This window comes from Amycolatopsis sp. NBRC 101858, from assembly GCF_030269325.1.
GTDB classification, from domain to species: domain Bacteria; phylum Actinomycetota; class Actinomycetes; order Mycobacteriales; family Pseudonocardiaceae; genus Amycolatopsis; species Amycolatopsis ponsaeliensis.
The window spans coordinates 112,907-224,305 of record NZ_BSTD01000001.1 but is presented as its reverse complement, the minus strand read 5'-3'; the positions used below and the strand labels follow the sequence as shown (position 1 = coordinate 224,305).

General features: G+C 71.6%; 110 protein-coding genes, 2 tRNA genes and 1 riboswitch (2 of these 113 only partly in view). Of the genes, 46 read left to right on the top strand and 66 right to left on the bottom strand.

The features are described 5' to 3' along the window. Positions 1-30, top strand: the final stretch of a protein-coding gene (locus QSK39_RS01040) for a hypothetical protein (RefSeq protein WP_285475771.1). The gene continues 1,002 nt to the left of window position 1, outside the view; only the last 30 of its 1,032 coding nucleotides appear in the window; the start codon falls outside the window, past its left edge; its stop codon occupies positions 28-30. Positions 31-280: 250 nt separating this feature from the next. On the opposite strand, the gene QSK39_RS01035 is transcribed toward QSK39_RS01040, so the two are convergent. Continuing rightward, positions 281-353: transfer RNA gene (locus QSK39_RS01035), tRNA-Lys, on the bottom strand. A gap of 166 nt (positions 354-519) precedes the next feature. Between QSK39_RS01035 and QSK39_RS01030 the strand changes: the two genes are divergently transcribed. Beyond that, the gene (locus QSK39_RS01030; protein ID WP_285475770.1) at positions 520-1,704 is read left to right on the top strand and encodes a L,D-transpeptidase; all 1,185 of its coding nucleotides are present in this window, start codon (positions 520-522) and stop codon (positions 1,702-1,704) included. Here the strand turns inward: QSK39_RS01030 and QSK39_RS01025 are convergent. Beyond that, positions 1,701-2,039, bottom strand: coding sequence for a winged helix-turn-helix transcriptional regulator (locus QSK39_RS01025; protein WP_285475769.1), 339 nt, complete (start codon positions 2,037-2,039; stop codon positions 1,701-1,703). The genes QSK39_RS01030 and QSK39_RS01025 overlap by 4 nt on opposite strands. Before the next feature lie 119 nt (positions 2,040-2,158). Between QSK39_RS01025 and QSK39_RS01020 the strand changes: the two genes are divergently transcribed. Beyond that, a complete protein-coding gene (locus QSK39_RS01020; RefSeq protein WP_285475768.1) occupies positions 2,159-2,830 on the top strand; it encodes an alpha/beta fold hydrolase in 672 nt (223 codons plus the stop codon). On the opposite strand, the gene proP is transcribed toward QSK39_RS01020, so the two are convergent. The 3 genes from proP to orn form a co-directional block, all read right to left on the bottom strand. Next, a complete protein-coding gene (gene proP / locus QSK39_RS01015; RefSeq protein ID WP_285475767.1) occupies positions 2,827-4,233 on the bottom strand; it encodes a glycine betaine/L-proline transporter ProP in 1,407 nt (468 codons plus the stop codon). The genes QSK39_RS01020 and proP overlap by 4 nt on opposite strands. Before the next feature lie 118 nt (positions 4,234-4,351). Continuing rightward, positions 4,352-4,427: transfer RNA gene (locus tag QSK39_RS01010), tRNA-His, on the bottom strand. A gap of 76 nt (positions 4,428-4,503) precedes the next feature. Beyond that, positions 4,504-5,112 (bottom strand): oligoribonuclease, encoded by a 609-nt coding sequence (orn, locus tag QSK39_RS01005; protein ID WP_284743930.1) that lies wholly within the window; start codon positions 5,110-5,112, stop codon positions 4,504-4,506. A 102-nt stretch (positions 5,113-5,214) separates the two neighbouring features. Between orn and QSK39_RS01000 the strand changes: the two genes are divergently transcribed. Both QSK39_RS01000 and QSK39_RS00995 read left to right on the top strand, forming a co-directional pair. Further along, positions 5,215-6,753, top strand: a complete 1,539-nt coding sequence (locus QSK39_RS01000; RefSeq protein ID WP_285475766.1) for a helicase HerA-like domain-containing protein — start codon at positions 5,215-5,217, stop codon at positions 6,751-6,753. 71 nt (positions 6,754-6,824) lie between these two features. Beyond that, entirely contained in the window at positions 6,825-7,202 is a 378-nt protein-coding gene (locus QSK39_RS00995) for a DUF3224 domain-containing protein (RefSeq protein ID WP_285475765.1), read from the top strand. Positions 7,203-7,317: 115 nt separating this feature from the next. On the opposite strand, the gene QSK39_RS00990 is transcribed toward QSK39_RS00995, so the two are convergent. The 3 genes from QSK39_RS00990 to QSK39_RS00980 form a co-directional block, all read right to left on the bottom strand. Beyond that, a complete protein-coding gene (locus QSK39_RS00990; RefSeq protein ID WP_285475764.1) occupies positions 7,318-8,352 on the bottom strand; it encodes a S1C family serine protease in 1,035 nt (344 codons plus the stop codon). 98 nt (positions 8,353-8,450) lie between these two features. After that, positions 8,451-9,773, bottom strand: coding sequence for a M20 family metallopeptidase (locus QSK39_RS00985; protein WP_285475763.1), 1,323 nt, complete (start codon positions 9,771-9,773; stop codon positions 8,451-8,453). A 39-nt stretch (positions 9,774-9,812) separates the two neighbouring features. Further along, positions 9,813-10,565, bottom strand: coding sequence for a class I SAM-dependent methyltransferase (locus tag QSK39_RS00980; protein ID WP_285475762.1), 753 nt, complete (start codon positions 10,563-10,565; stop codon positions 9,813-9,815). Positions 10,566-10,707: 142 nt separating this feature from the next. On the opposite strand from QSK39_RS00980, the gene QSK39_RS00975 reads away from it, so the two are divergent. The 3 genes from QSK39_RS00975 to QSK39_RS00965 all read left to right on the top strand — a co-directional run bounded on the left by QSK39_RS00975 (position 10,708) and on the right by QSK39_RS00965 (position 14,004). Beyond that, positions 10,708-11,610, top strand: coding sequence for a DNA-3-methyladenine glycosylase family protein (locus QSK39_RS00975; RefSeq protein ID WP_285475761.1), 903 nt, complete (start codon positions 10,708-10,710; stop codon positions 11,608-11,610). Positions 11,611-11,957: 347 nt separating this feature from the next. Beyond that, positions 11,958-12,716, top strand: a complete 759-nt coding sequence (locus QSK39_RS00970) for a M50 family metallopeptidase (protein ID WP_502873229.1) — start codon at positions 11,958-11,960, stop codon at positions 12,714-12,716. A gap of 55 nt (positions 12,717-12,771) precedes the next feature. Further along, positions 12,772-14,004: an aldehyde dehydrogenase family protein gene (locus tag QSK39_RS00965; protein WP_285475760.1), complete on the top strand. Its 1,233-nt coding sequence runs from the start codon at positions 12,772-12,774 to the stop codon at positions 14,002-14,004. A 125-nt stretch (positions 14,005-14,129) separates the two neighbouring features. Here QSK39_RS00965 and QSK39_RS00960 read toward each other — a convergent pair whose 3' ends face one another. After that, a complete protein-coding gene (locus QSK39_RS00960; RefSeq protein ID WP_285475759.1) occupies positions 14,130-14,381 on the bottom strand; it encodes a hypothetical protein in 252 nt (83 codons plus the stop codon). Positions 14,382-14,434: 53 nt separating this feature from the next. Between QSK39_RS00960 and QSK39_RS00955 the strand changes: the two genes are divergently transcribed. Further along, complete coding sequence (locus QSK39_RS00955) at positions 14,435-15,529, top strand: dihydrofolate reductase family protein (RefSeq protein ID WP_285475758.1); 1,095 nt, start codon at positions 14,435-14,437, stop codon at positions 15,527-15,529. 35 nt (positions 15,530-15,564) lie between these two features. On the opposite strand, the gene QSK39_RS00950 is transcribed toward QSK39_RS00955, so the two are convergent. The 4 genes from QSK39_RS00950 to QSK39_RS00935 all read right to left on the bottom strand — a co-directional run bounded on the left by QSK39_RS00950 (position 15,565) and on the right by QSK39_RS00935 (position 20,669). After that, entirely contained in the window at positions 15,565-16,770 is a 1,206-nt protein-coding gene (locus tag QSK39_RS00950; protein WP_285475757.1) for a chitinase, read from the bottom strand. A 292-nt stretch (positions 16,771-17,062) separates the two neighbouring features. After that, on the bottom strand, positions 17,063-18,145 hold the full coding sequence (locus QSK39_RS00945) for a sensor histidine kinase (protein ID WP_285475756.1): 1,083 nt from the start codon (positions 18,143-18,145) through the stop codon (positions 17,063-17,065). Further along, entirely contained in the window at positions 18,142-18,798 is a 657-nt protein-coding gene (locus QSK39_RS00940) for a response regulator transcription factor (RefSeq protein WP_285475755.1), read from the bottom strand. Before QSK39_RS00940 ends, QSK39_RS00945 begins: the two co-directional genes overlap by 4 nt. 35 nt (positions 18,799-18,833) lie before the next feature. Beyond that, the gene (locus QSK39_RS00935; RefSeq protein ID WP_285475754.1) at positions 18,834-20,669 is read right to left on the bottom strand and encodes an ArnT family glycosyltransferase; all 1,836 of its coding nucleotides are present in this window, start codon (positions 20,667-20,669) and stop codon (positions 18,834-18,836) included. On the opposite strand from QSK39_RS00935, the gene QSK39_RS00930 reads away from it, so the two are divergent. Genes QSK39_RS00930 through QSK39_RS00920 form a run of 3 tightly spaced genes read left to right on the top strand, consistent with a single transcriptional unit; the run spans position 20,662 to position 21,192 of the window. Continuing rightward, on the top strand, positions 20,662-20,805 hold the full coding sequence (locus QSK39_RS00930) for a hypothetical protein (RefSeq protein ID WP_285475753.1): 144 nt from the start codon (positions 20,662-20,664) through the stop codon (positions 20,803-20,805). The two genes, QSK39_RS00935 and QSK39_RS00930, sit on opposite strands and share 8 nt — an antisense overlap. Positions 20,806-20,843: 38 nt before the next feature. Continuing rightward, positions 20,844-21,047 (top strand): hypothetical protein, encoded by a 204-nt coding sequence (locus QSK39_RS00925; RefSeq protein ID WP_285475752.1) that lies wholly within the window; start codon positions 20,844-20,846, stop codon positions 21,045-21,047. After that, positions 21,040-21,192, top strand: coding sequence for a hypothetical protein (locus tag QSK39_RS00920; RefSeq protein ID WP_285475751.1), 153 nt, complete (start codon positions 21,040-21,042; stop codon positions 21,190-21,192). The genes QSK39_RS00925 and QSK39_RS00920 overlap by 8 nt, the downstream gene beginning before the upstream one ends. Here QSK39_RS00920 and cobN read toward each other — a convergent pair whose 3' ends face one another. Next, positions 21,193-24,756, bottom strand: a complete 3,564-nt coding sequence (cobN, locus tag QSK39_RS00915) for a cobaltochelatase subunit CobN (RefSeq protein ID WP_285475750.1) — start codon at positions 24,754-24,756, stop codon at positions 21,193-21,195. Positions 24,757-24,787: 31 nt separating this feature from the next. Then, a riboswitch (cobalamin riboswitch) is annotated at positions 24,788-24,897 on the bottom strand. Between the two features lie 69 nt (positions 24,898-24,966). Between cobN and QSK39_RS00910 the strand changes: the two genes are divergently transcribed. Continuing rightward, positions 24,967-25,695 (top strand): hypothetical protein, encoded by a 729-nt coding sequence (locus QSK39_RS00910; protein ID WP_285475749.1) that lies wholly within the window; start codon positions 24,967-24,969, stop codon positions 25,693-25,695. Here QSK39_RS00910 and QSK39_RS00905 read toward each other — a convergent pair. Genes QSK39_RS00905 through QSK39_RS00895 form a run of 3 tightly spaced genes read right to left on the bottom strand, consistent with a single transcriptional unit; the run spans position 25,692 to position 27,703 of the window. Beyond that, the gene (locus QSK39_RS00905) at positions 25,692-25,925 is read right to left on the bottom strand and encodes a helix-turn-helix transcriptional regulator (protein WP_155541712.1); all 234 of its coding nucleotides are present in this window, start codon (positions 25,923-25,925) and stop codon (positions 25,692-25,694) included. The two genes, QSK39_RS00910 and QSK39_RS00905, sit on opposite strands and share 4 nt — an antisense overlap. Positions 25,926-25,928: 3 nt before the next feature. Continuing rightward, positions 25,929-26,780, bottom strand: coding sequence for an ABC transporter permease (locus QSK39_RS00900; RefSeq protein WP_285475748.1), 852 nt, complete (start codon positions 26,778-26,780; stop codon positions 25,929-25,931). Continuing rightward, on the bottom strand, positions 26,777-27,703 hold the full coding sequence (locus QSK39_RS00895; RefSeq protein ID WP_285475747.1) for an ABC transporter ATP-binding protein: 927 nt from the start codon (positions 27,701-27,703) through the stop codon (positions 26,777-26,779). The genes QSK39_RS00900 and QSK39_RS00895 overlap by 4 nt, the downstream gene beginning before the upstream one ends. A gap of 108 nt (positions 27,704-27,811) precedes the next feature. Between QSK39_RS00895 and QSK39_RS00890 the strand changes: the two genes are divergently transcribed. The 6 genes from QSK39_RS00890 to QSK39_RS00865 all read left to right on the top strand — a co-directional run bounded on the left by QSK39_RS00890 (position 27,812) and on the right by QSK39_RS00865 (position 33,087). Beyond that, positions 27,812-28,126: a DUF6191 domain-containing protein gene (locus QSK39_RS00890; protein ID WP_285475746.1), complete on the top strand. Its 315-nt coding sequence runs from the start codon at positions 27,812-27,814 to the stop codon at positions 28,124-28,126. Between the two features lie 4 nt (positions 28,127-28,130). Beyond that, complete coding sequence (locus QSK39_RS00885; RefSeq protein ID WP_285475745.1) at positions 28,131-29,204, top strand: ferredoxin-like domain-containing protein; 1,074 nt, start codon at positions 28,131-28,133, stop codon at positions 29,202-29,204. Continuing rightward, positions 29,201-29,824 carry a precorrin-8X methylmutase gene (locus QSK39_RS00880; protein ID WP_285475744.1) on the top strand — a complete coding sequence of 208 codons (624 nt, stop codon included), beginning with the start codon at positions 29,201-29,203 and terminating at the stop codon, positions 29,822-29,824. Before QSK39_RS00885 ends, QSK39_RS00880 begins: the two co-directional genes overlap by 4 nt. Further along, complete coding sequence (locus tag QSK39_RS00875; RefSeq protein WP_285475743.1) at positions 29,821-31,311, top strand: precorrin-2 C(20)-methyltransferase; 1,491 nt, start codon at positions 29,821-29,823, stop codon at positions 31,309-31,311. The genes QSK39_RS00880 and QSK39_RS00875 overlap by 4 nt, the downstream gene beginning before the upstream one ends. After that, positions 31,290-32,030 (top strand): GNAT family N-acetyltransferase, encoded by a 741-nt coding sequence (locus QSK39_RS00870; RefSeq protein WP_285475742.1) that lies wholly within the window; start codon positions 31,290-31,292, stop codon positions 32,028-32,030. The genes QSK39_RS00875 and QSK39_RS00870 overlap by 22 nt, the downstream gene beginning before the upstream one ends. 67 nt (positions 32,031-32,097) lie before the next feature. After that, the gene (locus tag QSK39_RS00865) at positions 32,098-33,087 is read left to right on the top strand and encodes a substrate-binding domain-containing protein (protein ID WP_285475741.1); all 990 of its coding nucleotides are present in this window, start codon (positions 32,098-32,100) and stop codon (positions 33,085-33,087) included. A gap of 1 nt (position 33,088) precedes the next feature. Here the strand turns inward: QSK39_RS00865 and QSK39_RS00860 are convergent, their stop codons facing one another. From QSK39_RS00860 to cbiE, 6 genes are all read right to left on the bottom strand, one after another. Further along, positions 33,089-36,181 carry an arabinosyltransferase domain-containing protein gene (locus QSK39_RS00860; protein ID WP_285475740.1) on the bottom strand — a complete coding sequence of 1,031 codons (3,093 nt, stop codon included), beginning with the start codon at positions 36,179-36,181 and terminating at the stop codon, positions 33,089-33,091. 18 nt (positions 36,182-36,199) lie between these two features. Beyond that, positions 36,200-36,859 (bottom strand): 5,6-dimethylbenzimidazole synthase, encoded by a 660-nt coding sequence (gene bluB / locus QSK39_RS00855; RefSeq protein WP_285475739.1) that lies wholly within the window; start codon positions 36,857-36,859, stop codon positions 36,200-36,202. Continuing rightward, positions 36,856-37,575 (bottom strand): cobalt-precorrin-6A reductase, encoded by a 720-nt coding sequence (locus QSK39_RS00850; protein ID WP_285475738.1) that lies wholly within the window; start codon positions 37,573-37,575, stop codon positions 36,856-36,858. The genes bluB and QSK39_RS00850 overlap by 4 nt, the downstream gene beginning before the upstream one ends. Further along, positions 37,572-38,582, bottom strand: coding sequence for a Gfo/Idh/MocA family protein (locus QSK39_RS00845; protein ID WP_285475737.1), 1,011 nt, complete (start codon positions 38,580-38,582; stop codon positions 37,572-37,574). The genes QSK39_RS00850 and QSK39_RS00845 overlap by 4 nt, the downstream gene beginning before the upstream one ends. Then, positions 38,579-39,340 carry a precorrin-4 C(11)-methyltransferase gene (cobM, locus tag QSK39_RS00840; RefSeq protein ID WP_285475736.1) on the bottom strand — a complete coding sequence of 254 codons (762 nt, stop codon included), beginning with the start codon at positions 39,338-39,340 and terminating at the stop codon, positions 38,579-38,581. The genes QSK39_RS00845 and cobM overlap by 4 nt, the downstream gene beginning before the upstream one ends. A gap of 126 nt (positions 39,341-39,466) precedes the next feature. Next, positions 39,467-40,618: a precorrin-6y C5,15-methyltransferase (decarboxylating) subunit CbiE gene (gene cbiE, locus QSK39_RS00835; protein WP_285475735.1), complete on the bottom strand. Its 1,152-nt coding sequence runs from the start codon at positions 40,616-40,618 to the stop codon at positions 39,467-39,469. A 68-nt stretch (positions 40,619-40,686) separates the two neighbouring features. Between cbiE and QSK39_RS00830 the strand changes: the two genes are divergently transcribed. Genes QSK39_RS00830 through cobC form a run of 4 tightly spaced genes read left to right on the top strand, consistent with a single transcriptional unit; the run spans position 40,687 to position 45,587 of the window. Next, positions 40,687-42,639, top strand: a complete 1,953-nt coding sequence (locus QSK39_RS00830) for a putative cobaltochelatase (protein WP_285475734.1) — start codon at positions 40,687-40,689, stop codon at positions 42,637-42,639. Next, entirely contained in the window at positions 42,639-43,253 is a 615-nt protein-coding gene (cobO, locus tag QSK39_RS00825) for a cob(I)yrinic acid a,c-diamide adenosyltransferase (protein ID WP_285475733.1), read from the top strand. Before QSK39_RS00830 ends, cobO begins: the two co-directional genes overlap by 1 nt. Beyond that, complete coding sequence (locus QSK39_RS00820; protein WP_285475732.1) at positions 43,247-44,578, top strand: cobyrinic acid a,c-diamide synthase CobB; 1,332 nt, start codon at positions 43,247-43,249, stop codon at positions 44,576-44,578. The genes cobO and QSK39_RS00820 overlap by 7 nt, the downstream gene beginning before the upstream one ends. Next, positions 44,571-45,587 (top strand): Rv2231c family histidinol phosphate aminotransferase CobC, encoded by a 1,017-nt coding sequence (cobC, locus tag QSK39_RS00815; RefSeq protein ID WP_285475731.1) that lies wholly within the window; start codon positions 44,571-44,573, stop codon positions 45,585-45,587. The genes QSK39_RS00820 and cobC overlap by 8 nt, the downstream gene beginning before the upstream one ends. On the opposite strand, the gene QSK39_RS00810 is transcribed toward cobC, so the two are convergent. Both QSK39_RS00810 and QSK39_RS00805 read right to left on the bottom strand, forming a co-directional pair. Continuing rightward, the gene (locus QSK39_RS00810) at positions 45,562-46,044 is read right to left on the bottom strand and encodes a hypothetical protein (protein ID WP_285475730.1); all 483 of its coding nucleotides are present in this window, start codon (positions 46,042-46,044) and stop codon (positions 45,562-45,564) included. The two genes, cobC and QSK39_RS00810, sit on opposite strands and share 26 nt — an antisense overlap. Continuing rightward, the gene (locus QSK39_RS00805) at positions 46,041-46,502 is read right to left on the bottom strand and encodes a SigE family RNA polymerase sigma factor (protein ID WP_285477891.1); all 462 of its coding nucleotides are present in this window, start codon (positions 46,500-46,502) and stop codon (positions 46,041-46,043) included. Before QSK39_RS00805 ends, QSK39_RS00810 begins: the two co-directional genes overlap by 4 nt. Positions 46,503-46,679: 177 nt before the next feature. Between QSK39_RS00805 and QSK39_RS00800 the strand changes: the two genes are divergently transcribed. Beyond that, positions 46,680-47,045: a VOC family protein gene (locus tag QSK39_RS00800; protein ID WP_285475729.1), complete on the top strand. Its 366-nt coding sequence runs from the start codon at positions 46,680-46,682 to the stop codon at positions 47,043-47,045. Here the strand turns inward: QSK39_RS00800 and QSK39_RS00795 are convergent. Genes QSK39_RS00795 through QSK39_RS00780 form a run of 4 tightly spaced genes read right to left on the bottom strand, consistent with a single transcriptional unit; the run spans position 47,029 to position 50,128 of the window. Further along, positions 47,029-47,730, bottom strand: coding sequence for a helix-turn-helix transcriptional regulator (locus tag QSK39_RS00795; protein ID WP_285475728.1), 702 nt, complete (start codon positions 47,728-47,730; stop codon positions 47,029-47,031). The genes QSK39_RS00800 and QSK39_RS00795 overlap by 17 nt on opposite strands. A 31-nt stretch (positions 47,731-47,761) precedes the next feature. Continuing rightward, a complete protein-coding gene (locus QSK39_RS00790) occupies positions 47,762-48,502 on the bottom strand; it encodes an adenosylcobinamide-GDP ribazoletransferase (protein WP_285475727.1) in 741 nt (246 codons plus the stop codon). Beyond that, a complete protein-coding gene (gene cobT, locus QSK39_RS00785; RefSeq protein ID WP_285475726.1) occupies positions 48,499-49,512 on the bottom strand; it encodes a nicotinate-nucleotide--dimethylbenzimidazole phosphoribosyltransferase in 1,014 nt (337 codons plus the stop codon). The genes QSK39_RS00790 and cobT overlap by 4 nt, the downstream gene beginning before the upstream one ends. Before the next feature lie 13 nt (positions 49,513-49,525). After that, positions 49,526-50,128, bottom strand: a complete 603-nt coding sequence (locus tag QSK39_RS00780) for a bifunctional adenosylcobinamide kinase/adenosylcobinamide-phosphate guanylyltransferase (protein WP_285475725.1) — start codon at positions 50,126-50,128, stop codon at positions 49,526-49,528. 36 nt (positions 50,129-50,164) lie between these two features. Between QSK39_RS00780 and QSK39_RS00775 the strand changes: the two genes are divergently transcribed. Continuing rightward, entirely contained in the window at positions 50,165-51,097 is a 933-nt protein-coding gene (locus tag QSK39_RS00775) for a cobalamin biosynthesis protein (protein WP_285475724.1), read from the top strand. Between the two features lie 40 nt (positions 51,098-51,137). Next, on the top strand, positions 51,138-52,619 hold the full coding sequence (locus tag QSK39_RS00770; protein ID WP_285475723.1) for a cobyric acid synthase: 1,482 nt from the start codon (positions 51,138-51,140) through the stop codon (positions 52,617-52,619). Here QSK39_RS00770 and QSK39_RS00765 read toward each other — a convergent pair. The 3 genes from QSK39_RS00765 to QSK39_RS00755 form a co-directional block, all read right to left on the bottom strand. Next, on the bottom strand, positions 52,616-52,981 hold the full coding sequence (locus tag QSK39_RS00765) for a hypothetical protein (protein WP_285475722.1): 366 nt from the start codon (positions 52,979-52,981) through the stop codon (positions 52,616-52,618). The two genes, QSK39_RS00770 and QSK39_RS00765, sit on opposite strands and share 4 nt — an antisense overlap. 80 nt (positions 52,982-53,061) lie before the next feature. Then, positions 53,062-53,820 (bottom strand): CbtA family protein, encoded by a 759-nt coding sequence (locus QSK39_RS00760; protein WP_285475721.1) that lies wholly within the window; start codon positions 53,818-53,820, stop codon positions 53,062-53,064. An 18-nt stretch (positions 53,821-53,838) separates the two neighbouring features. Further along, a complete protein-coding gene (locus tag QSK39_RS00755; RefSeq protein ID WP_285475720.1) occupies positions 53,839-54,048 on the bottom strand; it encodes a CbtB domain-containing protein in 210 nt (69 codons plus the stop codon). A 196-nt stretch (positions 54,049-54,244) separates the two neighbouring features. On the opposite strand from QSK39_RS00755, the gene QSK39_RS00750 reads away from it, so the two are divergent. Further along, positions 54,245-55,144, top strand: a complete 900-nt coding sequence (locus tag QSK39_RS00750) for an ROK family protein (RefSeq protein ID WP_285477890.1) — start codon at positions 54,245-54,247, stop codon at positions 55,142-55,144. A gap of 247 nt (positions 55,145-55,391) precedes the next feature. On the opposite strand, the gene QSK39_RS00745 is transcribed toward QSK39_RS00750, so the two are convergent. Continuing rightward, positions 55,392-56,789 carry a Dyp-type peroxidase gene (locus QSK39_RS00745; RefSeq protein WP_285475719.1) on the bottom strand — a complete coding sequence of 466 codons (1,398 nt, stop codon included), beginning with the start codon at positions 56,787-56,789 and terminating at the stop codon, positions 55,392-55,394. Between the two features lie 224 nt (positions 56,790-57,013). Then, complete coding sequence (locus QSK39_RS00740; protein WP_285475718.1) at positions 57,014-57,652, bottom strand: RICIN domain-containing protein; 639 nt, start codon at positions 57,650-57,652, stop codon at positions 57,014-57,016. Between the two features lie 269 nt (positions 57,653-57,921). Here QSK39_RS00740 and QSK39_RS00735 point away from each other — a divergent pair, with 269 nt between their 5' ends. The 3 genes from QSK39_RS00735 (at position 57,922) to QSK39_RS00725 (ending at position 60,238) form a co-directional block, all read left to right on the top strand. Beyond that, a complete protein-coding gene (locus QSK39_RS00735; RefSeq protein WP_285475717.1) occupies positions 57,922-58,908 on the top strand; it encodes an ArsR/SmtB family transcription factor in 987 nt (328 codons plus the stop codon). A gap of 132 nt (positions 58,909-59,040) precedes the next feature. Further along, the gene (locus tag QSK39_RS00730) at positions 59,041-59,916 is read left to right on the top strand and encodes a hypothetical protein (protein WP_285475716.1); all 876 of its coding nucleotides are present in this window, start codon (positions 59,041-59,043) and stop codon (positions 59,914-59,916) included. A 22-nt stretch (positions 59,917-59,938) separates the two neighbouring features. Then, positions 59,939-60,238, top strand: a complete 300-nt coding sequence (locus QSK39_RS00725; RefSeq protein ID WP_285475715.1) for a hypothetical protein — start codon at positions 59,939-59,941, stop codon at positions 60,236-60,238. Between the two features lie 9 nt (positions 60,239-60,247). Here QSK39_RS00725 and QSK39_RS00720 read toward each other — a convergent pair whose 3' ends face one another. Further along, positions 60,248-60,820: a TetR/AcrR family transcriptional regulator gene (locus tag QSK39_RS00720; RefSeq protein WP_285475714.1), complete on the bottom strand. Its 573-nt coding sequence runs from the start codon at positions 60,818-60,820 to the stop codon at positions 60,248-60,250. An 81-nt stretch (positions 60,821-60,901) separates the two neighbouring features. Here QSK39_RS00720 and QSK39_RS00715 point away from each other — a divergent pair, with 81 nt between their 5' ends. Next, positions 60,902-61,774 (top strand): SDR family oxidoreductase, encoded by an 873-nt coding sequence (locus tag QSK39_RS00715; protein ID WP_285475713.1) that lies wholly within the window; start codon positions 60,902-60,904, stop codon positions 61,772-61,774. Between the two features lie 57 nt (positions 61,775-61,831). Here QSK39_RS00715 and QSK39_RS00710 read toward each other — a convergent pair whose 3' ends face one another. Together QSK39_RS00710 and gltB are read right to left on the bottom strand one after the other, a co-directional pair. Continuing rightward, positions 61,832-63,283 (bottom strand): glutamate synthase subunit beta, encoded by a 1,452-nt coding sequence (locus QSK39_RS00710; protein WP_285475712.1) that lies wholly within the window; start codon positions 63,281-63,283, stop codon positions 61,832-61,834. Further along, on the bottom strand, positions 63,276-67,847 hold the full coding sequence (gene gltB / locus QSK39_RS00705; protein WP_285475711.1) for a glutamate synthase large subunit: 4,572 nt from the start codon (positions 67,845-67,847) through the stop codon (positions 63,276-63,278). Before gltB ends, QSK39_RS00710 begins: the two co-directional genes overlap by 8 nt. Before the next feature lie 542 nt (positions 67,848-68,389). Between gltB and QSK39_RS00700 the strand changes: the two genes are divergently transcribed. Both QSK39_RS00700 and QSK39_RS00695 read left to right on the top strand, forming a co-directional pair. Next, positions 68,390-69,019 carry a YigZ family protein gene (locus QSK39_RS00700; RefSeq protein WP_285475710.1) on the top strand — a complete coding sequence of 210 codons (630 nt, stop codon included), beginning with the start codon at positions 68,390-68,392 and terminating at the stop codon, positions 69,017-69,019. Between the two features lie 382 nt (positions 69,020-69,401). Then, complete coding sequence (locus QSK39_RS00695; protein WP_285475709.1) at positions 69,402-72,113, top strand: GH92 family glycosyl hydrolase; 2,712 nt, start codon at positions 69,402-69,404, stop codon at positions 72,111-72,113. 28 nt (positions 72,114-72,141) lie between these two features. Here the strand turns inward: QSK39_RS00695 and QSK39_RS00690 are convergent, their stop codons facing one another. From QSK39_RS00690 to QSK39_RS00680, 3 genes are all read right to left on the bottom strand, one after another. Beyond that, entirely contained in the window at positions 72,142-72,714 is a 573-nt protein-coding gene (locus tag QSK39_RS00690) for a GNAT family N-acetyltransferase (protein WP_285475708.1), read from the bottom strand. A gap of 40 nt (positions 72,715-72,754) precedes the next feature. Further along, positions 72,755-73,012 carry a hypothetical protein gene (locus QSK39_RS00685; protein WP_285475707.1) on the bottom strand — a complete coding sequence of 86 codons (258 nt, stop codon included), beginning with the start codon at positions 73,010-73,012 and terminating at the stop codon, positions 72,755-72,757. Between the two features lie 94 nt (positions 73,013-73,106). Beyond that, complete coding sequence (locus tag QSK39_RS00680; protein WP_284749224.1) at positions 73,107-73,607, bottom strand: Lrp/AsnC family transcriptional regulator; 501 nt, start codon at positions 73,605-73,607, stop codon at positions 73,107-73,109. A gap of 80 nt (positions 73,608-73,687) precedes the next feature. On the opposite strand from QSK39_RS00680, the gene QSK39_RS00675 reads away from it, so the two are divergent. Further along, a complete protein-coding gene (locus QSK39_RS00675; protein WP_285475706.1) occupies positions 73,688-74,722 on the top strand; it encodes a Glu/Leu/Phe/Val dehydrogenase dimerization domain-containing protein in 1,035 nt (344 codons plus the stop codon). Here the strand turns inward: QSK39_RS00675 and QSK39_RS00670 are convergent. The 8 genes from QSK39_RS00670 to QSK39_RS00635 all read right to left on the bottom strand — a co-directional run bounded on the left by QSK39_RS00670 (position 74,691) and on the right by QSK39_RS00635 (position 82,267). Beyond that, complete coding sequence (locus tag QSK39_RS00670; protein ID WP_285475705.1) at positions 74,691-75,941, bottom strand: ABC transporter substrate-binding protein; 1,251 nt, start codon at positions 75,939-75,941, stop codon at positions 74,691-74,693. The genes QSK39_RS00675 and QSK39_RS00670 overlap by 32 nt on opposite strands. Further along, positions 75,938-77,104 (bottom strand): branched-chain amino acid ABC transporter permease, encoded by a 1,167-nt coding sequence (locus QSK39_RS00665; protein ID WP_502873228.1) that lies wholly within the window; start codon positions 77,102-77,104, stop codon positions 75,938-75,940. Before QSK39_RS00665 ends, QSK39_RS00670 begins: the two co-directional genes overlap by 4 nt. Further along, the gene (locus tag QSK39_RS00660) at positions 77,097-77,975 is read right to left on the bottom strand and encodes a branched-chain amino acid ABC transporter permease (RefSeq protein WP_285475704.1); all 879 of its coding nucleotides are present in this window, start codon (positions 77,973-77,975) and stop codon (positions 77,097-77,099) included. Before QSK39_RS00660 ends, QSK39_RS00665 begins: the two co-directional genes overlap by 8 nt. Further along, complete coding sequence (locus QSK39_RS00655) at positions 77,972-78,745, bottom strand: ABC transporter ATP-binding protein (RefSeq protein WP_285475703.1); 774 nt, start codon at positions 78,743-78,745, stop codon at positions 77,972-77,974. Before QSK39_RS00655 ends, QSK39_RS00660 begins: the two co-directional genes overlap by 4 nt. Next, complete coding sequence (locus QSK39_RS00650) at positions 78,742-79,551, bottom strand: ABC transporter ATP-binding protein (RefSeq protein WP_285475702.1); 810 nt, start codon at positions 79,549-79,551, stop codon at positions 78,742-78,744. The genes QSK39_RS00655 and QSK39_RS00650 overlap by 4 nt, the downstream gene beginning before the upstream one ends. A 118-nt stretch (positions 79,552-79,669) precedes the next feature. Continuing rightward, positions 79,670-80,485: a PHP domain-containing protein gene (locus QSK39_RS00645; RefSeq protein ID WP_285475701.1), complete on the bottom strand. Its 816-nt coding sequence runs from the start codon at positions 80,483-80,485 to the stop codon at positions 79,670-79,672. A 13-nt stretch (positions 80,486-80,498) separates the two neighbouring features. Then, complete coding sequence (locus tag QSK39_RS00640) at positions 80,499-81,131, bottom strand: response regulator (RefSeq protein ID WP_285475700.1); 633 nt, start codon at positions 81,129-81,131, stop codon at positions 80,499-80,501. Beyond that, a complete protein-coding gene (locus QSK39_RS00635; protein WP_285475699.1) occupies positions 81,128-82,267 on the bottom strand; it encodes a GAF domain-containing sensor histidine kinase in 1,140 nt (379 codons plus the stop codon). The genes QSK39_RS00640 and QSK39_RS00635 overlap by 4 nt, the downstream gene beginning before the upstream one ends. A gap of 84 nt (positions 82,268-82,351) precedes the next feature. Here QSK39_RS00635 and QSK39_RS00630 point away from each other — a divergent pair, with 84 nt between their 5' ends. After that, a complete protein-coding gene (locus tag QSK39_RS00630; protein WP_285475698.1) occupies positions 82,352-85,087 on the top strand; it encodes an FAD-binding and (Fe-S)-binding domain-containing protein in 2,736 nt (911 codons plus the stop codon). Here QSK39_RS00630 and QSK39_RS00625 read toward each other — a convergent pair whose 3' ends face one another. The 4 genes from QSK39_RS00625 to QSK39_RS00610 are packed head-to-tail and all read right to left on the bottom strand — an operon-like array spanning position 85,088 to position 87,620. After that, positions 85,088-85,657 carry a TetR/AcrR family transcriptional regulator gene (locus tag QSK39_RS00625; protein ID WP_285475697.1) on the bottom strand — a complete coding sequence of 190 codons (570 nt, stop codon included), beginning with the start codon at positions 85,655-85,657 and terminating at the stop codon, positions 85,088-85,090. Positions 85,658-85,694: 37 nt separating this feature from the next. Continuing rightward, positions 85,695-85,889 carry a ferredoxin gene (locus QSK39_RS00620; protein ID WP_285475696.1) on the bottom strand — a complete coding sequence of 65 codons (195 nt, stop codon included), beginning with the start codon at positions 85,887-85,889 and terminating at the stop codon, positions 85,695-85,697. Positions 85,890-85,899: 10 nt separating this feature from the next. Then, the gene (locus QSK39_RS00615; protein WP_285475695.1) at positions 85,900-87,114 is read right to left on the bottom strand and encodes a cytochrome P450; all 1,215 of its coding nucleotides are present in this window, start codon (positions 87,112-87,114) and stop codon (positions 85,900-85,902) included. Continuing rightward, on the bottom strand, positions 87,111-87,620 hold the full coding sequence (locus QSK39_RS00610) for a PadR family transcriptional regulator (protein ID WP_285475694.1): 510 nt from the start codon (positions 87,618-87,620) through the stop codon (positions 87,111-87,113). The genes QSK39_RS00615 and QSK39_RS00610 overlap by 4 nt, the downstream gene beginning before the upstream one ends. 114 nt (positions 87,621-87,734) lie before the next feature. Between QSK39_RS00610 and QSK39_RS00605 the strand changes: the two genes are divergently transcribed. Together QSK39_RS00605 and QSK39_RS00600 are read left to right on the top strand one after the other, a co-directional pair. Continuing rightward, positions 87,735-88,925 (top strand): cytochrome P450, encoded by a 1,191-nt coding sequence (locus QSK39_RS00605; protein ID WP_284749199.1) that lies wholly within the window; start codon positions 87,735-87,737, stop codon positions 88,923-88,925. Between the two features lie 14 nt (positions 88,926-88,939). Next, positions 88,940-89,155 carry a ferredoxin gene (locus QSK39_RS00600; RefSeq protein ID WP_285475693.1) on the top strand — a complete coding sequence of 72 codons (216 nt, stop codon included), beginning with the start codon at positions 88,940-88,942 and terminating at the stop codon, positions 89,153-89,155. Here the strand turns inward: QSK39_RS00600 and mtnA are convergent. Further along, positions 89,152-90,117, bottom strand: coding sequence for an S-methyl-5-thioribose-1-phosphate isomerase (gene mtnA, locus QSK39_RS00595; protein ID WP_285475692.1), 966 nt, complete (start codon positions 90,115-90,117; stop codon positions 89,152-89,154). The genes QSK39_RS00600 and mtnA overlap by 4 nt on opposite strands. A gap of 45 nt (positions 90,118-90,162) precedes the next feature. On the opposite strand from mtnA, the gene QSK39_RS00590 reads away from it, so the two are divergent. Continuing rightward, the gene (locus QSK39_RS00590) at positions 90,163-90,558 is read left to right on the top strand and encodes a RidA family protein (protein WP_285475691.1); all 396 of its coding nucleotides are present in this window, start codon (positions 90,163-90,165) and stop codon (positions 90,556-90,558) included. Positions 90,559-90,728: 170 nt separating this feature from the next. On the opposite strand, the gene QSK39_RS00585 is transcribed toward QSK39_RS00590, so the two are convergent. After that, positions 90,729-91,523 carry a PIG-L family deacetylase gene (locus QSK39_RS00585; RefSeq protein ID WP_285475690.1) on the bottom strand — a complete coding sequence of 265 codons (795 nt, stop codon included), beginning with the start codon at positions 91,521-91,523 and terminating at the stop codon, positions 90,729-90,731. Positions 91,524-91,597: 74 nt separating this feature from the next. On the opposite strand from QSK39_RS00585, the gene QSK39_RS00580 reads away from it, so the two are divergent. After that, complete coding sequence (locus QSK39_RS00580; protein WP_285475689.1) at positions 91,598-92,080, top strand: DinB family protein; 483 nt, start codon at positions 91,598-91,600, stop codon at positions 92,078-92,080. Here QSK39_RS00580 and QSK39_RS00575 read toward each other — a convergent pair. From QSK39_RS00575 to QSK39_RS00565, 3 genes are all read right to left on the bottom strand, one after another. Beyond that, complete coding sequence (locus QSK39_RS00575) at positions 92,077-92,874, bottom strand: Fpg/Nei family DNA glycosylase (protein WP_285475688.1); 798 nt, start codon at positions 92,872-92,874, stop codon at positions 92,077-92,079. The genes QSK39_RS00580 and QSK39_RS00575 overlap by 4 nt on opposite strands. A 36-nt stretch (positions 92,875-92,910) precedes the next feature. Continuing rightward, the gene (locus QSK39_RS00570; RefSeq protein ID WP_285475687.1) at positions 92,911-93,903 is read right to left on the bottom strand and encodes an XRE family transcriptional regulator; all 993 of its coding nucleotides are present in this window, start codon (positions 93,901-93,903) and stop codon (positions 92,911-92,913) included. Positions 93,904-94,770: 867 nt separating this feature from the next. Then, a complete protein-coding gene (locus QSK39_RS00565) occupies positions 94,771-95,397 on the bottom strand; it encodes a VOC family protein (protein ID WP_285475686.1) in 627 nt (208 codons plus the stop codon). Between the two features lie 108 nt (positions 95,398-95,505). Here QSK39_RS00565 and QSK39_RS00560 point away from each other — a divergent pair, with 108 nt between their 5' ends. Continuing rightward, positions 95,506-95,763 (top strand): hypothetical protein, encoded by a 258-nt coding sequence (locus tag QSK39_RS00560; protein ID WP_285475685.1) that lies wholly within the window; start codon positions 95,506-95,508, stop codon positions 95,761-95,763. Positions 95,764-95,824: 61 nt separating this feature from the next. Here the strand turns inward: QSK39_RS00560 and QSK39_RS00555 are convergent, their stop codons facing one another. The 4 genes from QSK39_RS00555 to QSK39_RS52960 are packed head-to-tail and all read right to left on the bottom strand — an operon-like array spanning position 95,825 to position 98,061. After that, on the bottom strand, positions 95,825-96,286 hold the full coding sequence (locus tag QSK39_RS00555) for a DUF8821 family protein (protein WP_285475684.1): 462 nt from the start codon (positions 96,284-96,286) through the stop codon (positions 95,825-95,827). Positions 96,287-96,342: 56 nt separating this feature from the next. Continuing rightward, complete coding sequence (locus tag QSK39_RS00550; protein WP_285475683.1) at positions 96,343-96,942, bottom strand: aldo/keto reductase; 600 nt, start codon at positions 96,940-96,942, stop codon at positions 96,343-96,345. Positions 96,943-96,994: 52 nt separating this feature from the next. Then, positions 96,995-97,699, bottom strand: coding sequence for a hypothetical protein (locus QSK39_RS00545; protein ID WP_285475682.1), 705 nt, complete (start codon positions 97,697-97,699; stop codon positions 96,995-96,997). Between the two features lie 17 nt (positions 97,700-97,716). After that, the gene (locus QSK39_RS52960; RefSeq protein WP_353051028.1) at positions 97,717-98,061 is read right to left on the bottom strand and encodes a GlpM family protein; all 345 of its coding nucleotides are present in this window, start codon (positions 98,059-98,061) and stop codon (positions 97,717-97,719) included. A 513-nt stretch (positions 98,062-98,574) separates the two neighbouring features. Here QSK39_RS52960 and QSK39_RS00540 point away from each other — a divergent pair. Further along, on the top strand, positions 98,575-99,138 hold the full coding sequence (locus QSK39_RS00540; protein ID WP_285475681.1) for a hypothetical protein: 564 nt from the start codon (positions 98,575-98,577) through the stop codon (positions 99,136-99,138). A 149-nt stretch (positions 99,139-99,287) separates the two neighbouring features. On the opposite strand, the gene QSK39_RS00535 is transcribed toward QSK39_RS00540, so the two are convergent. Continuing rightward, a complete protein-coding gene (locus tag QSK39_RS00535; RefSeq protein WP_285475680.1) occupies positions 99,288-100,706 on the bottom strand; it encodes a hypothetical protein in 1,419 nt (472 codons plus the stop codon). Between the two features lie 140 nt (positions 100,707-100,846). Between QSK39_RS00535 and QSK39_RS00530 the strand changes: the two genes are divergently transcribed. Both QSK39_RS00530 and QSK39_RS00525 read left to right on the top strand, forming a co-directional pair. Next, positions 100,847-101,566 (top strand): Crp/Fnr family transcriptional regulator, encoded by a 720-nt coding sequence (locus tag QSK39_RS00530; RefSeq protein ID WP_285475679.1) that lies wholly within the window; start codon positions 100,847-100,849, stop codon positions 101,564-101,566. An 81-nt stretch (positions 101,567-101,647) separates the two neighbouring features. Continuing rightward, entirely contained in the window at positions 101,648-102,145 is a 498-nt protein-coding gene (locus QSK39_RS00525) for a TIR domain-containing protein (RefSeq protein ID WP_285475678.1), read from the top strand. Positions 102,146-102,160: 15 nt separating this feature from the next. Here the strand turns inward: QSK39_RS00525 and QSK39_RS00520 are convergent, their stop codons facing one another. After that, positions 102,161-103,087 carry a hypothetical protein gene (locus tag QSK39_RS00520; protein ID WP_285475677.1) on the bottom strand — a complete coding sequence of 309 codons (927 nt, stop codon included), beginning with the start codon at positions 103,085-103,087 and terminating at the stop codon, positions 102,161-102,163. A 373-nt stretch (positions 103,088-103,460) separates the two neighbouring features. On the opposite strand from QSK39_RS00520, the gene QSK39_RS00515 reads away from it, so the two are divergent. Then, positions 103,461-106,784, top strand: a complete 3,324-nt coding sequence (locus QSK39_RS00515; RefSeq protein WP_285475676.1) for a CHAT domain-containing protein — start codon at positions 103,461-103,463, stop codon at positions 106,782-106,784. On the opposite strand, the gene QSK39_RS00510 is transcribed toward QSK39_RS00515, so the two are convergent. Both QSK39_RS00510 and QSK39_RS00505 read right to left on the bottom strand, forming a co-directional pair. Next, positions 106,765-107,460, bottom strand: a complete 696-nt coding sequence (locus QSK39_RS00510; protein WP_285475675.1) for a dienelactone hydrolase family protein — start codon at positions 107,458-107,460, stop codon at positions 106,765-106,767. The two genes, QSK39_RS00515 and QSK39_RS00510, sit on opposite strands and share 20 nt — an antisense overlap. Next, the gene (locus QSK39_RS00505; RefSeq protein ID WP_285475674.1) at positions 107,457-108,311 is read right to left on the bottom strand and encodes an arginase family protein; all 855 of its coding nucleotides are present in this window, start codon (positions 108,309-108,311) and stop codon (positions 107,457-107,459) included. Before QSK39_RS00505 ends, QSK39_RS00510 begins: the two co-directional genes overlap by 4 nt. A gap of 65 nt (positions 108,312-108,376) precedes the next feature. Here QSK39_RS00505 and QSK39_RS00500 point away from each other — a divergent pair, with 65 nt between their 5' ends. Next, entirely contained in the window at positions 108,377-109,729 is a 1,353-nt protein-coding gene (locus QSK39_RS00500; RefSeq protein ID WP_285475673.1) for a TrpB-like pyridoxal phosphate-dependent enzyme, read from the top strand. A gap of 21 nt (positions 109,730-109,750) precedes the next feature. On the opposite strand, the gene QSK39_RS00495 is transcribed toward QSK39_RS00500, so the two are convergent. Further along, positions 109,751-111,025 carry a diguanylate cyclase gene (locus tag QSK39_RS00495; RefSeq protein WP_285475672.1) on the bottom strand — a complete coding sequence of 425 codons (1,275 nt, stop codon included), beginning with the start codon at positions 111,023-111,025 and terminating at the stop codon, positions 109,751-109,753. Between the two features lie 209 nt (positions 111,026-111,234). Here QSK39_RS00495 and QSK39_RS00490 point away from each other — a divergent pair, with 209 nt between their 5' ends. Further along, a protein-coding gene (locus QSK39_RS00490; RefSeq protein ID WP_284740912.1) for a hypothetical protein crosses the window boundary here: on the top strand, positions 111,235-111,399 show its 5' portion. 120 nt of this gene lie beyond the right edge of the window; only the first 165 of its 285 coding nucleotides appear in the window; its start codon is at positions 111,235-111,237; the stop codon falls past the right edge of the window.

Sequence of the window (111,399 nt, the reverse complement as noted above, 5' to 3'; positions counted from 1 at the left end):
ATCGCCGACCACCTGGTCCTGCCCCACTAGGGGTCCCGTGGGTCCTCTTCGGACACGACCGAGGAGGACCCACGGTCGTCGGTGGACCGATGGTTCCCGGTGCAGGCTGTTCGACGGGGCCGGCGCTGAGCTGCCCACCTTTTTGTTGCGCACCAACGGGAACGGCCGACAAGGAGGCTGGCCCCGGTCATCCTCCAAGGGCTCCGTACGTCGCCGATGGAGTGCGTCCAGAAACCACAAAACCCCAGGTTGAAGAGATCTTCAACCTGGGGAGTGGGTGTGCGCCATCAGGGACTCGAACCCCGAACCCGCTGGTTAAGAGCCAGCTGCTCTGCCAATTGAGCTAATGGCGCCGGTGTCTGCCGGAGGTTTCCCTCGGCGACGTGGAAAACATTAGCACCCGGTTCCGGGCCCCGTTTCAGGGGGGTCCCGTTAGCCGGTTGGGGCGTTGCCACCCCGGTGTCGGGGCTGGTCGGGCACACTGTAGTCGGACATCGACGGCGAACCAGGCAGGTGCGTATGACGAGTGCGGGGGTGCGGCTGCTCTTGGCCGCTGGGGTGATCGGCCTCACGGTGGCCGGCTGTAGCAGTAGCCCTTCGAGTGAACCTGCGAAGGAGACGGCGTCTTCGAGTGCCCCTAAGCCCGCGCCGAAGCCTGCCGCGCTCGCGCTGAGCCCTGCGAAGGATGCCAAGGACGTCGCGCCCGGTGAGCCCGTCACCGTCGCCGTCACCGACGGCAAGGTCGGGGACGTCAAGCTGACCGGGCCCGACGGCAAGGTCGTCGCCGGGAAGGTGCGTGCCGACGGCTCCGGGTGGGACTCCGCCGAGCCGCTCGGTTACAACAAGACCTACCAGCTGATCGCCACCGCGACCGGCTCCGACGGCAAGCCGGTGACGCAGGAGTCGTCCTTCAGCACGGTCAAGCCCGCGAGGCAGCTCGGCGTCTCGGTGAACCTCGAAGACGGCGAGACCGTCGGCGTCGGGATGCCGCTGATCTTCACCTTCAGCGGGAACGTCGCCGACAAGGCCGCCGCCGAGAAGGCGCTCAAGGTCACCGCGGAACCCGCCACCGAGGGCGCCTTCCGCTGGTCCGGCGACAAGCAGGTGACCTGGCGGCCGAAGGACTACTGGAAGAGCGGCACCAAGATCAAGGTCGACGCCGCCGTCTACGGCAAGGCGCTCGGCAAGGGCAGCTACGGCCGCGAGGACAAGAAGATCACCGGCACGATCGGCGACAAGCTCGTCGCGGTCGCCGACGGCCAGACGCACCAGATGACCGTCTCGATCAACGACAAGGAGGTCAAGACCATGCCGACCTCCATGGGCAAGCCCGGCCACAACACCCCGGCCGGCACCTACACCGTCATGAGCGAGCACACCGGCTACACCATGAACTCCGCCACCTACGGCGTCCCCGAGGACGCTCCCGGCGGCTACAGCACCTACGTCCAGTACGCCATCCGCCTGTCCTACAGCGGCATCTTCTACCACTCCGCGCCGTGGTCGGTGCGGCAGCAGGGCCACAGCAACGTCAGCCACGGGTGTCTCAACCTGTCCACCGACAACACGAAGTGGCTGATGGACACCTCCAGGAAGGGCGACATCGTCACCGTCCGGAACAGCGGGGGCCCGAAGCTCGAGCCCACCGACGGCTGGAGCGTCTGGCAGCTGTCCTGGGACGAGTGGCGGACCGCCGCGAACTAGCGGTTGTCGTACGCCTCGCGGGCGGCGTCGATGTGCGGCAGGTGCTCGATGCTCCACGCCAGCAGCGGCGCGGTGGCTTCGCGCAGGGTCCGGCCCATCGGCGTCAGCTCGTAGCTGACGTGCGGGGGCATGACGGCGACGACCGTGCGCGTCACGATCCCGTCGCGCTCGAGGTCGCGCAGGGTGACGGTGAGCATGCGCTGGCTGATGCCGTCGACGGACCGCTTGAGCTCGGTGAAGCGCCGCGGTCCGTCCTTGAGCATGCGCACGACCAGCATCGCCCACTTGTCCCCGACGATCCCGAGGACCTGGCGGGCCTTGCAGGGGTCGTCCACGGTTACCTCCTGAGAACCCGGGCACCAATTAGTGCCGTATTGCCCGGTGCGCGCCGTGTGGATCACGATGGTTCCGGTTACCGAATGGTACCGAGGAACCAAAGAGAACCGAGGCAAGCATGGCAACATTTCTGCTGATCCACGGCGCTTGGCACAGCGGGCGCTGCTGGGATCGGGTGGTCCCGCGGCTGGAAGCCGCCGGACACCGGGTGCTCGCGCCGTCCCTGACCGGCTACGGGGACCAGGCCCACTTGCTGAGCCCGGAAGTCGGGCTCGGCACCCACATCGACGACGTCGTCCGCCTGCTCGAGGACGAGCACGACGTCGTGCTCGTCGGGCACAGCTACGCCGGGATGGTCATCTCGGGAGCCGCCGACCGGGCGCCGGAGCGGATCGCGCGCCTGGTGTTCCTCGACGCGATGGTCCCCGAAGACGGCGAGACCGCGGCCGACGTCATCCCCGTCACGAAACAGCTGGTCGACAGCGCCGTCGACGGCTGGCGGGTGCCGCCGATGGGCCTGTTCGGCGTCACGGATCCCGACGACGTCGCCTGGCTGCGCGCGATGCTGTCCGACCAGCCGGTCCGGTGCCTCACGGAGCCCGTCCGGCTGGACAACCCGGCGGCGAAGGCGATCCCGCGCACGCACATCCACTGCGTCGGCGGGGAACCGTCGGGGATCGCCAGGCGGCCGGTCCCGGCGGGCGAGCCGGTGCGCGAGCTGCCGACCGGGCACGACTGCATGATCACCATGCCCGCCGAGCTGACCGGGCTCCTGCTCGAGGCGGTTTAGGACTTCGACTCGCGGACGAGCTCCCGCGCTTCCTCTTCGGTCGCCACTGCGGGACCCGAGCCCCAGAGCGGCTTGTTCGCCGTCTCACGGCTGAAGTAGACCGCGACGGCGCCGACCGCACCGGCGGCCATCATGTACCAGGCCGGCCAGAAGTCGTGGCCGGTCGCGGAGATCAGCGACTGCATCACCAGCGGCGTCGTGCCGCCGAAGAGCGACACGGAGATGTTGAACGCGATCGACAGCGCGCCGTAGCGGATCGCGGTCGGGAACAACGCCGGCAGTGCGGCGGGCATCGAGACCTCGAAGCAGAGCAGCAGCAGGCCGAGGCCCATCAGCCCGAGGAACGTCAGGACCAGGCCGCCGTCGTGCACCAGCAGCATCAGCGGCCAGGACAGCACGACGAAGCCGAGGCAGCCGGCCATCATCACGGGCTTGCGGCCGACGTGGTCGGTGATCCGGCCGCCGACCAGGATGATCAGCATCATCACGACCATGACGACGATGATCAACAGCAGGCCGTGGGTGGCGTCGAGGTGCAGCTGCTCGGACAGGTACGTCGGCATGTACGACAGCAGCATGTAGTCGGTGACGTTGAACACGAGCACCAGGCCGACGCAGATCAGCAGTGCCGGCCAGTAGTCGGTGAACATCTTCCAGAACGGCTCGCCGGAGCGTCCGCGCTTCTCGGACTCTTCGGCGTGCTTCTGGAACGCGGGCGTCTCCTCGAGCTTGAGCCGCAGGTAGAGGCCGATGATGCCGAGCGGCCCGGCGACCAGGAACGGGATCCGCCACCCCCAGTCGAGCAGCGTCTCGTGCGGGACCCAGGCCTTCATCCCGGTGACGACGGACGCGCCGAGCACGTACCCGGACAGCGTGCCGAACTCGAGCCAGGAGCCCATGAAGCCACGGCGTTTGTCGGGGGAGTACTCGGCGATGAACGTCGTCGCGCCGCCGTACTCGCCGCCGGTGGAGAACCCCTGCACCATCCGCGCGACGACGAGCAGGATGGGCGACCAGACGCCGATGGAGGAGTAGGACGGGATCAGCCCGATGCACAGGGTCCCGATCGCCATCATGATCATGGTGACGGCGAGGACCTTCTGCCGCCCGATCCGGTCGCCGAGGGGGCCGAAGACGAGCCCGCCGAGCGGCCGCATCAGGAAGGCGGCGGTGAAGGCGCCGAAGGTCCCGATCAGCCGGACGCCGGGCGAGACCGTGGGCGGGAAGAAGACCTCGGCGATGGTGTCGGCGATGTAGGCGTAGACGCCGAAGTCGAACCACTCCATGGCATTGCCGAGTGCGGCGGCCCCCACCGCCCGCTTGAGCAGCGATCGGTCGACGACGGTGATGTCCTCGTACCGCAGCTTCTTCTTCCGCCTGATCTTCGGTGCTGAACGTGCCACCTGAACACCGTGCACCGGCGATCGGCCGTTCGCACGCTGAGCCATCCGGTCGTGAGGGTTGCCACCAATGGCCGAGGACAGCAAAAACCCCAGCTCGAAAAGTTCCGAACTGGGGTGTTGGGGTGAGCGACGGGTTTCGAACCCGCGACCTCCTGGACCACAACCAGGTGCTCTACCAGCTGAGCTACGCCCACCATCAGCGAGGGAACCGCGTGCGATCACCTCGATGGCAGTAATCGTAGCGGGTGCCCTCGCCGGGGTTGCAGGGGGTTACCTCTGCAACTGTTCCTGCACTTCAGCGGCCGCCGCCTTGGCTTCGTCGCTGGTCGGGCCCGGCTGGGGGACGAAGGCGACGCGCCGGTAGTAGTCGAGTTCGCCGATGGATTCCTTGATGTCGGCGAGCGCCCGGTGCGCGAGGCCCTTCTCCGGCTTGGCGTAGTAGATCCGCGGGTACCAGCGGCGGACGAGCTCCTTGACGGACGAGACGTCGACCAGGCGGTAGTGGAGGTGGGCGTCGAGCGCCGGCATGTCGCGCGCGATGAAGCCGCGGTCGGTGGCGATCGAGTTGCCCGCGAGCGGCGCGGTGCCCGCTTCGGGGACGTGCTCGCGGATGTACTCGAGGACGCGGCGTTCGGCCTCTTCGAGGGTGACGCTGGAGGCGCGGACCTCTTCGGTGAGGCCGGAGTGGGCGTGCATCTCGCGGACGACGTCGGGCATCCCGGCGAGTTTTTCCTCGTCGGCGTGGATGACGATGTCGACTCCTTCGCCGAGCACGTTCAGCTCCGCGTCGGTGACGAGGGCGGCGATTTCGATCAACGCTTCCTTGCCGAGGTCGAGCCCCGTCATTTCGCAGTCGATCCAGACTAGGCGGTCGGTCACCTCGTGACCCTAACCCGACACGGGGATAAGAGCGGCGTTACCTGCGCGTACGGCGCGTTACGCTCGCGGTGTGGTGCAGGACACACGATCGGGGAGCTGAGAGTGACCGAGCAGGGGTCGCCGGCGAGCGAGATCGCCGCTGGTTATGCGAGTGAAGGTGCCGCGCTGGAGCTGGGCGCGGTGGTGATCGACGGCAAGACGGACGCCGCGGCCGCGGTGCGCCTCCCGCTGGCGACGCTGAACCGGCACGGCCTGGTCGCGGGCGCGACCGGGACGGGCAAGACGAAGACGTTGCAGCTGGTCGCGGAGCAGCTGTCGGCGGCCGGGGTGCCGGTGGTGCTGGCGGACGTGAAGGGTGACCTGTCCGGGCTGGCCGCGGCGGGCGAGGCGAACGACAAGGTGTCCAAGCGCGCGCAGGAGCTGGGCGACGACTGGGCCGGCACGGCTTACCCGGTGCAGTTCCTGTCGCTGGGCACCGGCGGCAAGGGCTCGCCGATCCGGGCGACGATCACGAGCTTCGGGCCCGTGTTGCTGTCGAAGGTGCTCGGGCTCAACGAGACGCAGGAGTCGACGCTCGGGCTGATCTTCCACTGGGCCGACCAGCGCGGGCTCGCGTTGCTGGACACGAAGGACCTCCGGTCGGTGATCACGCACCTGACCAGCGACGAGGGCAAGGCGGACCTCAAGGGCATCGGCGGGGTCTCGGCGGCGACGGCCGGAGTGATCCTGCGCGCGCTGTCCAACCTGGAGGCCCAGGGCGGCGAGGACTTCTTCGGCGAGCCGGAGCTGGACGTCCACGACCTGATGCGGCAGGCCGACGGCAAGGGCGTCGTCACGCTGCTGGAGCTGGACAACCTCCAGTCGAAGCCGGCGCTGTTCTCGACGTTCCTGATGTGGCTGCTGGCCGAGCTGTTCGAGGAGCTGCCCGAGGAGGGCGATCTCGACCAGCCGAAGCTCGTCTTCTTCTTCGACGAGGCCCACTTGCTCTTCAACGACGCGTCGAAGGCGTTCCTCGAGCGCATCGAGCAGACCGTGAAGCTGATCCGTTCGAAGGGCGTCGGCGTGTTCTTCTGCACGCAGCTGCCCACGGACATCCCGAACAACGTGCTCTCCCAGCTGGGCGCCCGGATCCAGCACGCGCTGCGGGCGTTCACCCCGGACGACCAGGCGGCACTGGCCAAGACGGTCAAGACCTACCCGAAGACGAAGTTCTACGAGCTCGACACGGCGTTGACGTCGCTGGGCATCGGCGAGGCGATCGTCACGGTGCTGTCGGAGCGGGGCGCGCCGACGCCGGTGGCGTGGACGCGGCTGCGGGCGCCGCGGTCGAAGATGGGCTCGATCGGGCCCGAAGCCGTCGCCGCCGCGGTCGCTTCGTCGGACCTGCACGCGAAGTACGCCGAGACGATCGACCGGGAGTCCGCGTACGAGAAGCTGGCCGCGAAGGTCGCCGCGCCGGCTCCGGAGGCCGCGCCCGACGCTCCGCCCGCGCCTCCTCCCGCTCCCGAGAAGGCCAAGGACGACCCGGGGTTCATCGAGTCGGCGATGAAGAACCCGGCCGTGAAGTCGTTCATGCGGTCCGCCGCGAGCGCACTGGGCCGGGAGATCACGCGCGGGCTGTTCGGCAACCGGAAGCGGTGAGGAATACCTGACGCGATCTGTCAGGTATGGCTGCGAAGCTCGGCTCACCTTCGAGACAGGGGAAACCAGCCATGACCAGCACTGCCACCGCGTCGTTCGTCATCGACAAGTGGGAGCCGCAGGCGACCGACGAGGCCGCGGGGACCGAGTTCGCCCGGGTGGCGATCGCCAAGACGTTCACCGGAGCGGTCGAAGGGACCAGCACCGTCGAGATGCTGACGGCGTCCAACGCGACTTCGCGCGCGTACGTCGCCTTCGAGCGCCTCGCCGTCTCGGTCGACGGCCGCAAGGGTGCCTTCGTCCTGCACCACACGGCCGACGAGTCCGGCCTGACGCTCAAGATCCTCACCGGCTCGGGCTCGGGCGAGCTGACCGGGATCTCCGGCACGGCTCGCATCGACATGGACGCCGAGCAGAACCACACGCTGACGCTGACCTACGACCTGTAGACAGCGCGAAGGCCGTTTCGAGAGCCCCCGATTGACTCTCGAAACGGCCTTCGCCGTTCCCCGCTCCCCGAAGCGGGTGGTGGACGGACCGCCCCGACCACGGCCCGTCCGCGTCCTAGTTGTTCACGATCTGGTCGACGATCTTCTTGGCGTCGTTGATCGGGATGGCGAAGCCGATCCCGACGCTGCCGGCCGAGCCGTTGGCCGAGGCCGTCGGGCTGTAGAGGGCCGAGTTGATGCCGATGACGTTGCCCTGGGCGTCGACCAGCGCGCCGCCGGAGTTGCCCTGGTTGATCGAGGCGTCCGTCTGGATCGCGGTGTAGCTGGGCGAGTCGCTGGTCTGGTTCGAGGTGCGGTTGAACGGCGACTGCTGTTGCTGCTGGCCCTGGCCGATGTCGGACAGGTTCCGGTTGAGCGCGCTGACGATGCCGGTGGTGACGGTGTTCTGCAGCCCGCCCGGCGAGCCGATCGCGACGACCTCCTGGCCGACGACCAGCTTGCTCGAGTCACCCAGCGTCGCCGCGGTCAAGCCGCTCGCGTTCTGGGCCTGGACCACCGCGATGTCCGCCTTGGTGTCCGCGCCGACCACGCTGGCCTGGTACTTCTTGCCGTCGGACGTGGTGATCACGACGTTCTGGGCGCCGTCGACGACGTGCGCGTTGGTCAGGATCCGGCCGTTCGCGGTGAGGATGACGCCGGAGCCGATGGCCTCGCCCTGGTCGGTGGTGACGTTGATCTGGACGACGCTCGGCGTCACCTTCGCCGCGACGCCGCTGACGTCGCCGGAGGTCGGGTTCGAGACCGTCTGCCCGGTGGCCGCCGGCGTGCTGACCGACGTCGTCGCGCCGTCCGCCGAGTTCGTGGTGAGCCCGACGATCGCGGCGCCGCCGACGCCGCCGACCAGCGCGGCGCCGAGGGCGGTCGCGCTGACGATCAGCGCGACGCGGCCGCCCTTGCGCGGCTTGGTCTTCAGCGCCGTGGGCGCCTGCTGCGGCTGCGGGGTGAACAGAGGGTTCGGCGCGGCCTGCTGCTGGTAGCCGTACTGCGGCTGCGGCTGCTGCTGCGCGTACGGCCCGTACTGCTGGGTGCTCTGGTGCGGCTGGTGCCCACCGGGTGAGGCGGGGCCGGGCCGACTCTCGTTCTCGGTCATGCACCCAGATTCGCGCCCGTGCTTGTGAACAACCTGTGGAAATCCCTCAGGCTTTGCTGAGAAGAATCAGCTGAGAAAACTCAGGCAATCCTCAGGCATCACGCGAAGAACGACGGCACGTCCAGTGCGCCTCCCGCTGCCTCGAACTCGTCGTGGACCGCCTTCCGCAGCTCGGCGTCGCCCAGGTAGTCGGCGGCGGTGAGGGCCAGGCCCAGTGCGCCGTCCCGGACTCCGGCGTCGCCCGTCTCCGATCCGGCCGCGGCCGCGAACTCCTTGGTGTGCAACGCGACCGTCGGGCCCGAGACGGCGAGCATCGGGTGCAGTGCGGGCATCCGGTAGGACAGGTTGCCCAGGTCTGTCGATCCCGTGAGCGACTCCGGGACGATGCCCGGTGGCAGCGGTTTGCGGCCGGTGCCCAGCTGGTTGGCCGTCCAGCGCCCGGCGAGGATGGTGTTGAACCGGATCGGCAGGTAGGCGGCCTGGGCGTCCCACTTCAGCTCGACGCCGCAGCCGGTCATCGCCGCCGCGCCCTCCGCGATCGACGTCATGCGCGCGGCGAGGTCGCGCAGGGTTTCGGGGTTCTGGGAGCGCAGGTAGAACAGCAGCGCGGCGCGGGCCGGGATGACGTTCGGCCGGGCGCCGCCGTCGGTGAAGACGCCGTGGACGCGGTCGCTCTGCGGGAGTTGCTGGCGCAGCGCGGAGACGCCCTGGTAGGCCGCGACGGCGGCGTCGAGCGCGTTGCGGCCCATGAACGGCTGGGCGCTCGCATGGGCGCCGACGCCGTGGAAGACCATCTCCAGCTGACGGCGGCCGAGGAACGGGTGCAGCGCGATGTCGTGGCTGAACGGGTGCAGCATGATCACCGCGTCGACGTCGTCGAACACGCCGGCGCGGGCGAGGATCTCCTTGCCGCCGCCGCCTTCCTCGGCCGGCGTGCCGATCAGGCTGACGCGGCCGCCGAGCCGCTCGGCGACGGTCGCGGCGCCGAGGAAACCGCCCGCGGCGGTCGTGCAGATGACGTTGTGGCCGCACGCGTGGCCGAGGCCGGGCAGCGCGTCGTACTCGGCGAGGACGGCGATGTGCGGGCCGTCGCGTTCGGGCGTGCTGACGCGCAGCGCGGTGTCGAGCCCGCCGACGCCGACGGTCGCCTCGTGGCCGTGGCGCTTCAGGAGGTCGGCAAGCGCTTGCACCGAGCGGCGCTCGGCGAATCCCTCTTCGGGGTGGGCGTGGAGATCTTGGCTCAACGCCACCAGATCGGGTGAACTGCGCTCGACCGCGGCGGTCACTTCGGCCCGCGTCGCCTCGTCCGCGCCGGGGTGCGGCGAGGACAGCGGTTCGGCGGCCGCGACGGCGTCGGCGGTGGCCTCGACCAGGGAACGCAGGTAGCTGTCGTCGGGCGGGACGGGCTCGTGGTGGGTCATGGGGCGATGCTAACCGCAGGCTCCGACAATCCGCGGCGCTCAGGCCAGCCGGCCTGCCACGATCTGCGTGACCCCGGCGTACCGCTCGGTGATCCCGGTGAAGCCGCGGGCGCGCAGGCTCGCCGCGATCTCGCCGCGGTCGAACATCCGCTGCCCGCTCAGGATCCCGCCGACGGACTCCGCTACTCGCGCGGGTTGCCAATTACGCCGGGCGCTCGTGAGCAGCACGATCCGGCCGCCGGGCTTCAGCACGCGCGCAAAGGAGTCCAACGCGGTTTCGGGCTCGGCGAACATGTGGAGGGCGGCGAAGCAGCAGACGCCGTCCACAGTGGACTCCCGGAGGGGAAGGTGCACGGCGTCGGCGCGCAGGTAGGCGACGGAGGCCGGGCCGGTCTCGGCGACGGCTTTGGCGAGCATCGTGCGCGCGCCGTCGAGGCCGATGGCGAGCCCGCCCGGGCCGACGGCGGTGCCGAACGCGCGCGTGAACCGGCCGGTCCCGCAGGCGACGTCGAGCGCGGTATCTCCGGGGGCCAGGTCGAGGAGCTTCGTCGCGAGCCGGATCTCACCCGCCATGCTCGGGCCGAGCGGGCCCTTGAGCGCGCGGCCGAGGGCCGGGCGCCAGTACCGCTCGTAGACCTGTGGCATGAGGGTGGTGCGCATCAGGCGCTGGGTGAGGCCGGTCGGCGGGCCGGCCTGGGCGACGGCGCCCAGCAGGTCGAGGTAGCCGTCCTCGGCTTTCGCGGGCCTTTCCAGGAGGCCTTCGAGGCGTTCGGTGGTGGTCTGGGTCGGCATGGGACTCCTCTCGGATACCGGCAGTATGTCAAATCTGGGCCACTCGAACGAGTGAAGAATTCGCGGGATCAGGCGTTCGAGCCCGGAATTGTCGGTGCTGCTGCCTAGCGTCGCAGGCAAGGTTCCGATCCGAGGAGGACTGATGACGATTTCCCTACTGGACAGCGAGATCACGGTGCGCGGCGAGTTCGACCTGGCCGCGGCGGCCCGCTTCCTGACCGGTTTCGCGCCCGCCGGCCGCCCGGAAGCGGAGCCCGGCGCACTCCGGGTGGCGTTCCCGCTCGACGGCGAGTGGACACCGGTGGGAGCGGTGCTGCGGCAGAGATCGCCCGGCGAGGTCGTGGTGGAAGTGCACGGGCCGCCCGCGCAGGCGGACGCGGTGCGGACGCAGGTGCGGCGGATGTGTTCGCTGGACGTCGACGGCACCGGGTTCGCCGAGGTCGGCGCCCGGGACCCGGTGGTGTCCCTGGTGCAGGGGATGCATCCGGGGTTGCGGCCGGTCCTGTTCGCGTCTCCGTACGAGGCGGCGTGCTGGGCGGTGCTGAGCCATCGGATCTGGATGACGCAGGCGGTCCGGTTGCGTCGCAGGCTGGCCGAGCGCCACGGCACGGAGGTCGACGTCGGCGGCAGTGTGCTGACCTCGTTCCCCGCGCCCGCGGTGCTGGCGAAGCTGGAGTACCTGCCGGGCCTGTCCGGCCCGAAGATGCAGCGCCTGCGCGGAATCGGCGAGGCCGCGGCCGACGGCCTGCTCGACGCGGCGGCATTGCGGGCGATGCCGGCCGACGAGGCCCTGAAACAGCTGCAGCTGTTGCCGGGGATAGGCCGCTTCAGTGCGGAGCTGATCCTGATCCGCGGCGCCGGCCACCCGGACGTGTTCCCCAGAGCGGAGACCCGCCTCCACGAAATCATGCGCGACGCGTATCACCTCCCGGACGCGGGAGTGGAGGAGCTGGCGGAGATCGCCGAGGCGTGGGCACCGTTCCGGAGCTGGGTGTCTTTCCTGCTCCGCGTAGAGGGCGAGGCACGGATGAGGGAGTCCCGATGAACTGACGCCCGGTGGCTGGGTGTGGATCCGGGCGAGTGGCCATCCCGCTCGCGCGTTCGAGCCTCGATGCCCGCGGTCTTGTGTCGATGCGGTTGCAGTCGCATCGACCGGGCGAGCCCGCCCGCAGCAGTGTGGATCGGGCTCGAGGCCGCGCTCGCCAGGTCCTCCTGTCGCCGTAGGTGAGCAAGCTGCGCGTGCCCGCTCACATCCTCGATCCCGGCGCCCGAAGACCGCCCGTGCCACACCATGACGAAAGGAGATCGCATCGACCCGAATACCGGAGCCGCCGAAAGCTCCAGCGGTGGGGACTCACCGTAGCCAGATATCGCCTGTGGTGAGGTGTCCGGGTGAGCTCGCCCGTTCAACTCGCGTCCGGCCCGGCCGATGGTGTCCTCCGTGCGGCCGCCACCACTCCGTCGCTGCTCGAGCAGGCCCAGACCCCGGCTGTGATCACGCTGGTCGCCGGTGGGGTGGCGCTGCTGGTCGTGCTCGTCGGCGGCAGCCCGTGGCGCCTGGCGCGCAACGGCGTCACGATCGTGCACGAGGCCGGGCACGCCCTGGCCGCCGTGCTGGTCGGGCGGCGGCTGCAGGGCATCAAGCTGCACTCGGACACCTCGGGCGTCACCGTCTCGCGCGGCAAGCCCGAGGGGCCGGGCATGGCCTTCACCGCGATGGCCGGCTATCTGGCGCCGTCGGTGCTCGGACTGCTGTTCGCCGCCCTGCTGGGCGCCGACCTGGTCGGCACGGTCCTCGTCCTGATCGCGCTGCTGCTGCTCGGCGTGCTGGTGATGGTGCGCAACGCTTATGGGGTGTTCACCGTCGTCGCCGGGGCCGTCGTGCTCGCGCTGGTCGCGTTCGTCGCGCCGGTCGAGGTGCAGGCTCCGTTCAGCTACCTCGTGACGTGGTTCCTGCTGTTCGGGGGCGTGCGGCCGGTGGTCGAGCTGCAGGTCAAGCGGCGGCGGGGCCGCGCCCGCGACTCCGACGCCGACCAGCTGGGCCGGCTCACCGCGGTGCCGCCGGTGCTGTGGGTGCTGGTCTTCGCCGTGGCGACGGTCAGCTGCCTCATCGCCGGCGGGCTGTGGCTGCTGGAGCCCGTGGCCGCCTAGCCACGCCCATGCGGCAAACTGGTCTCTCGCTGGTCCGCGCGGAGGGAGACGAACGATGGACGAGGTCGCCAAGGCCGTGGAGGAGTGCGCACGGGCGGCGAAGCTGGCCGCGCCGTCGCTCGCCGCCGCTTCCGCCGAGGCCGTCGACGCCGCGCTGACCGGGATGGCCGAACGGCTGCTCGCGCACCGCGACGAGATCCTGGAAGCGAACCAGGCCGACGTCGAACGCGCCAAGGCCGAGGGGATGAGCGCCGGTCTGCTCGACCGGCTCACCATCACCCCGGAGCGGCTGACCGGCATGGCCGAGCAGCTGCGGCTGCTCGCCGGCGCCCCGCACCAGGAGCGCTCGGTCGACGTGTCCACGCTGGACGGCGGGCTGAAGCTGGTCGAGCGGCGACGTCCGGTCGGCGTCATCGGCGCGAACTACGAGGCGCGGCCGAACGTGACCGTCGACGTGGCGTCGCAGCTGGTCAAGTCGCGCAACGGCGGCGTGCTGCGCACCGGCTCGGCCGCGCTCGGCTCGGCCCAGCGGCTGCGCGAGGTCGTCATCGCCCCGGCGCTGACCGAGGCCGGTATCGACGCCGACTGCGTCCAGCTGGTGCCGCGGGTGGAGCGGGAGGCGGCGTCCGCGCTGGTGCGGCTGCCGGACCTGGTGCCGCTCGTGATCCTGCGCGGCAGCGGCGACAGCACCCGGGCGCTGGCCACTGAGGCGGCCGTCCACGGTGTGCGCACGCTGGCCCACGCCGACGGCGGCGGCGTCCTGTACGTCGACCGCGGGGCGGACGTCACGAAGGCGCGCGACCTCGTCTACGCGAGTCTCGACCGGCTGGGCGTCTGCAACCGGCTGAACCTGCTGCTGATCCACGAGGGCATCCACGACGACGTCTGGCCGGGCATCGCCGAGGCGCTGGCCGAGCGGGGCGTCACGCCTTCGCTGGCGCCGCACGAGCACGCGATCGGCTACGAGTGGGCGCTGGACTCCGACCGCGAGGCGACCGTCACGGTGGCCAAGGTCGGCGCGCTCGCCGACGCCGTCGAGATCGCCAACGAGCGCACGTCGGGCCTGGCGGCGGGCATCGCCACCGAGGACGCATCGGCCGCGGACGCCTTCTTCGACGGCTACACCGGCACGGGCGTCTTCTGGAACGCCCCGACCCGCCTCCTCGACGGCTTCAAGCTGCTCGCGGTCCCGGAGACCGGCATCAACCTGGACAAGGTCCCCGGCCCCCGCGGCCCGGTGACGTACACGGACCTCTACGTCCGCCAGTACGCCGTCTTGCCCGCCTGAGGTCGACGAGCAAGTCGCGGTACGACGCGACGGTCCGCGCGGCCTCGGTGTTGCCGACGTCGAGGGCCGTGCCGAGCGGGCAGGGGCGGGCGAGCGGCCACGCCGTCCTGCCCGCCTGAGGCCGGTCAGACCCGCGGTGGCACGCTCGCGAGCCGTCGCAGTTCCTTCACGGTCTGCTCCGTGTTGTCCAGCAGTTCGGTCCGGTCCGCGGTTTCGCCGGCGTAGCGGAAGATCGCGGTCGGGCCGTCGCTGATCGCGATCGCCGCCACCAGCCGGCCTTCCGGGTCGCGGGTGAGACCGGTCGACACCTGTACCTCCCGGCCGACCGTGTCGACCGTGGTGAGGGTCCGTTCGTGGTACCAGCCGCGCGTGCCCATGCCGGATAGACGCCGCGATCGCCGGGGTTGTTACGGCGCGGCATACTGGCCGGGTGATCACCCGGCCGCACGTCCTGCTGTCCGCCGCGCAGTCGCTGGACGGCTTTCTCGACGACACCTCGCCCGAGCGGCTCGTACTGTCCACAGAGGACGATTTCGCCGTGGTGGACCGGTTGCGGGCCGAGGCCGATGCGATCCTCGTCGGGGCCGGGACCGTCCGGGCCGACAACCCGCGGCTGCTCGTGCGCTCTCCCGAGCTGCGGCGCAGCCGGCTGGAGCAGGGGAAGCCCGAGCAACCCGTCAAGGTCACCGTGACCACGCGCGGCCTCGACCCGGACGCGCAGTTCTTCACCGTCGGGGACACCGAAAAGATCGTCTACGCGCCGCCCGGGGCCGCCGATGCCCTGAAGCACGTCGCGACCGTCGTCGACGCCGGGAATCCGCCCGACTTCGCGCACGTCCTCGACGACCTCGGCGCGCGCGGTATCAAGAACCTGCTGGTCGAAGGCGGTGGCGGGATCCACACCCGGTTCCTCGCCGAAGGCCTCGCCGACGAGCTGCGGCTCGCGATCGCGCCGTTCTTCGTCGGGCAGCCGGCCGCGCCGCGGTTCGTCGGGCCCGGGCTCTACCCGCGTCCGCTGACCCTGGCCGGCGTCGAAGAGCTCCAGGGGATGGCGATCCTCCGGTACCGGGCCGCGGGCGAGCCGACCGGCCGGGACGTCCGGCGCCTGCGGGAAGCCATCGCGCTCGCCGCCGAGTGCCCGCCGAGCCACACCTTCCGGGTCGGGGCCGTCATCACCGATGCCGACGGCGAGGTCGTCGCGACCGGGCATTCCGGGGAGGGCGACCCGCTGAACCACGCCGAGGAGGCCGCGCTCGCCAAGTGCGCCGGCGACCCGCGCCTGGCCGGGGCGACGATGTACAGCTCGCTGGAGCCGTGCAGCAACCGCAGCTCTCACCCGCGCAGCTGCACCGAGCTGATGCTCGACGCCGGGATCCCGCGGGTCGTCTTCGCGTGGCGCGAGCCACCCGTCTTCGTCGACGCCCGGGGCACCGAGCTGCTGCGGGACGCCGGACGGCACGTCGTCGAGGTGCCCGCGCTGACCCCGGAGGTCCAGCGCGAGAACACCCACCTCGACTGGGCGTAGCCCGCGCGAGCCGGAGCTCGCGCGGGCCGGGTGGCTCAGCAGGCGCCGTTGTCGACCCAGACGCCCCATTCGCCGGTCGTGCCCGGCTCTTCGCCCTGGGTCCACCACTTCGCGGTGAACTTGTGGCTGTTGTGCTTGACCACGTCGTCCTTCACGTAGACCTTGGTGCGGTCCCACTCCGCCGCAGTGCAGGAGCCGCCGCCCGGGGTGGTCGGGGTCGTGGTCACGGTCGGCGTCGTCTGCGGCGGGGTCGCGCCGGCGAACCGGACGCTGAACTTCGTGAAGTCCCAGTCGTTCTGCGGGACGTTGCTGCAGACGCCGTTGTCGGTGGTCCCGACGCACGCGCGGTCGCGGTTGACCGACCAGAACGTGAAGCGGCCGAGGCCGTGGCTGGTCGCGTAGTCGTAGACCGTCTGGAAGTCGGCCGTGTAGAACATCTCGGAGGCGTCCGACTTGCCGTTCATGCCGGAGAAGCCTTCGTGCGAGTAGGCGGTCGCGCTGTCCCAGCCCATGTGCGACATGAGCAGGCCGTGCAGGGCTTCCAGCGCGGACACCTGCGACGAGCCGCCGTTGAAGCCGCCGTCGAAGGGCATGATCGAGAAGTTGTTGGGCGAGAAGCCGATCGACTTCGCCTGGTCGAGCAGCTGCGTGCCGAACCAGCCGGTGCCGGCCGCGGTGCCCGGCATGGTCACCGACACGAACAGGCCGGGGTTGTTGGCCTGCAACGTCTTCGCCGCGCCGAGCTCGTTCGCGATGGCCGCGGTGTTTTCGTACTCGGGCTCTTCGAGGTCGAAGTCGATGGCCTTGAGCGAGTACTTGCTGATGACCTGCTGGTACGCGGCGGCGGTGGCGGCCACGTTCCCGCAGGTCTGGCCGAGCTTCGTGCCGCCGTAGCCGCCGACGGACACCGAGACGTCGCCGCCGTTGGCGCGGATGCGCGAGATCACGTTCGCGACGGTGGTGTCGGAGGAGACCGCGTTGGTGCCGTCCCAGGTCGGGCTGCAGCCGCCGCCGTTGGGCGCGAGGATGAAGGCGAGCTGGAACGCCTTGAGCCCGGTCGCGTTCATCACGGTGATCGGATCGGGCGGATTGTTGCTCACGGGCATCAGATACGGCGCGGCGGCGTACCAGTTGTTGCTCAGGGCCGCTGTCGCGGAGGGCGCGCCGATCACGAGGCTCACAGCTGTACCGATGAAGGTGGCGGCGGCGAGCCCGATGGCGGCCAGTCTGCTTCTGCGCATGATCTGTCCTCCCGGTGGGGTTCGAGGGTGGACAAACTATTGGACTAGACCATTGATGAAGTCAAGACGCGAAGGTCGGACAGCGGGGATCGGCGGGCGAAAAGCGCCGCAGTGTCCGATATTTGTCCGGCAATGGCGCTGCCCGGGTGAGGACGGGCCGCACCGAAACGGCGGCGCGAGCAGGAGAGTAAGACGGTGAACGGATTCCCGCGCGCCGAAGCGAGGTGCAGTGGCTCGGACGGGCAAGCGGCGGCGGAGAAACGGGCAAGCGCCGCGGCGAGCCGGCCGGGCCTCAAGCCGCCGGTAGCGTCGCGACCACGACCAGACCGCCCTCCGGCCTCGCCGTCGCCGTCACCTCGCCGCCGTGGGCGTGCGCTACCGAGCGGACTATCGACAACCCCAGACCTGCTCCCTCCGCCGCCACGCGGGCGCGCCGGTGGAACGGGTCGAACAAGGCCGGTACCTCCGCCGGTGGGATCACCGGCCCGCTGTTGGCCACCTCCAGCTCCACCCGGCCCGGCGACGACCGGGTCGTCACCCGCACCCAGCCACCCTCCACGTTGTGGCGGAGGGCGTTCTCCACCAGGTTGTGCGCCAGGCGCTCCAGCATCAGCGCATCGCCCAGTGCCGTCGCCTCGCCCAGGTCCTGCGTGACTTCCGGCGGGACCACATGCGCGACCACCGCCGCCAGGTCCACCGGGCAGCGCTCGGTCAGCGCGCTCTCCGACTTGGCGAGCAGCAGCAACCCGCTGATCAGCTTCTCGTGCCTCGCGTTGATCTGCAGCAGCTTGCCGCCGAGCTGGCGGACGTCGTCGGACGCCGTGCGGCGGTGCATGGCCACCTCGACCAGGGACCGGTTCAACGTCAACGGCGTGCGCAGCTCGTGCGACGCGTTCGCGACGAAGCGGCGTTGCGCGTCGAACGACCGGTCGAGCCGCTCGACCATCACGTCGAACGCGTCGGCGAGGTCCTTCACCTCGTCGTCCGGGCCGCGCAACGCGATCCGCGAGTGCACGCCCGGGTCGGCCGCCGCCGCGATGCGGCGCGCCGTGTCCGTGACCTGCCGCAACGGCGCCAGCGCGCGGCCCGCCACCAACCAGCCCAGCCCGGCTGCCAGCACCGCCACCCCGCCGAGCGCGATCGCCCCCTGCGCCAGCAGCGACGTCGCCGCCGCTTCGCGGACCTGACGTGCCTGCTCGTCGAGGGACTCCGGTGAAGGCAGCGCAGGCAGTCCGATCGGCGCCGTGCCCGCGATGAACGTCACCCGCCGCCCGACCTGCTGTGTGAACAACAGGTACGTGACGCCCAGCAACGCCCCGCCCGCCAGCAGGAACAGGCCGCCATAGAGCACGGTCAGCCGCAGCCGGAGGCTCATCGGAGCCGGTAGCCGACCCCGGTGACCGTCTCCACCAGCGGGGGGTCACCGAGCTTGCGGCGCAGCTTGAGGATCGTGAGCCGGACCGCGCCGGTGAACGGGTCCGCGTGCTCGTCCCACGCCTTCTCCAGCAGGTGTTCCGCGGACACGGCGGCGCCGTCCGCGCGCAGCAGCTCGGCCAGCACGGCGAACTCCTTTTTGGACAGTGGCAGGTAGCGCCCGTCGCGGAACACCTCGTGGCGTGCCGGATCGAGCGTGACGCCGGAACGGCGCAGGATCGGCGGGGCGGCCGGCCGGCAGCGCCGCCCGAGCGACTGGATGCGCGCGGCCAGTTCGGGGAAGGCGAACGGCTTCGTCAGGTAGTCGTCGGCGCCGAGGGACAACCCGGTGACGCGGTCGGTGACCTCGACCGCCGCAGTGAGCATCAGCACCCGCGTCGCCGCCTCGGAGGCCACCACCTGACGGCAGACGTCGTCGCCGTGCACGACCGGCAGGTCCCGGTCGAGCACGACGACGTCGTAGTCGTGCACGGCGATCCGGTCGAGCGCGGCGCCGCCGTCGTGGGCGATGTCGACCGCGTGCGACTCGTCGCGCAGCCACTCCGCGATCGCGTCCGCGAGCATCGGCTCGTCCTCCACCACCAGGACCCGCATGCCGCCATGATCGCCGCGGCGGTGTTTCCTCGCCGTTAGCGGCACCGGTAGAGCGTGTCCGGGCCGCCGGCGACGCGCATCGGACCGGAACCGCCGTAGGCGCCGGGGTCGACGACCGCGCAGTGCTGCTCGATCCAGCGCTGGCGGTCGTTCTGCGCCGGACTCCGCGGCGGTCCGGGCGGGGCACTCGCGCTGCTCAGCACGAACCGCAGCTTGCCTTCGGCGAGCCAGCGGTCGAGCTGCGCGGCCGACGGCGCGTTGTCGCGGCCGCCGAAACCGCCCATGCCGATCACCGTCGCGTCGGAGTCGATGAGGAACGGCGCGACCGCACCCGCGGCGGCGTTGACCGCCAGAGTGATCTCGGTGCCGTTCCGGCGGGCGTAGTCGAGGATGCGCCGTTGCTCGTCCGACATCGTGGCCGCGCCGTCCCCGCCGGAGAGCATGAGCCGGGGCTGCGGCCCGCCGGGTGACGTCGGCGGGGGTGGCGCACCGGGACCGACGGCCGGCCCGGCGGCGGGCAGCGTGCCGGCGGACGTGCTCTGCGCGGCGGCGAACGACCACACGGCGGGCGTGAGCAGCAGCGGCACGAGACCGGCGACGAGCGCGCGTCGATCCGGCGCCACCGCCAGCCAGGTGATCGCGAGGAGTGCCGTGCCGAGTACCGCCCAGCGCGTCCAGCCGTAGTACGTCGTGTCGCGCGAGGTCAGGACGAACGCCCAGGCCGCGCTCACCGCGACGGCGAGGGGGAGCAGCGTCCGCCGGTGGTGGCGCCACAGCAGCGCGAGCCCGGCGGCCGCAACCGCGGCGATCGCGGGGGCCATCGCCGTCGTGTAGTACGGGTGCCAGATGCCGCCGGCGAAGCTGAAGACCGCGGTCGTGACCAGCAGCCAGCCGCCCCAGAGCAGCCAGCCGGCGTCGCGCCACCGACGTCCGATGCCGACCAGGACGAGCAGGGAGAGGGGCAGCAGCCACGAGATCTGCCCGCCGACGAGGTCGTTGAACATCCGGCCCGGCCCGGGGTCGCCGCCGAACGACGACATGGTCTGCTGCCCGTTGCGCATGATCATCATGCCGCCGCCCTCGCCGTCGCCGGAGAGGCGGCCGAAGCCGTTGTAGCCGAAGACGAGGTCCCACGCGGAGCCGTCTTCGCTGCCGCCCGTGTACGGCTTGGCGCCAGGCCACCAGTCGTGGAGGGCGATCCACCAGAACGACGAGACGACCAGGACCGCGCCGGCGCCGAGGACGTCCAGGAGGCGGCGTTTGAGCGGCCCGCTCGTGCCGGCGAGGTAGGCGAGGACGAGCGCGGGCACGATGATCCAAGCTTGCAGCATCTTCGTCAGAAAGCCGCAGCCGACGAAGAAAGCACACCACCAGAGCCATTTCCGGCCGTCTTCGAGTGCGCGGGTGAGCGCGTACGCGGCGGCGACCAGGAAGAGGACGAGCAGCGTGTCGGGGTTGTTGTCGCGGTCGATGATCACGGTGACGGGCGTCAGCGCGAGGATCGTCGCGGCGAGGAGGGCGACGTTCTCGCCGGCCCAGAGCCGGACGGTGCGGTGGAGCAGGAAGACCGCCGCGACGCCTTCGAGGACCTGCGGCAGCAGCAGCGCCCAGCCGTGGAAGCCGAAGATCAGGGCGGAGAGGGCTTGCGGCCACAGGGCCATCGGCGGTTTGTCGACGGTGACGACGCCGTAGGGGTCGAAGGAGCCGAAGAGGAAGTTCGTGAAGCCGCTCGTCATCGACTTGACGGCGGCGGAGTAGTAGGTGTTGCCGAGCTGGCCGTCGCCGATCTTCCAGGCGTAGAGCACGGCGGCGCCGAGGCAGATGAGCGGGAGCGCCCAGGAGCGCGTCTTCGGAGGAGCGACGGTGATCATGCCCGCCACCCAACTCCGGCCCGCGTTTCCCGGGCGTTTCCGCGCGGCCGGCGGTGTCTTGCTAGAAGAGATCTCGTGGGAGGGCCGGTCGGTCGTCAAGTACCGCGACGGCGGCCGTGGCAAGGAAACGTCCTGACGGCAGCGCGGGCGGCTGCCGAGGCCGAAGGTGCGGAGGTGGTCTTCCTGCCTGAGGAATTCGCGCTCAACCCCGAGGCTCAGAGGCGCGGAGATCAGCTGATCGTCCAGCCGGACGCGACGATCGCCTCGCCGAACACTCTGGTGCTCCTGGAGGCGAAGGCCATTCGTTCCGGCACCTTCGGGCCGGAAGTCAGCTCCGCACCCCTGGCCGCTGGCCGAACTTCAGGCGCGGGTGACTGAATCCTGCGCCTGGCTCACCTGGACCGAGCTGGCCGACCTCGTCACCGCCGAACACGGGCGAGGCCGGCACGCCGGGACGTTCGCCGAAGGCACCGTCGATCGGCTCGTCGAGACGATCACCCGAGCCATCCGGTGGCACAGCTAGTCACTCCGCCTCGAGGTCACCTTCCAAGGACAGGTACACCTCACGCATGCGAGCCAGCAGCTCCGGATCGGGCTCCTCCCACAGCCCCCGGTCCGCGGCCTCGTTCAGCCGCTCCACGATCCCGCGCAGCGCCCAGGGGTTGGCCTGCCGAAGGAACTCCTGGTTCACCTCGTCCAGTACGTACGACTCGGTCAGCTTCTCGTACATCCAGTCGCCGACCACGCCGGCCGTTGCGTCGAAGCCGAACAAGTAGTCCACCGTTGCCGCCAGCTCGAACGCTCCCTTGTAGCCGTGCCTGCGCATTGCTGCCAGCCAGCGGGGGTTCACCACCCGGGCGCGGAACACCCGGGCCGTCTCCTCGCCCAGCGTCCGTGTGCGGACCGCGTCCGGCGAAGTGCTGTCGCCCACGTACGACGCCGGGGCCGTGCCCGTCAGCGCGCGGACCGTGGCGATCATCCCGCCGTGGTACTGGAAGTAATCGTCCGAATCCGCGATGTCGTGCTCGCGCGTGTCCGTGTTCTTCGCCGCCACCACGATGCGCTTGTACGCACTCTCCATGTCCTCGCGCGCCGGGCGGCCGTCGAGATCCCGGCCGTACGCGAAGCCGCCCCAGACCGCGTACACCTCCGCCAGGTCCTTGTCGTCGCGCCAGTTTCCGCTGTCCATCAACGGCAAAAGACCCGCGCCGTACGCTCCCGGCTTCGAGCCGAAGATTCGCGTTGTCGCGCGGCGGGAGTCGCCGTGCTCGGCCAAGTCGGAAGCCACGTGGGCCCGGACGAAGTTCTCCGACGAAGGTTCGTCCAACGCCGCCACCAAGCGCACCGCGTCGTCCATCATGGCGATCACGTGCGGGAACGCGTCGCGGAAGAACCCGCTGATGCGGATCGTGACGTCGATGCGGGGGCGGCCCAGCTCCGACAGCGGAATCGCCTCGATGCCCGTCACCCGGCGCGATGCCTCGTCCCACACCGGCTGGACGCCCAGCAGCGCCAAGACCTCCGCCGCGTCGTCGCCGGACGTCCGCATCGCCGACGTCCCCCACACCGACAGCCCGACCGACTTCGGCCAGTCGCCGTTGTCCTCGCGGTAGCGCTTCAAGAGGGAATCCGCCAGCGCCTGCCCCGTCTCCCAGGCCAGTCGGCTCGGGATCGCCTTCGGGTCGACCGTGTAGAAGTTGCGCCCGGTCGGCAGCACGTTCACCAGGCCGCGCAACGGCGATCCGCTCGGCCCCGCCGGGATGTAGCCGCCGTCGAGCGCGTGCAGCACAGCGTCCAGCTCGGCCGACGTCCCCGCGAGCCGCGGGACGATCTCGGTGGCCGCAAAGGAAAGCACCCGGGCGACAGAAGCGTCTGGCGCCACCGACTCGACCGCCGTGGCGTCCCAGCCGCGCATCTCCATCGTCTGGACGAGCTCCCGCGCCGTCTTCTCGACGGCGTCCACTTCGGACGTCGACGCGTCTTCCTTCAGTCCCAGTGCCGACCGCAGCCCCGGCACCGCGCCTTCGCGACCGCCCCACATCTGCGACGCCCGCAGCATCGCCAGCACGAGGTTGACGCGGGCCTCGCCGACCGGCGCCGCACCGAGGATGTGCAGGCCGTCGCGGATCTGGGCGTCCTTGACCTCGCACAGCCAGCCGTCGATGTGCAGCAGGAAGTCGTCGAACTCCGCGTCGTGCGGGCGCTCGCCGACGCCGAGGTCGTGGTCCAGCTTCGCCGCCTGGATCAGCGTCCAGATCTGGGCGCGGATCGCCGGCAGCTTCGCCGGGTCCATCGCCGCGATGTTCGCGTGCTCGTCGAGCAGCTGCTCGAGCCGCGCCATGTCGCCGTACGACTCCGCGCGCGCCATCGGCGGGATCAGGTGGTCGACGATCGTCGCGTGCGCGCGCCGCTTCGCCTGCGCGCCCTCGCCCGGGTCGTTGATCAGGAACGGGTACACCAGCGGCAGGTTCCCGAGCACCGCGTCCGGCGCGCACGACGCCGAAAGCCCGGCGGTCTTGCCCGGCAGCCATTCCAGGGACCCGTGCTTGCCCAGGTGGACGACGGCGTGCGCGCCGAACTCCTCCTCCAGCCACCGGTACGCGGCCAGGTAGTGGTGGCTCGGCGGCAGGTCCGGGTTGTGGTAGATCGCGACGGGGTTCTCGCCGAACCCGCGCGGTGGCTGGATCATGATGATGACGTTGCCGCTCTGCAGCGACGCCAGCACGATGTCGCCGTTGTCGACGTACAGCTCACCCGGCGCCGGCCCCCAGTGCTCCTCCATCGCCGAACGCAGCTCGGCGGGCAGCTCGGCGAACCATTCGCGGTAACGGGAAGCGGGCACGCGGATCGGGTTGCCGGACAGCTGTTCCTCGGTCAGCCACTCCGGGTCCTGGCCGCCGGCGGCGATCAGCGCGTGGATGAGCGCGTCACCGTCGGGCTGCTCGGTGCCGGTCGGGTCGACGCCCGGGAAGGCGTCCGGGCCCAGGTCGTAGCCCTGCGCGCGCATCCGCCGCAGCAGCCCGATCGCCGACGCGGGCGTGTCCAGCCCCACCGCGTTGCCGACGCGGGAGTGCTTCGTCGGGTACGCGGACAGCATGAGGGCGATGCGCCGCGAAGCCGGGGGTGTGTGCCGCAGGCGGGCGTGCGCCAGCGCGATACGAGCGACGCGGGACGCGCGTTCGGCGTCCGGCACGTACCGGGGGAGCCCGTCGGCGTCGAGTTCCTTGAACGAGAACGGGACCGTGATCAGCCGCCCGTCGAACTCCGGGACGGCCATCTGGTTCCCGGCGTCGAGCGGCGAAAGGCCGTCGTCGCTGGCCGCCCACGTCTCGCGGTCGCTGGTCAGGCAGAGCGCCTGCAGGATCGGGACGTCGAGCGCGGCCATCTCGGCGACGTCCCACGCCTCGTCGTCGCCCCCGGCGCCCACCTCGGACGGCCGCGTCCCACCGGCCGCCAGGACCGTGACGAGCAGGGCGTCCACGGAAGCCAGCTCGGCCATCATCTCCGGCTCGCGCGTACGCAGCGAAGCACAGTAGATCGGCAACGCGCGCCCGCCCGCGGCTTCGATCTGGTCGGCGAGGGCGTGCACGAACGCGGTGTTCCCGGACAGCTGGTGCGCCCGGTAGTACAGGATGCCGATGACCGGACCTTCGGCGAGCGACGGCCGCTCGAGAACGCCCCACGCGGGCTGCTGCGCGGGCGGCTCGAAGCCGTCGCCGGTGAGCAGGAGCGTGTCGGAGAGGAACCGGTGCAGCTGGGTGAGGTTCGCCGGACCGCCCTGCGCGAGGTAGGCGTGGGCCTCGGCGGCGATGCCGGCCGGGACGGTCGAGAGCTTCATCAGCTCGGCGTCCGGCGTCTGCTCCCCGCCCAGGACGACGACGTGCGCACCCGACGCCCGCAGCGTGTCCAGGCCCTCCTGCCAGGTCCGCGGGGTGCCGAGGATGCGGACGACCACGATGCGCGCGCCGTCGAGCAGGCCGGGCAGCTCGGCGACGTCGATCCGCGCGGGGTTCGCCAGCCGGTACTCGCCCTCGGCCGAACGGGCGCTGAGCAGGTCGGTGTCCGAAGTGGACAGAAGCAGGATCACGAGGTTCCTCCTCGGGGTCCGCGCCCCGGGTAGACGGGCGCGCCGGCCGGAGTTCCTGGCTCTCGGAGATCTCTCCGATGACAGTGGCGGGACCGCCCCGGACTCTCACCGGGTTCCTCCACCTGCCGACGCGTGGGTATCGGCTCCACTCTCCGGTGCCGGTCGAGGTGCGTCAAGGTGACGTTGACCGGCGCTCGGTAACCTGGCGGCTTGGAAGCCTTCCTCCGCGACTTCACCGCCGCCCAGTCGAGCCGCGGGCCCTACCGCCGGGCGACCGCCGACGAGCTGGCGGCCGCCGAAGCCGGGTTCGCCGCGCTCCTCGACCGGGCCCCGCACCACCTCGGTGAGCTGGGGTTCTCGGTGCGGGACGACTCGCTCGCCGTCCAGGAGCCCGGCTCCGAGCGGGCCTGGGGCCTGTACGCCATCGACCGGTCCGCGCCGCCGTCGCTGGTGGTCGAGGCACCGCACGCGTCGTCCGACCTGCGGACCGAGCTGATCGGCCTCGACCTCTTCCGGCGCACGCCGGGCGCGATCCTCGCGGTCGGCGGGGCGCACCGCCGCCGCGAAGACCCCGCGCACGACACCGGGACCGTCTTCCACGTCGTCGCCACGCTGCTGGCCCGGCGCGGCCTGCCCCAGGTCCAGCTGCACGGCTTCAACGACACCACGCTCAGCACGGCGGACGTCGTGCTGTCGGCCGGGGCCGCCGAAGCCGGCGACGCCGCCCGCCGCGCGGCCGACCGCCTCGACGAGGCCGGGTTCCGGGTCTGCCGGGCCTGGGCCGAGCCGTGCCGGGGCCTGGCCGGGACGACGAACGTCCAGGGCCGGGCCACCGGCGCCGCGCCGTTCCTGCACGTCGAGCTGAACCGGACCGTCCGGGAGGACCGCCGCGGTGACGTCGTCCGGGCGCTCGTCGAAGCCGACCTCACGAAGCCCTAGGCGGACTGCTCTCCGAGCCGCGGGAACGGCTTGGTCGAGAACAGGACCTCCAGCGGGACCTCGAAGAACTCCGCGATCCGCAGCGCCACGAACAAGCTCGGGCTGTACTCGCCGCGCTCCAGGTAGCCGATCGTCTGGTAGTGCACGCCGAGTGCCTCCGCCAGCTGGCGCCGCGAGATCGACCGCTCCGCGCGCAGCATCGCGATCCGGTTGTAGACGACCTCACTCATGAATCACCCCACACGCTGCATGGCCTTCTCCCGGCGTTCGGCCACCGACGAACCCGCTTCCCGCCGCGCCATGCGGCGGAGCAGCACCGGGGCCAGGGCCAATCCGATCACGGACCACGCGACGAGCACGGCCAGGGTCGGCAGCGGCCGCCACGACTGGCCGATTTCGACGACCACCGCGCTGTCGGGCAGCAGCGCCGAGCGCATCCCGAGGCCCAGCCAGTACATCGGGAAGACCTGCGCGATGTCCTGCACCCACCCCGGCAGCGCCGTGATCGGGTAGAAGATCCCCGAGATCGCACCCAGGCCCATGATCGGCAGCGTGATCAGCGCGATGGAGCGCGGGCTGTTGGTGAGCGATCCCAGCGCGGCGCCGAGCGGCAGGGTGGCGGTCAGCCCGACCGCCAGCACCCAGAGCAGGTGCAGGTACGACCAGACGCCGTCCGGGGCCAGCGAGTCGAACAGGAACAGGCACGGGACCAGCACCAGCAGGATCGAGGTGACCTGCGCCATCGCCACCGCCGTCGTCTTCCCGACCAGGTAGCCGAGCATGCCGTTCGGCGTCGCCTTCGCACGCAGCAGCGTGCCGTCCTCGCGGTCGATGGCGAGGTAGCCCGCCGTGCTGTTCAGCCCGTTGAACACGATCCCGGCGCCGAGCACGCCGGGCACGGTGGCCGCGCCGAGCGAGAACCCGGTGCCGGGCAGGGTGGCGTTGCGCATGAAGAACAACGTGCCGAGGAAGAGCGCGACGAAGACGAACTGGCCGACGACGTCGTCGCGGTTGGTCCACGTCTGCTTGAACTCGATCCAGCCGCGGGACACCCCGGTCCGCAGCGCGGCGGTCCTGGCGTTCATCGCGCACCCGCTTCCTGGAGGCCCAGCTCCGTCTCGCCGCCGGTCTCGGCGCGGTGCACCAGTGTCATGTAGGTGTCCTCCAGCGACGCCCGCCGCACCTCGAGGTCCGAGACGGCTTCGCCGTGCTGCTTGAACAGGTCGTACACGTACTTCGTCGCTTCGGTCGTCGAGTGGACGAAGCGCTGGCCGCCGACCGTCCAGCGGACCTCGGCCTCGCCGGAGATCTGGCGGGACAGCGCGTCGGCCGAGCCGTCGGCGATGATGCGCCCGCCGTTGAGGATGAGGATCCGGTCGGCCAGCTTCTCGGCCTCGTCGAGGTCGTGCGTGGTGAGCAGGATCGTGGTGTCGAGCTCGTCGGACAGCCGGTGCACGAGGTCGTGGAACTCGCGCCGCGCCTCCGGGTCGAAGCCCGCGGTCGGCTCGTCGAGGAACAGCAGCTCGGGACGCCCGACGATGCCGATCGCGACGTCGAGCCGCCGGCGCTGGCCGCCGGAGAGGTTCTTGATCTTCTTCTGCGCGTGTTCGGCGAGCCCCACGGCCGCGATCAGCTCGTCGGCGTCCCACGGCCGCGGCTGCGACGGCGTCGAGTACGGCGCGTAGTACCGGCCGAGGTGCGCGAGCAGCTCCCGCACCCGCCATTTCCCGTGGTCACGCCAGGACTGGAGCACGACCCCCAGCCGTGCCCGCCAGTCTTCGCCGCCGTGCGCCGGGTCGGCCCCCAGGACGCTCACCTCGCCGGCCGACCGCATCCGGAAGCCCTCGAGGATCTCGATCGTCGTCGTCTTGCCCGCGCCGTTCGGCCCGAGCAGGCACACGACCTCGCCTCGGTGGGCCTCGAACTCGACGTCGTGGAGCACGTCGTTCGTGCCGTACCGCATCCGCAGCCCGCGCACGCGGACCACGGGCACTGCTGGATCTCTCATCATCAAACCCCCATCGGACTGATGCGATCGAATGTAGCACACCTACTACATACGATCAGACTTCTGCTGCGCCGGGAACTTGACCGGCGGTCATCCGGTTCGCCGGGCATGGGTACTTGGCTGGGGCTGGCTCTGCCGGGCGGCGTCGTGATCCTGCTGGTCATGGCCGCGATCGAGCTGCGGCCGCGCAAGAACGGGTCGCGCTTCAAGGCCCGGCTGTCCGCCACCTACATCGAGGAGACCACCGCGTTCCTCTACGGCACCAAGCGGCGTGAGCTGGAACACCGGGAAACGATGTCGATGCTCGTCGAGCAGGACGCCGAAGGCGCGCCACCCCGGCGTGACGTGGACCTGGACCGCGGGATCGCCCGGATCCGGCCGCGTTCGGACCCCCAGGAGCCGGATAACCGCCAGCTACAGTGACCTCATGCCGACCCCAGCACGTGCGCGAGCCGACGCGTGCCCGGGTGTTTTCGCTCCCCACGACGCCGCCGACGGCCCGTTGGCGCGGGTCCGGCTGCCCGGCGGTGCGGTTTCCGCGGCGCAGCTGCGCGCGCTCGCCGACTGCGCCGAAGCGTGCGGCGACGGCGACCTCCACCTGACTTCCCGCGGCAACGTCCAGCTGCGCGGGGTGACGCGGCCCGGGCTCGCGGTCCGGCTGGCCGACGCCGGACTGCTGCCGTCGCCGTCTCACGAACGGGTCCGGAACGTGCTGGCCTCGCCGTTGAGCGGGCTGCACGGTGGCCTCGCCGACGTCCGCGGGCTGGCCGCTGAACTGGACGCGCTCCTGTGCTCGACGCCCGAGCTGGCGTCGCTGCCGGGCCGGTTCCTCTTCGCCTTCGACGACGGCCGCGGTGACGTCGCCGGGGAAGACGCCGACGTCTGCTGGCGCGCGCTCGACGCGGACGAAGGAACCCTGCTGCTCGCAGGCGGCGACACCGGACGGCCGGTGGCCCGCGCCGATGCCGTCGCGGCGCTGGCCGAGGTCGCGCTCGACTTCCTCCGCGTGCGCGGAACGGCTTGGCGGGTCGCGGAACTCGACGACCCGGCTTGGCGGGGAACGCCGGTGCCGCGGCTCCCGGCGGAAATCCCGGCGGGCCTCATCGAGCGCGACAACGGTCTCGCGGCGGCCGTCGTGCCCCGCTTCGGGCAGCTGGCGGCGGCGCAGATGCGGGCGCTCGCCGAGTTCGGTCCCGCGCTGGTCACGCCGTGGAAGTCCCTCGTGCTGCCGAATGCGCCCGCCGACGTCTTCGAGCGGCTGGGCTTCGGCGGCGAGACCTTGGGGACCACCGCGTGCATCGGCCGGCCCGGCTGCGCGAAGTCGCGGGCCGACGTGCGGGCCGACGCCGTCTTCCGGCCGGGCCTGCGCGCGCACTTCTCGGGCTGCGAACGGCGGTGCGGGAAGCCGTCGCAGTCCCATGTGGACGTGGTCGCCGAAGCGGACGGATATCGGGTCGACGGCCGGTGGGTGCCGTTCGACGAGCTGAAAGGGAAGCTGTGATCGACTACCTGCGGGACGGTGCCGAGATCTACCGGCACTCGTTCGCCACGATCCGCGAGGAGGCGGACCTGGCGATCCTGCCCGACGACGTGGCGGGCCTGGCGGTCCGGATGATCCACGCCTGCGGCATGGTCGATCTGGTCGACGACCTGCGTTACACGCTCGACGTCGTCGAGTCCGGCCGTGCCGCGCTCGAAGCCGGCGCGCCGATCCTGTGCGACGCGAAGATGATCGCCAGCGGGGTCACCCGGCGCCGCCTGCCCGCGGGCAACGAAGTCGTGTGCACGCTCTCGGACCCGAGCGTGCCCGGGCTCGCCGAGCGGATGGGCACCACGCGCTCGGCGGCGGCCTTGGAACTGTGGCGCGACCAGCTGCCCGGCTCGGTCGTGGCGATCGGCAACGCGCCGACCGCGTTGTTCCGCCTGCTGGAGATCCTCGACGAAGGCGTCGGCGCACCCGCGGCGATCATCGGCGTCCCGGTCGGGTTCGTCGGCGCGGTCGAGTCCAAAGTGGAGCTGGCCAAGCAGGCGCCGGCGCCCTACTTGGTGGTGCACGGACGGCGCGGCGGCAGCGCGATGGCCGTCGCGGCGATCAACGCCCTCGCGAGCGCCGAAGAATGACCGGGACGCTCTACGGCGTCGGGCTCGGCCCCGGCGACCCGGAACTGATGACGGTCAAGGCCGCGCGGCTGATCTCCGAAGCTTCGGTGATCGCCTACCACTGCGCGCGGCACGGGCGCAGCATCGCGCGGTCGGTGGCCGAGCCGTACCTGCGCGAGGGGCAGGTCGAGGAGAAGCTCGTCTACCCGGTCACGACCGAGACGACCGACCACCCCGGCGGGTACGAGGGCGCGATCGCGGACTTCTACGAGCTGAGCGCGAAGCGGCTCGCCGAGCACCTCGACGCGGGACGCGACGTCGTCCTGCTCTGCGAAGGCGACCCGTTCTTCTACGGCTCGTACATGTACATGCACGAACGGCTTTCCGGCCGGTTCGACGCGGTCGTCGTGCCCGGGGTGACGTCGGTGAGCGCGGCGTCGTCGGTGCTCGGCCGCCCGCTGGTGCAGCGCGACGAGGTGCTGACCGTGCTGCCGGGTACGCTCCCGGCACCCGAACTGGCCCGGCGGCTGGCGGACACCGACGCGGCGGCGGTGCTGAAGCTGGGGCGCACGTTCGGCTCGGTGCGGGAAGCCTTCGAAGAAGCCGGGAAGCTGGACGACGCCGTCTACGTCGAACGCGCGACCTGGGGACAGCAGCGGATCGAGCCCCTGGCTTCGGTCGATCCTTCGACGGTGCCGTACTTTTCCTTGGCACTGCTGCCTTCTCCGGCTTACGCGGCACGGACTTCGCCCGCCCCCGAACCCGCTCCGGCGGCCGAGGGGACGGGCGAGGTCGTCGTAGTGGGGCTCGGCCCGGCGGGTCCGGAGTGGCTGACGCCGGAGGCCGCGGCGGAACTGGCGGCCGCCGAGCACATCGTCGGGTACGGGCCGTACGTCGCGCGGGTGCCGCAGAAGGCGGGGCAGCAGCGGCACGCGTCCGGCAACCGCGTCGAGGCGGACCGGGCGGTGGAGGCGTTGACGCTGGCCGCGTCGGGCGCGCGGGTCGCGGTGGTGTCCTCGGGCGACCCGGGGGTGTTCGCGATGGCGTCGGCGGTGCTGGAACAGGTGTCTTCGGGGCACGTCGCGGGGGTCCGCGTCCGGATCGTCCCGGGGGTGACGGCTGCGCAGGCGGCGGCGTCGCGGGTCGGCGCGCCGCTCGGGCACGACTACTGCGTGCTGTCGCTGTCGGATCGCTTGAAGCCGTGGGAGATCATCGAGAAGCGCCTTGACGCGGCGGGCGCGGCCGACCTGGTGCTGGCGCTGTACAACCCGGCGTCGCGCTCGCGGGTGACGCAGCTGGCCGACGCCCGGGACGTGCTGCTCCGCCATCGCGCCCCGGAGACGCCCGTCGTGGTGGCGCGGGACGTCGGCGGCCCGGAAGAAGACATCCGCGTGACGACGCTGGGCGACCTTGATCCGTCCACAGTGGACATGCGCTGCCTGCTGATCGTCGGCTCGTCGCGGACCCGGGTGGAGGACGGCGTGGTGTGGACTCCGCGCAGCTACTGACGGCCGAGTCGGCTCTGCACCACCGGGCGGCGCTGGCGGGCGAGGCGGCGTCGGCCGCGGGCGTGCCCGGCCGGTTCCGGGCCTGGGAGCACGCCGGCCTGCTGGCCGTGCTGGCGACGGATCCCGCGCTCGGGTACCTGTCGACGGTGACCGGGGTGACCCCGGAAACGCTGCCGGTGGTGGCCGGCTTCGTCCGGTCGCCCGAGTGGGACGGTGCCGAGCCGACCGTGGTGGCGCCGGCCGGGCTCGCCGTGCCGGGCCTGGTGCCCGCGGGCGAGCGCTTCCTGGCGGTCAAGCAGCTGGAGCCCGCTTCGGAAGCGCCTCCGGACGAGGTCGACGAGGACACCTTCGTGCGGATCCTGCTGGCGGGGTTCGAGGTGCACGGCGCGGTCGCCGCCTACATGACCGCGGAACACCGGCTCCCGATCATGCGCCGGTTCGTGCTGCGGGAGGGGGAGACGCCGATCGCCGCCGCGGGCATGACGATCGACGGCGGTGTTGCGATCCTCGGAGCCGCTTCGACCCTGCCCGAATACCGCGGCCGGGGCGCGCAGCCGGCGTTGCTGCGCCGGCGTCTCGTGGCGGCCGCCGCGGAGGGCTGCACGCTGGCGGTGGCGACGGCTCGTCCGGGTTCCCCGAGCGTGGCCAACCTGGAGCGCGCGGGGTTCCTGCTCCAGCGTCGGACCGCGTGGACGTCATACCGGTCCGGTATCGCCTGAACCACATCGGTGTTGGCTTCTTCGTCGTACTCGCCGTGATGATCGGAGGTACGACGAAAGGAGCGACATGGACTTGCGGATCGGGAGTTTCCGTTACGACAACACCGAAGCCCTGTTCGACGGATCGGTGACGGTGGCCGGGGCCGGCAGCACGACGATGTCGACCGCGGCCACCTTGCCCGAGATCTTCGGACGCCTGGCGCGCGAAGAGGTGGAGGTGTCCGAGTTCGGGCTGACGTTCTTCCTGCGGGCGCTGGACCAGGGCGTACCGCTGGTGGCCATCCCGGCCTTTCCGGTGCGGCTGTTTCGGCACTCGGCCGTGTTCGTCCACGCGGGCAGCGGGATCACCGGGCCCGCCGACCTCGTCGGCAAGACCATCGGCGAGTTCGGCGTCTACGGCCAGGACCCCGGCGTCTGGATGAAGGGCATCCTCGCCGACGAACACGGCTTCAAGCCCGAAGCCAACCGGTGGGTGATCGGCGGGCTGGACCACCCCGCGCCGCCGTTCGAGTTCACCAGCCACCCGCATCCGGACGGTCTCGACATCACGACCGCGCCCGAAGGCCGGGCGCTGTCGGGGATGCTCGAGTCCGGTGAGATCGACGCCCTGTTCACCGCCAACGTCCCGCAGCCGTTCCTGGACGGCTCCCCGAACATCACCCGGCTGTTCCCCGACTACGAAACGGTCGAACGGGACTACTACCGCCGGACCGGGAACTTCCCGATCATGCACACGGTCGTGGCCCGGCGGGACCTGCTGGCGGCCAACCCCGGACTCGCGCGCGCCGTCTACACCGCCTTCGACGACGCGAAGGAAGCCGGCGCGGACCGCTACCGGAAGTTCCGCCGCCTGTACGAGGCACCGGTGATGCTGCCGTGGGCCAACGCGCTGATGGAGGAGAACGACCGGCTGTTCGGCGAGGACTGGTGGCCGTACGGAGTGTCGGCGAACCGGTCGGAGCTCGACACTTTCCTGCGCTACCACCACGAGCAGGGCCTGTCGAAGCGCCGGTGGACGGTCGAGGAGATCTTCGCCCCGGAGCTGCTCGACACCTGACCTAGCGCGTCGGGTCCTTGCCGTTCGGCTGGCTCGGGCCCGGGCCCGGGGACCACCAGCCCGGCACGGTCTTCTCCCCGTGCACCACCGTCGGCGCGATGCCTTCGGTGAACGGCTCGATCTGCAGCAGCTGGCCCCACGACTGGCTCGGCTGCCCGATCAGGTAGCTCGGCACCTCGGGTTCCTCGGCCAGCTCCTCCAGCCAGCCGATCGGCCCGCCGTTGGTCGAGGACGCCCACTCCGCCTCGTCCGCCAGGCCGCCCGCCGTGATGCGGTACTCCGGCACCTGCGAAATCCCGTCGTGGGACGTCACCGGCTGGACGCACGGGTACACGAACGACGCCGGCCAGTCGACGTACACCGGCTTCGAGCCGATCTTGTCCGTCAGCGTCGTGAACGTCGGGACGCGCGGGGCCGACGCCGCGATCCAGCCGTCCTCCGTCAGGTCGTTGTCGACGATGTTGATGCGGACCGCGTTCGTCTCCGCGGGCAGGTCGCGCAGGTTGATGCGCGTGTCGTTCCAGCCGCCCGTGCCCGAGCCCGGCGGGAGCATGAACTGGCTGCGCAGCACCTTCACGCCCTCCGGCGTGTTGACGCCGTAGTCGAGGCTCACCGACGTCGGGCGGCGGGCGGCGCCGGCCGTGGCCACCACGATCTGGCCGTCCGCCGGCTTCTCCGTCAGCGCGTACCAGTCGCTGCGCAGGCGGCCCGCGCGCGTCTCCTGGTCGAGGTAGCTCGACCACATCGGCACGGTCTCCGGCGTGAACCCGTGCGGCGGCTCGGCCAGCGGGTCCTTGTCGTCGACCGCGCGGGTGTGGAAGCCGGTCTGGACGCGGCCGTTGTCCTGGTCGGGGTTCGGCAGCGGGGAGTCGGGCTCCTTGGGCTTCTCCGCGACCGTCCGCTGCTCGGCCTGCGGGTGCAGGATGCTCGTCGCCGCGTCGCGCTCGACCATGACGTGGTCGGAGAGGTTGCAGCTCTTGCCGAACAGGTGCCCGATGTTCGCCGCGCCGAGGCTGTAGCTGCCGGCCTGGTTGTGGATCGCCCACGCCATCGTGACGAACTCGCCGCCCGCCACCAGGCCGCAGACCACCACCAGCGACAGCGACCCGAGCCGCAGCGCGCGCAGCCTGCCCTCCTGCGGCTGGGCCGGCAGGCCCGGCCGGTGCGCGCGGACGTTCTCGACGAACGCGTAGATCCCGGCGACGGCCGCGGCCACCAGCAGGATCGTGGACAGCCCGATGCCGCCGATCGACGGCGCCACGTTCGTCCACTGGACGCCGAGGCGCGAGACGAACCAGTACGTGTTGGGCCCGGTCGCGGCGAGCGCGGCGACCACCAGCAGCGCGGCGAGGAAGGCCGCGCGGTTGCGTTTGGACCGCAGCACGGTCGAGCTGGTCGCGAGCGCGGCCAGCGCCGCCATCGACGCGCCGACCGCGGCGAACGCGCCGAAGTGGTGCGTCCACTTCGTCGGCGTCAGGGCCAGCAGCAGGAAGAACAGCGCCGTCGTGCCGATCAGACGGCGCGCGGGGCCGAGCGCCGCGCCGGGGATGCGGCCGCGGCGCAGCAGCATCACCAGGCAGGTGGCGGTGCACAGCACGACCAGGAGCACCGGGAAGCGGCGTGGCGCCGAGCCGTCCGGCAGGTCGGCGAACAGCAGCTGGTAGCGGGCGAGCTCCTGGAACCACGACAGGTTCGGGCCCACCTGGGTCCGGATCCGGGTCGCCTCCTGGACGGTCGCGAACGTCTGGTCGGCGAACACCGCGACCAGCACCAGCAGCCCGGCCGCGGCGACCGGCGCGAGCACCGGCAGCCAGCCGTTCTCGTTCGCGCGCTGGCGGATCAGCTTGAACAGCGGGCGCGCGGCGACCAGGTACGGCGCCACCGCGATCAGCCCGGTCGGCGTCGCGGCCAGGGTGAACCCGGCCGCGGTCAGGCCGAGGCACAGCGGCAGCAGCCGGCGCGTCACCAGCGTGCGCTCCACCGCGCAGATCGCCAGCAGCGAGCCGAGCGCGGCCACCGGTTCGGGGCGGACGCCGTTGTTGTAGGGCATCCACCAGATCAGGAACACCGTCGCCGCGGCCCAGCTGGCCGGGCGGCTGGTGCGGATCTGGGTGCCGAGGCGCGGCATCACCTCGCGGCTGATCAGCAGCCAGCTGAGCACGCCGAGCAGGAACGACGGCAGCCGGATCCACGGCGGGACCACGCTGACGTGCGCCATCAGCTCGAAGACGTGGTAGAACCAGCCGAACGGCGCCTCGGCGACCCCGAACCAGCGGTGGTAGTTCGTGAGGAACCCGGTCTGCTCGGTGACCCGGGCCATCGTCAGGATGTAGCCGTCGTCCGAGGTCACCGGCCCGATGAAGACCCACGCGCCGAGCGCGGCGATCACCGTGGCGTCCCGCAGCGTCAGCCGCCACCAGCCGACCGGCGCCCAGCGCGGCGCGCGTCTCGCGGAGCCGGAGTCGCGGCGCCAGACCGCGATCATGCAGCCGATCAGCGACAGCACGGCGAGCACGCCGACGCCGATCTTCAGCGCGGTCGGCGACGTCTGGTAGCGCGTGTCCGGCACGACCGAGACGTGCAGCCCGGCGATCGGGTCCCGGCTCGAGTTGATCGAGGAGTAGATGCCGACCACGCGGGGCCGGACGTCGCCGTTCGCGTGGAACACCGGCGTCCCGGCCACGGCGAGGGTCATCTGCGTCGCGTCGACGTCCAGCTCGACGTCGCACTTCTCGGCCGGGAGCGGCTGCTGGGCGATCTGCTGGCCCTGGCTGGAGGCGAGCAGCACGCCGTTGTCGATGCGCAGCTGCAGGCCGACGCCGTTGCCGGCCTTCGGGTCGGTGCGGCCGTCCGGCACGGTGGCGAAGAGCAGGCCGGGACCGGTCGTGCGGGCGTCCACCGAGCGGATCGCCGCGCACGGCAGCTCGGCGCGCAGGTCCTGGGCCCAGTACCCGGTCAAGGGCGCGTTGACGGAGCGGGTGTCGCTGCCGGTCGGCCAGACGACCTCCGCCGTGTCCTGCACCACCGGCAGGAAGGGGAAAGCCAGCGCGCACAAGGCCGAGAGCAACCCCAGCGCTACGGCAATCAGACGCATCGGCGCAACGCTAACGGGTCAGACGTCGGCGGCTGACGCAACCCCCGGGTCACGCGGCGTGAAGCGCCCGTGGTGGAGCGCCCCGGCCAGGGGACGGCGGCTGCGCCACCCGTGGCGCTCCAGGTCGGGCACCGTTTCCAGCTTGCTCACCGGCCCGACGCAGAGCCACGCGACCGGCCGGATGCCGTCCGGGATGCCGAGCAGCCCGCCGAGGAACGGCTCGCGGTAGAAGCTGACCCAGCCGACGCCGAGGCCCTCGGCGGTCGCGGCGAGCCACAGGTTCTGGATGGCGAGGCACACCGAGTAGAGGCCGGCGTCGGCGATGGCGTGCCGGCCGAGGACGTCGGGCGCGCCGCGGGCCGGGTCGTAGGTGACGACGATGCCGAGGCTCGCTTCGAGGATGCCCTCGATCTTGATGTTCGCGAAGGTGCTCGCGCGGTCTTCGGTGAGCTGCTCCGCGAACACCTCGCGCTCCTCGTGGACGTGCTTCGCGAACGTCTCGCGCGTGGCGTGGTCGTCGACCAGCACGAAGTCCCAGGGCTGGGTGAGCCCGACACTGGGGGCGGCGTGGGCGGCTTCGAGGATCCTCAGCAGGGTGGCCTCAGGAATCGGCTCGCCGGTGAACTCGCCGCGGACGTCGCGGCGTTTGCGCAGGACCTCGTAGAACTCTTCGCTCATCGGCTCAGGACCCATTCGACGGCTTCGGCCACGGTCGCGGCGGCCTCGGTGCTGGGCCTCGGCGGCCGCCGGACCAGCAGGACGGGTTTGCCCAGTTCGCGCGCCGCCGTGAGCTTCGCGCTGGTCTGCGTGCCGCCGGAGTCCTTGGTGACCAGGACGTCCACCCGCTCGAGCAGCTCGCGTTCGGCGGCTACCTCGTAGGGCCCGCGGGCGAGGATCAGTTCGTGCCGGCGGGGGAGCGGCGGCTCGGGCGGGTCGACGCAGCGGATCAGGAACCACAGGTCGTCGAGGTGCGCGAAGGCCGGGAGGCCCTGGCGGCCGCTGGTGAGGAAGACGCGTTCGCCCAGCTCGGGCAGCTTTTTCGCGGCGTCTTCGAGGTCGTCGGCCCAGTGCCAGACGTCGTGTTCGCCCGCTTCCCACCCGGGCCGGGCGAGCCTCAGCAGGGGAGTTCGCGTCTGCTCGGCCGCTTTCGCCGCGTTCGCGCCGATGCGCTCGGCGAAGGGGTGCGTCGCGTCCACGACGGCTTTCACGTCGTTCTCGCGCAGCCAGGCCGCGAGACCTTCCGGGCCACCGAAGCCGCCTACGCGCACTTCGCCGACCGGGAGCCTCGGCCGCGCGACGCGGCCGGCCAGCGAAGACACGACGCGGACTTCGTTGCGTACGAGGTCTTCGGCCAGTTTTCGCGCTTCGCCGGTGCCGCCGAGGATGAGGATCACTTTCCGTACCCGACGGCCTCGCGCCACCGGTCGAGCGTGCGCATGTTGGCCAGCGTCTCGGCCCAGGTCAGCTCGGGTGCCTGCCGGTCGCCGACGTGCGTGGCGACGTGGTCCGCTTCGCGCGCGAAGACCCCCTGGGTCGCTTCGACCTCGATGATCTCGGGCTCGCCGTCGGCCGGGGTCAGGACGATCCGGGAGACGCCGGGCTTGCGCAGCGGGTGGATCCACGCCGGCTGCGGGATGTGGAGCTGCCCGCGCGTGCCGAACACGCGGATGCCGTCCTCGCGGGTCAGCCGGATGCCGCAGGAGATCGTCGCGAGGATGTCGCCGGGCAGGCGCAGCAGGCCGGTGGCGTACTTGTCGACGCCTTGCCCGCTCAGGTGGGCCATCCCGCTGACTTCGGTGGGCTCGACGACGTCCTGTCCGGTGGCGGCCTGGGCGACCAGCCGCGCCAGGGACGTGCAGTAGCAGCCGACGTCGAGGATCCCGCCACCGCCGAGCGCGGGGTCGCCGAGGCGCGCGGTCTCCTCCGGGTTGCTGTCGAAGGAGAACGTCGTGTCGACCGCGCGGACTTCGCCGATCGCGCCGCTCGCGATCAGCTCGACCAGCCGCCGGGTCTGCGGGTGCAGGCGGTACATGAACGCCTCCATGAGGAAGACGTCGTGCGCGCGGGCGGCGGCGATCACCTCTTCGGCGTCGGCGGCGGTGAGCGTCAGGGGCTTTTCGCAGAGGACGTGCTTGCCCGCTTCGGCCGCGGCGATGGCCCATTCCTTGTGCAGCGCGTGCGGCGTCGACACGTAGACGGCGTCGATGTCCGGGTCGGCGAGGAGGTCTTCGTAGCTGCCGTAGGCCTTGGGGATCTCGAAGCGGGTGGCGAACTCGCGGGCGCGGTCGCCGTTGCGCGCGGCGACGGCGGTGAGCGTGCCGTGCTTGCTCTCGTCGACGCCCGCGGCGAAGTGGGCGGCGATGGTCCCGGCGGCCAGCAGGCCCCAACGCAATTCGGTCACAACGACTCCGGTTGGTTCGCCCGGTCGCGGGCACTGGAATAGAGGAAGCTGTCCGGAAAGCCCGCGGCGGCGAGCACCCGGCCGACGAAGATGGTGGCAGCGCGCGTCATCCCGGCTTCGCGCACCAGGCGGGGGAGTTCGCCGAGCACCCCGCGCACGACGGTCTCCCCAGGCTGGGTCGCGAGCGCGACGACGGCGACGGGGCAGTCCTCGCCGTAATGCGGGACGAGTTCGTCGGTGACGCGCTCGACGTGGTTGATCGCGAGGTGCAGCGCGAGCGTCGCCCCGGTGGCGGCGAAGGCGGCGAGGGTTTCCTGGGGCGGCATCTTGGTGGACCGCGCCTGGACGCGGGTGATGACGAGGCTCTGCCCGACTTCGGGCACGGTGAGCTCCCGCTTCAGCGCGGCGGCCGAAGCGGCGAAGGCGGGCACACCGGGCACGACGGCGTAGGGGACGTTCTCGGCATCGAGCCGCCGGGCCTGCTCGGCGACGGCGCTGTAGAGGGAGGGATCCCCGGAGCAGAGCCGGACGACTTCGTGGCCGCTCCTGTGCGCGTCGACGAGCTTTCCGACGATCTCTTCGAGGCTGAGGCCGGCGGTGTCGACGAGCGTTGCTCCCGGCGGGCAGTACGCGAGCAGGTCGGGCGGGGTCATGCTGCCGGGGTAGAGGCAGACGGTGCAGCGGGCGAGCAGGTCCCGGCCCCGCACGGTGATGAGGTCCGCGGCCCCGGGCCCGGCCCCGACGAAGTGCACGGTCATCGGCTGCTCCGCGGGGTGAGTGCGGGTCGGAGCCCACCGGCACCGGCCGGAAGTGTGGTCATCGGCCGCCGCCACCCGGCACGGGCGAGCGGTCTGCCGCGACCCTCGGGCGGAGCGTTGCGGCGGTCACTGGCTGCTCCACTGCGTCACGGTGCGGGCGGGGGTCCACCCGGTGAACCCGCCGAGCGGCGCGGCGCGTTCGACCGCGATCCGCAGCAGTTCACCACCTCGCTCGGCGTACAGGTCACCGAGGATCCGCTCGGCCTCCAGCGTCACCCCGTGCGCCACCAGCCGCGCGCCCGTCGCCAGGCACGCGTCCAGCAAGCCCGGGGCCGTCAAGCCGCCGCCGAGGAAGATCGCGTCCGGGGCCGGGAGTGCGCTCAGCGACTCCGGGGCCGGACCCGTCACCACCTGCAGCTCCGGGACCCCCAGGTCGAGCGCGTTCCGGCCGATCCGCTCGGCGCGGTCCGGGTTCTGCTCGACCGCGATGGCGCGGTTCAGCTCGTGCAGCCGCGACCATTCGATCCCGACGCTGCCCGCGCCCGCCCCGACGTCCCACAGCAGCTCGCCGGGGCTCGGCGCGAGCCGCGCCAGCGCCGAGACGCGCAGGTCGCGCTTGGTCAGCTGGCCGTCGTGGGAGTACACGTCGTCCGGGATGCCGATCAACGGCAGCGCCGGGCCCTCGCACGTCAGCGCGAACACCGTCAGCGGCCCGGGTTCGCCGGCCCAGCCGTCGGTGATGCGCTCGTCCGGCCCGCCCAGGTTCTCCAGCGCGAACAGCTCGCTCTCGCCGTACCCGCGCACGGTCAGCAGCGAGCGCAACGCCGCCGCGTCGGCACCCAGGACGAGCACCCGCCGCCCCGGCGCCAGCACCCGCGCGACCCGGGCCGACGACCGGCCGACGAGCGTCACCACCTCGGTCTCCTCGGCGGACCAGCCCAGCCGGGCCCGGGCCAGGGTCACCGACGAGAGCGCCGGCAGCGCCTCGACTTCGTATCCATGGGCCACCAGTGTGGTGCCGACCCCCGACAAAAACGGATCTCCGCTGGCCAGGACGCAGATGCGCTGTCCTTCGTGCTCCGCGATGACCGCGTCGAGCCCGGGCAGCAACGGCGACGGCCAAGGCTCGCAAGGAACGTCGGATGGCAGGTACGCCAGCTGCCGCGGCGCGCCGAGGACCACGTCGGCGCCGAGCACCAGGGCCTGGGCCTGTTCCGCCAAGCCGGACCAGCCATCCGCCCCGATTCCCACCACCGTCAACCGTGATTTTTCGCGCACGATTTCCCACCCTAAGCGAGCCCGGCGCTGTGCGATGATCGGCCGGTCGCCGACCTGGAGGAGTGCTGTTGAAGCCGTACCCGTTCACCGCCGTCGTCGGGCTGCCGGACCTGCGCCTGGCGCTGGTCCTCTCCTCGATCTCCCCCGCTGTCGGCGGGGTGCTGGTGCGTGGTGAGAAGGGCACGGCGAAGTCGACCATCGTCCGGGCGCTCGCGGGGCTGCTGCCGGGCGTCGACGTCGTGGACGGCTGCCGGTTCTCCTGCGATCCCGCGGCGCCCGACCCCCTCTGCCCGGACGGCCCGCACGAGGGCGCGAAGAGCCACCGGCGCCCGGCGAAGCTGGTCGAACTGCCGGTCGGCGCGGCCGAGGACCGCGTCGTCGGCTCGCTGAACCTGGAACGCGCGCTGGGCGAAGGCGTCACGGACTACCAGCCCGGCCTCCTGGCCGCCGCGCACCGCGGGCTGCTCTACGTCGACGAGGTCAACCTGCTCCACGACCACCTCGTCGACACCCTGCTCGACGCCGCCGCGATGGGCCGCGCGACCGTCGAGCGCGAGGGCGTCTCCGTGTCGCACGCCGCGCGGTTCGTGCTCATCGGCACCATGAACCCCGAGGAAGGCGAGCTGCGGCCGCAGCTGCTCGACCGGTTCGGCCTGACCGTCGAGGTCGCGTCCAGCCGCGATCCGGAGCAGCGCGTCGAGGTCGTCCGGCGCCGCCTCGCCTACGAGGCCGACCCGGACGGTTTCGCCGCGCAGTACGCCGACGAAGATGCCCGCCTCGCCGAGGAAATCGAGTCGGCGCAGAAGCTGCTGCCCGCCGTCAAGCTGCCCGACGACGCCCTGCGTCAGATCGCCGAGATCTGCGCGTCCTTCGAGGTCGACGGCATGCGCGCGGACATCGTCACCGCACGCACCGCGGTCGCGCACGCGGCCTGGGCCGGGCGCGACGAGGTGACCACCGACGACGTCCGCGTCGCCGCGCGGCTCGCCCTGCCGCACCGGCGCCGCCGGAACCCCTTCGACGCACCCGGAATCTCGGAAGAGCAGCTGGAGCAGGCCCTTCAGGACGCCCAGCCCCCGGAGCCGGGCCCCGAAGACGACGGCCCCGGATCCGGTTCGACGCCGGACGAAGCGCCGCAAGAAGTCCCGCAGGGAGACGCGCCGCAGGGCGAGCCGCAGCAGAAGCAGAACGGCGGGCAGCAGAAGACCGTCGGCGCCGGCGAGACGTTCAAGGCCCGCGTGTTCCGCGTCAAGGGCATGGGCGAAGGCGAACGAGGACGTCGCTCGCGCGCGATCACCGACAGCGGACGCACCATCGGTGTCCAGCCCCCGAGCGTCCGGGACGGGCGGCCGCACCTGGTCGCGACCGTGAAAGCCGCGGCACCGCACCAGAAGGCCCGCGGCCGCGACGGCGCCGGGTTGAAGCTGCGCCGTCAGGACCTCCGCTTCGCCCTGCGCGAAGGCCGCGAAGGCAACCTCGTGCTGTTCTGCGTCGACGCGTCCGGCTCGATGGGCGCGAAGGCACGGATGCGCGAGGTCAAGTCCGCGGTGCTGTCGCTGCTGCTCGACGCCTACCAGCGCCGCGACAAGGTTGGGCTCGTCACCTTTCGCGGCAACGCCGCCGAGCTCGCGCTGCCGCCGACGATCAGCGTCGACGCGGCCGCGTCCCGCCTCGAAAGCCTGCCGACCGGCGGCCGGACGCCGCTCGCGGAAGGCCTCCTGGAGGCCGCGCGGGTGCTGCGCGTCGAGGAGATCCGCGACCCGCGGCGCCGTCCGCTGCTGGTCGTCGTCACCGACGGCCGCGCCACCAGCGGCCCCGACGCCGTCGCGCGCGCCCAGGCCGCGGCCGGGCTGCTCGCCGGGGTCACCGCCATCGTCATGGACTGCGAGAGCGGCAAGATGCGGCTCGGCCTGGCCGCCGACCTCGCCGCCCACCTCGGCGCCGAGCACGTGCCGCTGGGCGAGGTCGCCGCCGATTCCCTCGCGAGCGCCGTCCGCGCCCGGACCGGGAAGGCCGCCTGATGCCCCAAGGCAAACCGGAAGTCGTCCCGGCCGACGGGCTGACCACACGCCAGCGCCGCAACCGGCCGTTGCTCGCCGTGCACACCGGCGAGATGAAGGGCAAGTCGACGGCCGCGTTCGGGATGGCGTTGCGGGCCTGGAACCAGGGCTGGTCGATCGGCGTGTTCCAGTTCGTCAAGTCGGCTAAGTGGCGCGTCGGCGAGGAAGCCGCGTTCCGCGCGCTGGGCAAGCTGCACGACGACACCGGCGAAGGCGGGCCGGTCGAGTGGCACAAGATGGGCGAGGGCTGGAGCTGGGCGCGCAAGTCCGGCACCGAGGAGGACCACGCGACGAACGCACGGGAAGGCTGGGCGGAGATCAAGCGCCGGCTCGCCGCCGAGACGCACGACTTCTACGTCCTCGACGAATTCTCCTACCTGCTCAAATGGGGCTGGCTAGAGGTGGACGACGTCGTGTCCGCTTTGGTCTCGCGGCCCGGGCACCAGCACGTCGTCATCACCGGCCGGTACGCGCCGCCGGAGCTGGTCGAAGCCGCCGACCTGGTGGCCGAGATGACCAAGGTCAAGCACCCGATGGACGCCGGCCAGAAGGGCCAGCGGGGGATCGAGTGGTAGCGCGCGTGGTCGTCGCCGCGCCCGGTTCGGGGCACGGCAAGACCACGATCGCCGCCGGGCTGATGGCGGCGCTGCGCGAGGCCGGGCACCGCGTCTCCGGGCACAAGGTCGGGCCCGACTTCATCGACCCGAGCTACCACGCCCTGGCGACCGGGCGCCCCGCGCGCAACCTGGACCCGTTCCTGCAGGGCGAAGACCTCTTGATTCCGTTGCTGCGCCACGGTTCCGCCGGTGCCGACATCGCCGTCATCGAAGGCGTGATGGGCCTGTTCGACGGTGCGCTGGGCACCGAGGGCTACGCCTCGACCGCGCACGTCGCCCGGCTGCTCGACGCGCCGGTGGTGCTGGTGGTGGACGCGTCGGCGGCGTCGCGCAGCGTCGCGGCGACCGTGCTCGGGTTCGCGTCCTACGACACGCGCGTGCGGCTGGCCGGGGTCATCCTCAATAAGCTCGGTTCGCAGCGGCACCTCGACGAGATCGCTTCCGCGCTGGAGGCCACCGGCGTCCCGCTGCTGGGGGCGTTGTACCGCAACGAAGAGATCCACGCGCCGAGCCGGCACCTCGGGCTGGTCCCGGCGGCGGAACGCGCGTCGGAGGCCGAGCGGGTGCTGCCGTCGCTGGCCGCGTGGGTGCGGGACGGCGTGGACCTCGAAGCGATCGTCCGGATCGCTTCGGCCGCGTCATCGCTTTCCTCGCCGCCGTGGGAACCGTCCGGTGTGGACGGTCCACGCGTGACGGTCGCGGCCGCGGGCGGACCGGCGTTCACCTTCCGCTACACCGAGAACGTCGAACTGCTGGCCGCCTGCGGGGTCGACGTGGTCGACGTCGACCCATTGCGGGACCAGGCCTTGCCCGACGGCTGTGCCGGGCTGTACTTCGGCGGCGGGTTCCCCGAGGTGCACGCGGCGGAGCTGTCGGCGAACACCGCGTTGCGCGCCGAGGTGGCTTCGGCGATCTCCCGGGGTATGCCGGTGAGCGCGGAGTGCGCGGGGCTGCTGTACCTGTGCCAGTCGCTGGACGGCGTGCCGATGGTGGGCGCGGTGCCGGCGGACGCGAAGATGACCGCGCGCGGCAAGCTCGGCTACCGGCGCGCGGTCGCCGTCGAGGACAACGTCCTGGCCACGGCCGGGCAGCGCGTCACCGGGCACGAGTTCCACCGCACCGAGGTGACGCCGTCGCACGGCGCGTCGGCGGCCTGGGGCTGGGATCGGCAGCTGGACGGCTTCGCGTCGCCGACGCTGCACGCGTCCTACCTGCACGTCCACTGGGCCGGGTATCCCGAGCTGGCCCAGCGGTTCGCGGCCCGGGTCCGGGCTTATGCCTGACTACGACCTGCACCACCACGGCGACCGCGAAGTCGGGCCGGGGCTGGTCGACCTCGCCGTGAACGTCCGGCTGCCGCGGCCACCCGCGTGGCTGCGGCAGGAGCTGACGTCCGCTTTGGATTCCCTGGCGGCTTATCCGTCCACTGTGGATGCTGAACGCGCTGTTGCCGCGCGCCACGGCCGTTCCCCGTCGGAAGTCCTGGTCACCGCGGGTGCCGCCGAAGCCTTTACGCTGCTGGCTTCGGCGTTGCGACCCCGGCACGCCGTGGTCGTGCACCCCCAATTCACCGAGCCGGAAGCGGCACTCCGGGCCGCCGGCCACGCCGTCTCACGCGTGATCCTGTCCGAAGAGGACGGTTTCGTGCTGGATCCGGCGCTCGTCCCGGATGACGCCGACCTGGTGTTCGTGGGCAACCCGACGAACCCGACGTCGGTGCTGCACCCGGCGGCTTCACTGCGTTCTTTGGCCCGTCCCGGGCGGCTGCTGGTGGTCGACGAGGCGTTCCTGGACGCGGTCCCCGGCGAAAGCGAGAGCCTGGCCGCCGGTGTCCCGGGCGTCGTCGTGTTGCGCAGCCTGACGAAGACGTGGGGCCTGGCCGGGCTGCGGGCGGGGTACGTGCTCGCGCCGGCGGACGTCATCGAGCGGCTGCGGGCGGTGCAGGTGCCGTGGTCGGTGTCCACTTTGGCCGGCGTGGCGACGGTGGCGTGCTGCCGTCCGCCCGCGTTGGAGGAAGCGGAAAAGCTGGCGATCGCGGCGGAATCGGACCGCGAGTACCTGGTGTCCGGCCTGGCGGACGCGGGCGTCCCGGTACTGGGCGACCCGCGCGGCCCGTTCGTGCTGGTAAGGGTTCCGGACGGCGCTTCGGTGCGGGCGCGGCTGCGGGAGGCGGGCTACGCGGTCCGCCGGGGAGACACGTTCCCGGGACTCGGCCCGGACCACCTGCGCCTGGCCGTCCGCGCCCGCGCGACGACGGACGCGTTCCTCACGGCACTGCGCAGGTGTGCTTGAACGCCGTCGCGCCGGGGCGGATCCGGAACCGCACGGTGTGGCCGAGGTTGTCGCGGAATTCCATGGCGCCCGGCTCGGTGAAGTACATCGTCCCCTCCTGGTAGGGGTCGCCCCAGCCCGCGGGCGCGCCGCCGTTCGGGCCGTACAGCGGGTGTTCGGCCTCGAAGAAGTTCAGGCCGCTCTGCATCTCGTCGACGCCGCAGTGGGTGGTGAGCGCGAAGTTCGGCAGGAAGCCGTGGGTTTGGCGCGGCAGCGACACCGCGGGCACGAGCGTCGCGGGGCGCGGATCGTCCCGGCTCGCGACGAAGGTCGCGCCGGCCAGCAGCAGGACGACGGCCGCCACCAGAGCCGGCACGAGCACCCGCCGCCGCGGGGCCGGGACGTCCGCGGGCTCGACCTCGACGCTGTCGGCGAGGGCCTCGAAAGCGGCGCGCAGCCGGGTTTCGACGTCGGTCATCGGAGCTGTCCTTCCAGTTTCGCGAGCGCGCGGGACGCGCAGGTCTTGACCGTGCCGCGGGAGACGCCCAGCGTGTGGGCGATTTCGGCTTCGGAGAGGCCGGACCAGTACCGCAGCACGAGCACCTCCCGTTGGCGCCGCGGCAGCCGCCGCACCGCCGCGAGCACCTCGCGGTGTTCCTCGCCGAGCAGGGCGCCGGCGTCGGCGGGCGGGCCGTCGTCCCGTTCGGCCCGCCGGTGCCGCAGCCGCACGGCCGCGCGGCGCTGGGCGGAGCGGGCACCGTTGACGACGGAGACGCGCAGGTAGCCGCCCGCCGCGGCGGGGTCGGCGAGCGGCGGGCGCCGGACCAGCGCGACGAAGGCGTCCTGCACGACGTCTTCGGCCAGCGCGCGGTCGCCGAGCAGCAGCACGGCGAGCCGGACCAGGCCGGGCCGGTGGGCGCGGAAGAGTTCCGCCAGGTCGAGGGCGGTGTCGGCGCTCAGGGCGTCCTCCTCGGGGCTTTACCGGGTACACGCCGGGCCGGCGGGCGAGGTTGACAAACCCCGCCGGAAACACCGACAGGGGGCTGTCGCCACCGCTACCGAGAGTGGGTGTCGCCGCCGGGAACGGCCCGGTGCGGCAGTGGAAGGAACGACATGCCCCGATTCAACGACGTCGCCTGGTTCGAGATCGGCGCCGCCGACCCGGCGGCTGCCGAACGGTTCTACGGCGAGGTCTTCGGCTGGAGCGTCGCGCAGGACGACTCGGCCAGCACCGACGCCGCCTACCGGGTGATCGACACCGGCGGCTCGCGCGGCGGGCTCTTCGCGACCAAGGGTGAAATGCCCGATTACGCCGTGTTCACCGTGCTCGTCGAGGACGTCGACGCCGCGTGCCGCCGGGTCGAGGAGGCCGGGGGAAAGGTGCAGCGGCCGCCGGCCGTCAACCCGGTCGGCGTGAAGTTCGCGCACGTGCTGGACCCGGCCGGCAACCACTTCTCGGTGTTCACTCCGCCAAGCTGAGCTGCTCGACCACGCCGTACGGGATGTCGAGGTCCTCGCGCCGCAGCGGGCGGTGCGGGGGTACCTCGGCGGTGACCGCGATCGACTTGATCCGGTCGGTGCGGAAGGCGCGGATCTCTTCGCGCAGCCGGCACCAGGCCACCAGGTACCAGTGCTCGGGCTTGCCGACGAACCCCAGCGGCTCGATCTCCCGCCGCGTCTCGGCGCCGCCACGATCGCCGTAGCCGATGCGCAGGACGCGGCGGGTGACCAGCGCGTCGGCCAGCACGCGGGGGATCGGCGGGAGGTCGCGCGGGTCTTCGAGGAAGTGGACCCGGCCGGCCAGGGCTTCGGCCGCCGCGGCGTCGTCGGCCTGCATCGCGGCGACGAGCTTGCGCAACGCCGAGCTCGCTTCGGTGCGGAACGGCGTACCGGCCAGCCGCTTGAGTGCCATCGCCATCGCGACGGCCTCGCCGGGGGTCAGGTTGACCGGCGGCAGGGTGCGTGCCTTGTCGAGGCAGTACCCGCCGGTGCGGCCGGGTTCGGCGTAGATCGGCGTGCCCGACTGCTGCAGCGCGCTGATGTCCCGCTCGACCGTGCGGGTGCTGACTTCGAACCGGTTCGCGAGCCAGCGCGCGCTGCGGGGCCGCGGCGCGACGGCGCGCAGTTCTTCGACGAGGGCGTAGAGACGGTCGGTCCGGTTCACGGTCGGGACCTTAGGCGTGGGGTACGACGTTTTAGGCGAGTGCGAGCAGCGAGGCGGCGACGGCGACCTCGACCCCGGCGCCGAGGACGTCGCCGGTGACTCCGCCGAGCCGCCGGGTGCACCTGGCCAGGAGAGCCGCGGTCACGGCGTAGGCGAGCACCACGGCCAGCGGGCCCCGCCACCAGGCCATCCCGGGGATGAGCGTGGCGAGCCCGGCGGCGGCCACGGCGATCCCGACCGCGACGGTTCTCGGGACCGAGCCGGCGACGGTCGCGCCCAGTCCCTCGGGCCGCGCCGACGGAACGCCGCGCGCGCACGACATCGAGAGCGTGCAGCGCCCGATGAGGACCGCCACCGCCGCCGTCACCGGCTGCGCGGCGGTCAGGGCGCCGACCTGGACGAGCAGGACGAAGACGAGCGTCGCGACCCCGGTGGGGCCGGAGTCCCCGCGGCGCATCACGTCGAGGGCCTTGGCGCGGTCGTAGGAGGCACCGAGGCCGTCGGCGGTGTCGGCGAGCCCGTCGAGGTGCAGGCCCCGGCTCCCGAGCGCGACGGCTCCGAGCGCGAGGGCGGCGGTGGCGATCTTCGGGATATCGAGGGCGTTCCCACCGGCGACGACGAGCCCGGCGGCCGCGGCGAGCGGGAGGGCGGCGAGCGGGGCGAGCATCATGGCGCCCCCGGCCACGCGCCGGTCGATGACGCGGGGCGCCGGGACGGGGATGGTGGTGAGCGTCCCGGCGGCCAGCCGCGCGGAGTCGGCCCAGCGGCTCAAGCGAGGTCCGCCAGCAGGCCCATGTCCGCGATGATCGCCCGCGCCGCCCGCAGTGCCGGGACCGCCTGGACCGCCCCACTGCCTTCGCCCAGCCGCAGCCCGAAGTCCAAGATCGGTTCCAGCCCCAGCGCCTTCAGCGCGAACGCCTGCGAAGGCTCCGTGGACCGGTGCCCGGCCAGCCACCACCGCTCCGCGCCCGGCGCGATGTCCCGCGCGACCAGCGCCGCCGCGCCGGAGAACACCCCGTCCAGCAGCACCGGGATCCGTCGCAGCGCCGCCTCGACGAGGAACCCTGCCGTCGCCGCCACGCACGCGCTGCCCAGGGCCGTCAACCGCTCGAACGGGTCCTCGACCCGGGCCGCCGTCCGGGCCAGGGCCGCCGCGACCGCCGCCGTCTTGCGCTCCAGCCCGGCCGCGTCGACGCCCGTTCCCGTGCCGACCACCTCGGCCGCCGGCAGGCCCAGCGACGCCGCCACCAGCGCCGCGCACATCGCCGTGTTGCCGATGCCCATGTCGCCCGGGATCAGCACGTCCGCGTCGGCCTCCTCGCGGGCGATCGCGCGGCCCGCCTCGAACGCCGCCTGCGCCTCACCCGGCGCCAGGGCGTCCTCGACGTCGATCGAGCCCGAGCCGCGGCGGATCTTGTGCGCGGTGACGGAGGCGGGGACGTCCGCGCCGTCCCAGTCGACGCCCAGGTCGGCCACGCGGACCCGCGCGCCGACCTGCGCCGCGAGGACGTTCACACCGCTCTTGCCGGCCAGGAACACCCGCACCATCGCCGCGGTCACCTCGCGCGGGTACGCCGACAGCGCCGACACGCCGTGGTCGCCGGCGAAGACGACCACCCGGACGTCGTCCAGCGGGCGCGGCGGCACGCTCCCGTGCGCCGCGGCCAGCCAGGCGGCGATCTCCTCCAGCTTGCCGAGCGCGCCGAGCGGCTTGACCAGGCCGTCGAGCCGGTCGAGCGCGGCGGCGCGGGCGGCGGGGTCGGGCGCGGGTACGTCGAACACGGGAGCCTCCTGGCTACAGGTCGAGCGCCCGGCCCGCGACGACCAGCACGACCCGGTCGGCGTCGGCGGACACCCGGTTGTTCAGTGCGCCCAGCACATCACGGAACAGCCGTCCGGACGACGTTGCGGGCACCACACCGCTGCCGACCTCGTTGCTGACCGCGACCACCGGGACCCGCGCCGCGGCCCAGGCGGCCAGGAAGTCCTCGAGCCGGTCGTCGAGCCGGTGCTCCCAGCCCGGCTTCTGCCGCCACGCGCCGACGTCGTCCAGCACCCGGGACAGCCAGGTGCCGAGGCAGTCGATCAGCAGCGGCTCGGTCGCCTTCCGGAGGGTGCCCGCGAGGTCCGTCGTCTCGACGGTCTTCCAGTTCGCCGGCCGCCGCGCTTGGTGCGCGGCCACCCGTGCGGCCCATTCGGGATCGTCGTCGCTCGCGGGCAGGCCGGGCGCGACGTAGACGAGGTGCGGGTGGCGGGCGACGAGCCGTTCGGCGTGCCGCGACTTCCCCGAGCGGACACCGCCGAGGACCAGCACCTTGACTTCGTCGCGGCCGTACCGGCGAAGGGCGCGTGCCAGGTTCTCGAGGTACCCGGCGAGCCGGCGGGTCAGCTTGGTCATACCCGGCATTGTGGTGCACGCGCTACCGTGCGCCACGTGCCACTCCGTCTAGGGACAACCGCTGCCGGACTCGTTACCGGATATGCCGCCGACACCCTGTTCGGCGACCCTCGACGGGGGCACCCGGTCGCGATCTTCGGTTCGGCGGCCGCGCGCCTCGAACGCGTCCTGTGGGCGGACTCGAAGCCGCGCGGAGCCGTGTACGCGGGGTTGTGCGCCTTCGGTGCTGTCGGCCTCGGCGTCGCGCTTCAGACGGCGACGCGGCGACGTCCCTTCGCGCGCTTCGCGCTCACTGCCGCGTGTACGTGGGCAGTGCTCGGCGGACGCGGCCTCGCCGCCGAAGGCGCCGAAATGGCCCGCCTGCTCGAAGCGGGCGAAGTACCTTCGGCGCGTACGCGGCTGTCGCACCTCTGCGCGCGCGACGCGACGACGCTCGACTCCGCCGAGCTGACCCGCGCGGCGACCGAGTCGATCGCCGAGAACACCTCGGACGCGGTGGTCGCGCCGTTGTTCTGGGGCGCGGTCGCGGGGATGCCCGGGTTGCTCGGCTACCGCGCGCTCAACACGCTCGACGCGATGGTCGGGTACCGGTCGCCGCGGTACCGGAACTTCGGCTGGGCCGCGGCGCGCGCCGACGACGTGGCCAACCTGGCGCCGTCGCGGATCGGAGCAGTGCTCACGGCGTTGTGCGCGCCGCTGGTGGGAGGCCGCACGCGGGGTGCGTGGCGGGTCTGGCGCCGCGACGGCGGGCAGCACCCGAGCCCGAACGCGGGCCAGGTCGAGGCGGCGTTCGCGGGGGCGCTGGACATCCGGCTCGGCGGGACGAACAGCTACGGCGGTGAGGTGGAGAGCCGAGCCCGGCTCGGCGAGGGCCGCGATCCGGAGCCGGTCGACTTGAGGAGGGCGGTGCGGTTGTCGCGGCTGGTCGGGCTCGCCGCGGTGGTGGCCGCCGCCGGGGTGGCCCGATGAGCGGCCTCTTCACCGCGGGGACGATGTCCGGGGTGGCCCGATGAGCGGCCTCCTCATCGCCGGCACCACCTCCGATGCCGGGAAGAGCCTCGTCACCGCCGGGGTCTGCCGGTGGCTTGCCCGCCAAGGCGTCCGCGTCGCCCCCTTCAAAGCGCAGAACATGTCCAACAACTCCATGGTCTGCGCCGACGGTGCCGAGATCGGGCGCGCCCAGTGGCTGCAGGCCCGCGCCGCGCGGGTCGAACCCGAAGCCGCCATGAACCCCGTTCTGCTCAAGCCCGGCAGCGATCGGCGCAGTCACGTCGTCGCGCTCGGGAAGCCCTTCGGGACCCTCGAAGCCGGCGAGTACGCCACCGGCCGCGCCGGGCTCGCCGAGATCGCCTTCGCCGCCTACGAAGACCTCAGCTCCCGCTACGACGTCGTCGTCTGCGAAGGCGCCGGCAGCCCCGCCGAGATCAACCTGCGCGGCGGCGACTACGTCAACCTGGGGCTCGCGCGCCGGTTCGGGCTGCCCGTGCTCGTCGTCGGCGACATCGACCGCGGGGGCGTCCTGGCCGCCATGTTCGGCACCCTCGCCCTGCTCTCCGCCGAGGACCAGGCGCTCGTCGCCGGCTGGGTGGTCAACAAGTTCCGCGGCGACGTCGGCCTGCTGCGCCCCGGCCTCGACAGCCTCGAGAAGGTGACCGGCCGGCCGGTGCTGGGCGTGCTCCCGTGGCTCGACCGCGTCTGGATCGACTCCGAGGACGCCCTCGCCGCCGCGGGCTGGCGCCGGGAGGCCCACGGCCCCGGGTTGCGGGTGGCCGTCGTGCGCTTCCCGCGCGCGTCCAACGCCACCGACGTCGACGCCCTCGCGGCCGAACCCGGCGTCACCGTGACGCTCACGGCCGACCCCGACACCGTCGCGGCGGCGGACGTCGTGGTGCTGCCCGGCTCGCGCGCCACCGTCGACGACCTGGCCTGGCTGCGCGACCGCGGCCTCGACACAGCGGTCGCCGCGCGCGCCGCGGCGGGCCGGCCGGTGCTCGGGATCTGCGGTGGCTACCAGATGCTCGCCGAGTCCATTGTGGACGACGTCGAGTCCGGCGCCGGCGCGGTGCCGGGCCTCGGCCTGCTGCCGGCGCGCGTGACGTTCGCCGCGGAGAAGGTGCTCGCCCGCCCGTCGGGCGACTGGCGGGGCAACCGCGTCGACGCGTACGAGATCCACCACGGCTCGGTGACGATGGCGTCGGCACAGGAGTCCTTTTTGGACGGCGCGCGCCGGGGTGCGGTCTGGGGCACGATGTGGCACGGCGCCTTCGAGAACGACGCCTTCCGCCGCGCGTGGCTCACCGAAGCCGCGGCCCAGGCCGGGGTCGCGTGGACCCCGGCCGCGGACGCGCCCGGCTTCGCCGAGCTGCGCGAAGAGATGCTGGAGAAGCTGGCCGACGCGATCGGCGAGCACCTGGACACCGCGGCGCTGCGCACCCTGCTCGACCGGGGCGCGCCGACGGACCTGCCATTCGTCCCGCCCGGTGTGCCCTAACCGTCCGCTCGCCGCCCGCCGAGGGCGATGACCACGAGGGCGATCGCGGCCGGGATGGCCAGGAAGACCAGCACGAACACGTGACCGCGCGACGCCGAACCGGTGATCAGGCCGGTCAGGCCGAGGACGATCCCGGGCGCGCCCACCCAGACCAGCAGCAGCTGCCGCGTGGCTGTTCGCTTGCCGGTGCGCCGCCAATACGGAAGGCCGATCAGCGCCACGACGAACGGCGCCGCGGCCACCACCCAGACGGCCGTCCACTCGCCCACGCCGATCGAGGTCAGCCAGTCGGCGCCGATCGGCGAGAGCGCCATGAGAGACCAGATCAGGAACACCGTCAGGATCGTCTGCCGGTTCGTCACCGTTTCCCCCTCGTGATCGCCGTCTTGACGATCACGCCCGAACAGGCCGGCCGGTTGTTCCGGCCGGCCCGATCACGAGGTCACGATGCGGTGACGGCCGCCTTCTTCGTCAGCGACTTCTCCGCGAAGGCGCCGAACGCCAGGCCCAGCGCCAGCCACAGCGTCAGCTGCGTGCCGATCGAAGCCGTGCGGAAGCTCCACAGCGTCGAGGCCGGGAAGTCCGCCGGGACCTCGTCGACCACCGGCATCAGCCAGGCCACCACGGCGATCACGACGAGGTAGCCCGCCGCGGCCAGGAGGAAGCCGTTCCACGCGCCGAAGCGGTCCGCGAGCTTGCGGCCGAACACCGTCGCGAGGATGCCCGCCAGCAGCGAGACCGCGACGAAGCCGAAGTACAGCTCGGTGCGCGAGCCGATCGTGCCCGGCTGGCCCACCGCCGGCGGGTTGGCCGGGTACTTCAGGAACGGGACCAGGAACACCACGGCGAACGCGCCGCCGGTGAGCAGCAACGCCGTCACGCGGGGGCGGAGGCTGCCGAGGCGGCCCTGGGCGAACGCGAAGGCGAGCGAAAGCAGGCCGCCGATCGCGACGCCGTAGACCAGGACGCCGGTGAGCAGCCCGACGGTGCTCTGGATGTCCCGCGGGACGAGCTCCTCTTCGGGTTCCTCGGCCGGCGCGGGGGTGGCGCCCGCGTCGTGGGAGTGGGCGTGGCCGCCGGACTCTTCGAGGCCGATGGCGGTGTTCACGGACGGCTCACCGAAGGCGTAGGCGAACCCGAACGCGAGCACGCCGGCGATCAGGCCCGCGAGCATGCCGCGGACCAGCAGGGTCTTCATCATGGGAGGTCGTGCCGCCGATCAGTGGCAGGGGAAGGCCAGCAGGTGCCGGCCGTCGTGCACGAACTCGTGGACGTAGTTGTTCGCGAACACCGCCGTCGCGCCCTGCTCGGCGCTCACGAAGTACAGCGCGATCAGGGCGAGGAGCACCACGAACACCGCCCACGGCACGATCTCACGGATCGGGATGCGGATCGGGAGCGGAACGGCGGGAGCTGCCGTTTGGGACATGAGCGTGGCCTCCTCGGGCTTTCGCGGCCTCATCGGGGTCTCCACGAAGGGATCCGGGTCTGGCTTCCCCCTGGCGGGGGTCACAGTGGCGCGACCGCGCGGACTTTCACCGCGTTCCGGAATCTCCTCGTCTGGCCGGTTGAGCGTAGGTCCGCCGTTCGGGGCGCGTCAATGTGACAATGCCGCGGTGACTCGAATGGTGGCGGCCCTCGATGTGGGCGGGACGACGATCAAGGCAGCGCTGCTGGACGAGCAGCTCCAGCCCCGGGCGGCGCTGCGCGCGGAGACGGCGCGCAGCGCGGACGGCACGGCGCTGGCCGCGCAGGTCGTGGACATCGTGGCCGCGTTGTCCGCGCAGGCCGGGACCGAGGCGCCGGCCGCGGTCGGCGTGGTCGTGCCCGGGATCGTGGACGAGGAGACCCGCGTCTGTCATTTCTCGGCCAACCTCGACTGGCGTGAGGTCCCGTTCGGCGAGCTGCTGGAGGAGCGGCTCGGGCTGCCGGTGGCGTTCGGGCACGACGTCACCGCGGGCGGCATCGCCGAGTTCCGCGTGGGCGCGGGCCAGGGCGCGACGAACGCGGCGTTCATCCCGGTCGGCACCGGGATCGCGGCCGCGCTGCTGCTCGACGGCCGGATCCACCGCGCGCACGGGCAGGCGGGCGAGGTCGGGCACATCGACGTGGGCCACCCCGGCAAGTGCGGCTGCGGAGCGATCGGCTGCCTGGAGGCGATTTCCTCGGCGGCGGCGATCGCCCGCCGCTACACGGAGCGCACGGGCCGCGCGGCCGACGGCGCCCGCGAGGTGGTCGACCTGGCCCGCCACGGCGACGAGGTCGCGGTGGCGGTGGTCCAGGACGCCCTCGACGGCCTGGGCCACGGAATCCGCACGTTGCTGACCCTGCTGGGCCCGGAGGTGATCATCCTCGGCGGCGGCCTCTTCACGGCGGCGGACTACGTGCTGGAGCCGGTGCGCGAGTGGCTGGCTTCGCATCTGACATTTCAGCGGATGCCGGAGTTGCGGATCGCGAAGCTGGGCGACGAGGCCGGACGGCTGGGGGCGGGGCTGCTGGCTTTGGACCGGCTGGCGGAGTTGTGAGCGACGGGGTCATGCGGTTCACGGCGTTCGGCGGGTCGAGGAGCGGAGTGGGAAGCCCGGCCGCCGGGGTGGCGGCGGGGTCGCCGGCTGTGGACCTCCTCGACCCGGCCTGACTTGCCGAGCCGGGAGGACCTCGACTCCCGCCGCTTCGACGGCTGCTACCTGGGCTGGGTCCCCGCCACGGTCACGGCGGATCGTGGCGGGGGCCGCGTCGACCCCTCCGCCGCCCTCCCCGACGGCAAACTGGTCAGAGCGCCCGCAGGAAGGCCAGCGACGGCATGAAGAAGTACTCACCGCCCCGCAGCGTCACCGACTGTGGCACCGGATCGGCCGTGCGCTGGGCCGATCCGCCCCATTCGACCGTGTAGTCCGACGTCCCGCGCTCGCCCTGGCCGATCACCGGGTCCAGGCCCGGCGTCACGCCGTCGATGATCGGGAAGCCCGGGTTGTCCGCCCAGACCGCCTGCGTGAACTCGAACTGGTTGCCCAGCACCGAGTTGAACGCCATGAACAACAGCCCGACCCCGCCGCTCGGGCGCGCCGCGGGTGGGACGTCGGCGTTCGGGTCGTCCGGCCGCTCGCCGTAGGTGACGCCGCGGCGGGCCATCAGGTGCAGGCGCTCGCCGGGCGGTTCCTCGGCGCCGCCGGATCCGCGGGGGTTCGTCTTGCGGATGTGCGCCTGGAACGGGCACTTCAGCGCCGCGCGGTCGCTGTCGTAGGTGAAGTTGTTCGACACCGGGCTTTCCGCGCCGTCTTCGCGCTGGGTGGTCAGCGGCGTGCCGTCCTCGAACCGGCCGATGATCATCGCGCCCGCGCGCTCGCGGTCGTCGCCGGTCAGGCCGAGTGTGTCGGCCAGGTCCGCCTCGGCCTGCTTGAACCGCCGCACGTTCTGCTCCAGCTTGCGGAAGACGAAGTAGCTGCCGAAGTGCAGGGCCGGATCGGGCGCGGCGGTGTCCGGCACCAGCACCTGGGACAGCGGCGCCGCCGGGTTCCACACGTTGATGCCGTCGGTGTTGTTCTTCTCCGCGTCGACGTCCTCGGTGAGGAACAGCGGCTGGCTCCGGCCGTCGACGTACCCGAAGTGCTCGATTCCCTCGCCGCGCGCGTTGACGCGGCCGAGGCCGGTCTCCTCCGCGAGCACGGTGACGGAGTCGGGCAGCAGGTCCAGGATTTCGTTGCGCCGCGCGGTCATCGCCTTGTCCGTGGCGTCGCCGACGAGCGCGACCGCGTGGATTTCCGCGTGGTAGCCCGGATCGAACGTCGAGCGCGGCGGGTCGTTCAGCCTCCGCCGGGTCTCCGGTGCCGCCATCCCGCGCAGGAATGCCTCGTCCTGCGGGAAGTTCTCGACGCCGAGGGCGCGGTAGCCGGCCGCGGTGAGCCCCACCCCGACGTACGGCGTGCCCGCCGCGCCGCCGCCCTTGAACGCGCCGACTTCGTCGAGGTGGGCCTGGGCGGACTTCATCTTCCCGGTGAGCGAGACCAGGAACGCCCGGGCCTCCGCCGCGTCGCCGAATCCCAGCAGCAGTGCGGAAAGATGGTCGCGGACGTGGGCCTTGAGGATGTTCGGCTGCAGTTCGCCGAGCATCACCCCGGCGTCCCCGGTCGCGGTGGTCCAGGACAGCGTGGTGGACAGGTCGACACTCATGTGCGGGCTCCCCTCCCGTGAACGGGTGCACGCCCGGCCGAAGCTCCCCCTCGCCGGCGCGTGCCCCCTGGAACCAGGTTGCTGCCGCCGCGATCCCGCGTGCCACCGAAACCGGGTCATTCACACGAAAGATCAAGTTGAGCGCCGAACCGTTCGCCGGCAACGAAAACGCGGGCCCCGCCCGGGACCCGCGTTTCCGATCAGTGACTCAGTCGGTCAGTGGCTCAGTACCACCACTGCGACTTGCCCCCGGCGATGTAGTCCCACAGCTGCAGCCGCGTGCCGTTGGAGCCGACCGAACCCTCGCCGGTCAGGTACCGGTTGTTCTGCGGGCTCTGCAGGCGCAGGTAGCCCTCCGGGTTCACGGTGTCGGCCCACCACTGGTTCTTGGCGGCCGCGCGGTAGTCCCACAGCTGGACCTTGGTGCCGTTGGCGCCGGCCGTGCCGAGGTCGGCGTCGAGGTACCGGCCGCTCTGCACGTTCTGGAAGCGCAGGTAGCCCTCCGGGATGCGGGTGATGTAGAACGCCTGGTTCGCGGCGTACACGTCGCAGTCCCACAGCTGCATCTTCGTGCCGTTGCCACCGATCGTGCCGAGGTCGGCGTCCCAGCAGCGGCCGAAGGCGGCGGACTCGATCAGGTAGGCGTCGGCCTCGGCGACGTTCGCCCCGGCGACCCCGGCGGTGGACCGGTGAGCGGCACCCACCTTCGCCGGGCGCAGCTTGATCCCGCCGGCGAGCGCCGAGACCGCGGTTCCCTGGCCCTCGGCCGGAGCCGGAGCCGCGCCGGCCTGCGGGACGGAAACCAGCCCGAACAGCCCCGCCGCGGCGGCGACCGTCACCATCAGCCGCTTCATCTTCGTCATCGTTCCCCTTTTCGTCGGTTCACCCCGTGGTCACGAAGGAAGAAGGCAGGCGCGATCCGGCCCCGGGTCCACCGTGGACCCGGCGCGAGGACGTGCCGGCGAATCCCCCTCGTCGAGACCGTCAAACCCCCGAAAGCGGTCTCCGGAATCCATCATTCAGTGCGCTCCCGCCGTCGTCGAGGTCATTTCCGCGAGGGGACAGAACGCACGTCAGGCGTGTAACGGAACGGAACCGGCGCCGATAGAGGGGCAGACACCAGGGGGAGCACGTGCGCATCGAGCTGACGTTGCCGGACCTCGTCCGCGTCGGGCTCGCGGCCGCGGCCGACCCGATGGGCGAGCTCGCCGGGAGCCTGCAGATCCTGCAACGGCGCGACGGCGGCCGCGCGGCGGCTTCGGCGGCGTTCAACCGGTGGCGCTACCGCGTGTGGCAGAGCCTGCCCGACTCGGCCGCGGTGCTCATGTGGCTCTGCCGGCCGGACGCGCCGATCCCGGGGTTCGTGCTGCCCTCGGCGGGGCGCTACGAGCTGGAGTCCGGGCTCACGGCGGTGCTGAAGACCGACTCGGTGAGCCTGAAGACGGCGCTGCGCACGGCGCCGCCCGACCGCGACCTGCCGGCGTGGGCCGCCGCGTTCGCGGACGGCGACACCGCGGGCCTGCCGCGGCTGGTCCAGGCCATGCGCGAGTACCACGAGGTCGCGCTCGCCCCGAGCTGGGACACCGTGTCCGGCCAAGTGGACGCCGACCTCGGGATGCGCACGCAGCTGCTGCTCCACGGCGGCGTCGACGCGCTGCTGACCGGCCTCCGCCCGCTGGTGCGCTGGGCGGCGCCGGTCCTGGAGACCGACGACCGGATCCCGGGCACGGTCCCGTCCGAGGGCACCGGCCTGCTGCTGGTGCCGACGTACTTCTCGGTGTGCCCGGCCCTGGTCCCCGCGGCCCCGGGCGGCACGCCGCGGCTGCACTACCCGTGCGTCCGCCAGGCCGCGCCGCCCGCGGGTTTCGGGCACGGGGCGCACAAGGCGTCGGGCAAGGCGCTGGCGGACCTGCTGGGCCCGACCCGCGCGGCGGCGCTGGCGGTGCTGACGGTGGGCTGCTCGACGTCCGAGCTGGCGGCGCGGCTGGGGGTCACGCCGTCGGCGGTCAGCAAGCACACCACGGTGCTGCGGCGCGCCGGGCTGATCATCACGCACCGGGAGCGCAACACCGTGCTGCATTCGCTGACGCCCTTGGGCAGCGCTCTCCTGGACAGCTGACCGGGGAGCGAATCACCTTTCGCCCGGCATCCGCGCATTCGGTTACCGGTCATTTCCACGTCAGTTGTCCGGGGCCGGTAGCGGAATTCCCGCGGCCGCCGACATCCGCCCCGAGAAACGCGGGAGGCGGAGATGAACCAGGGAAGACTTCGGGCGACTGTGCTGGCCACCACTGTTGTCATCGGCGTGGCCGGGCTCGCGGGCTGTGCCACCGGGCCGGTCGACCGGCGGGCGTTGTGCACCGAATTCGACCTGCTGGGCTCGGAAATGCTGCTGGGGACCGGCTTTCTCGACAACGCCGTCTTCGCCACCGCCGACGACCTCGCCGACCTGGCCGACCGGTACCAGGGCGGCGGCCTGGGCCGCGACGCCGACGCGCTGGCGCGGATCGCCGATTCCGACCGGACGAGCGGGCTGGAACTGACGAACGCGACGTCGGGGACCGCGGAGGTCTGCGGGCACCCGCTCGGTTTCGGGACGACGAGCTACTCGGGCACCGGCAGCGGGAGCACCCGGGCGAACGGGGGTTACGGCAGCTACGGCTATCCGACTCCCACGACGTCGACGGCGTCGGTGCCCTACACCGAGCCGTCCACGGCGCCGCCGACGACCGCTCCGGCCGATCTCGAGACGTCCGCGCGGGCCACTCTCCAGCAGCAGGTGGACACCGACCGGACCCAGGTGGAAACCCTGGCGGACAAGTGGGTTCCGCAGCTGTCGTCGAAGAGCTACGGCCTGGTGGCGGACGGAAGGACCTACGACTACGGCGCGATCTGGACCGACTTCACGACGACCCGGCAGTCCTACCCGTCGGCCGTGCTGCTCTGGTCCGGCGACTACACGAGCTACACCAAGGGCGACTTCTGGGTCACGGTGGCGAGCACTTCGTTCGGCTCCGGCGCCGAGGCCAACGCCTGGTGCGTCGCCGAACACCTCGACGCCGACCACTGCTTCGCCAAGCTCGTCTCGCACAGCCACGGACCCAAGGGCAGCACCCTGCCCCGCTGAACCGCCCGAGAGAGGAAGTGTCATGAACTGGAGCGCTTACGAAGTCTTCAGCCTGCTCAGCGGTGTCGTCATGGTCGGGGTCGCCTTCGCGCCCAAGGTCAAGGCGTCCGAACGGTTCTGGGCCGTCGTCAGCGGGGCTTTCCTGATCGGCTACGCGATCTACGTCGCCAACCAGACGAGCGGGACCTTCACCTTCCCGTGGATCATCTTCGTGATTCCCTTCGCCGCCGCCGGCTACCTCGTGGTGCAGGCCGTCTCGAGAAGCCGGGAGGCCGAAAACCGGCAGAACGACGACCGGCAGAACGAAGACCGGACTCGGTGACGCGGTGCCTCAGCCGAGCTTGGCCGTCGCCTCGACGAGTTCCGCCAGTGCTTCCCGGGCCACTTCCCCGAAGTCGCGTTCGTTCGCCGGGTCCAGCCAACGGGCGAAGCCCGTCGTGAACGCCAGCCCGCCGATCTCCGCGGCCAGGCTCGCCGCCGGGTCCGGCACGCCCCGCTCTCGCAGCGCGTCCGCCATCGCGGCCCGGAGCTTCGCCTTCTTCAGCAGCTCGCGCTCCCGCAGGTCGCTGTGGCCCGAGACCACCGCTCCGACCTTGCGCGCCCACTCGCGGTGGTCGGGGCCGAACGCCGTCTCGGTGGCCGTCAGCGCGGCCGAGATCGCCTCGATCGGCGTCGCCGAGGCGGGGGCGGCGGCGATCGCCTCCGCGAAGATGCGGCTCAGGATGTCCTGGCCCGCGAACAGTACTTCGCGCTTGTCGGCGAAGTGCCGGAAGAACGTCCGCTTGGTCAGCCCGGCGCGCTCGGTGATCTCCGCGACCGTCACCTCGTCGTAGCCGCGCTCGAGGAACGACTCCACCGCGGCGCGCACCAGCCGCTCGCGTGCGTTCGGCTCCCAGCGGCTCATGCTGCCAGCTTAGGCGATGACACCTGGTGTCGTCATTCGTGCTACGTTGATGGCACCAGGTGTCATCACAGGGAGGTTCTCATGCGTGTCTTCGTCACCGGGGCGAGCGGCTGGATCGGCTCGGCCCTCGTACCCGAACTGCTCGGCGCCGGCCACCAGGTCGTCGGCCTCGCCCGGTCGGACGCCTCCGCGGCGGCCGTCGAAAAGCTGGGCGCCGAGGTGCTCCGCGGCGGCCTGGACGACCTCGAAACGCTCAAGACCGGCGCCGCGAACGCCGACGGTGTCGTCCACCTCGCCTTCGGCCACGACTTCAGCCGGATGGAAGCCGCCATCCGCACCGACGCGGCCGCCGTCGACGCCATGGCCGCCGTGCTGGCGGGCAAGCCGCTGATCGCCGCCTCCGGGACGCCGTCGGTGCCCGGGCGCGCGGCGACCGAAGCGGACGATCCGGCCGGCTTCGGCCCGGTCGCGGGCCGGATGGACAACGCCCGTGCCGTCGTGAAGACGGCCGAAAACGGCGTCCGCGCGTCGGTGGTCCGGCTGCCGCGGTCGGTCCACGGTGAGGGGGACGCCCACGGGCTCATCGCGCGGCTCATCGCCGCGGGGCGGGAGAAGGGCATCGCCGCCTACGTCGGGGACGGGACGGCCCGCTGGCCTGCCGTGCACGTCCTGGACGCGGCCCACCTGTTCCACCTGGCGCTGGAGCACGCCCCGGCCGGCTCGGTGCTGCACGCGGTGGGCGACGAGGGCGTGGCGATCCGGGACGTCGCGGAGGTGGCCGGACGGCGGCTCGGCCTGCCGGTCACGTCCGTCGAGGCCGACGAGCTCGGCTTCCTCGGCGCGATCCTGGCGATCGACCAGCCGGCCTCCAGCACGACGACCCAAGAGCTGCTCGGCTGGCAGCCGACGCACCCGGGACTGCTGGACGACCTCGAAAAGGGTTACTACGGCTGAGAAGTGGGACAGCGCCGGCGGAGGTGGCGACAGTGACACCTCCGCCGGCGCCGGGCCTTACGCGATCGGCCGGTCCGTCGGCGCGATCGGGGCGGGCAGGACGTCCCGCCCGGTCAGGTAGGCGTCCACGCCGGCCGCCGCGCTGCGGCCCTCCGCGATCGCCCAGACGATCAGGGACTGGCCGCGGCCCATGTCGCCGGCCACGAAGACGTTGTCCAGGCTCGTCTTGAACGCCTTGTCGCGCGCCACGTTGCCGCGCGCGTCCAGCTCGACGCCGAGGTCTTCGATCAGGCCCTTCTTCTGCGGCCCGAGGAAGCCCATCGCCAGCAGCACCAGCTGCGCGGGCAGCTCGCGCTCTGACCCTTCAACGGGGACGAACTTGCCGCCCTCGTTGCGCACCTCGACCAGCTTCAAAGCGCGAACCCGGCCGGCGTCGTCGCCCAGGAACTCCTGGGTGTTCACCGCGTACATCCGCTCGCCGCCCTCTTCGTGCGCCGAGGACACCCGGTAGATCATCGGGTAGGTCGGCCACGGGTGGGCGTCGGACCGGCTCTCCGGCGGCTTGGGCATGATCTCGAGCTGCGTCACCGAACGCGCGCCCTGGCGGTGCGACGTCCCGACGCAGTCCGCGCCGGTGTCGCCGCCGCCGATCACGACGACGTCCAGGCCGGAAGCGTCGAAGGGCGACGACTCGAGATCCCCGGAGGCGACCCGGTTGGCCGGCGGCAGGAACTCCATTGCCTGGTGGATGCCGTCGAGCTCGCGGCCGGTGATCGGCAGGTCGCGCCAGTCGGTCGCGCCACCCGCGAGCACCACGGCGTCGTAGGACGCCTGCAGCTCGGCCGCCGAGACGTCGACGCCGACGTTCACCGAGGTGCGGAACTCCGTGCCCTCGGCCTCCATCTGCGCGAGGCGCCGGTCGAGCCGGTGCTTCTCCATCTTGAACTCGGGGATGCCGTAGCGCAGCAGCCCGCCGATCTTGTCGGCCCGCTCGAGGACCACGACGCTGTGGCCCGCGCGCGTGAGCTGCTGCGCCGCGGCAAGTCCCGACGGGCCGGACCCGACGACCGCGACCTTCTTGCCCGTCTTCGCGGTGGGCGGCTGCGGGGTCACCCAGCCCTCTTCGAAGGCGCGGTCGACGATGGAGATCTCGACGCGCTTGATCGTCACCGGGTCGTCGTTGATGCCGAGCACGCACGCCGTTTCGCACGGTGCCGGGCACAGCGTGCCGGTGAACTCCGGGAAGTTGTTGGTCGCGTGCAGCCGTTCGCCGGCCTGGCGCCAGTCTTCCCGCCACACCAGGGTGTTCCACTCCGGGATGAGGTTCCCGAGCGGGCAGCCCTGGTGGCAGAACGGGATGCCGCAGTCCATGCAGCGGCCGGCCTGCTTCTCCAGCTTCGTCGACGCGAAGTCCTCGTAGACCTCGCGCCAGTCCATCAGCCGCAGGTCGACCGGGCGGCGCTTCGGCTCTTCGCGGGTGGTGGTCAGAAAGCCCTTGGGGTCAGCCATGTGCGGCCTCCATGATCGCCTCGTTCACGTCGCGCCCATCGCGCTCGGCCTGCACCTGGGCGGCGAGCACGCGCTTGTAGTCCTTCGGCATGACCTTCCCGAAGCGGTCGACACCCGCGTCCCAGTCGGCCAGCAGCTCCCGCGCGACAGCGGATTCCGTTTCGTCGTAGTGCTTTTCCAGCGTCTCGCGCAGGAAGTCCGCGTCCTCGGAGTCGAGCGGGTCGAGGTCGACCATCTCCGGGTTGACGCGGTGCGCGGGCAGGTCCAGCACGTAGGCGATGCCGCCGGACATGCCGGCCGCGAAGTTGCGCCCGATCGGGCCGAGCACGACCATCCGGCCGCCGGTCATGTACTCGCCGCCGTGGTCGCCGACGCCTTCGACGACGGCCAGCGCGCCCGAGTTGCGCACGCAGAACCGCTCGCCGACCTTGCCGCGGATGAAGATCTCGCCGCTGGTCGCGCCGTAGGCGATCACGTTGCCGGCGATGATGTGGTCCTCGGCGGCGATCCGCGCCTCCTTCGGCGGGCGCACGATCAGCCGGCCGCCGGAGAGGCCCTTGCCGACGTAGTCGTTGCCGTCGCCGTAGAGCCGCAGCGTGATGCCCTTCGGCACGAACGCGCCGAACGACTGGCCGGCGGTCCCGGTGAAGGTGACGTCGATGGTGTCGTCGGGCAGGCCCTCGCCACCCCAGCGCCGGGTCAGCTCCGAGCCGAGCATCGTGCCGACGGTCCGGTTCACGTTGCGGACCGGCAGCTCCAGCCGCACCTTGTCACCCGAGTTGAGGGCGCCCTCGGCGAGCTGGATCAGCGTGTTGTCGAGCGCCTTCTCGAGCCCGTGGTCCTGCAGCGTCTGCTGCAGCCGCAGCCCCGCCGGAGCCATGTCGGGCACGTGGAAGATCGGCGACAGGTCGAGCCCGGCCGCCTTCCAGTGCTCGATCGCCTTGCGCTTGTTCAGGAACTCCGCGTGGCCGACGGCCTCGGCGATCGACCGGAAGCCCAGCTCGGCCAGGTACTCGCGCACTTCCTGGGCGATGAACTCGAAGAAGTTGACGACGTACTCGGCCTTGCCGCTGAACTTCTCGCGCAGCTTCGGGTTCTGCGTCGCGACGCCCACCGGGCACGTGTCGAGGTGGCAGACGCGCATCATGATGCAGCCCGACACCACCAGCGGTGCGGTCGCGAAGCCGAACTCCTCGGCGCCGAGCAGCGCCGCGATGACGACGTCACGGCCGGTCTTGAGCTGGCCGTCGGTCTGCACCACGATCCGGTCGCGCAGCCGGTTGGCCAGCAGCGTCTGCTGCGTCTCGGCCAGGCCGAGCTCCCACGGGCCGCCCGCGTGCTTGATCGACGACAGCGGCGACGCCCCCGTCCCGCCGTCGTGGCCGGAGATGAGCACGACGTCCGCGTGCGCCTTCGACACGCCCGCCGCGACCGTGCCGACGCCGACCTCGGACACCAGCTTCACGTGGATGCGGGCCTTCGGGTTGGCGTTCTTGAGGTCGTGGATCAGCTGGGCGAGGTCTTCGATCGAGTAGATGTCGTGGTGCGGCGGCGGCGAAATCAGGCCGACGCCCGGCGTCGAGAACCGCGTCTTCGCGATCCACGGGTACACCTTCGCGCCGGGCAGCTGCCCGCCTTCGCCGGGCTTGGCACCCTGCGCCATCTTGATCTGGATGTCGTCGGCGTTGACGAGGTACTCGCTCGTGACGCCGAACCGGCCGGACGCGACCTGCTTCACGGCGCTTCGCCGCTCCGGGTCGTACAGGCGCTCGGCGTCTTCGCCGCCCTCACCGGTGTTGGACTTGCCGCCGAGGCGGTTCATCGCGATGGCGAGGGTCTGGTGCATCTCCATCGAGATCGAGCCGTAGGAGATCGCGCCGGTGGCGAACCGCTTGACGATCTCGGAGATCGGTTCGACCTCGTCGATCGGCACCGGCGCCCGCTTGCCGTACTCGAAGTCGAACAGCCCGCGCAGCGTCAGCAGCTTCTCGGCCTGGTCGTCGACGGCCTTCGTGTACTCCTTGAAGATCTCGTACTTCCCGGACCGCGTGGAGTGCTGCAGCTTGAACACCGTCTGCGGGTTGAACAGGTGCGGCTCGCCCTCGCGGCGCCACTGGTAGTCCGCGCCGGTCTCCAGCTCGCGGTGGGTGGCGCGGACGCCGTCGGCCGGGAACGCGTACGCGTGGCGCTTCGCGACCTCGTCGGCGAGCGTCTCGAAGCCGACCCCGCCCAGGCGGGACGTCGTGCCGGTGAAGCAGTTCTCGATGACCTCTTCGCCGAGCCCGATCGCCTCGAAGATCTGCGCGCCGGTGTAGGACGCGACCGTCGAGACACCCATCTTGGACATCGTCTTGCGGACGCCCTTGCCCAGCGCCTTGATGAGGTTGTACGTCGCTTCCTTCGGCGTCACGCCCGGGATCAGGCCCTGGCGGGCCATCTCCTCGACGGTCGCCATCGCGAGGTACGGGTTCACCGCGGCGACGCCGTAGCCGATGAGCAAGGCGATGTGGTGCACCTCGCGCGCGTCGCCCGCCTCGACGATGAGGCCGACCTGCGTGCGCGTCTTCTCGCGGACGAGGTGGTGGTGCACCGCGCCGGTCAGCAGCAGCGAGGGGATCGGCGCGTGGTTCTCGTCGACGCCGCGGTCGGACAGCACGATCAGCCGCGCGCCGTCCTCGATCGCCTCGGACACCTCGGCGCGGATCTCGTCGAGCCGCTGGATCAGCGCCTCGCCGCCGCCGTGGACGTTGTAGCGGCCGAGCACGGTGACCGCCTGGAACTCCGGCAGGTCGCCGTCGTCGTTGACGTGCACGAGCTTGGCGAGCTGGTCGTTGTCGAGCACCGGGAAGGGCAGCGCGATCCGGCGGCAGCTGGCAGCGTTGCCGGCCAGCAGGTTCGGCTCGGCACCGATCTGCGCGCCGAGCGCGGTGACGAGCTCCTCGCGGATGGCGTCCAGCGGCGGGTTGGTCACCTGGGCGAACAGCTGGATGAAGTAGTCGAAGATCAGCCGCGGCCGGCTGGACAGCGTCGCGATCGGCGAGTCGTTGCCCATCGAGCCGATCGGCTCCGCGCCGGTGCGGGCCATCGGCTCGAGAATGGCTTCGAGCTCTTCCTCGGTGTAGCCGAACGCCTGCTGGCGGCGCACGAGCGCGGCGTGCAGCGGCACTTCGCGGTCGCGCTCGGGCAGGTCTTCGAGGTTCACCAGGCCGGCTTCGATCCACTCGTCGTACGGGTGGGCGGTGGCCAGCTCGGTCTTGATCTCGTCGTCCTCGACGATCCGGCCCTCGGCCGTGTCGACGAGGAACATCCGGCCGGGCTCGAGGCGTCCCTTGCGGACGATCGTCGCCGGGTCGATGTCGAGCACGCCGACCTCGGAGGCGAGCACGACGAGGCCGTCGTCGGTCACCCAGTACCGGCCGGGGCGCAGGCCGTTGCGGTCCAGGACCGCGCCGATCTGGCTGCCGTCGGTGAAGGCCACGAGCGCCGGGCCGTCCCACGGCTCCATGAGCGTCGAGTGGAACTCGTAGAAGGCGCGTCGCGCCGGGTCCATTTCCTGGTGGTTCTCCCAGGCTTCCGGGATCATCATGAGAACCGCGTGCGGCAGCGACCGGCCGCCGAGGTGGAGCAGCTCCAGCACCTCGTCGAAGCTCGCCGAGTCGCTGGCGCCGCGCGTGATCACCGGGTAGATCCGCTTGAGGTCGCCCGGGACCAGGTCGGTTTCGAGGAGGGCTTCGCGGGCGTCCATCCAGTTGCGGTTGCCGCGCAGGGTGTTGATCTCGCCGTTGTGCGCGACGTAGCGGTACGGGTGCGCGAGCGGCCACGACGGGAAGGTGTTGGTGGAGAAGCGGGAGTGCACGAGGCCGATGGCGCTGGTGACGCGCTCGTCGGTCAGGTCGGCGAAGAACCGCTCGACCTGGCCCTCGGTGAGCATTCCTTTGTAGACGATGGTGCGCGAGGACAGCGACGGGAAGTACACGTCGTCGTCGGCCAGCTCGTGCTCGACCCGCTTGCGGACGCAGAACGCGCTGCGCTCGATGTGCAGCGGGTCCGAGTGCTCCGGCTTCGGGCGGCGCGCGGCGAGGAACAGCTGCGTGAAGTGCGGCATGGTCTCGGCGGCGGTCGGCCCGCAGTGCTCGGTGTGCACCGGCAGCTCGCGCCAGCCGAGGACGCGCATGTCCTCTTCGGCGGCGATGCGCTCGATGGTCGTCATGGCCCGGCCGCGGCGCTTTTCTTCCTGCGGCAGGAAAGCCGTGCCGACGGCGTAGGTGCCGGGCTCGGGGAGCTCGAAGTCCACGACGTCGCGGTAGAACTCGTCGGGGATCTGGATCAGCAGCCCGGCGCCGTCGCCGGTGTCCGGTTCGGCGCCCCGCGCCCCGCGATGTTCCAGGTTGCGCAACGCGACCAGGGCCTTCGCGACGATCGCGTGATCTCGGCGGCCGGTCAGGTCGGCGACGAAGGCGACACCGCAGGCGTCGTGTTCGTAGTCGCTCCGGTAGAGGCCCTCGGCCTCGGCGTTGCTGAGCTGCTGCCCCGTGGGGGACAGGGAACGGGCACGGTGGGTCACGGCTGGCCGCCTCCCAAGGCGTTGGCGCGACCGGTACTCACTCCATCGTGTGGTTCGAGCTGAACCGGTTAACGAAGTGGTCCGGTACCGCGATGGTCAGTCGAGAACAGTTGCTGTTGTCGGCGTTGAAGAAGTGCAAGATGCCGCGAAGCGTCGGCCGGGCTTCGATGCTCGGAAACCGGACGCGGGTCATCTGGGAGGCCGCACAGCGCTGGGCAGCCGAACATGTCGGTCCTGCTTTGCGCGCACAGGCAGACCACTGTGGTGGGGGTCAGCCGGAGCGCGCGGTGTTACTCCCGGGTTCGCCGGGTCTTATGACGATAGTGTGAATTCGCTGTTATCGACATACGTCGTTGTCCCCGGGTGGGAAATGCCACGCTTACGTTGACGGGTCCCAGGGTAGTCCCATATGCCGGGCTGGCGCTCCCGTCTTCCGGTCGATGTTGCCCTTGACCTGCGGAAATGTCTGTCCCGAGTGGTCCGGGGCACGTGTCGCGGCACCTGCGCGGAGTGGCAAGCTGGGTGCATGGCGGACTCGTCCGATGACTGATCGTTATCTCTCCGTGGCTCGATCCGGGGTCCACGAGGTCGAGATCAAGCGGTCCCGGTTCCTCTGCGCGCTCGCCCCGGTGACGTCGGAAGAGGCCGCGCGCGAGTTCATCGCGGGCCGCCGCCGCGCCGAACCGGGGGCGCGGCACCACTGCCACGCGTTCGTTTTGGGGCCTGATGGGCGAACCCGGCGGTCCAGTGACGACGGTGAGCCGGCCGGCACCGCGGGCCTCCCGATGCTGGAAGTGCTGCGCCGCCGCGAAGTCACGGACACGGTCGCGGTGGTGAGCCGCCACTTCGGGGGAGTGCTGCTCGGCGCGGGCGGGCTGATCCGCGCGTACGGTCAGTCCGTTTCGGACGCGCTGGAAGTGGTTGGTGTACTAGAACACCGGCGGCTCAGGCTCGTGGAAGTGGCGGTGAGTTACGACCGCGCGGGCCGGCTCGAGAACGACCTGCGCGCGTCGCCGTACTTGGTGCACGCGACCCGCTTCGACGCTCTGGCGCGGTTCGAGATCGGGCTGGCGCCGGAGGAGGGGCCGGAGTTCGCGAGCCGGCTCGCGAACCTGACGAACGGCGAAGCGACGACGACGGAACTCGGCGACCACTGGATCACGGCCCGCTGACGTCGTGTCGACCTCTCAATCACGCGAGTTGACCTCCCAATCACGTGTGTCGGCTTTCCGGTCACGCCTCCGGCATCGCGGCGTGGGCGTGAAGAGTCGACACGCGTGATTGAAGGGTCGACACGCGTGATCAGAGGGACGACACGGGTGGTCCACCGGTACTGAGTGGTCCGGTCGCGGAACCGGTTGGCGCACAACGGACTTTCGGTGCTTCCGCGACAGGGTCCCGCCGTGGCACCATGTCGTGCCACCGAGTTCCGGTACCACTTCGATCGCCACAACGTCGTCAGCGCGGTCTGTTCCGTGTTGACAACGTTGTCAGAAACGCTTGCTCGACAACGTTGTCGCCCGGCGGAAGCGTGCGACAAGGAGGGAAGGTTCCATGTCCGGACCACTCGCCAGACGGCTGCGCGGGGCCGCGCTCGCCGCGATCGTCGCGGCCGGAGGGCTCGTCGCGCTGCCCGCCGCACCGGCCGGCGCTGCCACGTTGGCCCTTACGCAGTACGTGAATCCCTTCATCGGCACCGACAACAGCAACTCCCCGAACCCCGTGCCCGGCGGCGCCGGCGGCAGCACCTACCCGGGTGCCGCCGTGCCGTTCGGCATGACGCAGTTCAGTCCGGACACCCCGACCGGATCGCCGTCCGGGTACCGCTACAGCGACACCAGCATCGAAGAGTTCAGCCTCACCCACTTCAACGGCGCCGGCTGCCCCAACAACGAAGACCTCGGCCTGCTGCCGATCACCGGCGCCATCGGGACTTCGCCGGGCACCGGCTGGACGGGCTACGCCGGCCGCTACACCAAGGCGAACGAATCGGCCGCGCCCGGCTACTACAAGAACAAGCTCGACAACTACAACACCACCGTCGAGCTGTCCGCGACCCAGCGGTCCGGCTTCATGAAGCTGACCTACCCGAACACGACGTCCGCGCGGCTGCTGGTCAACCCCGGCCGCAGCGCCACCGGCAACCGCGCCGGCTCGATCAGCATCAGCGGCAGCCAGCTCACCGGATCGGCGACCGGCGGCGGTTTCTGCGGCTCGTCGAAGACGTACCAGATCTTCTACGTCATCCAGTTCGACCGCGCGCCCAGCGGGTTCGGCACCTGGCTCGGCGGCACGGTGAGCGCCGGGTCCGCGAGCACCAGCGGCACCAACGCCGGCGGCTACGTCACCTTCGACACCTCGAGCAACACGACCGTGCAGGCGAAGGTCGGCATCTCGTTCGTCAGCCTGGCCAACGCGCAGGCGAACCTCGCGGCCGAGAACCCCGGCTTCGACTTCGCCGGGACGCGCGCCGCGGCCGACACGAGCTGGAACACCATCCTCAACCGCGTCCAGGTGACCGGCGGCGCGGCCGCGGACCTGCAGAAGTTCTACACGGCGCTGTACCACGTGTTCCAGAACCCGAACATCGCCAGCGACACCAACGGCCAGTACCGCGGGTTCGACCAGGCGATCCACACCGCGTCGCACACCGTCTACCAGAACTACTCCGGCTGGGACATCTACCGGTCCTGGGCCGCGCTGATCGGGCTGGTCGCGCCCAATGAAGCGAGCGACATCGCGAAGTCGATGGTGCTCGACGGCCAGCAAGGCGGCCTGCTGCCCAAGTGGTCGCACAACAACAACGAGCACTTCGTGATGACCGGTGACCCCGGGCCGATCGTCGTCGGCAGCATGTACGCCTTCGGCGTCCGCGGCTTCGACACCGCGGCCGCGCTGACGCTGATGGACAAGAGCTCCAACGGCGGCACCGCGCAGGGCGGGGCGATCCGCGGCCGCCAGTCCGGGTACGTCAGCCGGCACTACGTCACCGAAGACCCGTCGGACTCGCTCGAGTACTCGGCGTCGGACTTCGCGGTGGCGCAGTTCGCGAAGGCCGTCGGTGACACGACGAAGTACACCACTTACATGCAGCGCGCCCAGTGGTGGCAGAACGTGTTCGGCCCCGACTCGGGCTACATCCAGCCGCGCGGCAGCACCGGCACGTGGGCCTGGCCGGTCGTGCCGTCCAGCAACAGCGGGTACACCGAAGGCAACCCGTCGCAGTACACGTGGATGGTGCCCTACAACTACCAGGGCCTGATCAACCTGATGGGCGGCCCGAAGACCGCCGTCCAGCGGCTGGACCACCACTTCACGCAGCTCAACGGCGGCCTCACGCAGCCGTACTTCTACATCGGCAACGAGCCCGAGCACGGCGTGCCGTGGGCGTACAACTACGCCGCCCACCCGCAGGGCACCAGCTCGGCGGTGCGGCGGGTGATGAACGAGTCGTTCACCACCGGGGCGGGCGGCGAGCCCGGCAACGACGACCTCGGCGCGACCTCGGCGTGGTACGTCTTCGCCGCGCTGGGCATGTACCCGGCGACCCCGGGTGCGGACGTCCTGGCCCTGCACGGCCCGTTGTTCCCCTCGGTCTCGATCATCCGCCCGAGCGGCACGATCCAGATCAACGGCAGCGGCGCGGGCCAGGGCACGCAGTACGTGCAGAGCCTCAGCGTCAACGGGACTTCGACGACCAAGTCGTGGATCCGCTACGGCGACATCGCGAGCGCGTCGACGCTCAACTACACGATGGGCTCGTCGCCGAGTGCCTGGGGCACGAACGCGGCGGACGTCCCGCCGTCGTACAACGACGGGTTCACGCCGCCGGCCACCGCGCCGGACCTCGGCACGAACCTGGCGCAGGGCAAGGCGGCCACGGGCTCGGCGGCGTGCAACTCGGCCGAGGGCGCGGCCAACGCGGTCGACGGCAGCCTGGCGAACAACAGCAAGTTCTGCTCGACCGCGGCCACGAAGTTCCTGCAGGTGGACCTCGGGTCGGCGCAGAACGTGTCGTCGTTCGTGGTCAAGCACGCCGGCCTGGGCGGTGAGACGACCGGCTGGAACACCGGTGCCTTCACGATCCAGACGTCGACGGACGGCACGAACTGGACGACGGTCGCGACCGTGACCGGTTCGCGGGCCAGCCGCACGTACAGCCCGATCACGACCCGGTCGGCGCGGTACGTGAAGCTGAACCTCACCACCCCGGCCAACGACGGCAACGGCGCGGCCCGGATCTACGAGTTCGAGGTCTACCGCTGACGTGGCGGGCTCGTGAGCGCTTCGGCGTTCACGAGCCCTTCGCGGCTTCCCATTCCCCCCGGGTGATCGCGTACTCGACTTCGCCGTGTTCGCTGCCCGGTGCCCGCTCGTGCTCCGGGAACTCCTCGAAGTATGAGCGGACGAACGTCATCCCCAGTTTCTCCATCACCCGGCGCGAGGCCACGTTCACCGCCATGGTCGTCGCCGTCACGCGCCGGACCCCCAGCTCCGTGAAGCCCTTGGCGAGCAGCGCCGCCGAGCCTTCGGTTCCGTAGCCCTTGCCCCAGGCCCGCTGGTGCAGCCGGTACCCCAGCTCCGGCTCGTCGGCGCGATCCTGCGGGCGCGGGCGGTAGTGGAACCACCCCAGGAAATCGCCGGTGCCCTTCTCGATCGCCGCCCAGAACCCGTAACCGGGGAAACGCTCGTAGTAACCGAGGAACGCGGGAAGATCCAGCGTGACGATCTCGGTGCGGTCCGCGGGTTGACCTCCATTGAGGTACTTCATCACGGCCGGGTCGTCGTAGAGCGCGAAGAGTGCGTCGGCGTCGTTCTCGGTGAACCGGCGGAAGATCAGCCGCTCGGTTTCGAGGAATACGTGCATCGGGTAATGCTGTCAGTGACCCCAGTGCGTGGCAATGCGATTACGCGGCGACGGCGAAAACCTCGCCCAGCGCCAGCGAGCCGGCTTCGGTCAGCACGGCGGGCACGCGCGTGCCGCACTTGCCGGGGAGGGCCGGGGCGATCAGGCCGAGCCGCGCGAGCCGGTGCACGGTGGACTGGTCGCAGCAGCTCAGGCCGTCGATGAACAGGTCGGGCTCGCAGCTGCAGCTGATCTCGGCGCGGCCCCCGGCCACGGCTCTCAATGTGGCCCGCTCACGGTGGTTCAGTTCCGTTGTCATGGCGGTGCCTCCTTCCCGTCGGGACTCATTAGACCGCCCGTCACCGACATTTTCCGCCTTTGAGCGTGCGAACCGGGGGATTTAGGGGAAACACCTAGGGGTGGCGTGTCGCACCCGGTCCGGTGCTCCCCGGATACCCTCCGCCGAGTGGCTCAATCGTCGTCTTGCGCAGGTGCCGGAAAACGATCGACGTCCGGAAACCGACGATCTCCCGGCGCAACGCGAGCCGGTCGGCCAGGAACGCGTGCAGCGCGTCGATGTCGGGGGTGGTCACCTCGATCAGGAAATCGTCACTCCCCGCGGTCACGTACACCGAGAGCACCTCCGGCAGGTCCGCGATGGACCGCTGGAACTCGTCGATGACCGCCCGGCTCAGCGGCCGCACCTGCGCCGCGACCAGCGCCCGGACGCCGCGGTTGAGGCTCGCCAGGTCGATGTCGGCGTGGTAGCCGCGGATGACGCCCCGCTCCCGCAGCAGCCGGATGCGTTCGAGGCACGTCGAGGGCGCGATGCCGACCTTCCGGGCGATGTCCCGGTTGGTCTGCCGCGCGTCCTCCTGCAGGTGGCGCACGATCGCCGAATCAAGTTCGTCCAGCACGGGGGCCTCCGCGGTCGGGCCGAATTTAGTTCGGCGAAAGGTCGGCAACGTCGATGTTCACCCTAACTTCGGTCGGTATGACCGCACATGAACAGCTCGTCGCGCGGCGTGGCCGTCGATCCGGCGTCACCACGATGGTCGCGATCCACTCGAGCGCCCTCGGCCCGGCCGTCGGCGGCTGCCGCCTGAAGCCGTACGCCGGCCTGACCGAGGCCGTCGACGACGTCCTCCGCCTGTCGGCCGCGATGACGGCGAAGTGCGCCGTCGCGGGGCTCGCGTTCGGCGGCGGCAAGAGCGTCATCGCGCTGGAGCCCGGCCGCGCCCTCTCGCCGGCCGAACGCCGGGACGTCCTGCTCGACCACGCCGACCTGGTCGCCGAGTTCGGCGGCGGCTACCTGGCCGGCCCGGACGTCGGCACCGGCCCGGCCGACATGCTGGTGCTGCGCGAGGTCTCGGCGTTCGCGTTCTGCACGCCCGAGTCCGCGGGCGGCACCGGCTCCTCCAGCGGCCCGACGGCCGCCGGCGTGCTGGCCGCGCTGCGGGGCGCGCTCGGCTCGCCGGACGTGACGGGCCGGCGGGTGGTGATCAGCGGCTACGGCTCGGTCGGCGCGCACCTGGCCGCGAGCCTCCGGCAGGCCGGCGCCGACGTCGTCGTCTCCGACATCGACCCGGCGAAGCGCGCCGACGCCGAACGAGGCGGCTTGGGCTGGGTCGAGCCCGAGAAGGCGCTCACCCTGACGGCCGACGTCGTCATCCCGGCCGCGGTCGGCGGGGTGCTGAGCCCCGAGACCGTGGCCCGGCTCGACACGCCGCTGGTCGTCGGCCCGGCCAACAACCAGCTCACCGAGGACGCCGTCGCGGACGACCTCGCCGCCCGCGGTGTCCTGTGGGTGCCGGACTACGTCGCGAGCGCGGGCGGGATCCTCTACACGCTCTCGCGCGAAGCCGAAGGCCTGGACCACGAGGCCGCGCTGGCCCGGGTCGAGACGATCGAGAAGACCGTCACGGACCTCCTGGAAGCCGCGAAGGCCAACGCGACCACCCCGCTGCGGGAGGCGGCCGCGCTGGCCGAGCGGCGGCTCACTTCTGGTGCGGCGCCACGTACTCCTTAGCCTCGGGCGCTTCGAACAGCGGCTTGACGTACCGGACGCCGCCCTCGGCGGTGGCGTCCGGGGTCGCCGCGTAGACCTGGCGCGTCGCCGGCGTCCCCGGCTTGGAGAAGTCGAGCGCCGCGACCAGGTCGTCGGTGCTCGCCGACGTCGTCTGCTTCAGCGCCGCGGCGATGCCTTCGCGGGTGAGGTCCTTGTTGTCGCAGGCCTTCTTCAGCACCGCGCCCCAGACCTCGCCGACCGCGTAGCCGTAGGGGACCCCGCCGTTGGGCGTTTCCTTGTACGCGGCCTTGTACTTCGCCGCGACGTCCTTGGCCTTCGGGAGGTCCGCCGAGAACGGGACACTGCTCGCGACGATGGTCAGCTTGTCCAGCGCGCTCGCCGCCGGGCTCTTCAGCAGCGCCGGGTCGAACGTCGGGTTGTTGCCCAGCACCGGCACGTTCAGCCCGAGCGCCTTGTTCGCCGCGACCGCGGACCCGGTCTGGGCGGGCGTGGTGGTCAGCGCGATCAGCTTCACCCCGGCGCCCTTGAGCCCGGTGACGACGTTCGTCAGGTCGCTGTCGGTCGAGGTGATCTTCACTTCCTTGACCGTCAGGTTGTGCTTCTTCGCGTAGAACTGCGAGCCGCGCAGGCCGTTCTTGCCGTACTCGCCGTCGATGTAGACGTGCGCGATCGTGTCGCCGTCCTTGAGCTGCCCCTGCTCCTGCAGGTAGGCCAGCCCGTCGATGATCTCCAGGTCGTAGGTGGTGCCGACGATCATCACGTACGGGTTGTCCAGCAGCTCCGAGGACCACGACGCGGGCGCGGCGACGGTCTTGTCCGAGGCCAGGTTCTGCTTCAGCGCGGCCACCACCGGCGAGCCGAGCAGCTGCACGAACCCGAGCACCTTCGGCTCGATCTGCGGGTACAGCGTCTTGGCCGTGTCGGCCTTGTAGCCGTGGTCGACCTCTTCGAGCTTCACCTGCCGGCCGCAGACGCCCCCGGCGGCGTTGAAGTCCTTGGCCCACAGCTCGTTGCCCTGCGTGACGCCGAGGCCGAGGTTCTTGAAGACGCCGGACTTGTCGGTCATCACGCCGAGCGTCACGTCGGTGGCGGTCACCCCCTTGCCGGTCTTGACGCCGGAGCTGTCCGGGCCCGACGAGCCCGCGTCGCCCGCTTTCGTGCTGCACGCCGAGAGCGCGAGGACGGCCACCAGCGCCGCCGCCAGGTGTGTGCGTTTCATTTTTCCTCCGGGGTTCGACGGCGAAAGCTTCTCCGGGTGAGCCGGCGGCCGATCGCGGCGAGCCCGCCCGGCTCGAACAGCACGACGAGGATGATCGCGGCGCCGTAGACGAACGAGCTGACCAGGATCGGGGTCAGCGCGCCGTCGCCGGTGCCGGAGAACCAGCCCAGGTCCGCCGAGTACAGCGCGAGCACCTGCGGCAGGCCGTTGACGATCAGCGCGCCGACCAGGGCGCCGGGGACCGAGCCGAGCCCGCCGATGATGACCATCGCGAGGTAGGCGATGGACACGTTGATGCCGTACGTGCCGAACTCGCTCTCGTCCGGCTTGAGGATGTCGAACCACAGCACGGTCATCGCGCCGGCGAGCCCGCCGTAGGCCGACGAGACGGCGAACGCGCCCGCCTTGGCGCGCAGCACGCTGACGCCCATCACCGCGGCCGCGGCTTCGTTGTCGCGCACCGCCCGCCACGACCGGCCGGGCCGGCCGGCGACGGCACCGCGCGCGATCACGAACGCCAGCGCGGTGAGCAGCAGGAACAGGTACCACGTGCGTTCGGCCTGCCGGATCGGCACGCCGAGCAGGGTGATTTCGGGACCGTCGTCGGTGAAGGGGAAGCCGAACAGCGAGAACGGCGTGGGCGCGCGCCCGGTCGACGTCCCGCCGGTGAGCTCCTCGGCCGACTGTCCGAAGTAGAGCCCCAGGAACACCAGGGCCAGGGACGCGACGCCGAGGTAGATCCCGCGCAGCCGCCCGGCCACCGGCGCGAAGGCGAGGCCCAGCAGCGCCGAGACGACGACCGCGCCGACCAGCGACAGGCCGGGGTCGAGGCCGAACCCGATGACGCGGTCGTCGCCGGCCGGCCCCGAGAGCACGGTGTAGGCCGTGCCGCCGGCGAGCAGGAAGAACGCGTGGGCCAGGGAAAGCTGCCCGGCCTGCCCGACCACCAGCGTCAGCCCGATCGCGCCGACCCCGCCGATCATCATGTACTGCCCGGCCTTGAGCCAGGCCGCGTCGAGGTAGAGCGGCAGGGCGAGCAGGACGACCAGCAGCGCGAGCCACGCGACCGGGCGCACGAGCTTCGCCGGGTCGCGCCGCGGCTTCACCGGCGGCTCGCCTGCCGCGGGCGGGCTGTCCACTTCGGACACGGCACGGTCAGACACGGGTTCGCTCCCTCGTGCCGAACAGCCCCGAGGGCCGCACCACCAGGACCACCAGCATCACGAGGAACACCGCGCTCTTCGAGAAGTCGAACGAGACGTACTGCGCGGAGAGCGCTTCCACGATGCCCACGACCAGGCCGCCGACCACCGCGCCCGCCGTCGAGTCGAGGCCGCCGAGGATCGCCGCGGGGAAGGCGGCCAGCGCGATCGAGTGCGTCCCGCGCGAGAGCCCGGCGCCGGAGAAGTCCTGCGTCGCGATGAACAGCACGGCGACCCCGGCCAGCAGCCCGGCGACCAGCCACGCCGTCGCGGTGACGCGGGAGCTGCGGATGCCCATCAGCGCGGCGGCTTCGCGGTTCTCCGCCTGCGCCCGCATCGCGACGCCCCAGTTCGAGTACTTGAAGGCGAGCCAGAACGCCGTGATGAGCACCGCGGCCACGCCGAGGGCGACCAGGTGCGTGCGGAACAGCGTGATCCCGCCGAGCTGGAACGGCTGCGCGTCCCACGCGCCGCCGAGGAAGGGCAGCGTGACCCCGAGGCGGCGCACGATCTCCTCGGTGACGATCACGTCGACGCCGATGGTGAGCAGGGCCAGGCTGTTGGCGTCGGCGTGCCGGGAGCGCGACAGCAGCAGCCGTTCCACGGCCAGGCCGAGCAGCCCGGCCGAGACGATGCCGACCAGGGACGCGCCCACCCAGCCCAGCGCGTCCCGCGTCACCACGACGAGGTAGCCGCCGAAGAGCACGAGCGAGCCGTGCGCGAAGTTGACCACCTCGGTGGCCTTGAAGATGATGACGAACCCCAGCGCGAGCAACGCGAACACCGCGCCCTTGCCGAGGCCGTTCACCGTGAGCTGCAGGAATGTGTTCACGCCGCCTCCGTGCCCAGGTAGGCCTTGATGACGTCCGGGTCGGCCTGGACCTGCGCCGGGGTGCCGTCGGCGATGCGGCGGCCGAAGTCGAGCACCGTGACCCGGTCGGCGATGTCCATCACCAGGCCCATGTCGTGCTCGACGAGCAGGATCGAGATGCCCAGCTCGGCGCGGATCCCGCTGATCGTCCCGGCCAGCTCCGCCGTCTCGGCCGCGTTCATCCCGGCCGCGGGCTCGTCGAGCAGCAGGAGCACCGGCTCGACGGCGAGCGCGCGGGCGAGGTCGACGCGCTTGACGACGCCGTAGGGCAGCGCGCCTACGGGTGCGTCGACGACCGCGCCGAGGCCGAGGAACGCGCAGATCTCGCGGGCGCGTTCGGCGTGCCGGCGTTCGGCGCGGACGGTCCACGGCAGCCGCAGCCCGACTTCGAGGAACCCGCCGCGGGTCAGGGCGTGGCGGCCGAGCAGGACGTTGTCCAGCACCGTGGAGCCGGCCGAGAGCGCGGCGTTCTGGAACGACCGGCCGACGCCGAGCCCGGCCAGCTTGTGCGGCGCGAGCCCGGTGAGCTCGGTGCCGCCGAGCCGCACGTGGCCGTCGTCGGCCCGGTAGAGCCCGCTGATCACGTTGAAGCAGCTGGACTTCCCGGCCCCGTTCGGCCCGATCAGCGCGTGCAGCGAGCCGGGGGCGACGGTGAACGAGACGCAGTCGAGGGCGCGGATCCCGCCGAACCGCAGCGAAACGCCCTCGACACGCAGTTCCGGTGGTGTCATCCGGCCCACCTCGACAAGGTCCGGCCCGCGAGGCGTTCGCGCGCGGTCTCCGCTTCGGCGTCGGCGGTCTCCTGCGACTCGGCGTGCCCGCCGAGGTACAGCCGCTGGACGTCCTGGCTGGCGGACAGCTCGGCGGCGGTCCCGGCGAGCGCCACCCGGCCGACCTCCAGCACGACGGCGTGGTCGGCGACGCCGAGCGCCATCACGGCGTTCTGCTCGACCAGCACCACCGCGGTGCCCTGCTCGTGGATCTCGCGGATGGTCCGCGCGATCTGCCCGACGATCTTCGGCGCCAGTCCCAGCGACGGCTCGTCGAGCAGCAGCAGCCGCGGCGCGGACATCAGCGCCCGGCCGATGGCCAGCATCTGCTGCTCACCGCCGGACAGCAGGCCGGCGCGCTGCTTGGCGCGTTCGGTGAGCACGGGGAACAGCTGGTCGACGCGCTTGCGGGCGGTGTCCCGGTCGGCCGCCGTGCGCGCCCCGATGCCGCCGGCGCGCAGGTTCTCCTCGACGGTCATCCGCGCGAAGACCTGCCGTCCCTCGGGCACGCCGACGACGCCGAGCCGGACGATCCGGGCCGGGTCGAGCTTGCCGAGCGCGTGGCCGGCGTAGCGGATCTCGCCGGCTTCGATCGCGCCCCGGTGCATGCGGAGGGTGCCGGAGAGGGCCCGCAGCAGGGTGGACTTCCCGGCGCCGTTGCTGCCGAGCACGGCGAGGACGCCGTCGGCGGAGACGTCGAGGTCGACGCCGTGCAGGGCGGCCGTCGACCGGCCGTACCGCACGCGCAGACCACGCACGGTCAGCACGGACTCACTCCAGGACGCAAGACGCCTCCTCCACTCGTGTGACGTGAGTCACGGTCGGTGGCGGCCATCCTGCGGTGGGGCCGAGTCCTCGGCCACCCCCACGTGGAGAGGTAACCGGCTACGAAACGGACACGGCCGCCGTTCGCAACGCCGCGAACACCTCGGGCGAGGTCGTGCACTCGCCGAGGCGGACGGGCTTGCGGTCGCCGTGGAAGTCGCTGGACCCCGTCGCGAGCAAGCCCAGCTCCGCGGCCACCTCGCGCAGCCGTGCCCGGACCTCCGGCGGCTGCTCGGGGTGATCGACTTCGATTCCCGTCAGCCCGGCTGCACCCAGCACGGCCAGCTGCGCGTCCGACACCTCGGCCCGGCGCTTCACCGACCGCGGGTGCGCCAGTACCGCCGCACCCCCGGCCGCCCGGACCAGCCCGATCGCGTCCACAGTGGACAGAACGTGCTTGGGCACGTCCGCCCGGCCGCCGTCGGCGATCCAGTTCGCCGTGAAGGCGTCGGTCACGCCCACGGCGGTCAGCGCCGCGGCGATGTGCGGGCGGCCGAGCGGCGCACCCGCGGCGATCGTTTCGACCTGCGCCAACGTGATCGGCGCGCCCAGTTCCCGGCACCGCTCGATCATCCGCACCGCGCGACGGGTGCGGTCGGTGCGGATCAGCTCCAGCTCGGCTGCCAGGGGCTCGTACCCCGGGTCGACGAACAGGCCGAGCAGGTGCACCTCCGCGTCGTCGAGCCGGCAGGAGGTCTCGACGCCGGGGACGAGTTCGAGGTCCGCGGCCGCGGAAGCTGCCGCCAGGCCCGCGAAGGTGTCGTGGTCGGTCAGGGCGAGCACCGTCAGCCCGGCCTCGGCGGCCAGGCGCGGCAGCTCGGCGGGCGGTGTCGTCCCGTCGGAGGCCGTGCTGTGCGCGTGCAGGTCGATCGTCACCCGGGTGACGATCTCACAGCAGCCCGGCTTCGCTGGCCTTGCCGATGGCCTCGACGCGGTTGCGCGCGCCCAGCTTGTGCAGCGCCGACTGCAGGTACGTCTTCACGGTGTTGCGCGCCAGCCCCGTCGACTCGGCGATCTCCGGGTTCGTCTGCCCCTGCGCGGCCAGCCGCAGGACCTCGTACTCGCGGCGGGTCAGGCCGCTGCGGGCCAGCGCGTCCGACCGGTGCCCGGCGTCGGGCAGGATCCGCGGGTCGACGACGCGCTCGCCGCGCAGCACCCGCCGCAGCTCGGTCACCAGCTGCGCGCCCGCCGCGTCCTTGAGCAGGCAGCCGTGCGCCCCCGACTCCAGCGCGGCCAGCACGCCCTGGTGGTCGCCGTGGGCGGTGAACACCACGATCTTCCCGTCCGGGTGCACGTGCCGCAGCTCGGTGACGACCTCCGGCGCGAGCATGTCCGGCAGGCGCAGGTCGAGCAGGATCAGGTCCGGGGCCAGCGCCGCCACCCGCTCGATCGCCAGCCGCCCGGACTCCGCGGAACCGACCACGCTCAGGCAGGGGTCCGAGCGCAGCAGCAGCGTCACGCCGTCGCGGACCACCGGGTGGTCGTCGACGACGAACACGGTCGCGGGCGTCGTGGGGGTCACGGCCGCACCAGCGGCACCCACGCGCGCAGGGTGCAGCCGTCGTCGTCGTCCCGGACCAGGCTGACGCGGCCGCCCAGGCGCAGGGCGCGCCCGGTCAGCGTCCGCAGGCCCACGCCCGTGCCGGGGACGGCCGCCGCGCCGGTGCCGTCGTCCGCGACGACCACCTGGACCCCGTCTTCGCTGGGCAGGAGGCTGACGATCACCGACGACGCCCGGGCGTGCTTCTCGACGTTGAGCAGCCCTTCGCGGACCGCGGCGACCAGCAGCGCGGTCCGTTCGGCGTCCAGCGGCGGCACCGCCGCGAGCTGCACGAACCGGGCCGGGACGCCGCAGCGTGCCTGGAACGAGCGGCAGTGCTCGGCCAGCTCGACCGGCAGCGCCCGCTCCGGGCTGGACTCCGACAGCGCCAGCAGCGACTCCCGCAGCGCCCCGGCCGCCGCCGAGACGTCGCCCTCCAGCCGCCGCAGGCGCGCGTCCAGGCCGGGGTGTTCGCGGACGTCCTCGTGCAGGTCGCGCACCTGGACGCCGATGGAGAACAGCAGTGCGCCGACCGAATCGTGCAGCGCGCTCTGCATCCGCAGGCGTTCGCCGGCCACCGCGGCCGTGCGGTCGGTCTCGGCGACCTTCGCCAGGTGCAACGCCGTCCCGGCCTGGCGGGCGACCTCTTCCATCCGCCGGACGGCGTCGTCGCCGAAGTCGGCGGGCTCGCGCATGGCGGCGTACGCGATGGCGACGGTCTCGCCGCGCGCGACGATCGGGACCGCGAGCAGCGCGGCCAGGCCCTCGCCGCGCACCTGGGCGTCGAAGTGGTGGGTGATGGTCGGCGAGCTGACGTAGTCGCTGACCCGGACCGGCCGGCCCAGCGCCAGCACCCGGCCGCCGACGCCGTACCCGGTCTGCACCTCGAGGTCCTGCAGCGCGTCGGTGCGGTTGCCCGACATCCAGCGGATCACGGCCCGCCCCGGCTCGGTGAGCTCGCCGACGAACCCGGCCTTCGCGCCGACCGTCTCCCGGATCAGGCGCGCGGTCCCGTGCAGCGCGGCGACCCGGTCGAGGGTGCCGAGCAGCTTTTCGCGCTCGCGCAGCAGCTCGCCCAGCACCGCGCTGTACTCGGCGACGTGCTCCTTTGCCGTCACGCGATCACGATGGCACACGGGGTGTGGTTTCGGACATACCCGGCTGGAGAGGTACGGACGCCGTCCGTCGACTTGAATGGGGGCGTGGAGATCCTCACCGACGCCGCCACGCTCGCGCTGTACACGACCGACGCCTCCAACTACCGCCACGTGCCGCGCGGCGTCGTGCTGCCGGAGTCCGTCGACGACGTGATCGCCGCGGTCGCCGAGGCACGCGCCCGGGACCTGCCGGTGATCGCGCGCGGCGGCGGCACGAGCGTCGCCGGGAACGCGTGCGGGCCGGGCCTGGTGATCGACACCTCGCGCCACGTCGGCGGGGTGCTCTCGCTGGACCCGGAAACCCGGCTCGCGCGGGTGCTGCCCGGGACCGTGCTCGACGACCTGCAGGCGGTCGCCGCACCGCACGGGCTGCGGTTCGGCCCGGACCCGTCGACGCACAGCCGCTGCACGCTCGGCGGGATGATCGGCAACAACGCGTGCGGGTCGCACTCGGTGGCGTGGGGGCGCACGGTCGACGTGGTCCGCTCGCTCGACGTCCTGCTCTACGACGGCACCCGGCTGCGGGTGGGCCGCGACGAGCCCGCCGAAGGCCCGATCTTCGACGAGCTGCGTGCGCTCGTGCGGGACAACCTGGCGTTGCTGCGCAAGGAACTTTCGACGTGGCCACGGCGCGTGTCCGGCTACGGGCTCGAACACCTGTTGCCGGAGAACGGGTTCGACGTCGCGAAGGCGCTCGTCGGCTCGGAAGGAACCTGCGTCACGATCCTCGAAGCGACCGTCGAGCTGGCCGAGCTGCCGGCGCGCCGGGTGCTGGCGGTGCTGGGCTTCCCGTCCGACATCGCCGCGGCCGACGCCGTGCCGTCGATCCTGCCGTGGTCGCCGCTGACCGTCGAGGGCGTCGACGCCGAGCTCGTCGCGATGCTGCCGGGCCGCGCGGGCGACCTGCCGCCGGGCGGGGCGTGGCTGTTCGTCGAGCTGGCCGGCGACGACCCGGCTTCGCGGGCTCGCGAGCTGGCGGCGTCGCTCGACCTCACCGGGTTCGCGATCGTGGACGACCCGGCCGCGCAACGCGGGCTGTGGCGCATCCGCGAGGAGGGCGCGGGGCTCGCGACCCGGCTCGCCGACGGTTCGGAGGCCTGGCCGGGCTGGGAGGACGCGGCGGTGCCACCGGAACGGCTCGGCGCGTACCTGCGCGAGTTCAAGGAGCTGATGCGGGCGCACGGGCGGCGCAGCGTCGTCTACGGCCACTACGGCGAAGGCTGTCTCCACCTGCGGCTGGACTTCGATCTGCTGTCCGCTCCCGGTGTAGCGGACTTCCGGCGGTTCCTGGAGGAAGCCGCGGACCTCGTCGCGGCGCACGGTGGTTCGCTGTCCGGCGAGCACGGCGACGGCCAGGCGCGGTCCGAGCTGCTGTCCCGGATGTACAGCCCGGAGATGATGGACCTCTTCGGGCGGTTCAAGGCGATCTTCGACCCGGCCGGGCGGATGAACCCCGGCATCCTGGTGGCCCCGCGGCCGGTCGACGCGGACCTGCGCGTCCGTGCCACCTCGAAGTCCTTTGAGGACAGTGTCTTCCTCGGCTATCCGGAGGACCGGGGGAGTTTCGGCCAGGCGATGCGGCGCTGCGTCGGCGTGGGCAAGTGCCGCAACACCAGCGGCGGCGGCGTGATGTGCCCGAGCTACCGCGCCACCCGCGAGGAGCAGCACTCGACGCGCGGGCGCGCGCACCTGCTGGCCGAGATGATCAACGGCGAGGTCATCACGGACGGCTGGCGTTCGTCCGAAGTGCACGAGGCGCTGGACTTGTGCCTGTCCTGCAAGGGATGCCTGTCGGACTGCCCGGTGGACGTCGACATGGCGACGTACAAGGCGGAGTTCCTGCACCAGCACTACCGCCGGCGGCTGCGGCCGGCGTCGCACTACTCGATGGGCTGGCTGCCGCTGTGGCTGCGGCTCAGCGCCCGGATGCCTCGGCTGGCCAACGCCGTCGGGCGGTCTCGGCTGGCCGGCCTGGTGAAACGGCTCGGCGGGATCGCGCCGGAACGGGCGCTGCCCACCTTCGCTCCTGCGCCGTTCACGTCGTCGCGGGCGGACCTGCGGCGGCGGGCATCGGGGGAGCGTCGGGTGGTGCTGTGGCCGGATTCGTTCAACAACTACCTGACGCCGTCCGTTCTGGACGCCGCGCACGAAGTCCTGACCGCGGCGGGCTACGACGTCGTCCTGCCGGACCGCGGAGTCTGCTGTGGACTGACGTGGGTGTCGACGGGCCAGCTCGGCGTCGCGCGCCGCGTCCTGACTCGCACTTTGGACGTCCTCGCGCCGTATCTCGAAGACGGCTACGAGGTGGCCGGGCTGGAGCCGAGCTGCACGGCCCTGTTCCGCGGCGACCTGCCGGCGTTGCTGCCGGGCGATGCGCGTGCCGAGGTGCTGGCGTCCCGGACGTTCACGTTCGCGGAACTGCTGGAGCGCGCGCCGATCCCGTTCGCGGCCCTGGACGTCGACGCGATCACGCAGGTCCACTGCCACCAGCACGCGGTACTGGGCTTCGGCGCCGACGAGTCGGCGCTGGCGGCGGCCGGAGTGCGCAACACGACGCTCGGCTCGGGATGCTGCGGCCTGGCCGGCAACTTCGGCTTCGAGCGCGGCCACTACGAGGTGTCGAAGGCGGTCGCGGAGGACCGGATGCTCCCGGCGATCCGTGCGGCGTCTCCGGAAACCGTGGTGGTGTCGGACGGGTTCAGCTGCCGGACGCAGATCGCCCAGGAATCGGGGCGCACCCCGGTCCACCTGGCCGAGCTGCTGCGGCGCGCGCTGCCCTGACTATTCGGTGCGCTCCAGCAGCGTCCGGACGGCGGTCAGCACCAGGTCGCTCACGTGCTCGGGGTCGGCGCTGGCCAGCGGCTCGGTGCCGGCGATCTCCCGGACCAGGCCGATCCCCAGCAGCCAGGCCAGCGCCAGGTCCGCGCGCAGCTCGGCGTCCGGGGCGTCGGTCAGCGTGGCGAGGGCCCGCGCGTACTCCTCACCGACCTCGCGGCGGATCGCGGCCGCCGCGTTGTCGCTGCCGGTCGAGCGCAGGTACGCCTCCAGCGCCGGGTTGCGCCGCCCCGAATCCGCCGGCTCGAGCAGGCTCCGCAGCGAGGTGCCGAAGAGCTGTTCCGGGGTGGTGGCCGCCAGGTGCTCGCGGCCGCCCCGGGCCATGACCTCCTCGAACAGCGCGTCCTTGCTGCCGAAGTAGCGGAACAGCAGCGCCTGGTTGACCCCGGCCTGCCGCGCGATGTCCCGCACGGTCGTGCGGTCGAACCCGCGTTCGGCGAAGAGCGCGGCCGCGGCGTCGAGCAGCGCGGCCCTGGTGGCGGCCGCGTCCCGCCTGCGGCCCGGCTGTGCGGTCATCGGTGCAGGTTAACCGGCAAACCGGACGTGCCGCCCGCTACCCCGAAAGCCGGATCGCGGCGGCCGGGCAGGTCAGCTCCGCCTGCCGGACCGCGTCCGCCTCGCCGTCCGCCGGTTCGTCGGCGAGCAGGACGACGGTGCCGGCTTCCTCGTCCTGGTCGAACGTCCCCGGCGCGAGCAGCACGCACTGTCCGGACGCGACACAGCTCTCGGTGTCCGCGGTGATCTTCATCGGCTCCCCCTCACCAGGTCACGGGAACGGCGTCGACCCCACCGGCGACGCGGTTGACGCGCACCGGGATCTCGTCGATCCCGGCCGCCAGCCGCAGGCCGGGGAACCGCGAGAACAGCTTCGGGAACACCGTCCGCAGCTCGGTGCGCGCGAGGTTGGCGCCGATGCAGACGTGCGCGCCGGTGCCGAAGGCCAAGTGGACGTTCGGCGTGCGGGCCGGGTCGAACTCGTCCGGGTCGGTGAACACCGATGCGTCGCGGTTGGCCGCGTCGCTGGAGATGAGCACGGCGTCGCCGCGCAGGATCCGCGTCCCGGCGACCTCGACGTCCTCGTGGGCGTAGCGCAGCAGGCCGGTGCCGCTGGTCGCCGTCAGCCGCAGGATCTCCTCGATCGTCTGGTTGACCTCGCCCTCGGGGTCGGCGGCGAAGCGGTCGCGGCGGGCGGTGTCGCTGAGCAGGAACAGCGTGCCCATCGCGATCCGGGTGGACGTCGTCTCGTGGCCGGCGAACAGCAGGCCGGCGCCCATCCGCGCGAGGTCGTCGTCGGTGAAGGTGGGGTCGTCGGCCTGGACCGCGACCATGTCGGAGATGACGTCGGGCTGCGGGTCCGCGCGCTTCGCGTCGGCCAGCTGCGTCATGTAGGCCTTGAACTCGGTCATGGCCGCCTGGGCGTCTTCGCCGCCGTTCATCATCGCGATGCGCTCGGACAGGCCGCGGAACTTCTCGCGGTCGGCGTAGGGCACGCCGAGCAGCTCGCAGATCACCAGGACGGGCAGGGGGAACGCGAGGAAGTCGGTCAGGTCGACCGGCTCGCCGGGGTGGGCGTCGTGCGCGGCCTGCAGGTCGTCGAGGCAGCGGTCGGTCAGCTCGGCGATCCGGTCGCCGAGGGCACGCATGCGGGGCGCGGAGAACGCGGGCGCGAGCATCCGGCGCATCCGCTTGTGCTCGGCTTCTTCGGTCTCGAAGTCGCCGCTCGGGCCGTCCTGGATCGCGGCGCCGGAGATCCGCGACGCCTGCTCCGGCGCGGGGTGCGAACGGCCGAACCGCTTGTCGCGAAAGATCTCCTTGGCCTCTTCGTACGACGTCACCAGCCACGCCGGGTCGCCGGCCGGGGTGAGCACCCGGCTGATCGGGGCCTGCCGGCGCAGCGCTTCGTAGTCCGGCGCGATGGCGAGCGCGTTCGCCCGGGCGAAGGGGAGGCGAGGCGTCTCTTCGGTGGTGGTCATGCGTCTCTCCTCAGTTCGGTTTCGAGGTCGGCGAGCCAGCGCAGCTCGGCGTCGAACTTCCCGAGCACGTGGAGCAGCGCCGCGCGGCTCCACGGGTCGGCCTGCCCGGCGGCGAGCCCGGTGACCCGGGCTTGTTCGGCGAGCAGCGCTTGCTTCCGGACGTCGAGCACGCGGGCGCGTTCGTCCGGGCTCAGCCGGCCGAAGTTCCCGACCCTGGCCAGGAACTCCGGTTCGTTGAGCGCGAGCTCGCCGGGGAAGTCCGCGAGCATGTCCCGCAGCAGCTCCCGCCCGACATCGGTGACGGTGTAGACGTGCCGCGGCGGCTTGGCCTCCTGCTCCTCGGCACTGCGGCTCACGGCGCCCGCGTCGACGAAGCGCCGCAGCGTCGGGTAGAGCGAGTTGTTCGACAAGGTGTGGCCCGTCGACGCCTCCACGGCCTTGCGCAGTTCATAGCCGTGCATCGGCTCGCGGTCCAGCTTCGACAGCAAGAGGATCTCGATCCACACCTAGGTCACCGTAACCTAGGGCTCCGTGACTAAGCAATGGCGGACCGTGACAGGTGGGGAGAAACTGTGTAGCGTTGTAAGCAGCTGCTTACAACCGGAGCGAGGGGTTCCCGCATGACAGTCACCCACACCGAGCCGCTCTCGTACCCCTTCAACGAGGAGGCGGGGCTCGACCTCAACGAGGCCTACGCCGCCGCGCGTGAAGCCGAGGGCATGGTCCGGGTCAAGATGACCTACGGGGAGCCGGCGTGGCTGGCCACCCGCTACGCCGACGCCCGGCTGGTGCTCGGGGACCGGCGGTTCTCGCGGGCGATGGAGAAGGAGAAGGACGCGCCGCGGCGCTCGCCCGTCCAGCGTGAGGGCGGCATCCTGCAGATGGACCCGCCCGACCACACGCGGCTGCGGACCCTGGTGGCGAAGGCGTTCACCATGCGGCGTGTCGAGCTGCTGCGCCCGCGTGTCGCCTCGCTGGCGGCCGGCCTGATCGCCGACATGAAGGCCGCCGGCCCGCCCGCCGACCTTGTCGACCTGTACGCGCTGCCGATCCCGGTCGCGGTGATCTGCGAGCTGCTCGGCGTCCCGGTCGCCGACCGGCCGAAGTTCCGGGTCTGGAGCGACGCCGCGCTGTCCACCAGCGGCCTGACGCCCGAGGAGTTCGAGCGCAACCGCGAAGAACTGCGTGACTACATGCGCGGGCTGATCGCGGAGCACCGCTCGCAGCCGCAGGACGACCTGATGACGGCGCTGATCGAGGCGCGCGACACCCGCGACCGGCTGACCGAGCTGGAGCTGGTCGACCTGTGCGTCGGCATCCTCGTCGCCGGGCACGAGACCACCGCGAGCCAGATCCCCAACTTCGTCTACGCGCTGCTCGACCAGCCCGGGCAGTGGGAGCGGCTGGTCGCCGACCCGGACCTGATCCCGGCCGCCGTCGAGGAGCTGCTGCGGTTCGTGCCGCTGGGCGCCGGCGCCGGGTTCGCGCGCTACGCCACCGAAGACGTCGAGGTCGGCGGCGTGCTCGTGCGGGCGGGGGAGCCGGTGCTGGTGGCGGTCGGCGCGGCCAACCGCGACCGGCTGCAGTTCGACGACGCCGACCAGCTGCGCTTCGACCGCGGGGACCAGCACCACCTGGGCTTCGGCCACGGCGTCCACCACTGCCTGGGCGCGCCGCTGGCCCGGCTCGAGCTGCAGGAGGCACTGCGCGCTTTGGTCACCGAGCTGCCGGGCCTGCACCTGGCCGGCGATATCGTGTGGAAGACGCAGATGCTCGTCCGCGGACCGCGGTCGATGCCCATCGGCTGGTGACTCGGAAGGTGACCATGAGCTGGCACGTGGAAGTCGACGAACACACCTGCATCGGTTCGGGGATGTGCGCCGCGCTGATGCCCGAGGTGTTCGTCCTCGACGGCGCGGTGGCGCAGACGGTCGTCTCGGACGTGGACGGTGACGAGACGGTGCTCGACGCGGCGGACTCGTGCCCGGCGATGGCGATCACGGTGACCGACGGCGGCCGAGAGATCGGCCCGCGTCCCTAGGGTGCGAAGCGGCCGTGCTCGGTGACCACGGCCGTGATGAGCTCGTGGGGGGTCACGTCGAACGCGGGGTTGAAGACCTGCGCGCCCGGCGGGGTGACCCGGATCCCGGCGTACTCGGTGAGCTCGCGGGCGTCGCGTTCTTCGATGGCGACGCCCGCACCGGTCGCGAGGGTCCTGTCCACAGTGGACGACGGCGCGACGACGACGAACGGCACGCCGTGGTGCCTCGCGGCGATCGCCAGGCCGTAGGTGCCGATCTTGTTGGCGACGTCGCCGTTCGCGGCGATCCGGTCGGCCCCGACGAGCACGCAGTCGACCATCCCGCGCGCCATCGCGGCGGCGGCCGCGCCGTCGGGCTGGACGCGGTAGGGGACGTTCGCCTGCGCGAGTTCCCACGCCGTCAGCCGGGCGCCTTGGAGCAGCGGGCGCGTCTCGTCGACGAGGACTTCTTCGACGAGCCCGCGTTCGTGCAGGTGCCAGACGACGCCGAGGGCACTGCCCCACCCGACGGTGGCGAGCCGCCCGGCGTTGCAGTGGCTGAGCAGCCGCAACGGCCGGCGCGCGCATTCGGCGAGCACGATCTCGGCGGCGTGCTTCGACGCGGTCTTGTTGAGCTGCTCGTCTTCGGCGAGGAGGGCGAGGGCTTCGTCGAGGACGGCGTCCGGGCCTTGGTGGAGTTTCGCCATCGCGCGCCGGACGCCCCAGGCGAGGTTGACGGCGGTGGGGCGCGCGGTGGCGATGAGGTCGGCATCGGCGTGGACGTTCTCGCTGGTCCGGGCGGCGAGGGCGACTCCGAGGGCGCCGGCGGCCCCGAGGGCGGGCGCCCCGCGGACGGCGAGGCGCTTGATGGCGTCGACGAGCTCATCGACGGTCCGCAGGTGCAGCAGCCGGTACTCGCCGGGCAGCGCGGTCTGGTCGATGATGACGACGGCGCCGTCGGCCCAGTCGATGGTCCTGCGCACGTGCCCCTCCCTTTTTCGGCTTGCGTGCCCGGCGATGATGCGGTGGTGACCATTGAACGCCAGAACCCGCCCGGGCTGCACACACCACCGGGCTACCACCACGTGACGGTGGCGGTGTCGAGCCGGACGGTGTACCTGGCCGGCCAGTGCCCGCTGGCGCCGGACGGTGCGGTGCCCGAGGGGCTGCTGCCGCAGGTCGACCAGGTGGTGGCGAACACGGCGGCGGCGTTGGCCTTCGCGGGAGCGTTACCGGCTGAGGTGGTCCGGACGGTGATTTACGTGGTGACGGAGGACCGTTCGGAGCTGTCGGAGGTGTGGGATCGGTTGACGGGTTCGGAGATCGGGGCGGCGTTCAGCTCGGCGAGCACGCTGCTGGGGGTGGCGCAGCTGGGGTACCCGGGCCAGCGGGTGGAACTGGACGTGACGGCGGCGCTGGACTGACGGGGGTTCGGCGGGGAGCCGGCGGATGCTTGACCGGGCACCGCGCTCGACGCCCGGTATGCACCGCACTCGGCTGCGAGGCGAAGCCCGTTGGCCGCACCCCGCCCAGCTAGCCTCTCCCTGGCTCCTGGCTCCTGGCTCCTGGCTCCTGGCTCCTGGCTCCCGGCCCCCTACAACCCGCCCATCAAGTCCGTCTCCGTGATCCCCGGCCCCTGCCCCGTCCGGATGAACCACTCCGTGCCGAAAGCGAACGCGAACGCGTCCTCCGGCATCGCCAGCATGAACATGTCCTCGCTGATCTGACTCGGGTGCGCCCGCATCGCCGCCCTCTTCACCCCCACGTACTTCGACACGTCGACCGCCGCCGTGATCTCGGCCTCCGGTTTGCCGAACTCGACGTTCTCCGGCGGCTTCGGGGCCGCCTCCGGGGGCATCAGCCCCTGCTCCACCGCCGCTTCGAAGCCGCGCTGCATGAACTCGCGGTTGAACGTCGCCTGGAACACTCGGGGCGTGCCCGCCAGCTCTGCCGCGCGGACTCCGACGCGGTGCACCTGGATGTGGTCCGGGTGGCCGTAGTCGCCGTTGTCGTCGTAGACCGTCAGCACGTCTGCCGACTCCTCGCGCAGGATCGCCGCCAGCTGCTCGGCCGCCTTTTCGACGTCCGCCTGCCAGAAACACCCCGGGTCGTCGTTCGTCGGCTCGCCCATCATCCCGGAGTCGCGGTAGCCGAGGAACTCGACGCGTTCGACCCCGAGGATCTCCGCGGCCGCGTGCGACTCCCGCACGCGCCGCTCCCACAGTTGTTCGCCCTCGGCGAGAAAGCCCTCCGGGACCTCGCCGACCTCGCCCCGGGTGGCGACGACGAGCACGACGCGGTGCCCGTCGGCGACGGCTTTGGCCATCACCCCGGCGGTGCGCAGGCATTCGTCGTCCGGGTGGGCGTGGAAGGTGACCAGTGTTGCCATGTCTCCGACGCTACCGGGTGCCACCGACAAAAACCGTCCGCCGGGGTGCGCACCGCCCGCTAGGGTCCGCGGTCGTGGCCGGCGACGAGAAGAACACGCTCCTTTGGTTCCTGCGAGCCCAGCGCCGCAGCGTCCTGGCGATCCTCGACGGCCTCGGCGAGGACGTCCTGACGACCCCGGTCCTGCCGACCGGCTGGACCCCGCTCGGCATGGTCGAGCACCTCGGGTACGCCGAGCGGCACTGGTTCCAGGAGATCGTCACCGGGACCGCGGACCCGGTCGCGTGGCCGGACGACCACGAGCCGTTGACGACGCCCCGGTCCGCGGCCGTCGTCTTCGCGTTCTACCGCGAGCAGTGCCGCCGGTCCGACGAGATCTTCGCCGCGACGCCGTTGTCCGCGGTGCCGAAGGGGCGTCACCCCGCGCCGCTCGGGGACGAGATCGCCGACCTGCGCGGGGTGGTCCTGCACATGATCGAGGAGACCGCCCGGCACGCGGGCCACCTGGACGTCGTCCGCGAGCTGATCGACGGCCGCACCGGGCTCGGGCCGCGCTAGGCCTGTTCCTTCGTGCACCACCAGGTCGACCGGCCGCCGACCGTGCCGTGCGCCATCTCCGCGCCGCAGCGGGGGCAGTGGTCGCCGGCGCGGCGGTGGCCGATGATCTCGCCCGTGTGGACGCCGCCGTGCTCGATCGCCGCGCGCAGCGCCTTTCGGAGTGCCTTGTGGAGGGTCGTGAGGTCGTCGTCGCCCAGCTCGTTCACCGGGCGGGCCGGGCTCACCGCCGCCTGCCAGAGGGTTTCGTCGGCCAGCAGGTTCCCGATCCCGGCCACCACGGACTGGTCCAGCAGCCGCGCCTTCACCGGCGCCCGTCCCCGGCCGACGCGCGTGCGGAACTCCGCGCGCGACACCTCGCCGGCGTCCGGGCCGAGCGCGTCGAGGTCGGGGTCGAGCCGCACCCGGGCGAGCCGGCGCGTGTCGAACAACCGCAGCTGTTCGCCGTCGGCGAAGGTGATCCCGAAGCGGAACCATTCGGGCTTCTCTTCGCGACCGCGGAAGCGTTTCGGCCCGGGCGGCCCGCTCCGGCCGCCGAACCGCAGCTGCCCGGCCATCCCGAGGTGCAGGCCGAGGTTCGGCCCCGGGTGCCCGTCGCCGTTTTCCGTTGCGCACCAAAGGGTTTTGCCCCGCCGGCGCGCTTCGGTGAGCCGCCCGCCCCGCAACGCGCGCGCGAGGTCCCCGGGCGCGTGCGGCCGGCAGACCCAGTCGTCGTGGTCGTCGACGTCCCGGATCTTCCGGTCGAGCGCGTCGGCGAGGACCTGGCGGGCGAGTTCCACTTCGGGCAGTTCCGGCACCCGGACAGTCTGGCGGCTCCGGCGCCCGCCCGCAGGTCACTCCGGCCGCATCCACTCGTAGAGCCGGTGCCCGGGGTCGGTGAGGTCCGGCGTGGCCACCATCCGGTCGATGATGAACGCCCGCGCGACGAACCCGAAGTGCAGGTTGGTCCCGACCTTCTGCCGCAGGTACGCCTGGTTCGCCGGTCCGAGCACCGGATCGGTCAGGCACCGGGCGGCGGCGAGGGTGCCGCGGGCGTACACGCCCGCGCAGATCGTGATGGTGCGCCGCCGGTCGGCCGGGTTGACGCCGCGGAAGAACAGGATCACGTCCTCGTGGAGGATGTGATCGCCGTAGTCGTCGCCCAGGACGGGGCTGAACCGCTGCGCGCCTTCCCCGTTGCCGACCTCCAGGCCGAGCCAGTCCACCTCCGGGATCCGCGGCGACATCTTCACGGGCAGGTGCAGCGCGGAGAACATGTCCCGGGTCAGCACGTTGAAGTCCGACCCGCCGATCACCACCAGGTGACTGGCGTAGTCGGCGGGCTGCAGTTCGCCGGTCGTCGCGAACTTCACGTCGTTGTCCGGGTTCAGGGCGCGGATGTGGCCGAACAGGTGGACCAGCGCGTCCGGATCGGCGTAGGTCAGCAGATCGACGTAGTCGGGATCCCGCGGGTCGCTCGAGGGAAGGTTGTTGACCATCGACTCCGGGAGCCGCCCGCAGGTGATGACCACCGGATCGTCCGCGGGGAACCGCCAGATGTCGGGCGGCTCCCCCTCTTCCGCGACGGGGACGAGGTCCGCGTCCGCCGGACGGCCGGCGACCGCCCGTTCCCAGGCGCTCGTCCACGCCGCCCAATCCCCGTCGGGGATCCCGAACGCGGCCAGCAGGGCCAGCAGCAGCTCCCGCCGTGGCGCGCGCCGGCCGCCGAGGACGCCGGCCACCGTGGAGCGAGGCAGCGTTTGCCCGCGTTTCTCGCCGAGCCGCTCGATATCGCGCAGTGACGGATTCCCGGCACGCAGCCGGCATTGCCGGAGTAAATCGGCCAACTGGGTGAGCGTCACAACCCTGGACGGGTCAAGATCACCGAATGGCCCGGGTCGGGAAAGAGGCATCTTGACATCGTGTCCCACGTCGGCCGGCTTTGTCTCACATTGTCTCACCTCCCGGTGCCCGCGTGGGCGGTCGAAAACAAACGGAATTCGGGGACCTCGGCTTTCCCCGGTGTCCCGGGGCGAGTTCGTCTTCGTGTGTCCGCGGGCGTGGTGCGGAAACCGCTCGCGACTGTTCAATCGTCCCAGGGACATCGGCTCAGCCGAGGGGATGGACATGATTCACGAAGATCAGCTCGTCTACGGACTCGTCGTCGCGGTGGACGTCGAAGGATTCTCGAGAATGGGGATCCTCGACCAGGTCGCGGTTCTGTTCCGGTTGAAGGAGGTACTGGACCGCGCCGCCGAACGGGCCGGGCTCGACCGCGCCGAATGGCTCCGGCAACCGCGGGGGGACGGTGAACTGGCGGTGCTGCCCGCCGATTCCGACGTTTCCCGCGTCGTCGCGGACTTCGTCCACGAGGTGGCCGAAGAACTCGGGCGGGGCAGCCGTCCGCGGTTGCGGCTGCGGATTTCCCTGCACCACGGAGCCTTGACCGCGGGGGTCTTCGGACCCATCGGGGACGCCCTGATCGTCGCGTGCCGGCTGCTCGACGCGGAACCCGTGCGCGAAACGCTGGCCCGGCACACCGGCGAAGACGTCGTGACGGTCGTTTCGGACCGGTTGTACGAAGACGTCGTCGCGACGGGGTTCCGCGGTCTCCGGCCCGATCGGTTCCGGCCGGTGGCCGACCGGGTCAAGGGCCGGACGTTCCGCGGGTACGTCTGCGTGGGCAGCCCGAAGCCCGCGGCGCGGACGGCCGGTCAGGCGTCGAGCGACTGGGTCGTGGCGACCTCCCAGGCGAACCCGTCCGGGTCGGTGAACGGCGCGGCGGAGTTGACGGCGATCCGGTGCGCACCGGTGCCTTCGGGCGCGACGCCGGCCTGCTTGGCGAGGGCCTTGCGCCGGTAGAGCGCGAGCTTGACCGGGCCGGTGCCGCCCTCGAACTCGACGTACATGCGGCCGAAGCTCTTCCCGACCGTGAGCCCGTGATCGACGTAGAACTTCTTGCTGGCGAGGATGTCCTGGACACCCAGGAGCAGCACGATCGAGCCGATCTCCCGGGTGGCCGGGCCGGTGTTCTTCTTGCTGGAGGTGGCGAGCGTCCAGATGGCGCCGTCGGGTGCCTGGACGGCGCCGCCGTAGCCCCACAGGGACTTCGCGGCGGGCTTGAGCGTGGTGGCCCCGGCTTCGAGGGCGGTGGCCATCAGCGAGTCGACGTCGGCGGGCTGGGCGACGATGAGGGAGAGGGTGTAGCCGCGGAACCCGGTGGAGGGCTGCTGCTTCTCGCGGAAGCGGAGCTGGGTGGTGAGCCCGAAGGCGTCGGCGTAGAAGCGCTCGGCGGCGGTCGTGTCGGCCACTTCGAGGGTGAGGGAGTCGATGTTCGTCATGCCGGTAACGCTAGGTCCGGGGCGGTGACCGGCGCTTCTCGATTCCTGATCGGTTGGCGCGGGGAAAATCGGGCCCGGGGATCGGCACCGGGCCGATACGGTCGCGCGATGGACCTCCGCGAGTTCCGCCGCGAGTGCCACCGAGCGGCGCGCCGTACCGGCGGCCGGGTCGTGGAGTTCCGGATCGCCGACGGCGTCACGCCGAACTTCCACCAGGGCGTCGTCGACTACGGCGACCGGCGCCTCTCGATCGTGTGCACCAGGGACCGGACCACACCGGTGGTCGCGGTGCTGGCGGAGCACCCGGCGTTCCGGGTGCTCACCCCGGCCGACCTCGGCGAGGTGCCCTTCAACTACTGGGACTGATCCGCCCTACGCGCGGTTGCGCCGGCTGCCGGTATCCAGGCGGCCGGCGCCCCAGCGGCGGTCAGTGCTCGTTCTTGATGACGAAGTAGGAGCCGCGGATCGTGCCGGCCAGCTTCGACTTCTGGCGGGCGAACTTGAACGAGCCGAGCTCCCCGGGGATTTCCATGCCGTCGGAGAGCTTGAACCCGACCGCCCGCTTCCCGCCGTCTTCGAGGGTGTACATCACGTTGACCGACAGGCCGCTTTCGTAGAACACGTAGGCCATCCGGATGTTCTCGACCTGGAACTCGGTCGCTTCGAGCGCGGGCGAGGAAATGACGATGCCGCGTTCGTCCTCGAGGATCCGGTGCACCCACTCGACGGTCGCCGCGGCGTCACCCGCGGGCTCGACCGTGAAGACGTGGTCGTACTTGTTCTTGAAGTACCGGGCCTCGTTGGCCCGCAGGCCGGCCAGGGCGGCCGCGACCGGCGACGACTCCAGGCCGGCGGTCGACACGGTCCCGAAATCCACGGCGTGGGGCATGGCGGGTTCCTCCAAGGTCAGCGGACGCGCTGGTGACGAAGGTAAACGACGCGGGCCTACAGTTCCATCAAGGCGAGGCTGGCCGCCGTGTTGCGGTCGCCGATGACCTTCTCCGGGGGGATCGCCTCGTCGAGCTCGCGCAGCTGGCGGGCCGACAGCACGATGTCGACCGCCGCGGCGTTCTGCTCGACGTGGCGGAAGCTGGTCGTGCTGGGGATCGGGACGATCGCGTCGTCCTGGGCGAGCAGCCAGGCCAGTGCGAGCTGCGCCGTGGTGCAGCCGACCTCGTCCGCGACGGCGTGCACCCGCTCGACGAGCGCGAGGTTCCGGCGGAGGTTGCCGTCCTGGAAGCGTGGCTGCAGCCGGCGCAGGTCGTGCGGTTCCAGGCCGTCCAACGTGGTCAGTTCGCCGGTGAGCAGCCCCCGGCCGACCGGCGCGTACGCGACGACGCTGACCCCGAGCTCCTGCGCCGTGGGCAGGATCTTGTCCTCGAGGTGGCGGCTGAGCAACGAGTACTCGCTCTGCAACGCGGTGATCGGATGGATCTCGTGGGCCCGGCGCAACGTCTCGGCGTTGACCTCGGAGAGGCCGAGGTGGCGCACCTTTCCGGCCCGGACCAGGTCCTTCATCGTCAGGATCACCTCCTCGATCGGCACGTGCGGCGGGTTTGGCCCGGTACATCGGCTGCGTTCCTGCGAACGAGTTTACTTAATGGCGCTGAAGGTAGCTTTCAAGTGGTTCAGATGCTCGCCAAAGTGCAGCATAGTATTCGGTGAAATAGTGACTGGTGGCCGGGTCATCAATGCTTGCCCCGGGTGTTCTTTCTGGAATGTCGCCAGTAAAGGTCATGTACACCTTATTGCCATCGATGATTGCAATGTTAATTATTGGAATTTCACTGCCGCACTCTATTACGCGTATGTGCAGATTCGATCTCTTCTGAGTGGTTTCGTGCAGCTGTACCGCCCATGCGCGCATCTCGGCGTTGCGTATACAGATGACTCGTCGAATGGTTCGAGAGTTTGAAATCGCGAGCCAGTCTAAAAGGTATGTGAAGTATTCGGTGGGTGCCGGTCCCTTGAAGTCGTCGGGTGGGTTGTCTCGAATATGCGTGAGGTCGATGTAGCTTGCCGCATGCCGCACTGATCGCACAAGATCCCTGTAGAAATCTTCGGCACCTCCGTAGCGTGTAACCGGGGCTTCCACGGATGTCCGAATGGATTGGATTGATTCCTCCATATCCTCTATTGGTGAAACCATCTTAATTATCATCAGCAGTGCGGCGAAGATGGATGGAATTTGCCAAGATGGAGGAAGTGCAATAAGCGCGGCCACAATCGACCATGCGAGCATGATCACGAGGCCGCCGACAAATACCTTGCGCTGGAGGTCTGGAAATATTCTTCGGCGCACTCGCACAGTATAAACCCCTAATTGAGACTCAGCCAGCTTGAGAGTAGTGCAATCAAGAGGGCGACGATAAGCCAAGCCAGAATGCCCATGAGGAAGCTGACGGGTAATGGAACACCGTTGCGTGACGCAAAATATACGGCGACCAAGAATGCGAGAACGGTCGGCATGTTTCGAATCGCACTCACGGCTCCGGTGGCAACGGCATCTCTCCCGGATTCGACGCCCAGGAAAGAAAGTCCAACTAGTGTTACTATCGGAAAAAGTAAAATCAATCCAGCAATTTGTGGGCTCAATCGACTTCCCACGAGGGGAACCAAGCTGATAAGCGCTCCGCCGCCAATAAAATACAGAATCCATCTCATATTCCGCACCACAACCCCTCTATCTGGCCGCACCTGTATAACCTAGAGTGCAGCGGCTCCAGTCGGTACCACTGACCGTGTTGCATCGGCCGGAACGACATCCTCCTACGTCTGGCAACCGGGTGGACTGTGTCAGCTCTCAACAAAGCGTCGGCCCGATGGGTTGATGCCCGGATTCCTTCACCGAAAGGTGTGACGCGTAGTGATCCAGTTGTACATCGTCGTTTCTTTTCTGTCTTTCGCCGCTACTGGCTGATTTGGGTGCGGCGTTAGCAGTGTCCGCATCGGTGGGACCAGGCCCCGGTCGCGGCGGAGAGAGATAGTGGTGAACAGGTGCTCCGCTTTGAGGTGGTTTCCGCGGAGACCGCGGCAAAGTCGGAGCTGCCTCGGTTTCAATGCTGGCTGAACTCTCCGGCCAGCGTGTTCGAGCTGTCGAGATAAGTCCTGGAATGTCGCCTGCACCAGTGGGGCCTCCCGACGATCGGCAGACGATGGGATCTTCACGGTTCATCGTTGCCTTGCCTCGAGTTGGACAACCAGTCGACGCCCGGCGCCGGCCCGATCATCGCGATCGTCGGCATGGGCGGCATCGGGAAGACCTGGCTCGCCCTGCAGTGGGCCCACGAGAACGCCGGCCGGTTCCCGGACGGGCAGCTGTACGTGAACCTGCGCGGGTTCGACCCCTCAGGCGCGCCGATGGAGCCGGTGGAGGCGATCCGGGGGTTCCTCGACGCGTTGCGGCTGCCGCCGGGATCGATCCCCCTCGACGCCGAGGGGCAGGCGGCGCTGTACCGGGACACGGTGGCCGACCGGCGGATGCTGGTCGTGCTGGACAACGCCAGGAACAGCGTCCAGGTGGCGGCACTGCTGCCCGACAGCCCGGGCTGCACGGTGGTGGTCACCAGCCGGAACCAGCTGACCGGGCTGCTCACCAAGCACGACGCCGGATCCTTGACGTTGGACGTGCTGGACGCCCCGGAAGCCCGGGAACTGCTCGCGAAGCGCCTCGGCCCCGACCGGGCCGAAACCGAGCGGGCCGCCAGGCGCGCCGGGCCTGGCTGCGCGCGCTGGCCCTGAGCCGCGCTCAGCACCGGAGCGCCGACGCGAACCGCATCGCCCGCCAGCTGGCCGATCTCGACGACCCGCTCGACAGCCGCCGGCCGGCCACGGACCACGGCGACTGCGGTGCCCGTTCGACGGCCTGAGCGACGACGTCCGGGTGCCCCTCACGGGCACGTCTCGCCGTGCTTCACCACCGTGAAGTCGATCTTCGAGGTCAGCGTGATGGCGGCGCCGGGCGCGACGTTCTGGGCACAGACCTGCCAGTCGTGGTCCAGGACCTGGTGCCGGCCCGCGCCCGTGCCGTCGTGCGACGTGGTGCGGAACACGGGATTGCCGGTGATGTGCTGGATCCGGTCCTGGGCGTCCTGCAGGTCGCTGCCGACGAGATCCGGCATCGTCCAGCCGGCGGCCACGGTCGTGGCGGGAGTGCTGGACGCCGAGGTCTCCGAAGGCGCCGTGGTCGCCGGGGCGCTGGTGGCCGGGAGCGTGGCGGGCGGAGCCGTCGAAGGGGCGGGCGAGGAGACAGCGGTGGCACGGGATGGCGACGCCGGCGCGATGACCAGCAGGGCGACGGCCGCCGCGACGGTCAACGCGCCGACCGTCGCGGCTCGCCGGGAGATCGCCGACGGCGACGCGGGCGGGCGAGCCGGTGCCGTCCCGGCGCGGTGGCCGGGTGCGGGCGCCGCCCGCGTCAAGTCGCGCAGGATGTCCTCGGGGGACGGGACCAGCCCGAGGGCGTCGCCGACGACCTGCCGGATCCACCCCGGGAAGCCGGCGAGGTCGTCCGGGGTCGCCGGTTCGCCCCAAGCGCCGAGGAAAGGGCGCCCGTTCCACACCGCGTGGACCACCTCGGCCCAGCCGGCGACGTCGTCGCGGACGCTCGGCACCGTGCTCGTGGCGGCCGACGCGAGGCGGCTGCGGTCGAACGCGCACAGCAGCACGCCGTGGGCACCGACCAGCACGTTGTCCGGGTGCACCGCACCGTGGACGGTGTCGTGCGCGCGCAGGTCCCGCAGTGCCGAAAGGACCGACACCGCGACCTCGTAGGTGAACGCGTCGTCGCCGCCCGCGCCGAGGTGTTCGGTCAGCGGCCGGCCGTCGCCGTGGTCGACGAGCAGGTACGGGCGGGTCCGGGCGACCCCCGACAGCAGCGGCGTCGCGAGGTGGCGCGAACGAACGGCGAGCAGCATCCGGTCGGCGGTCGGGGCCCAGGTGTCCCCGTCGTTCGCCGCGACCGTCAGGTACGCGGCCCGGTGCCCGCGCCGGACCTCGTACTCGTCGAACCGCGCGCCGCCCGGCCGGTGGGTCACGACGGTCCACCCGTGGAACCGGTCGCCGGGCAGGTACGGCGTCCGGGTCGGCACGCGGAGCGCGCCGGCCCGGATCCACAGCGTCGCCGCCACGACGGCGGGTGCGGTGAACAACGCGGCACCGAGCACCGCCGTGAGCAGCGGGCCGGTGCCGCGGGCCGCGGCGACGGCCAGCCCGAGCAGGGCGCCCAGCGCCGCGCCCGCGACCACCACCGCGGTCGCGACGAGCGGGCCGGACCGCTCCGGTGGACCGGCCGGGAGGAAGGTGTCCATGACGTCGATTGTCCTCACTTCCCGGGAAGCCGGGTGGGGAGATCCGGGCCCGGTTCCCGGCGCCCGCGGAAAACTTCTCACCGGCTCCGCCGAATCGTGCGACGGTGTCCGATCCGGGCGCCCGGGGTTATCTTGGGAAAATGACCGACTCGGCGGGTTCCGGATATCGAGCCGGGTGGCCGCCGTCCAGTTTTCTCGCATTGCTGCCCGCCGAATCCCTGGCGGCGTTGCTGGCCGCCGGGCAATCGGTCGGCTTTGCCGCGGACGAGGTCCTGGTCGACGAGGGTGCCGCCGGTGACGACGTCTTTCTCCTGCTGAGTTCGTACGTGAAGGTGACGGGCCGGATGGGCAAGCACGATGCCCTGCTCGCGGTTCGCGGCGCGGGCGACCTGATCGGCGAGTTCTCCGCCATCGACGGGACTCCGCGGTCGGCCACGGTGCGGGCGTGCGGCCGCCGGCCGGTGGTCGCCGCCCGGCTGTCCGCCGAGACGTTCTGGGCCATCGTCGCCCGCGACCGGACCACGGCGATGCTGGTGGCTTCGATCGTCGCCCACAAGGCGCGGGCGTCGAACCGCCGCCGGGTCGACTACACCGGCGTCGCGCCGCCCGTCCGGGTGGCCCGGCTGGTGCGGGAACTGGTCGAGCTGTACGGCACCGATGTCGGGGGCGGCGTGGTCATCGGGCTCGACCTGACCCAGCTGGAGCTGGGGTCCTTCGTGGGCGTGACCCGGGCGACCGCGGAGCGGGCGCTGCGGCAACTGCGTGAGGCCGGCCTGCTCGAGACCGGCGGCCGCCGCCTGGTCGTCCGTGACCGGGCGGGACTGGACGAGGTGGCGGCCGGGCTCCGGTCCCTCGGATGAGGGAAAGGGCGGTCGCCGGCCGGCGACCGCCCCACACTTGCGGTCGACGGGGTCTCGCGGCGGAGGACGGGCAGGTGCGCGATGAGGGCGGTACGCGAAGAGGACGGGGCCGAACCGGAGTCGGCCGAAGTGCTGCCGTTCGAGCGGCCGGCCGCCGCCGTGCGGTTCGACTACGACATCGCCGTCTCGTTTTCGGGCAGGCAACGGTCCTATGTGCACGAGACGGTGCTCGCGGCGCGGCAGCTGGGCCTCCGCGTGTTCTACGACGAGGACATCAGCGGCGACTGGTGGGGCCGCAACGTCCTCGTCGAAATGCGCCGGGTCTACCGGACTGGGACCCGGTTCGTGGTCCCCTTCATCTCGGAGGAGTACCTCGCGTCGTCGTTCGGCATGGACGAACTCTGCTTCGCGATGACCACCGCCTTGCGCCGCGCGGAGCCCTACATCCTGCCGGTGGTGTTCGGCGACATCGAACTGCCCCCCGACGTGCTGCACGCCTACACGGTCTACCTCGACGCGTACAAGCACACCCCGCAGCAGCTCGCCGCGCACATGCGGCGGCAGGTCGGCGGGGAGTGAGCGGGGCACGCCCGCTCACTCGCCGGCGACGTGCAGCCAGGCCGTGGCGGAGAAACCCTTGCCGGGGTCCTCGATCGCGATCTCGGTGAAGGCGGTGCCGGGCGGGTCGTGGTCCGGGTCGCCGAAGATGTCCTGGTACAGCGGATCGGACACCACCAGCACGAACGGAGCCTTCGGGTTGTCCTCGAGCGCGGTGCGGGCCTGCACGCAGTCACAGAGCCGGGTCGCCGCGGTCGGTGCCTTCTTGTCCCAGCCCAGGGGAGTCCGCTCGGAGAGCCCCCGAGCGATGCCGACCCGGTGCCGCAGCGCCGTTTCCGGCCTCAGGTCGCGGTTGTGCTCGCGCAGCGCCGACAGCAGTTCGAGGTAGAACGCGCGCAGCACGGTGCGTTCGTCGATGGCCGGGTGGAACACGAGGAACAGGCCGTCGCCCTGCACCTGCCGGTCGTCGAGCTCGATCCCGGTCGCTCCGGTCGCGCGGTCGAACACTTCCGCCGTGCCCCGCTGCGCCCTTCCGCTGCCCGCGGGGCCGCGCCGGCTGAAGCCCGCGAGATCGGTCGCCACGAACAACCGGACCGCGGAACCGGTGTGGTGTCCGGGAACACCGGTGGCGAACGACGTCTTCTGCGCCGCCACCGCCGGAACCCGGCGCCACCGGGCCCCGAAGCTGCGGCGCAGGTCCACCTCGCAGGTCATGCTGCCGGTCAGCTCGGTCCGGCCGGCGGGAACCTCGACGACCAGCCGGGTCCGGACGGTCCGCCCGGCCTCGGGCCGGTCGAGGTGCTGGCGGAACCGGCTGCCGCCGATGTCGTGCTCCGAATCGGGCAGGTCCGGCGCGGCCACGACCCGGCAGTCGTCGGGGAAGGTCATGATCACATCGGCCGTGCGGTAGGTCGTTCCGTGCGGCAAGGCGTCGAGTTCGATGCCGTAACGCAGTTCCACCACCGCGGTTCCGGGTGCCGGCCCGGCCGGGTCGCGCCAGGCGGTCACGTGCGCGCGCGGCGGGTGGAAAATAATCGCGGAAAGAACGGCATGGGTTTCCCCGGGACCGCGGAGAGCGGGGTCCGTCGAAACCAGTTCGACCCGTTCCGCCGGTTCGAGCGGCCATTCATCCGGTTCCCCCTCAGCAATCACGACAAGTCCTCTTCTCGGTCGGCCGCGGACACCGCGCGTGCAGTGTCGCATGCGCCGGGGCGGACGAGTACGGTGGATTTCACGGCGCACGGACCGCCGAAAGGATCGGCGTGATCGAAATGGGAAGCGTCCGATTGTTGTCACGTTTTTGTCATTTCCGGCCGTTCACGAACGAGAGGCGCACATGACCGCGGACGAAGCCGAGCGCCGGATCGCCGAGTTGTCCCGCCGGCTCGGTGACCTCGACGACGGCAGCGACGAGCAGTGCGCGACGCGGGCCGAGCTGGCCACGGCGCTGGCGGTCCGCTACGTCCAGCACGGCGGTTCGGATGCCGACCGGGTCCGGGCCACCGAGCTGGCCGATCTGGTGCAGGCCGACCCGGCGAGCACCGCCGGGCAGCGTGACCGGATGTCCCAGCTGGCGCTGATGGTGACCATGGTGGGCCGGACGCCGGCCGAAGCCCTGCGCGAACATCCCGTCCCGGACCTCGGCGCCGTCCTGCGAGCCACGGAGTGGATCGGGCGGACCGGCGAGGCGGGGTTGCAGGCCGGGGTCGCCGAGCTGCGAGGCCGGCTGTCGGCCGCCACCGGCCTGGACGCGCTGCCGCCCGGGATCCGCGCGCTGTTCGACCTCATGTCCCCGCTGGCCGACCTGCTGGAGTCGGGCGCCGCGCACCCGTCCGAGTCGACCGTGGCCAAGCTCGACGAGGTGCTGAGCAGCGCGCCGGAGACCGGCAACCCGGGAATCGAGCTGCTGCGCTTGATGATGCCCATGATCACGCCGGCGGCGAAACCGGCCGTGCAGGCGGACCTCCTGCGAGAGCAGCTGGCCGGGCTGCCGGAAGACCACATGCTCACGCCGATGCTCCGGGCCGATCTCGCCACCCTCCTGGTCGGCGGGGCCGGGGAGGGTGGTCCGGACGACCTGCGTGAAGCGGAGGAGCTGCTGAAGCGGGCGTCGTCCGTGCCCGAGGCCCATCCGCTGTCCGACGTCATCCGGCGCCGGCTCGCCGGTGCCCTGCTGGCTTCCGCCGCGGCCGAAGCCACCCCGGACCGGATCGCCCAGGCGCAGGAGGTCGTCGACCAGGTGCTGGCCCGGACCGGTGAAGCGGGGCCCGCCCGGCGGGGCGCGGATCTCCTGCTGCGGTCCATGCTGGCGATCCTGCACGGCACCCAGGGAGATCCCGGGCGGACCGCGGCGGGGGTCACCGATCTGCTGGAGGTCGTCCGGACCCTGCCCGCCGACGACGACCTGCACGCCGTCGCGGTCGGCCTGGTCGGCGGCGTCCTGGCCGACCGGCACCTCGTCAAAGGCCTGCTCGAGGACGCCGACTCCGCCGCGCTGCTGCTGGACAAGGCCGCGGCGGCGGCCGGGGACGACCCCGTCGGCGGTTCGGCGGTGATCGCCACGCTCGCCGCGTCGATCGACGTCAGCCGGGCCTTGCGCACCGCGGACGACACCGGCCTCGCCGTCGCGGCCGAGCGGCTGGACGAGGCGGTGGCCCGGCTCCCGGCGGCGCACGTGGTGCGGCCGAGCGCCGAGCTCATGGCGGGGCTCGCCGGGCTGCGGCTGGCCCTGACCGGCGCGAAGAACGTCCGGGAGTCCGTCGGCGACCTGCACGCGCGGCTCACCGGTGGGCCCGTACCGGGGCACTCCGCGGACATGCTCGCGGCCATGGCCGACACCACCAGTTCCTTCGCCGGTGCCCTCGACGGAGAGCCCGCGGAGGTCCTCGCCGGAATCGAGCGGCTCGAAGCCCGGCTGGAGCGGGTCACGCTCCCGCAGCACCGGACGACCGTGCGGGCGCTGCTGGGCCTCGCGTACCTGACGGCGCACGAACGAGGCATCGGCCCGGCCGATGCGGCGAGCCGTGCGGTGGCGCACCTCGAGCAGGCCCGGCAGTCGGCCGACGGCGTCGAGGTGCCCGAAGTGCTCCGTGCCCTCGCGCGCGCCTGCCGGGCCGCGGGGCAGCGCGAACTCGCCTGCCGCCACGGCTTCGCCGCACTCGAGGAACAGGCCGGTCTCGTCCTGCTGCAGACAGGGATCGGCCACGCTGTGCTCACCGCGCGGGGTGCGGCGGCGGACGCGGCCGCCCTCGCCGGGTGGTGCCTGGCCGACGATGACGCCGATGCGGCTCTGCGCGCGATCGAACTCGGTCGCGGGCTGGCCCTGCACGCGGCGACCTCGACGTTGGAGGTACCGAAGACGCTGCGCGACCTCGGCCACCCGGCCCTGGCCGACGCGTGGGCGGACCACACCCGGCAGGGCGCCGTTCCGGAGCGGGTTACCAGAGGCGAGCTGCGCCATCGTGTGCTGGAGGTGCTGCGCGACAGCCCGGCCGGGAAAGCGCTGTTCGTCGCGCCCTCGATGACCGAAGTCGCCGGCGCGCTGGCCGGTAACGACATCGACGCCCTGGTGTACGTCGTGCCCGGCACCGAGGGGACGCCCGGGCGGCTGATCGGCGTCCACCGGGACGGCCGGCCGATCACCCGCGCGCTGCCGGACCTGGTCGTGCGATCGGACGGGCCGCTCGCCGAGTTCCTCGCCGCCGACCAGAACGACTTCGCCGAATGGAAGACGGCGCTGGCAGCGCTGTGCGACTGGGCCGGTACGACGGTGCTGAGCGCTGTGCTGGAAGCGGTCGGCCGCGGCCGCCGGGTCGTGCTGGTTCCCTTGGGAGAGCTGGGAGTCGTGTCGTGGCCGGCCGCCCGGCTCGGCGAGTCCCGGTTCGGCTGCACCGAGCTGGTCCTGTCCACCGCGGCGTCGGCGCGCCAGTTCCTGGACAGCGTGCGCCGGCCCGCGCAGCCGATCGGCCGCGCACCGGTCCTGGTGACCGACCCGCGGGGAAACCTCGGGTTCGCCGCGGAAGAAGCACTGGTGCTGCACGACGTCTTCTACCCGGGAGCGGTGCTGCTGGGTGACTTGCACGGATTCGAGTCCGACGAGGACGGCGCACCGCTGCCGGCGGCTTTGCCCGCGACACCGGCCGCGTTCCTCGCCCACGTCCCCGGAGCCGACACGGCAGGCGCGTCACTGCTGCACTTGAGCTGTCACGCCGAAGTCGGCACCGCGGCCGAGGCGTCCAGGCTGGTGCTCACCGAGGACCTGCCCATCGACACCGTGCTCCGCCACGCCGCCCGCCGCGAGCCGGGCAACCCCGGCGGGACCGTCATCCTGACCTCCTGCAGCAGCGACCTGACCGTGGTCGACTACGACGAAGCGCTCACCCTCGCCACGGCCTTCCTGGCCGCCGGCGCGGTCACCGTGATCGGCTCCCGGTGGAAGACCGGCGATCGCGGTACCGCGGCCCTGATGTTCGCGGCCCACCACTTCCTCGTCCGGGAAGGCCTCCCGCCCGCCGAAGCGCTCCGCGAAGCCCAGCTGTGGATGCTCGACCCCGCCCGCGAACCGCTGGCCGGCCTGCCCGAAGCCATGATCGGCGACCTGGCTCTGCCGGAAACGACCGACGTGTCGATCTGGGGAGCCTTCACACACCACGGCCGCTGATGCCGGCCGGGAGGGTCCGCCGCAGGAACTCGGTCGTCAGTGCCCAGGCGCGGGCCGCCGCCTCGGGGTGGTGGAACATCGGGGCCACGTTGTTGTGGAACGCGTGCCCCGCCTCCTCCTGCACGTGGATCTCCGCGCCCGGGTGCGCCGCGACCGCCTCCTCGACCACGCGGACGTCCGTGCGCGGGATGAACGGGTCCTGGCCGCCGAAGTGGAACTGGATCGGGCACGTGATCCCGGCCAGGTCCGCGATCTGCGCGGCCACCGTCGAGCCGTAAAACGACACCGCCACGTCCGGGTCGCCCGCCGCCGCGGCCGCGAAGGCCAGCGACCCGCCCAGGCAGAACCCCAGCACGCCGACCCCGCCGGAAACCGCGGGCAGGCCACGCAGGTGGGCCACCGTCGCCAGGACGTCCGCCAGCCCGAGCGCCGGGTCGAAAGTGGACGCCACCTTCATCGACGCCGCCACGCCCGCTTCGTCGTGGGTGGACGACCAGCCGGGGGCCGTCCGCCGGAACAGTTCGGGAACCGCCACGACGTACCCGGAAGCGGCCAGGTCCGCCGCCACCGAACGCAAGTAATCGTCCAGGCCGAAGATCTCCTGGATCAGCACCAAACCCGGGCCGCGGCCCCCTTCGGGAAGCCACACGGGGAGATCCGTCAGCACGTCGGTCATCGCAGGGACCTTTCCAGGATGTCGGCGACCAGCTCGGCCTGCCGGCCGTCCGGGTCGAGGTCGGGGTCGAACACCGTCAGCTCGAAGCCCGCCGCGCCCGGCCGGGCCAGCAGCTCCCGCAGCACCGAGACCAGCGTGTCCGGATCGAGGCCGCCGGGGTCGGGACTGTCCACAGCGGACACGTACGCCGGGTCGAGGACGTCGATGTCGACGTGGACCCAGAAGCCGTCCAGCTCCGGGAACGACGGCACCGGCGCGGAGTCCATCAGCGCTTCCGAGGTGACGAAACGGATTCCCGCGGCACGCAGCTGGGCCGACTCGGCCGTGCGCACCCCGAGGACCATGACGTCGCTGTCGCGGACGTACGGCCGCAGCCCGTCGATGTCGGCGAGGTCGCCCGCCCCGCGGCCGGTCATGATCGCCAGGTCCTCGCCCGCCGCCGCGCCGACGTGGTCCGCGATGCCCAGGTGGCGGAAGTCGTCGTGGCCGTCCAGGTAGGCGATGCCGTACCGGCCGGAGCGGCGCAGCGCCAGCATCGCGCCCAGCGAGATCGAGCAGTCGCCGCCCAGCACCACCGGGAACCCGCCCGCCGACCGGACCGCGGCGACCCGTTCGGCCAGCGCGCGCGTGTACGACGCGATGGCCGCCGAGTTGCGGACGCCGTCGCCCGGCGACCACGTGCCGACGTAGCGCCCCGGCGTCACGACGCCGCCGTCGGCCGCACCCAGGCGATCGAGGATGCCGAGGTCGCGCAGCACACCGGGGGTCTTGTAGCAGCCGGGCACCGCGCCCTCGGCCGGTGGCCGCAGGCCCAGGTTGGACGGCGCGTCGATCAGGACGAAGTTCCCCACCGGGTCACCGTACTGGCTCCGCGGCCGGTGGCGTCCTAAGTTGAAGTGCCGACCAAGGAGGTTCGATGGCTGAGAAGACCAAGTACATCCTGGACGAAGACGAGCTGCCGACCCAGTGGTACAACGTCATCCCCGACCTGCCGGAGCCGCCGCCCCCGCCGCTGCACCCCGGCACCCGGGAGCCGGTCGGCCCGGACGACCTGGCCCCGCTCTTCCCGCAGGCGCTCATCGCCCAGGAAGTGACGACTGATCGCTATGTCGACATCCCGGAGGAGGTCCGAGAGGTCTACCGGCTCTGGCGGCCGTCGCCGCTGTTCCGGGCCCGCCGGCTGGAGAAGGCGCTCGGCACCCCGGCACGGATCTACTACAAGTACGAAGGCGTCAGCCCGGTCGGCTCGCACAAACCGAACACCGCCGTGCCGCAGGCGTTCTACAACGCGGCCGAAGGCGTCACCCGCCTGACCACCGAGACCGGCGCCGGCCAGTGGGGGAGCGCGCTCGCGTTCGCCTGCGCCCAGTACGGGCTGGAGTGCGAGGTCTGGCAGGTCCGCGCGTCCTACGACCAGAAGCCCTACCGCAAGCTGATGATGGAGACGTTCGGGGCGACCGTCCACCCGAGCCCCTCCGAGCTGACCGAGTCCGGCCGGGCGATCCTCAAGGAGCACCCGGATTCGACGGGCAGCCTCGGCATCGCGATCAGCGAGGCCGTCGAGCAGGCGGCCCAGGACCCGGACGCGCGGTACGCGCTGGGCAGCGTCCTCAACCACGTGCTGCTGCACCAGACGATCATCGGCGAAGAGGCGCTGAAGCAGTTCGAACTGGCCGGGGACACCCCGGACGTGCTGGTCGGCTGCACCGGCGGCGGATCGAACTTCGGCGGGCTCGCGTTCCCGTTCCTGCGGGAGAAGCTCGCCGGCCGGATGGATCCGGTGATCCGCGCGGTCGAGCCGGCCGCGTGCCCGTCGCTGACGCGCGGGAAGTACGCCTACGACTTCGGCGACACCGCCGGGCTCACGCCGTTGCTGAAGATGCACACGCTCGGCCACGACTTCATCCCCGACCCGATCCACGCGGGCGGCCTGCGCTACCACGGGATGTCGCCGCTCATCTCGCACATCTACGAGCTCGGGCTGATCGAGGCGATCGCGATCGGGCAGCAGGAGTGCTTCTCGGCGGGCGTGCGGTTCGCGCGGGCCGAGGGCATCATCCCGGCACCGGAGCCGACGCACGCGCTGGCCGCGTGCATCCAGGAAGCGTTGCGGTGCAAGGAAACCGGCGAGGAGAAGGTGATCCTCACGGCGCTGTGCGGGCACGCGCACCTGGACCTGCCGGCGTACGGCGCTTACCTCGCCGGGGACATGGTGGACAACGAGCTGTCGGCGGCCACGCTCGACGCGTCGCTGGCCGGCCTCCCGTAGCGCCCGGCTCGCCCGGAGACCTCAGAGGACGTCGGGGATCTCCGGGCGGGACAGCTCGGTGCGGGTGTCGGCCAGGACCACCCGGTCGCGGCCCGCCGCCTTCGCCTCGAACACCGCGTCGTCCGCGGCCTGCAGCAGGATCGTGTACTCCGTCGCCGTTTCCGGGTACACCGCCGCGCCGATCGACGCGGTCAGGCCGTCGATCACCTCGGGCTTGCCCGGGCGGATCACCGGGACCGGCACCTCGATCCGGGCGATCGCCGCGCGGATGCGGTCCGCGATGGACACGATCTCCGCGCTCGTCGCGCCCGGGAGCAGCACCACGAACTCGTCGCCGCCGAAGCGGCCGACGTAGTCGCCGCCGCGCACGCAGCCCTGGATCGCCGCCGCGATCGCGCGCAGGACCTCGTCGCCCGCCAGGTGGCCGTTGCCGTCGTCGATGGCCTTGAAGTGGTCCAGGTCGATCATCAGCACGCCCGCGGTCGACGACAGCTCCGCGGCGCGCGCCAGCTCGTTGCGCGCCAGCTGGACCCAGAACTCCGGCGCGAGCAGCGCGGTCTTGGAGTCCGTGCGCGCGGCGGCCTGGAACTGCGGCAGCAGCAGGCCGATGTGCAGCGCCACCGGCGTCACCATGAGCACCGGCAGCAGCCACGGCCGGACCGTCATCACCAGCGCGATCCCGCAGCCGACGCCGACCGCGGCCAGCACGATCAGCACGTCCGACGGGTTCCCGAACGCCTGCCGCGGCGGCTTGCCCGGGTTGCTCATCAGGATGGCGAGGATGACCAGGACGTAGTTGAGTCCGAAGTAGACGATCCCGGCCAGCAGCAGCGCGGTCATCCCGCCGAAACCGTCCAGGTAGGGCACGTACGGCGCCAGGTGCCCGGTGCCGGCCGACAGCACGGCACCCGCCGCGAAACAAGCGAGGATGACGGTGGCTCCAGAAAACACTTTCCGGTGAATCACGCCCCGTCGCTTGTAGACGCGCACCCACGCGTGGGCGTAGCTGACCACGATCACGAGCGTGGCCAACGGCGGCGGCAGCAGGAGCAGGCCGGCGAAGATCCAGATCGACTGCAGGTGCATGTGCGGCCGGCCGTCGGCGGCGAGCTCGCGGATGCGCTCGATGCGTTGTGCCGCTTCGAGGTGCACGATCTCGCCGGCCAGGATCAGGCCGCACCAGAGGAGGGACTGGGTGGTGACCGGCACGAGCGCGGCCGTGGAGACGACCGCGACCAGCGCCAGCGCGTCGACGATGAGGACGTAGCCGAACACCGGAGCGGTCAGCTTCCACATCGCCCACGTTCGGATACCTGATCGTGGACGTTCTGAGCTGGGCTTTCGCCCTTGGGACCCGGACAATCCCACGAAACGCCCTTCTGGTCAGGACGGAACCCCTTCGCGGAAATCGTCACTGTAATCGAATGAACGCGGTGTGTCACTAGGCTGGTCGGGCTACCGTCCGGTCACGCACCGTGCAAGATCCCATCCGAACAGGAGAAATCATGTCGCACTTCCTGCCCAACGCGAACATCGTCCCGTCCCGGCGTCGCGCGCAGCGGCCGACCGACTGGACGCGGCAGCTCCCCACCGACTGGACCCGGTCGATCCCGACGGACTGGACCCCGCGGCAGCTGCCGACCGACTGGACCGCGCGCGAACTGCCCACC

Excerpts from the sequence above, each read along its gene's own strand:
- QSK39_RS01030 (WP_285475770.1), top strand. The coding sequence starts at position 520 with ATGACGAGTGCGGGGGTGCGGCTGCTCTTGGCCGCTGGGGTGATCGGC.
- QSK39_RS01020 (WP_285475768.1), top strand. The coding sequence starts at position 2,159 with ATGGCAACATTTCTGCTGATCCACGGCGCTTGGCACAGCGGGCGCTGC.
- QSK39_RS00995 (WP_285475765.1), top strand. The coding sequence starts at position 6,825 with ATGACCAGCACTGCCACCGCGTCGTTCGTCATCGACAAGTGGGAGCCG.
- QSK39_RS00990 (WP_285475764.1), bottom strand. The coding sequence starts at position 8,352 with ATGACCGAGAACGAGAGTCGGCCCGGCCCCGCCTCACCCGGTGGGCAC.
- QSK39_RS00985 (WP_285475763.1), bottom strand. The coding sequence starts at position 9,773 with ATGACCCACCACGAGCCCGTCCCGCCCGACGACAGCTACCTGCGTTCC.
- QSK39_RS00980 (WP_285475762.1), bottom strand. The coding sequence starts at position 10,565 with ATGCCGACCCAGACCACCACCGAACGCCTCGAAGGCCTCCTGGAAAGG.
- QSK39_RS00975 (WP_285475761.1), top strand. The coding sequence starts at position 10,708 with ATGACGATTTCCCTACTGGACAGCGAGATCACGGTGCGCGGCGAGTTC.
- QSK39_RS00965 (WP_285475760.1), top strand. The coding sequence starts at position 12,772 with ATGGACGAGGTCGCCAAGGCCGTGGAGGAGTGCGCACGGGCGGCGAAG.
- QSK39_RS00960 (WP_285475759.1), bottom strand. The coding sequence starts at position 14,381 with ATGGGCACGCGCGGCTGGTACCACGAACGGACCCTCACCACGGTCGAC.
- QSK39_RS00950 (WP_285475757.1), bottom strand. The coding sequence starts at position 16,770 with ATGCGCAGAAGCAGACTGGCCGCCATCGGGCTCGCCGCCGCCACCTTC.
- QSK39_RS00945 (WP_285475756.1), bottom strand. The coding sequence starts at position 18,145 with ATGAGCCTCCGGCTGCGGCTGACCGTGCTCTATGGCGGCCTGTTCCTG.
- QSK39_RS00940 (WP_285475755.1), bottom strand. The coding sequence starts at position 18,798 with ATGCGGGTCCTGGTGGTGGAGGACGAGCCGATGCTCGCGGACGCGATC.
- QSK39_RS00935 (WP_285475754.1), bottom strand. The coding sequence starts at position 20,669 with ATGATCACCGTCGCTCCTCCGAAGACGCGCTCCTGGGCGCTCCCGCTC.
- QSK39_RS00905 (WP_155541712.1), bottom strand. The coding sequence starts at position 25,925 with ATGAGTGAGGTCGTCTACAACCGGATCGCGATGCTGCGCGCGGAGCGG.
- QSK39_RS00900 (WP_285475748.1), bottom strand. The coding sequence starts at position 26,780 with ATGAACGCCAGGACCGCCGCGCTGCGGACCGGGGTGTCCCGCGGCTGG.
- QSK39_RS00895 (WP_285475747.1), bottom strand. The coding sequence starts at position 27,703 with ATGAGAGATCCAGCAGTGCCCGTGGTCCGCGTGCGCGGGCTGCGGATG.
- QSK39_RS00890 (WP_285475746.1), top strand. The coding sequence starts at position 27,812 with ATGGGTACTTGGCTGGGGCTGGCTCTGCCGGGCGGCGTCGTGATCCTG.
- QSK39_RS00885 (WP_285475745.1), top strand. The coding sequence starts at position 28,131 with ATGCCGACCCCAGCACGTGCGCGAGCCGACGCGTGCCCGGGTGTTTTC.
- QSK39_RS00875 (WP_285475743.1), top strand. The coding sequence starts at position 29,821 with ATGACCGGGACGCTCTACGGCGTCGGGCTCGGCCCCGGCGACCCGGAA.
- QSK39_RS00865 (WP_285475741.1), top strand. The coding sequence starts at position 32,098 with ATGGACTTGCGGATCGGGAGTTTCCGTTACGACAACACCGAAGCCCTG.
- QSK39_RS00860 (WP_285475740.1), bottom strand. The coding sequence starts at position 36,181 with ATGCGTCTGATTGCCGTAGCGCTGGGGTTGCTCTCGGCCTTGTGCGCG.
- bluB (WP_285475739.1), bottom strand. The coding sequence starts at position 36,859 with ATGAGCGAAGAGTTCTACGAGGTCCTGCGCAAACGCCGCGACGTCCGC.
- cobM (WP_285475736.1), bottom strand. The coding sequence starts at position 39,340 with ATGACCGTGCACTTCGTCGGGGCCGGGCCCGGGGCCGCGGACCTCATC.
- cobO (WP_285475733.1), top strand. The coding sequence starts at position 42,639 with ATGCCCCAAGGCAAACCGGAAGTCGTCCCGGCCGACGGGCTGACCACA.
- cobC (WP_285475731.1), top strand. The coding sequence starts at position 44,571 with ATGCCTGACTACGACCTGCACCACCACGGCGACCGCGAAGTCGGGCCG.
- QSK39_RS00810 (WP_285475730.1), bottom strand. The coding sequence starts at position 46,044 with ATGACCGACGTCGAAACCCGGCTGCGCGCCGCTTTCGAGGCCCTCGCC.
- QSK39_RS00800 (WP_285475729.1), top strand. The coding sequence starts at position 46,680 with ATGCCCCGATTCAACGACGTCGCCTGGTTCGAGATCGGCGCCGCCGAC.
- QSK39_RS00780 (WP_285475725.1), bottom strand. The coding sequence starts at position 50,128 with ATGACCAAGCTGACCCGCCGGCTCGCCGGGTACCTCGAGAACCTGGCA.
- QSK39_RS00770 (WP_285475723.1), top strand. The coding sequence starts at position 51,138 with ATGAGCGGCCTCCTCATCGCCGGCACCACCTCCGATGCCGGGAAGAGC.
- QSK39_RS00760 (WP_285475721.1), bottom strand. The coding sequence starts at position 53,820 with ATGATGAAGACCCTGCTGGTCCGCGGCATGCTCGCGGGCCTGATCGCC.
- QSK39_RS00755 (WP_285475720.1), bottom strand. The coding sequence starts at position 54,048 with ATGTCCCAAACGGCAGCTCCCGCCGTTCCGCTCCCGATCCGCATCCCG.
- QSK39_RS00750 (WP_285477890.1), top strand. The coding sequence starts at position 54,245 with ATGGTGGCGGCCCTCGATGTGGGCGGGACGACGATCAAGGCAGCGCTG.
- QSK39_RS00745 (WP_285475719.1), bottom strand. The coding sequence starts at position 56,789 with ATGAGTGTCGACCTGTCCACCACGCTGTCCTGGACCACCGCGACCGGG.
- QSK39_RS00740 (WP_285475718.1), bottom strand. The coding sequence starts at position 57,652 with ATGACGAAGATGAAGCGGCTGATGGTGACGGTCGCCGCCGCGGCGGGG.
- QSK39_RS00730 (WP_285475716.1), top strand. The coding sequence starts at position 59,041 with ATGAACCAGGGAAGACTTCGGGCGACTGTGCTGGCCACCACTGTTGTC.
- QSK39_RS00725 (WP_285475715.1), top strand. The coding sequence starts at position 59,939 with ATGAACTGGAGCGCTTACGAAGTCTTCAGCCTGCTCAGCGGTGTCGTC.
- QSK39_RS00720 (WP_285475714.1), bottom strand. The coding sequence starts at position 60,820 with ATGAGCCGCTGGGAGCCGAACGCACGCGAGCGGCTGGTGCGCGCCGCG.
- QSK39_RS00715 (WP_285475713.1), top strand. The coding sequence starts at position 60,902 with ATGCGTGTCTTCGTCACCGGGGCGAGCGGCTGGATCGGCTCGGCCCTC.
- QSK39_RS00710 (WP_285475712.1), bottom strand. The coding sequence starts at position 63,283 with ATGGCTGACCCCAAGGGCTTTCTGACCACCACCCGCGAAGAGCCGAAG.
- QSK39_RS00700 (WP_285475710.1), top strand. The coding sequence starts at position 68,390 with ATGACTGATCGTTATCTCTCCGTGGCTCGATCCGGGGTCCACGAGGTC.
- QSK39_RS00695 (WP_285475709.1), top strand. The coding sequence starts at position 69,402 with ATGTCCGGACCACTCGCCAGACGGCTGCGCGGGGCCGCGCTCGCCGCG.
- QSK39_RS00690 (WP_285475708.1), bottom strand. The coding sequence starts at position 72,714 with ATGCACGTATTCCTCGAAACCGAGCGGCTGATCTTCCGCCGGTTCACC.
- QSK39_RS00685 (WP_285475707.1), bottom strand. The coding sequence starts at position 73,012 with ATGACAACGGAACTGAACCACCGTGAGCGGGCCACATTGAGAGCCGTG.
- QSK39_RS00675 (WP_285475706.1), top strand. The coding sequence starts at position 73,688 with ATGACCGCACATGAACAGCTCGTCGCGCGGCGTGGCCGTCGATCCGGC.
- QSK39_RS00670 (WP_285475705.1), bottom strand. The coding sequence starts at position 75,941 with ATGAAACGCACACACCTGGCGGCGGCGCTGGTGGCCGTCCTCGCGCTC.
- QSK39_RS00655 (WP_285475703.1), bottom strand. The coding sequence starts at position 78,745 with ATGACACCACCGGAACTGCGTGTCGAGGGCGTTTCGCTGCGGTTCGGC.
- QSK39_RS00625 (WP_285475697.1), bottom strand. The coding sequence starts at position 85,657 with ATGACCGCACAGCCGGGCCGCAGGCGGGACGCGGCCGCCACCAGGGCC.
- QSK39_RS00620 (WP_285475696.1), bottom strand. The coding sequence starts at position 85,889 with ATGAAGATCACCGCGGACACCGAGAGCTGTGTCGCGTCCGGACAGTGC.
- QSK39_RS00615 (WP_285475695.1), bottom strand. The coding sequence starts at position 87,114 with ATGACCACCACCGAAGAGACGCCTCGCCTCCCCTTCGCCCGGGCGAAC.
- QSK39_RS00605 (WP_284749199.1), top strand. The coding sequence starts at position 87,735 with ATGACAGTCACCCACACCGAGCCGCTCTCGTACCCCTTCAACGAGGAG.
- QSK39_RS00600 (WP_285475693.1), top strand. The coding sequence starts at position 88,940 with ATGAGCTGGCACGTGGAAGTCGACGAACACACCTGCATCGGTTCGGGG.
- QSK39_RS00585 (WP_285475690.1), bottom strand. The coding sequence starts at position 91,523 with ATGGCAACACTGGTCACCTTCCACGCCCACCCGGACGACGAATGCCTG.
- QSK39_RS00565 (WP_285475686.1), bottom strand. The coding sequence starts at position 95,397 with ATGACGAACATCGACTCCCTCACCCTCGAAGTGGCCGACACGACCGCC.
- QSK39_RS00560 (WP_285475685.1), top strand. The coding sequence starts at position 95,506 with ATGGACCTCCGCGAGTTCCGCCGCGAGTGCCACCGAGCGGCGCGCCGT.
- QSK39_RS00555 (WP_285475684.1), bottom strand. The coding sequence starts at position 96,286 with ATGCCCCACGCCGTGGATTTCGGGACCGTGTCGACCGCCGGCCTGGAG.
- QSK39_RS52960 (WP_353051028.1), bottom strand. The coding sequence starts at position 98,061 with ATGAGATGGATTCTGTATTTTATTGGCGGCGGAGCGCTTATCAGCTTG.
- QSK39_RS00535 (WP_285475680.1), bottom strand. The coding sequence starts at position 100,706 with ATGGACACCTTCCTCCCGGCCGGTCCACCGGAGCGGTCCGGCCCGCTC.
- QSK39_RS00530 (WP_285475679.1), top strand. The coding sequence starts at position 100,847 with ATGACCGACTCGGCGGGTTCCGGATATCGAGCCGGGTGGCCGCCGTCC.
- QSK39_RS00525 (WP_285475678.1), top strand. The coding sequence starts at position 101,648 with ATGAGGGCGGTACGCGAAGAGGACGGGGCCGAACCGGAGTCGGCCGAA.
- QSK39_RS00515 (WP_285475676.1), top strand. The coding sequence starts at position 103,461 with ATGACCGCGGACGAAGCCGAGCGCCGGATCGCCGAGTTGTCCCGCCGG.
- QSK39_RS00510 (WP_285475675.1), bottom strand. The coding sequence starts at position 107,460 with ATGACCGACGTGCTGACGGATCTCCCCGTGTGGCTTCCCGAAGGGGGC.
- QSK39_RS00500 (WP_285475673.1), top strand. The coding sequence starts at position 108,377 with ATGGCTGAGAAGACCAAGTACATCCTGGACGAAGACGAGCTGCCGACC.
- QSK39_RS00495 (WP_285475672.1), bottom strand. The coding sequence starts at position 111,025 with ATGTGGAAGCTGACCGCTCCGGTGTTCGGCTACGTCCTCATCGTCGAC.